At 58.7% G+C, this 115,343-nt stretch carries 83 protein-coding genes and 3 tRNA genes (2 of these 86 only partly in view); 45 read left to right on the forward strand and 41 right to left on the reverse strand.

What is annotated here, in order from left to right:
• The 14 genes from N3J91_04935 to N3J91_05000 form a co-directional block, all read left to right on the forward strand.
• A protein-coding gene (locus N3J91_04935; GenBank protein MCX8155785.1) for an aspartate-semialdehyde dehydrogenase crosses the window boundary here: on the forward strand, window positions 1-446 show its 3' portion. 562 nt of this gene lie to the left of the window's left edge; 446 of the gene's 1,008 nt are visible here — the last part of the coding sequence; the start codon falls outside the window, past its left edge; it ends in the stop codon at window positions 444-446.
• 279 nt (window positions 447-725) lie between these two features.
• Window positions 726-1,130 carry an NADH-quinone oxidoreductase subunit A gene (locus N3J91_04940; GenBank protein ID MCX8155786.1) on the forward strand — a complete coding sequence of 135 codons (405 nt, stop codon included), beginning with the start codon at window positions 726-728 and terminating at the stop codon, window positions 1,128-1,130.
• Window positions 1,097-1,615: an NADH-quinone oxidoreductase subunit NuoB gene (nuoB, locus tag N3J91_04945; protein ID MCX8155787.1), complete on the forward strand. Its 519-nt coding sequence runs from the start codon at window positions 1,097-1,099 to the stop codon at window positions 1,613-1,615. The genes N3J91_04940 and nuoB overlap by 34 nt, the downstream gene beginning before the upstream one ends.
• An 11-nt stretch (window positions 1,616-1,626) precedes the next feature.
• Window positions 1,627-2,106: an NADH-quinone oxidoreductase subunit C gene (locus N3J91_04950; protein MCX8155788.1), complete on the forward strand. Its 480-nt coding sequence runs from the start codon at window positions 1,627-1,629 to the stop codon at window positions 2,104-2,106.
• The gene (locus tag N3J91_04955) at window positions 2,103-3,236 is read left to right on the forward strand and encodes an NADH-quinone oxidoreductase subunit D (GenBank protein MCX8155789.1); all 1,134 of its coding nucleotides are present in this window, start codon (window positions 2,103-2,105) and stop codon (window positions 3,234-3,236) included. The genes N3J91_04950 and N3J91_04955 overlap by 4 nt, the downstream gene beginning before the upstream one ends.
• A 2-nt stretch (window positions 3,237-3,238) precedes the next feature.
• Complete coding sequence (nuoH, locus tag N3J91_04960) at window positions 3,239-4,228, forward strand: NADH-quinone oxidoreductase subunit NuoH (protein ID MCX8155790.1); 990 nt, start codon at window positions 3,239-3,241, stop codon at window positions 4,226-4,228.
• Window positions 4,229-4,235: 7 nt separating this feature from the next.
• Window positions 4,236-4,781 carry an NADH-quinone oxidoreductase subunit I gene (locus N3J91_04965; GenBank protein ID MCX8155791.1) on the forward strand — a complete coding sequence of 182 codons (546 nt, stop codon included), beginning with the start codon at window positions 4,236-4,238 and terminating at the stop codon, window positions 4,779-4,781.
• Between the two features lie 14 nt (window positions 4,782-4,795).
• Window positions 4,796-5,332 carry an NADH-quinone oxidoreductase subunit J gene (locus N3J91_04970; GenBank protein ID MCX8155792.1) on the forward strand — a complete coding sequence of 179 codons (537 nt, stop codon included), beginning with the start codon at window positions 4,796-4,798 and terminating at the stop codon, window positions 5,330-5,332.
• 1 nt (window position 5,333) lies between these two features.
• Window positions 5,334-5,651, forward strand: coding sequence for an NADH-quinone oxidoreductase subunit NuoK (gene nuoK, locus N3J91_04975; protein MCX8155793.1), 318 nt, complete (start codon window positions 5,334-5,336; stop codon window positions 5,649-5,651).
• Between the two features lie 6 nt (window positions 5,652-5,657).
• On the forward strand, window positions 5,658-7,133 hold the full coding sequence (locus N3J91_04980; protein MCX8155794.1) for a monovalent cation/H+ antiporter subunit D family protein: 1,476 nt from the start codon (window positions 5,658-5,660) through the stop codon (window positions 7,131-7,133).
• On the forward strand, window positions 7,130-7,390 hold the full coding sequence (locus N3J91_04985; protein ID MCX8155795.1) for a hypothetical protein: 261 nt from the start codon (window positions 7,130-7,132) through the stop codon (window positions 7,388-7,390). The genes N3J91_04980 and N3J91_04985 overlap by 4 nt, the downstream gene beginning before the upstream one ends.
• Complete coding sequence (locus N3J91_04990; GenBank protein ID MCX8155796.1) at window positions 7,383-9,170, forward strand: Na(+)/H(+) antiporter subunit D; 1,788 nt, start codon at window positions 7,383-7,385, stop codon at window positions 9,168-9,170. The genes N3J91_04985 and N3J91_04990 overlap by 8 nt, the downstream gene beginning before the upstream one ends.
• Window positions 9,171-10,670, forward strand: a complete 1,500-nt coding sequence (locus N3J91_04995) for an NADH-quinone oxidoreductase subunit M (GenBank protein ID MCX8155797.1) — start codon at window positions 9,171-9,173, stop codon at window positions 10,668-10,670. It abuts the gene before it with no gap.
• Between the two features lie 15 nt (window positions 10,671-10,685).
• Window positions 10,686-12,101, forward strand: a complete 1,416-nt coding sequence (locus N3J91_05000) for an NADH-quinone oxidoreductase subunit N (protein MCX8155798.1) — start codon at window positions 10,686-10,688, stop codon at window positions 12,099-12,101.
• A 12-nt stretch (window positions 12,102-12,113) separates the two neighbouring features.
• Here the strand turns inward: N3J91_05000 and N3J91_05005 are convergent, their stop codons facing one another.
• The gene (locus N3J91_05005; protein MCX8155799.1) at window positions 12,114-12,656 is read right to left on the reverse strand and encodes a ribonuclease H-like domain-containing protein; all 543 of its coding nucleotides are present in this window, start codon (window positions 12,654-12,656) and stop codon (window positions 12,114-12,116) included.
• 111 nt (window positions 12,657-12,767) lie between these two features.
• Here N3J91_05005 and N3J91_05010 point away from each other — a divergent pair, with 111 nt between their 5' ends.
• On the forward strand, window positions 12,768-15,422 hold the full coding sequence (locus N3J91_05010; GenBank protein ID MCX8155800.1) for a hypothetical protein: 2,655 nt from the start codon (window positions 12,768-12,770) through the stop codon (window positions 15,420-15,422).
• 6 nt (window positions 15,423-15,428) lie between these two features.
• Window positions 15,429-16,709: a valine--pyruvate transaminase gene (locus N3J91_05015; protein ID MCX8155801.1), complete on the forward strand. Its 1,281-nt coding sequence runs from the start codon at window positions 15,429-15,431 to the stop codon at window positions 16,707-16,709.
• A 3-nt stretch (window positions 16,710-16,712) separates the two neighbouring features.
• Here N3J91_05015 and N3J91_05020 read toward each other — a convergent pair whose 3' ends face one another.
• Entirely contained in the window at window positions 16,713-17,696 is a 984-nt protein-coding gene (locus N3J91_05020) for a hypothetical protein (GenBank protein ID MCX8155802.1), read from the reverse strand.
• A gap of 456 nt (window positions 17,697-18,152) precedes the next feature.
• Here N3J91_05020 and N3J91_05025 point away from each other — a divergent pair, with 456 nt between their 5' ends.
• Window positions 18,153-20,498: a hypothetical protein gene (locus tag N3J91_05025; GenBank protein ID MCX8155803.1), complete on the forward strand. Its 2,346-nt coding sequence runs from the start codon at window positions 18,153-18,155 to the stop codon at window positions 20,496-20,498.
• A 106-nt stretch (window positions 20,499-20,604) separates the two neighbouring features.
• Window positions 20,605-21,906, forward strand: a complete 1,302-nt coding sequence (locus tag N3J91_05030; protein MCX8155804.1) for a diphosphate--fructose-6-phosphate 1-phosphotransferase — start codon at window positions 20,605-20,607, stop codon at window positions 21,904-21,906.
• Window positions 21,907-21,936: 30 nt separating this feature from the next.
• On the opposite strand, the gene N3J91_05035 is transcribed toward N3J91_05030, so the two are convergent.
• Together N3J91_05035 and N3J91_05040 are read right to left on the reverse strand one after the other, a co-directional pair.
• Window positions 21,937-24,819 (reverse strand): ATP-binding protein, encoded by a 2,883-nt coding sequence (locus N3J91_05035; protein MCX8155805.1) that lies wholly within the window; start codon window positions 24,817-24,819, stop codon window positions 21,937-21,939.
• Window positions 24,820-25,028: 209 nt separating this feature from the next.
• The gene (locus tag N3J91_05040; protein MCX8155806.1) at window positions 25,029-27,602 is read right to left on the reverse strand and encodes a DEAD/DEAH box helicase; all 2,574 of its coding nucleotides are present in this window, start codon (window positions 27,600-27,602) and stop codon (window positions 25,029-25,031) included.
• Window positions 27,603-27,810: 208 nt separating this feature from the next.
• Here N3J91_05040 and rsgA point away from each other — a divergent pair, with 208 nt between their 5' ends.
• Together rsgA and N3J91_05050 are read left to right on the forward strand one after the other, a co-directional pair.
• Window positions 27,811-28,863 (forward strand): ribosome small subunit-dependent GTPase A, encoded by a 1,053-nt coding sequence (gene rsgA, locus N3J91_05045; protein ID MCX8155807.1) that lies wholly within the window; start codon window positions 27,811-27,813, stop codon window positions 28,861-28,863.
• 58 nt (window positions 28,864-28,921) lie between these two features.
• Window positions 28,922-29,440, forward strand: a complete 519-nt coding sequence (locus N3J91_05050) for a hypothetical protein (protein MCX8155808.1) — start codon at window positions 28,922-28,924, stop codon at window positions 29,438-29,440.
• Window positions 29,441-29,453: 13 nt separating this feature from the next.
• Here N3J91_05050 and N3J91_05055 read toward each other — a convergent pair whose 3' ends face one another.
• The 11 genes from N3J91_05055 to N3J91_05105 all read right to left on the reverse strand — a co-directional run bounded on the left by N3J91_05055 (window position 29,454) and on the right by N3J91_05105 (window position 39,107).
• Complete coding sequence (locus tag N3J91_05055; protein MCX8155809.1) at window positions 29,454-30,941, reverse strand: Gfo/Idh/MocA family oxidoreductase; 1,488 nt, start codon at window positions 30,939-30,941, stop codon at window positions 29,454-29,456.
• 158 nt (window positions 30,942-31,099) lie between these two features.
• Window positions 31,100-31,612 (reverse strand): DUF2249 domain-containing protein, encoded by a 513-nt coding sequence (locus tag N3J91_05060; protein ID MCX8155810.1) that lies wholly within the window; start codon window positions 31,610-31,612, stop codon window positions 31,100-31,102.
• Window positions 31,613-31,686: 74 nt separating this feature from the next.
• Complete coding sequence (locus tag N3J91_05065) at window positions 31,687-32,415, reverse strand: glycosyltransferase (protein ID MCX8155811.1); 729 nt, start codon at window positions 32,413-32,415, stop codon at window positions 31,687-31,689.
• 42 nt (window positions 32,416-32,457) lie between these two features.
• On the reverse strand, window positions 32,458-32,721 hold the full coding sequence (locus N3J91_05070; GenBank protein ID MCX8155812.1) for a hypothetical protein: 264 nt from the start codon (window positions 32,719-32,721) through the stop codon (window positions 32,458-32,460).
• Between the two features lie 51 nt (window positions 32,722-32,772).
• The gene (locus N3J91_05075) at window positions 32,773-33,645 is read right to left on the reverse strand and encodes an adenylate/guanylate cyclase domain-containing protein (GenBank protein MCX8155813.1); all 873 of its coding nucleotides are present in this window, start codon (window positions 33,643-33,645) and stop codon (window positions 32,773-32,775) included.
• Between the two features lie 171 nt (window positions 33,646-33,816).
• Window positions 33,817-35,196: an FAD-binding protein gene (locus N3J91_05080; protein MCX8155814.1), complete on the reverse strand. Its 1,380-nt coding sequence runs from the start codon at window positions 35,194-35,196 to the stop codon at window positions 33,817-33,819.
• Window positions 35,193-35,459: a DUF2007 domain-containing protein gene (locus N3J91_05085; protein ID MCX8155815.1), complete on the reverse strand. Its 267-nt coding sequence runs from the start codon at window positions 35,457-35,459 to the stop codon at window positions 35,193-35,195. The genes N3J91_05080 and N3J91_05085 overlap by 4 nt, the downstream gene beginning before the upstream one ends.
• Window positions 35,460-35,467: 8 nt before the next feature.
• A complete protein-coding gene (locus N3J91_05090) occupies window positions 35,468-36,472 on the reverse strand; it encodes a TRAM domain-containing protein (protein MCX8155816.1) in 1,005 nt (334 codons plus the stop codon).
• Between the two features lie 3 nt (window positions 36,473-36,475).
• Window positions 36,476-37,579, reverse strand: a complete 1,104-nt coding sequence (locus N3J91_05095) for an MlaD family protein (protein ID MCX8155817.1) — start codon at window positions 37,577-37,579, stop codon at window positions 36,476-36,478.
• A 1-nt stretch (window position 37,580) separates the two neighbouring features.
• Window positions 37,581-38,327 (reverse strand): ABC transporter ATP-binding protein, encoded by a 747-nt coding sequence (locus tag N3J91_05100; GenBank protein MCX8155818.1) that lies wholly within the window; start codon window positions 38,325-38,327, stop codon window positions 37,581-37,583.
• Between the two features lie 6 nt (window positions 38,328-38,333).
• Window positions 38,334-39,107: an ABC transporter permease gene (locus N3J91_05105; protein ID MCX8155819.1), complete on the reverse strand. Its 774-nt coding sequence runs from the start codon at window positions 39,105-39,107 to the stop codon at window positions 38,334-38,336.
• A 111-nt stretch (window positions 39,108-39,218) separates the two neighbouring features.
• Between N3J91_05105 and N3J91_05110 the strand changes: the two genes are divergently transcribed.
• The 4 genes from N3J91_05110 (at window position 39,219) to N3J91_05125 (ending at window position 53,326) form a co-directional block, all read left to right on the forward strand.
• Window positions 39,219-41,090 carry a 4Fe-4S ferredoxin gene (locus N3J91_05110; GenBank protein MCX8155820.1) on the forward strand — a complete coding sequence of 624 codons (1,872 nt, stop codon included), beginning with the start codon at window positions 39,219-39,221 and terminating at the stop codon, window positions 41,088-41,090.
• 63 nt (window positions 41,091-41,153) lie between these two features.
• Complete coding sequence (locus N3J91_05115; GenBank protein MCX8155821.1) at window positions 41,154-42,203, forward strand: AI-2E family transporter; 1,050 nt, start codon at window positions 41,154-41,156, stop codon at window positions 42,201-42,203.
• 64 nt (window positions 42,204-42,267) lie between these two features.
• Entirely contained in the window at window positions 42,268-42,813 is a 546-nt protein-coding gene (gene sufT / locus N3J91_05120) for a putative Fe-S cluster assembly protein SufT (protein MCX8155822.1), read from the forward strand.
• A gap of 127 nt (window positions 42,814-42,940) precedes the next feature.
• Window positions 42,941-53,326, forward strand: coding sequence for a lamin tail domain-containing protein (locus N3J91_05125; GenBank protein ID MCX8155823.1), 10,386 nt, complete (start codon window positions 42,941-42,943; stop codon window positions 53,324-53,326).
• 32 nt (window positions 53,327-53,358) lie between these two features.
• Here N3J91_05125 and smc read toward each other — a convergent pair whose 3' ends face one another.
• The 7 genes from smc to N3J91_05160 form a co-directional block, all read right to left on the reverse strand.
• Window positions 53,359-57,114 (reverse strand): chromosome segregation protein SMC, encoded by a 3,756-nt coding sequence (smc, locus tag N3J91_05130; GenBank protein ID MCX8155824.1) that lies wholly within the window; start codon window positions 57,112-57,114, stop codon window positions 53,359-53,361.
• Between the two features lie 210 nt (window positions 57,115-57,324).
• The gene (locus N3J91_05135) at window positions 57,325-58,416 is read right to left on the reverse strand and encodes an amidohydrolase family protein (protein MCX8155825.1); all 1,092 of its coding nucleotides are present in this window, start codon (window positions 58,414-58,416) and stop codon (window positions 57,325-57,327) included.
• Between the two features lie 193 nt (window positions 58,417-58,609).
• Entirely contained in the window at window positions 58,610-60,034 is a 1,425-nt protein-coding gene (locus N3J91_05140; GenBank protein MCX8155826.1) for an MFS transporter, read from the reverse strand.
• Window positions 60,035-60,322: 288 nt separating this feature from the next.
• Window positions 60,323-61,579: a signal peptidase I gene (lepB, locus tag N3J91_05145; GenBank protein MCX8155827.1), complete on the reverse strand. Its 1,257-nt coding sequence runs from the start codon at window positions 61,577-61,579 to the stop codon at window positions 60,323-60,325.
• A 13-nt stretch (window positions 61,580-61,592) separates the two neighbouring features.
• A complete protein-coding gene (lepA, locus tag N3J91_05150; GenBank protein MCX8155828.1) occupies window positions 61,593-63,383 on the reverse strand; it encodes a translation elongation factor 4 in 1,791 nt (596 codons plus the stop codon).
• A gap of 103 nt (window positions 63,384-63,486) precedes the next feature.
• On the reverse strand, window positions 63,487-65,124 hold the full coding sequence (locus N3J91_05155) for an ankyrin repeat domain-containing protein (protein ID MCX8155829.1): 1,638 nt from the start codon (window positions 65,122-65,124) through the stop codon (window positions 63,487-63,489).
• Window positions 65,125-65,134: 10 nt separating this feature from the next.
• A complete protein-coding gene (locus N3J91_05160; protein MCX8155830.1) occupies window positions 65,135-65,875 on the reverse strand; it encodes a polyprenol monophosphomannose synthase in 741 nt (246 codons plus the stop codon).
• 124 nt (window positions 65,876-65,999) lie between these two features.
• On the opposite strand from N3J91_05160, the gene N3J91_05165 reads away from it, so the two are divergent.
• Together N3J91_05165 and N3J91_05170 are read left to right on the forward strand one after the other, a co-directional pair.
• On the forward strand, window positions 66,000-66,374 hold the full coding sequence (locus tag N3J91_05165) for a hypothetical protein (protein ID MCX8155831.1): 375 nt from the start codon (window positions 66,000-66,002) through the stop codon (window positions 66,372-66,374).
• Between the two features lie 84 nt (window positions 66,375-66,458).
• Complete coding sequence (locus N3J91_05170; protein MCX8155832.1) at window positions 66,459-67,241, forward strand: chlorite dismutase family protein; 783 nt, start codon at window positions 66,459-66,461, stop codon at window positions 67,239-67,241.
• A 91-nt stretch (window positions 67,242-67,332) separates the two neighbouring features.
• On the opposite strand, the gene N3J91_05175 is transcribed toward N3J91_05170, so the two are convergent.
• Window positions 67,333-67,409, reverse strand: a tRNA-Pro gene (locus N3J91_05175).
• A gap of 135 nt (window positions 67,410-67,544) precedes the next feature.
• Here N3J91_05175 and N3J91_05180 point away from each other — a divergent pair.
• The 4 genes from N3J91_05180 (at window position 67,545) to N3J91_05195 (ending at window position 71,943) form a co-directional block, all read left to right on the forward strand.
• Window positions 67,545-68,795 (forward strand): 4-hydroxy-3-methylbut-2-enyl diphosphate reductase, encoded by a 1,251-nt coding sequence (locus N3J91_05180; protein MCX8155833.1) that lies wholly within the window; start codon window positions 67,545-67,547, stop codon window positions 68,793-68,795.
• Between the two features lie 16 nt (window positions 68,796-68,811).
• Entirely contained in the window at window positions 68,812-69,990 is a 1,179-nt protein-coding gene (locus tag N3J91_05185; GenBank protein MCX8155834.1) for a deoxyguanosinetriphosphate triphosphohydrolase, read from the forward strand.
• 36 nt (window positions 69,991-70,026) lie between these two features.
• Window positions 70,027-70,425 carry an NADH-quinone oxidoreductase subunit A gene (locus N3J91_05190; protein MCX8155835.1) on the forward strand — a complete coding sequence of 133 codons (399 nt, stop codon included), beginning with the start codon at window positions 70,027-70,029 and terminating at the stop codon, window positions 70,423-70,425.
• 81 nt (window positions 70,426-70,506) lie between these two features.
• Window positions 70,507-71,943, forward strand: coding sequence for a phosphoglucomutase/phosphomannomutase family protein (locus tag N3J91_05195; GenBank protein ID MCX8155836.1), 1,437 nt, complete (start codon window positions 70,507-70,509; stop codon window positions 71,941-71,943).
• Here N3J91_05195 and N3J91_05200 read toward each other — a convergent pair.
• On the reverse strand, window positions 71,933-74,212 hold the full coding sequence (locus N3J91_05200; protein MCX8155837.1) for an oligopeptide transporter, OPT family: 2,280 nt from the start codon (window positions 74,210-74,212) through the stop codon (window positions 71,933-71,935). The genes N3J91_05195 and N3J91_05200 overlap by 11 nt on opposite strands.
• A gap of 161 nt (window positions 74,213-74,373) precedes the next feature.
• Here N3J91_05200 and N3J91_05205 point away from each other — a divergent pair, with 161 nt between their 5' ends.
• Both N3J91_05205 and N3J91_05210 read left to right on the forward strand, forming a co-directional pair.
• Window positions 74,374-74,895 carry a hypothetical protein gene (locus N3J91_05205; protein ID MCX8155838.1) on the forward strand — a complete coding sequence of 174 codons (522 nt, stop codon included), beginning with the start codon at window positions 74,374-74,376 and terminating at the stop codon, window positions 74,893-74,895.
• Window positions 74,896-75,018: 123 nt separating this feature from the next.
• Window positions 75,019-75,840, forward strand: a complete 822-nt coding sequence (locus N3J91_05210) for a hypothetical protein (protein MCX8155839.1) — start codon at window positions 75,019-75,021, stop codon at window positions 75,838-75,840.
• 24 nt (window positions 75,841-75,864) lie between these two features.
• Here N3J91_05210 and N3J91_05215 read toward each other — a convergent pair whose 3' ends face one another.
• The 7 genes from N3J91_05215 to N3J91_05245 form a co-directional block, all read right to left on the reverse strand.
• A complete protein-coding gene (locus tag N3J91_05215; protein MCX8155840.1) occupies window positions 75,865-77,322 on the reverse strand; it encodes a PLP-dependent transferase in 1,458 nt (485 codons plus the stop codon).
• Window positions 77,319-78,479, reverse strand: coding sequence for a PLP-dependent aspartate aminotransferase family protein (locus tag N3J91_05220; GenBank protein MCX8155841.1), 1,161 nt, complete (start codon window positions 78,477-78,479; stop codon window positions 77,319-77,321). Before N3J91_05220 ends, N3J91_05215 begins: the two co-directional genes overlap by 4 nt.
• 158 nt (window positions 78,480-78,637) lie before the next feature.
• A tRNA-Glu gene (locus N3J91_05225) sits at window positions 78,638-78,712 on the reverse strand.
• A 59-nt stretch (window positions 78,713-78,771) separates the two neighbouring features.
• Window positions 78,772-78,847: transfer RNA gene (locus N3J91_05230), tRNA-Lys, on the reverse strand.
• A 287-nt stretch (window positions 78,848-79,134) separates the two neighbouring features.
• Complete coding sequence (locus N3J91_05235; GenBank protein ID MCX8155842.1) at window positions 79,135-80,994, reverse strand: CotH kinase family protein; 1,860 nt, start codon at window positions 80,992-80,994, stop codon at window positions 79,135-79,137.
• 40 nt (window positions 80,995-81,034) lie between these two features.
• Window positions 81,035-81,829, reverse strand: coding sequence for a formylglycine-generating enzyme family protein (locus N3J91_05240; protein ID MCX8155843.1), 795 nt, complete (start codon window positions 81,827-81,829; stop codon window positions 81,035-81,037).
• 74 nt (window positions 81,830-81,903) lie between these two features.
• The gene (locus N3J91_05245) at window positions 81,904-82,329 is read right to left on the reverse strand and encodes a hypothetical protein (GenBank protein ID MCX8155844.1); all 426 of its coding nucleotides are present in this window, start codon (window positions 82,327-82,329) and stop codon (window positions 81,904-81,906) included.
• 98 nt (window positions 82,330-82,427) lie between these two features.
• Here N3J91_05245 and N3J91_05250 point away from each other — a divergent pair, with 98 nt between their 5' ends.
• The 3 genes from N3J91_05250 (at window position 82,428) to N3J91_05260 (ending at window position 89,727) form a co-directional block, all read left to right on the forward strand.
• Entirely contained in the window at window positions 82,428-86,081 is a 3,654-nt protein-coding gene (locus N3J91_05250; GenBank protein ID MCX8155845.1) for a glycosyl hydrolase, read from the forward strand.
• A gap of 196 nt (window positions 86,082-86,277) precedes the next feature.
• Entirely contained in the window at window positions 86,278-88,356 is a 2,079-nt protein-coding gene (locus N3J91_05255; protein MCX8155846.1) for a prolyl oligopeptidase family serine peptidase, read from the forward strand.
• Between the two features lie 18 nt (window positions 88,357-88,374).
• A complete protein-coding gene (locus tag N3J91_05260) occupies window positions 88,375-89,727 on the forward strand; it encodes a POT family MFS transporter (protein ID MCX8155847.1) in 1,353 nt (450 codons plus the stop codon).
• A 51-nt stretch (window positions 89,728-89,778) separates the two neighbouring features.
• Here the strand turns inward: N3J91_05260 and ilvC are convergent, their stop codons facing one another.
• Together ilvC and N3J91_05270 are read right to left on the reverse strand one after the other, a co-directional pair.
• Window positions 89,779-90,879, reverse strand: a complete 1,101-nt coding sequence (gene ilvC / locus N3J91_05265) for a ketol-acid reductoisomerase (GenBank protein MCX8155848.1) — start codon at window positions 90,877-90,879, stop codon at window positions 89,779-89,781.
• Window positions 90,880-91,104: 225 nt separating this feature from the next.
• A complete protein-coding gene (locus tag N3J91_05270; protein MCX8155849.1) occupies window positions 91,105-91,464 on the reverse strand; it encodes a hypothetical protein in 360 nt (119 codons plus the stop codon).
• Window positions 91,465-91,576: 112 nt separating this feature from the next.
• Between N3J91_05270 and N3J91_05275 the strand changes: the two genes are divergently transcribed.
• From N3J91_05275 to N3J91_05295, 5 genes are all read left to right on the forward strand, one after another.
• Window positions 91,577-93,025 (forward strand): glycosyl hydrolase family 28 protein, encoded by a 1,449-nt coding sequence (locus tag N3J91_05275; protein ID MCX8155850.1) that lies wholly within the window; start codon window positions 91,577-91,579, stop codon window positions 93,023-93,025.
• Between the two features lie 101 nt (window positions 93,026-93,126).
• The gene (locus N3J91_05280) at window positions 93,127-94,236 is read left to right on the forward strand and encodes an aminopeptidase (protein MCX8155851.1); all 1,110 of its coding nucleotides are present in this window, start codon (window positions 93,127-93,129) and stop codon (window positions 94,234-94,236) included.
• A 230-nt stretch (window positions 94,237-94,466) separates the two neighbouring features.
• Window positions 94,467-95,252 (forward strand): polyphosphate polymerase domain-containing protein, encoded by a 786-nt coding sequence (locus N3J91_05285; protein ID MCX8155852.1) that lies wholly within the window; start codon window positions 94,467-94,469, stop codon window positions 95,250-95,252.
• A gap of 63 nt (window positions 95,253-95,315) precedes the next feature.
• Entirely contained in the window at window positions 95,316-97,583 is a 2,268-nt protein-coding gene (locus N3J91_05290) for an FAD-dependent oxidoreductase (GenBank protein MCX8155853.1), read from the forward strand.
• Window positions 97,584-97,616: 33 nt separating this feature from the next.
• Window positions 97,617-98,081, forward strand: a complete 465-nt coding sequence (locus N3J91_05295) for an Rrf2 family transcriptional regulator (GenBank protein ID MCX8155854.1) — start codon at window positions 97,617-97,619, stop codon at window positions 98,079-98,081.
• A 3-nt stretch (window positions 98,082-98,084) separates the two neighbouring features.
• Here N3J91_05295 and N3J91_05300 read toward each other — a convergent pair whose 3' ends face one another.
• From N3J91_05300 to N3J91_05315, 4 genes are all read right to left on the reverse strand, one after another.
• Window positions 98,085-99,674, reverse strand: a complete 1,590-nt coding sequence (locus tag N3J91_05300; protein MCX8155855.1) for a nickel-dependent lactate racemase — start codon at window positions 99,672-99,674, stop codon at window positions 98,085-98,087.
• Window positions 99,671-100,927 (reverse strand): zinc-binding dehydrogenase, encoded by a 1,257-nt coding sequence (locus tag N3J91_05305; GenBank protein ID MCX8155856.1) that lies wholly within the window; start codon window positions 100,925-100,927, stop codon window positions 99,671-99,673. The genes N3J91_05300 and N3J91_05305 overlap by 4 nt, the downstream gene beginning before the upstream one ends.
• A 12-nt stretch (window positions 100,928-100,939) precedes the next feature.
• Window positions 100,940-101,575, reverse strand: coding sequence for an HAD family phosphatase (locus tag N3J91_05310; GenBank protein MCX8155857.1), 636 nt, complete (start codon window positions 101,573-101,575; stop codon window positions 100,940-100,942).
• 246 nt (window positions 101,576-101,821) lie between these two features.
• Window positions 101,822-103,588, reverse strand: a complete 1,767-nt coding sequence (locus tag N3J91_05315; GenBank protein MCX8155858.1) for a tetratricopeptide repeat protein — start codon at window positions 103,586-103,588, stop codon at window positions 101,822-101,824.
• 200 nt (window positions 103,589-103,788) lie between these two features.
• Between N3J91_05315 and N3J91_05320 the strand changes: the two genes are divergently transcribed.
• The 4 genes from N3J91_05320 to N3J91_05335 are packed head-to-tail and all read left to right on the forward strand — an operon-like array spanning window position 103,789 to window position 107,210.
• The gene (locus N3J91_05320; GenBank protein MCX8155859.1) at window positions 103,789-104,901 is read left to right on the forward strand and encodes a hypothetical protein; all 1,113 of its coding nucleotides are present in this window, start codon (window positions 103,789-103,791) and stop codon (window positions 104,899-104,901) included.
• On the forward strand, window positions 104,898-106,259 hold the full coding sequence (locus tag N3J91_05325; protein MCX8155860.1) for a hypothetical protein: 1,362 nt from the start codon (window positions 104,898-104,900) through the stop codon (window positions 106,257-106,259). The genes N3J91_05320 and N3J91_05325 overlap by 4 nt, the downstream gene beginning before the upstream one ends.
• A 5-nt stretch (window positions 106,260-106,264) precedes the next feature.
• Complete coding sequence (gene queD / locus N3J91_05330) at window positions 106,265-106,627, forward strand: 6-carboxytetrahydropterin synthase QueD (GenBank protein ID MCX8155861.1); 363 nt, start codon at window positions 106,265-106,267, stop codon at window positions 106,625-106,627.
• Window positions 106,617-107,210, forward strand: coding sequence for a uracil-DNA glycosylase family protein (locus N3J91_05335; GenBank protein MCX8155862.1), 594 nt, complete (start codon window positions 106,617-106,619; stop codon window positions 107,208-107,210). The genes queD and N3J91_05335 overlap by 11 nt, the downstream gene beginning before the upstream one ends.
• Here the strand turns inward: N3J91_05335 and N3J91_05340 are convergent.
• From N3J91_05340 to N3J91_05350, 3 genes are all read right to left on the reverse strand, one after another.
• Complete coding sequence (locus N3J91_05340) at window positions 107,207-108,430, reverse strand: inorganic phosphate transporter (GenBank protein ID MCX8155863.1); 1,224 nt, start codon at window positions 108,428-108,430, stop codon at window positions 107,207-107,209. The genes N3J91_05335 and N3J91_05340 overlap by 4 nt on opposite strands.
• A gap of 22 nt (window positions 108,431-108,452) precedes the next feature.
• A complete protein-coding gene (locus N3J91_05345; GenBank protein ID MCX8155864.1) occupies window positions 108,453-109,076 on the reverse strand; it encodes a pit accessory protein in 624 nt (207 codons plus the stop codon).
• A 130-nt stretch (window positions 109,077-109,206) separates the two neighbouring features.
• On the reverse strand, window positions 109,207-110,298 hold the full coding sequence (locus N3J91_05350; protein MCX8155865.1) for an aldo/keto reductase: 1,092 nt from the start codon (window positions 110,296-110,298) through the stop codon (window positions 109,207-109,209).
• 208 nt (window positions 110,299-110,506) lie between these two features.
• Here N3J91_05350 and N3J91_05355 point away from each other — a divergent pair, with 208 nt between their 5' ends.
• The gene (locus N3J91_05355; protein MCX8155866.1) at window positions 110,507-111,937 is read left to right on the forward strand and encodes a hypothetical protein; all 1,431 of its coding nucleotides are present in this window, start codon (window positions 110,507-110,509) and stop codon (window positions 111,935-111,937) included.
• Between the two features lie 126 nt (window positions 111,938-112,063).
• Here the strand turns inward: N3J91_05355 and N3J91_05360 are convergent, their stop codons facing one another.
• A protein-coding gene (locus N3J91_05360) for an immunoglobulin domain-containing protein (GenBank protein MCX8155867.1) crosses the window boundary here: on the reverse strand, window positions 112,064-115,343 show its 3' end. Its footprint extends 8,504 nt past the window's final position; the window shows 3,280 of its 11,784 coding nt (coding positions 8,505-11,784); the start codon falls outside the window, past its right edge; its stop codon occupies window positions 112,064-112,066.

A 115,343-nucleotide genomic window follows, 5' to 3' on the forward strand; every position in this document is an offset into this window, starting at 1 on the left:
ACCCGCATCAAATTGCCTTCAATGTGCTGCCGCATGTGGATTCGTTTCTGCCCAACGGCTACACCAAGGAGGAGATGAAGATGCAGAACGAGGGCCGCAAAATCATGCATCATCCCACTTTCCGGGCCAGCGTCACCTGCGTGCGCGTGCCGGTTTACCGGGCGCATTCCGTGGCCGTTAGCGCGGAGTTTGAAAAGCCGGTCACTGTGGCGGCCGCGCGGGAGGTGCTGAGCCGGGCCCCCGGTCTGGACGTGGTGGATGACCCGGAAAACAAGAAATACCCCATGCCGTTGTTCACCGCCGAGAAGGACAACTGCGAGGTGGGCCGCCTGCGCCAGGATTGCGCTTTGGACAACGGCCTCTGTTTCTGGGTTTCGGGAGACCAGTTGTTGAAGGGGGCGGCACTCAACGCCGTGCAGATCGCGGAGGAACTGCTCAAGCTATAGACATAGCGGCTCGGGGTTGGTCGGAGCAACCGCCGGCTGAGGCATCCCTGCCTCAGCCTTTTTTATTTTTCCACCCCATCGGCTCATTTCATGACCTGGCTCAAGGCGTGGGCGGCGGCGGCAGCTTAAGTTTCTGTGGCAAGGCTCCTCGGCCTGGGGCCTTCCGGTGGGGGCGTTATAAGTATTTAGAAAGTATTAAAACAGATGAATAAGTGTTACTGTTATCAGAAATAAGTTGATTAAAATGTAAACTGATGGATATTTGCTCTGACGGGTTGTATGGGCAAAACTTATTATCTCGACCTGGTGTATCTGGCGGCTTTCGCCTTCGGGGGGTTGTTGTTCGCCCTGGCCCCGGTGGTGCTGGGGAAGCTGCTGTCGGCCCGGCACACGCGGCAATCGGCCAATAAAACCGGCCAGTTTGTGGAGTGTGGCATGGATCCCATTGGCGATGCCTGGATTCGCTACAGTGCGGTGTATTATTTGTATGCCTTGATTTTTGTGGCCTTCGCTGTGGATGTGCTCTTTTTGATTCCGGTCGCGCTGGTGTATGACCGCGAATTTGCCTGGCGCGATCTGGTGGAGGTGCTGCTTTTTGTGGGGATCCTGTCCCTGGTCATTGTGTACGCCTGGAAGAAAGGAATTTTTGAATGGACCCGGAAGTCCAGTGCTCCCAGATCGTGAAGTTTGCCCGGCTGGAGGACCTGCTGGCCCTTGGACGAGCCAACTCGTTGTGGCCATTGACTTTCGGACTGGCCTGCTGCGCCATCGAGATGATGGCCGCGGGGGCCTCGCGCTTTGATCTGGCGCGCTTTGGAGCCGAGGTGTTTCGCCCCTCCCCGCGGCAGGCCGATGTCATGATCGTGGCCGGGACCATTACCAAAAAAATGGCGCCGGCGGTAAAGACGTTGTACGACCAGATGCCAGAGCCGAAGTGGGTGATTGCCATGGGCAATTGTGCCATTTCCGGCGGGCCGTTCGTGTACCCCGGCCAATATTCCGTGGTGGAGGGGGTGGACAAACTGTTTCCTGTGGACGTGTACATTCCCGGCTGTCCGCCGCGACCGGAAGCGCTGATCGAGGGGATTTTAGCGTTGGAAAAGAAACTGACCGGCAAACGGCGATGGCCGGAGGTTAAGCCGCCGCCGGCCTCGGAGCCGGTGGCCTAAACAATTTAATTATGAGCATAAATAATACTAATACACCAAAGGAGGTGGCGTCCCCCCTGCGACCAGGGGTGCATCCTTTGGCCCATCTCGCCCTTCCTTTTGAGGCGGTGGATTATCATCGCCGCGGCGTTCATTTCGAGGCGCAAGTGGAGCCTGCGCAGGTGGTGCTGGCTGCGGTGCTCATGGATCAGGAGGGCTTTGCCCTGGATGCGGTAACCGGAGTGGACTGGCCGCAGGACAATCAGATGGAGGTGATTTATGATTACTTCCATCCGGCACTGGGCTGGCGGGCGGCGGTACGGACGCGAGTTTCCCGGGGTTTGCCGGAGGTGCCCTCCATTTCCGCAATCTTTCCCGGCGCGAACTGGCATGAGCGCGAAGCCTGGGAATTTTTTGGCATTCACTTTACCGGGCATCCCAACCTGACGCCCTTGTTGTTGCCCGATGACGCGGACTACCACCCCTTGCGGAAAGACTTTGCGGCTGCATGACGCCTGCTGAGGCCATTGAGGCCGCCCGCCGGGCGGGGAACGAAACCTTCATTCTCAACCTGGGGCCGCAGCATCCGGCCACCCACGGCGTGTTGCGCATCAAGTTGACGATGGATGGCGAGTACATTTTGCGGGCTGAACCTGTTGCCGGGTACATCCATCGGATGCACGAAAAGATGGGGGAAAATCGTACCTGGGCCCAATACCTCCCCAACACCAGCCGCATTGATTATCTCTCCGCCATGACCTACACCCATGCCTATGTAGCGGCGGTGGAGCGGGCGGCGGGCATTGAAGTGCCACGACGGGCAGAGTTTATTCGCGTCATCACTTCCGAATTGAACCGCATTTCCAGTCACCTGGTGTGGTTTGGCGCCTTTTTGCTGGACCTGGGCGGCTTTACGCCGCTGCTGTATGCTTTTGATGACCGGGAAAAAATTCTGGACATGCTGGAGGCCATCACCGGCTCGCGGTTGACCTACTGTTATTATCGTTTTGGCGGGGTGTACAATGATGTGGATGACGCCTTTTTAAGCGCGGCCCGGGATTTTGTGCCATACATGCGCGAGCGTCTGAAAATGTATGAAACCCTGGTGACCGAAAACCTCATCCTGCGCAAGCGCCTGGAGGGCATTGGCCCCATCAGCAAAAAGATGTGCCAAAAGTATGGTGCCACCGGGCCGGTCATGCGCGGCTCCGGCATAGCTTATGATGTGCGGCGCATGGAGCCTTACTCGGTGTACCCGGAATTGGAGTTTGATATTCCCAATTATCCAGAGGGGGACTGCATGGCCCGTTATCGGGTGCGGATGGAGGAAATGGCGCAAAGTCTGCGCATCATAGAACAGGCTGTAGCCATGATTCCTGCCGGGCCATTTCAAACGCCGGGAGTGCCCCGCGCACTCAAACCGCCGCCGGGCGACTATTGTTTTGCGGTCGAGGCGGCCCGCGGACGTCTGCTGGTGCGGATTGTCAGCGACGGCAAGGAAATGCCCTATCGGGTGCGCTGGCGCACCCCGTCCTTTTGCAACATCACGCTCTTTGAGGAAGCCAGCCGCGGCATGATGCTGGCGGATGCGCTGGCCTTATTGGGCAGCCTGGATCTGGTAATTCCGGATATTGATCGCTAAAAATGAGTCTCCCAGAACCCATACGCCTCATGGCTTACCTGTTCGGCCTTATGGCCTTTGTGGGGCTGAATGCTGCGTATCTGGTTTGGGCCGAGCGCAAAGGTTCCGGCCGCTTTCAACGCCGGCTGGGGCCAACGGAGGCGGGGTTTGCCGGCTTGTTGCAGCCCATAGCCGACAGTATCAAGCTGCTTACCAAACAACTCCTGGTACCGCCCACCGTGGATGGGGTGTTGTTCCGCACCGCCCCCCTGCTGGTCATTATTCCGGCCATGGTCAGCCTGGCGGTCATTCCCTTCAGCGACTCGCTGCTGGCGCGCAACATTCATTTGGGATTGCTGGTGGTCTTTTCCTTCGGCTCCATCCACGTGCTGGCAGTGATGTTGGCCGGGTGGGCATCACGCAACAAATACGCCATCATCTCCGCCGCGCGGGTGGTATCGCAAAATGTGGCCTACGAAATCCCCATGCTTTTGGTGGTCATTACCCTGCTCATGAGCACCGGCACCACGAACCTGGTGGAAATTGTGCAGCAACAGGCCGGTCCATTTTGGAAGTGGAACATTTTCCGCCTGGATCACAATCCTCTCGCCCCGGTGACGTTTCTGGTGTTCTACATTTGCATGCTGGCGGAAACCAACCGGGCCCCTTTTGACATGGCGGAGGCGGAAAGCGAGCTGGTGGCGGGCGCCATAACCGAATACTCCGGTATGGGCTTCGGGGTTTTCTTCATCGGAGAGTACGCCAACGTGCTGGTGGGTTGCGCCCTGGCCACCTTGCTCTTTCTGGGGGGCTGGCAAAGTCCCATCGGGATTTTGCCTGGAGCCTTTTGGTTTTTGCTCAAAATGTATGTGCTGATTTTTGCCGTCATGTGGGTGCGCTGGACGTTTCCCCGCACCCAATTCTACACGTTATTGAACCTGTCGTGGAAAGTGCTGATCCCCATTTCGCTGGGGACGCTGGTGCTGACCGCCATCACTTTGAAACTGTTTTAATGATGCCATGAAAAGCGCCCATGATTTCTGGAAGGGATGCCTAAGCCTCTGGGCGGGGCTGCGGGTGACCTTGCGCGAGTTCTTCAAGCCCCCGGTCACCGAGCAATACCCCTACGAGGCGCCCCAGATCCCTCCACGTTTTCGCGGGCACATCGAGCTGGTGCGCGATCCCAAAACAGGCGAACCGATTTGCTTTGCCTGCAAGGCCTGCGAGAAAGTCTGCCCCAGCGACTGCATCGTGGTGGAGGGGGAGAAAAAGCCGGGCGCCAAACGCAAATCGGTGACCGTGTTCAAACTGGATTTTACCAAGTGCAGTTTGTGTGGCTCCTGCATCGAGGCCTGCAAAAGCGGCGCCATTCGTTTTTCCAAAGATTACAACTTGGCCGGCTTCTCCCGGGAGGAGTTTATCATGGACCTTTTCAAGCGTCTGGAGGAAGAAGCCCAAAACCAGCCGCCCGCACCGCCGCCCCAGCATGAGCCTGGGGCGGAGGCGCGAGCGCCAGCGAAGACGCCGGATGTGGTCGTGGTCACAGTAGAAGGGCAGGGGAGGTAATGGCTGTGCTGGGCATGTTGGGTGAAGGTGCCGCCGAGCTGAGCATCGCGGCCCTGTTCTGGTTTTTCGTCGTGCTGGCTGCGGGAGGGGCGCTGATTGCAGTGCTGACCACCCGGGTGATTCGCAGTGTTTGTGGACTGGCCATTTGTTGTCTGGGACTGGCCGGTCTTTATTATTATCTGCACAGCCCGTTTCTGGCGCTGATGGAAGTGCTCATCTACATCGGCGCCGTCTGTGTCACCATTGTCTTTGCCATCATGCTGGCTGAGCCGGATGAGCCCCCGCCGGCGCCCCGCACGCGGGCCACCTGGGTATGGGCCATGCTGATGCTGGTGCCGGCGTTTGGGGTGTTTCTGCTGCTCAGTCACCTCAGTCTGGCCGGACCCTGGCCTGCCCTGGGCGAGACGCGGGCTGACGATTCCCTCAAAGCGGTGGGGCTGGCTCTTCTGACGAAATACTGTCTGGCGTTTGAGCTGATTTCGCTGGTGCTGCTGGCCGCCATTCTGGGGGCGCTGGTGGTGGCGCGCGAAGGGCGCACAAGAGAACACTGATATGCCCGCTTATCAAAAACCCGAAGTTTATCTGGTATTGGCGGCTTTTCTGCTGGCCGCCGGTATCTTTGGCCTGTTGCGCCGGCGTACGCTGGTGGGGATGCTCATCTCCGGAGAGCTGATCTTTTCCGCTGCGGCGCTCAATTTTGTGGCGCTCAATCACTTTCATGCGCCGGAACCGGCGCAAGGCCAGATTTTTGTGTTGTTCATCATGGGGTTGGCGGCTGCCGAGGTGTCCATTGCCCTGAGCATCATTATTGCGGTGTATCGCAATTACCGCTCCATTCAGACGCGCGACCTCACCGATTTGAAGGGATAACCGGTCATGGAAAGCGCCCACGATGTCCGGCTGTTATTAGCCCTGCTGGCCCCCCTGTTGGGAGCGGGGCTGGTGCTGTTGAACCGCCAGCATCCCAACCGGCGTGAAGCCGGCTCGCTGGTGGCGGCCGTGGCGTTGCTGGCCATCACTTTGTCGCTGCTGCCGGAAATCAAGGCGGACCGCAAACTGGTCTATACTCTTTTTTCCTTGCTGCCGGGGCTGAGCATCAGCCTGCGCGCGGATGCCTTGTCCATGCTTTTTGCCGTCACAGCCTCCGCCTTGTGGGTGGTCACCGTTTTTTATTCCGCGGGTTACATGCGGGGTCTGCGTGAGCATGCCCAGACACGCTTCAATGTGTGTTTTGCGCTGGCTTTGTTTGGGGCCATCGGCTGCGCCTTCGCGGATAATTTGCTCACCCTGTATCTCTTTTACGAAATCATCAGCATCACCACCTATCCCCTGGTGGCCCATCATCAGGATGAGGAAGGATATACAGGCGGTAAAAAGTATCTGACCTATCTGACTCTGACGGCCAAAGGTCTGGTGCTGCCCGCCATGGCTGCAATCTATGCACTAACCGGCACATTGGACTTTGCCGACAACATCCGGCCCGGTATCTTGCCAGCAGACACCTCGCGGCTGGTCTTTACATTCTTATATGTCGCCTGCCTGCTGGGATTCGCCAAAAACGGCATCATGCCTCTTCATCATTGGCTGCCCGGGGCCATGGTGGCTCCGACGCCGGTGAGCGCCTTGCTGCACGCTGTGGCGGTGGTCAAGGCAGGCGTGTTTGCCACGGTACGCGTCATGTTGCACGTATTTGGCACGGAGCGGATGGAGGCTTTTGGTCTGGGACTGCCCACGGCGTATTTTGTGGCCATTACGATTGTTGCGGCCTCAGTCATCGCCCTCAGTCAGGACAACTTGAAATTGCGGCTGGCCTACTCGACCGTGAGCCAGTTGTCGTATATTATTTTAGGGGTGGCCTTGTTGACCCCTGCCGCCATCGAAGGGGGGCTGGTCCATATTGCCAACCATGCGTTCTCCAAAATTACACTCTTCTTCTGCGCGGGCGCGATCTATGTCGCCACTCACAAAAAAAACATCTCTGAGATGGCCGGGCTGGGCCGTGCGATGCCTGTAACCTTTGGGGCATTTGCAATTGCTTCACTCAGCATGATCGGAGCGCCCCCCGTGGCGGGTTTTGTCACCAAGTGGAATCTGCTTCTGGGTGCATGGGATGCGAAGTCCGTCCTCATCATCGTCGTGTTATTGGCGAGCACACTTTTGAACGCAGCCTATTTCGTGCCGGTTGTCTATCAAGCCTTCTTTCGTGCCTTCCCGGAAGGCGAGACTCAACCCCATGTCCGCGAGGCCCACCCGGCGATGGTGGTGCCGTTGGCGATTACCGCCGGAGTGTCGGTGGTCCTTGGGTGTTACCCTGATTTCTTCATGCGCCTGACGCAGGCGGTGCTGCCATGAAACTGGTCCAACTCATTGAATGGTTAAGGGCGCGCTTGCGCCTGGTGATCAAGGTCTGTTTGGGCGTGCTGGCGACGTTGGTGGTTTTGGACGCCCTGCCGGCCATCGTGGACAAGAGCCACGCCCACACGGAGGTGGAAAAGTGGCCGGGGTTCTGGGCGGTTTTCGGGTTTGTTGGATGCGTCTTTCTAATCGTGGCATCCAAGGCCTTTGGCAAGCTGGGCATCATGCGGGAGGAGGATTACTACGATGAGTAATTTCTGGCTGCATCCCGCCCTCATTCTGGTTTTAGGCGCGCTGGCTCTGCCCTGGATTCCGGCGCGGGCACGCAAGCTCTGGCTGCTGGCGGTGCCGCTGCTGACGTTCTGGCGGGTGGCCCAACTTACACCGGGCGTGCAGGGGGAGCTGGGATTTTTGCAGTGGACACTGGTGTTTGGGCGTGTGGATGCGCTGAGTCAGATCTTCGGTTACATCATGGGGTTGGTGTGTGTCATAGCCACGCTCTATGGCCTGCACGTCCAGGAGGCTGGCCAGCACAGCGCAGCATGGTTTTATGCCGCCGGCTCCCTGGGGGTCATTTATGCGGGGGATTTTCTGACTTTGTTTGTGTTTTGGGAGCTGATGGCCTTTGCGTCGGTTTTTTTGATTTGGTACCGGCGTGAGCCTCGTGCCTTGGCGTCTGGTTTCCGATATCTATTGGTACACGTGGCCGGCGGTTTGTCCTTGCTGGCTGGCATTGTTTTGCATCATGGCGCCACAGGCAGCCTGGCATTTGAGTCGTTTCCTGCCAGTCAGGGGAATGCAGCGGGCTGGCTAATTTTGGCAGGATTTCTTTTGAATGCGGCCGTGCCGCCCTTGCATGCCTGGCTGCCGGATGCCTACGCTGAAGGCACATTCAATGGTTCGGTCTTTCTGTCCGCTTTGACCACCAAGACTGCGGTGTATGCCTTGTGCCGCGGGTTTGCGGGGTGGGAGATACTCGTGCCGTTGGGGGTCATCATGGCTTTGTACGGCGTGGTTTATGCAGTTTTGGAAAATGACTGCCGCCGCCTGCTGGCCTATCACATCATCAGTCAGGTGGGGTACATGGTGGCAGGGGTGGGCATGGGCACGGCCATGGCCATCAATGGCGCGTGCGCTCATGCCTTTGCCCACATTCTCTACAAGGGCTTGCTGTTTATGGGATGTGGCGCAGTCTTGCACATGACCGGGGAGAGCCGCTTTACGGGCCTTGGGGGATTGTACAAGAAGATGCCCTGGACTTTCTTGTTTACTTTAATAGGTGGCTTGTCCATTTCAGCGTTTCCCTTGTTTAGCGGCTTCGTGAGCAAATCCATGATTGTGGCCGCGGGATTTCAAGAGCACCGCCTCTGGGCGGCTTATTTGTTAATGCTGGCCTCGGTGGGTACGTTTCTGCATACCGGGCTGAAGGTGCCATACTTTATCTGGTTTGGACAAAACCGCTGCCGTGCGGAGACGTGGCAGCGCGCTACGGATCCGCCATGGAACATGAACGCAGCTATGGCCATTGCCGCATTCCTCTGCATTTTCATCGGTGTTTACACTCCCTATCTCTACAATATGCTGCCTCATCAAGCGGCGGTGGCCAGCTATCATCCTTACACGGCTTATCACGTTTCGGAGACGCTGCTGGTGCTCTTGTTCACAGCGGTGGGATTCTTTCTTTTGCTCAAGAAACTCGAACCCACCCCCACCGTCAGTTTGGACCTGGACTGGTTCTATCGCATGGCTGGGCGCGCCTTCTTACGGCTGGCCGAGGGGCCCGTGCAACGGGCCGACGCCTGGGTGGGGACACTTTATCAAAACCTCGGTCTGGCCGGTTTGATGCGCACGGCGCGGCTCACGGGGCAATTTGATCAGCGCGTCATTGATGGCGCCGTGGATGGCCTGGCGGCAGCCGTTGCGGCTGTAGGAGCGCGGATGCGAATGATTCAACGCGGGCACTTACAGGAAAGCCTCGCGCTGGCTTTCGCGGCTGCAGCGGTGCTGCTGCTTTTATTCCTCTGGTTCTGGTAAATGCCTGAATTGATTTACAACAATGGATTTCCCTGGTTGAGCGTGCTGATTTTCAGTCCGCTGGCAGCCTTGACGGTGTTGCTGCTCTTGCCGGGAGAACGGGCGCAACGCTGGTGGACGCTGCTGTTCACCAGCGCGGCGTGCGTGGTTTCGTGGGCTTTGTATTTCCAATTCAACACGCAAACCGCGGCATTTCAGTTGGTCGAGCGGCACCCCTGGATTTCACCCTGGCGCATTTACTACACCGTTGGCGTAGATGGCCTCAGTCTGTGGTTGGTTCTGTTAACCACCCTGGTTATGCCGCTGTGCGTGCTGGCCTCATGGGCCTACATTCAGACCCGCGTCAAAGAGTTCCTCGCCTCCCTTCTGCTGATGGAGACTGCGATGCTGGGGGTTTTTTGCGCGCTGGATTTTGTGCTCTTTTTTGTCTTTTGGGAGGCCATGTTGATCCCCATGGCCCTGATTGTCGGGGTATGGGGTGGCCCGCGTAAAATTTATGCTGCCTTGAAGTTTTTTGTTTATACGATGGCGGGGTCGGTATTCTTATTGGTGGCCATCATTGCGTTGTATCTCAAGACAGGATCATTTCACATCCCGGATCTCATGAATCGCGGCTTCGATGCCCCCTTTCAATTCTGGGTGTTTTTGGCGTTTTTCATATCTTTCGCCATCAAAGTGCCCATGTTTCCCTTCCACACGTGGTTGCCGGCTGCCCATGTCGAGGCCCCCACGGCCGGCAGTGTGCTGCTGGCCAGCATCCTGCTCAAGATGGGCACCTATGGTTTCGTTCGTTTCAGCCTGCCCATCACTCCGCACGCCGCCCAGGTTTTTGCCCCAGCCATTCAATGGCTCTCCGTGGTGGCGATCATCTATGGCGGCCTGACCGCTCTGGCGCAAACCGACATGAAGAAATTGGTGGCCTACTCCAGCGTGGGGCACATGGGTTTCGTCACGTTAGGAATTTTCACCTTTACCAGCGGGGGATTGGAAGGAGCAATGTTGCAAATGATCAATCACGGGATCACCACGGGGGCTTTGTTTATTGGGGTGGGATTGTTGTACGAGCGCCTGCATACCCGGGAAATGAACGCGGCGGCTGGATTGGGGAAATACATGCCCATTTTTATCACTGCCTTTGGCGTGTTTGCCCTGTCCAGCATGGCCTTTCCAGGGACCAATAGCTTTGTCGGCGAGTTTCTGGTTTTAAGCTCGGCTTTTGCGTCTGTGCCGGTGGTGGCGGTGGCGGCTGTGCCGGGAGTCGTCATTGCCGCGGCTTACCTTTTGCGGCTGCTGCAGCGCTTGGCGTGGGGGGGCACGCAAAACCCTGATCACACGGGCCTCAGGGATTTGGATTGGCGTGAAGTTCTGGCTTTATTGCCGCTGTTTATTTTAGTGTTTTGGCTGGGGTTAAAACCCGGGCCTTTTGTGGAAGCCATGCGGCCCAGCTTGGTGCTCCTGCTTCAGCAAGTTAAAGCCGGGATGCCTGTGCCCGGATTGTAGAGACAAACGGTTCTAATGCTGTCCTTCATCACATCTTACCTGCCTGAGCTGGTGCTGCTGGCCGGAGCGCTGGCCTTGTTTTTGGTGACCTTGGGTGAACGGCAGGGCAAGCTTGCCCGGCGTGTTGCACTAGGGGTGGCTCTGGCCACCATCCTGGGTTCCGTCGTGGCACTGCCGGCGGAAAACTTGCTTTTCGATGGCGCCTATCGGGTGGACGGTTTCTCGCAAATTCTCAAGCTGTTTCTGGCGTTGGGACTTTTTCTATCCCTATTGGCGGCAGGCGGTTTGCAGGACATTCCGGCTGACTTTCGCCCAGAATTTTATTTATTCACCGTCCTGAGCGGATTTGGCCTGGTCACACTGGTAAGCTGTGTGGATGTGCTTACACTGGTGGTGGCTTTGCAGATGGCGTCGTTTCCTCTGTATCTTCTGGTGCCGCTGCGACGCGAACGTGAGGGCCAGCGCGCCCAGATGGAGTCCGCCGCCAAATACATTATGTTTGGCATCGCCGCCAATGGCATCATGTTGTTTGGGCTGAGTTATCTTTATGGCATCACAGGGGCCACCGCCTTGCCGGCTTTAATGCAAAAGCTGCGTCCTTTTGCGGAATCCCCGCTGGCCCTGGCCGGTCTAACGCTGACCTGTTGCGGACTTTTTTACAAGCTGGCCGTGTTTCCTTTCCATTTCTGGACGCCGGACGTCTATCAGGGCTCCTCCAACGAATCCGCGGCCATCATCGCGTCATTGCCCAAACTCGGCGCGGTGGCCGTTTTAGCGCGTCTGACGGCCCTGGCCACCCCGGATAACCCCCGTTTTGCCCTGCTGCTGGCGGTGCTGGCCGCGGCCTCCATGTTTTATGGCAACCTGGCCGCTTTGGTGCAGACAGACCTCAAACGGTTGCTGGGCTTCAGCGGCATTGCTCACGCCGGCTACACGGTGGTGGGCTTGGTGGCATTGGATCGGGATGGCCGCGCCGCCGCCTTATACTATCTCTTTGCCTATCTCTTCATGATCCTGGCCTGCTTCGTGGTAATATGCGGCGTTTCCCGGGAAGGGCGCAACGTGGCCCTGGGAGAGTTGGCCGGACTGCATCGGCGCTCGCCCCTGTTGGCCTGGACCCTTTTAGTGGGCGTGTTCGGCCTGGCAGGAGTGCCGCCGCTGGCGGGGTTTATTGGGAAGCTGGCCCTTCTCAAGGCGGCACTGGCTCAAGGGTGGTTGTGGCTGGTGGTGCTCACGGTCATCAACAGCGCCATCGCCATCTACTACTACTTGCTGCTAATCCGCGAGGCGTTCTTCCGGGAGGCCGATAACTCCGCCCCGTTGGAATTAGATGCTTCGGCCACCTGGCTTTGTTGGTTGCTCACCCTGGGCATTCTCGCCCTTGGAGTGTTCCCCGGCCGAATTCTCGCGCTGTTGAGCATGGTGGTCTAGGCCACCGTTTTTTTATGCCAATCGCCACTTCACCGGCACTTTAACCTTTTTGCCGGTGTTGTCGAAATACCACACATGCTGATGGGCGCCACCGTATTCATGCAGGAGGCGGGTCAGTTTGACATCGTAGCAGCAATACTCCGCAATTTCCAAGAGCTTGCCCTGCTTGAACCATTCCAAGGCCTGCATGCCTTCGCTGGTTTTTTTCACGCCCAAGGTGGCCGCAGCGACATCGTCCAAGGGCAAACGGCGGTTGGTTACGGCCTGTAATTCCAAAAGCAAATCCAGGGAGGGCACCTGCCGCAAATCCATCGGGGTGTAGGCATGCAACACCTCGTAGTCAAACCGCTCATGGTTGTATCCCACCACCAAATCCGCGCGCAGCAGCTCCTTGATCAACTGATCCACCTGCGACTCGAGGAATATTTTGTACTCGCCGGCGGCGGTGCTGTAGATCACCCCCACACTCATGCGCATGTCCCCAATCTTGTGCCATCCGCCCACTTCCTCGGCGGATTTCTGCGTCTCCACATCCAGATAGACGATATTCTTCATCGCCCCGCTGTTGTACGCCAACCAGGCCGGCTGCCAATCCTATTTTGCCAGGAGTTCAGGCCGCTTTTATTTGCTCGCGCGCCCCCGGAAAAAACCATAAACCTGCAGATTATGAAACGTCACTGCATCTGCTGGTTGGTGGCTTTTCTGTTTCAGGCCGGCCTGGGGGGGCTTGCGGGCGCCCCGCTCCTGCCGGTCTATGATCTGACCCGGCCGGATGAAGCCCGGCAATGGCAGGGTCCCCACCATATTACTCAGCTTGAGCCAACGGCGGAAGGATTGCGCATGCACCTTGCGGGCAAAGATCCTTATATTCACAGCCCACCTCGTGATTTTCCTGCCGGCCAGATGCTATGGGCCATACTGCGCCTCAAATCTTCCTCCGGCGGTCTGGCGCAGTTGTTCTTTTTCGATCGCCACGCCACCGAGGAGCAGTCGCGCCGCTTTATGGTTCCCCAAGGCCAATGGACCGAGGTGCGTTTGCCCCTGCCGGCATTGGGGCCGCAATATCGTTTTCGTTTGGATCCACCCGGTGACTCCGGCGAGGCCATCCTCGCTTCGCTCCGCTTTGAACCACGGGCCGAGTTCACCCCCCCTCCACGCCAGTGGCAACCGCCGGCTGCCGGCCGCCGCATGGTGCTCAAATCCGGTCAGGTGGAATGGTGGGATGCCCCGGACTCACAATGGGGCGGCGAGATGCGTGTGAACGGGCAAGTCATGGCCTATGCGCATCCCCGCCTCCAGATTGCTTACGTGCATGAACTGAAACAGCATTGGCTCAACATCCCATCACCTCAGGTGGACCTATCCCGCGCCGGTTACCGGCTGGAGGCTACATGGAAAGACCCCCGCGGAGCGAACTGGCGCTATGTTCAGCACTTTCGCAGTGGTCTGACGGACGTGATCGAGGTACACACCATGTTGGAAACCTCGCAAGACACTGAGGTGCTGTATGCCCCAATGTTCCTGCTGTTCCCCGGCGAAGGGAGCTTTGGCACCAACAAAAGCCAGGCACTTTTCGCGGGATTGGAATATCTGGAAAATGAATCCAGCAGTTCCGAGGCGGACATCATCGGCCCGGAATCACGCCGCCAGGTGCCGGCCAATCACAAAATCACCTTCCCGCTCATGGCAATCCAGATGCACAGCCGTTATGTGGCTCTGGCTTACGACCGCCATCTTTCCTTCAGCGCCGTGTTTGACTCTCCTGACCGCCTCTATGGCAGCGGCGGCCACGTCATGGGCGTAATATGGCCGGAGTCGGATGGAGCCAACCGGCCGGAGGGGAGCCTGGTACCCCATTTTCCCCGATTGTTGCGGGCCGGCCAAAAAGTTGAATGCAGCCTGCGTTTGCTGGGAGGGCGCGGCGAGACGGTGATCCCGGCGGTGCAACAGTATGTGGCTCTTCATGGCCTTCCGGCCTATGCCAAGAATTACTTGGACTTGACCGCTTATGAGGAGCTGGCGTCCCTGGGATGGCTGCGCTCCAAAGCGCGGGAAGGCAACCGCTATCGTCATGCCGTCTGGCCGGGCTTTAATGCCCAACCCGCCGCCGACGCGGCCTTGTACATGACCTGGCTGGGTCGTCGGGCCTCACATTTCTCCACGGAACTTCACGCGGCCGCAAAGGAGGCGCTGGCTTTGGTGCCGCCGCAGAATTACTACCATTCCGCCGTCAGTCACGTGCGCAGCCCGGCCACGCCTCTGGTATTCGGCCATGTAGGGGAGAATGTGGCCACGGCACGCGCGTATGCCGCCGGCCTGCTCAAGCGCCTGGGAGATGATTATGTCATTCGTTACCGGCCACAATCGGGAGGCACCGATTATGCCCGGACATATTGGACAAATCATGCCAACGGCCTGACCTTTCAACCCCTGGCGGAAGCCCTCGAAGCTGCCGCCTTTTGCGGCGATCGCGAGCTGACGGCCCGCGCCCTAGCCGCGTTGCGCGCCCAACAACGCTACCAAAACGGTGTTCCCCGGGGAGCGCAAACCTGGGAGATCCCGTTGCACACCCCCGATATTCTGGCCTCAGCCCATCTGGTAAAAGCCTATGTCCTGGGCTACGAGCTGAGTGGAGATCCCGCCTTTTTGGAGCAGGCGCGCTATTGGGCGTGGACGGGTATTCCTTTTGTTTATTTGGTCCAACCCACTCTCGGAGAAGTGGGCATCTACAACACCATTGCGGTGCTGGGCGCAACGAGCTGGAAGGCACCCGTCTGGTTTGGCCAGCCGGTGCAATGGTGCGGGCTGGTCTATGCTGACGCGCTCTATCGGCTGGCCGAAGTGGACCCGCAGGGGCTTTGGCGCAAGGTCGCCGAGGGGATCACGGTGGCCGGTCTTCAACATACCTGGAAGGCGAATGACACCAATCGTGTGGGGTTGTTACCAGATTATTTCCTGCTGCGTGAACAGCGCGCCGATGGACCCGCCATCAACCCCGGCACAGTGGGAGCCAACGCGGTGAACTATTATACCCGGGCGCCCCTGTATGGCTTTCGGCGTCTTGTCCGGGCGGGTTTTAATGTGCACGCGCCGGGCCTGGTCCGGGTTCAGCAGGACACCCCCAGAACCGCCAGATTGAATGTGCAAGGCTGGCCGGCTCAAAATTATTATGTGCTTTTGTGTGGGTTGCCCGCCATGCCGAGGATTAAAGTGAATGGCCGCGAGCAGGCACTGCAGCCGCCCCACGAGGCGGATGCCGCCGCCGGTTGGATGGCCTTGCAGGTGCAGGGCGTGGCCACTGTCGAGGTGCAATTTCCGTAAGTTATAATGAATCCTGAGGTCATTTCGCGGGTGGGAGCCAAATGGTCGCAAGTGACGGGCATTGGCGAATTAATGGAGGATCTGGGGCATGCCCTGACAGTTGATCCCGAGATGCGCATGTTAGGCGGCGGTAATCCCGCCCTGGTCCCTGAATTTATGCAGGCCGCCCAGCAACGGATGGCGGCCATGTTGCGCGAGCCAGAGGCCATGGCGTCTTTGCTGGGCAATTACGATCCCCCACGGGGGCATCCCCGGTTTGTCAGCGCCTTCGCCGCGCTGTTACGGAGTATTTACCATGCCGACTTTGAGCCGGAAAACGTGGCGGTCACGGCCGGCAGCCAATGCGCTACTTTCTTTCTCATCAACCTGTTTGCTGGCAGAGGCAGGGGGAGAAAGCGCCACAAGATATTACTGCCATTGTGTCCGGAATACCTCGGTTATGCCGATCAGGGATTGGAGGAGGACATTTTCGTGGCCTGCCGCCCAAAAGTGGAGTGGCCGGCGGGAGCTGGGGGCCATGTTTTCAAATACCACGTAAATCTCGATGCGGTGCGGGAGCGCCTTGGACAGGGGGACATCGCCGCAATGCTGGTTTCACGGCCCACCAATCCCTCTGGTAATGTCATCTCAGAAGATGAGCTCTTAAGTTTATCAGACCTGGCCCTTCGGCACGACATCCCCTTAATCCTGGATCAGGCTTACGGCGTTCCCTTTCCCGCCATAGTCCACGTCCCCGTTAAACCCATCTACGCTCCGCATTTTATTCTGCTGTTCAGCCTCTCCAAGATTGGGCTGCCGGGTACCCGGACGGGCATCGTAGCCGGGCCAGCAAGTGTCACCTCGGCGGTAGCTTCCATGACGGCCGTTGCCGGTCTGGCCAATCCCTCCCTGGGACAGCACCTGGTGCTGCCCTGGTTGGAGGATGGCAGCATTTTGGAAATGGGACCACGCTGGCTGCAGCCGTTCTATAACGCGCGCCGTCTCAAGGCGCGCGAATGGTTGGAGGAAGCCTTCAAGCGGGCGCATGTCCCCTGGGCCATCCATGCAGATGAGGGCGCCTTTTTCCACTGGCTCTGGTTGCCTGAACTAAGCACGACGAGCCGCGAATTCTGCCGGCGTCTCAAGGCGCACAAAGTCCTGACCGTGCCAGGAGAATATTTCTTTTATGGCCTGGAGGAGGACTGGCCCCATCGTCATCAATGTCTGCGCATTAATTACTCCGGGCCGGAAAAGGTGGTACGCGAGGCTATTCATATCATTGCCCGGGAGGCAGCGCGCTGCCATTGAAGCTCAGGGGGTTCTGGCGGCAGGCGGAGAGGGCAGGGGAGCTGCCAGCGGCACCCGGGGCTGGCCGCCGCCCCCGATGCGGTCCGGGCCGTTGTTATCCACGACATGCAGGTTGGTGAACAGGCGATCCATGTCTCTTGACCAGGGATTATCGCGGCGGGCTGGGTTGATGTCGAATCCCCAGGCTTTTTTGAACTCATCTTTGACGCGGCCGTCCGGCCCCCATTCGGTGACGAGGGCATAAACGTCCCAAGCTGTATCATCCACGACATAGGCGCCGTAATCGCGCAGGGCCTGGGCCAGGCGGCGGGCTGGTTCTGTTTCCAAGCCCAATACCTGATCCGTTAAGTGAGGCGGCAACGCCAGCAACGCGCCCATGCGGCAGGCCTTGGGCGGCTTGCCCTTGGTGCCATAAACTTTCGCCGCATAACCATCCGCCCGCCGGGCGGGCCAACGGTAGCCGCGCGTCTCCTCGTCGTAATACAAATTGCGGGCGGCATAGAGATTGATTTTCAGAGCGTGCCGGATGGGGCCGGCGCCCGGCACCAGCTCACCGACACGCAATGTGCCGCCAATGCAGGACAAGCCGGAGCCGCCGTGAGCGCCATAATATCCCATGCCGTACAAGTCCTCATCGGCAAACACGTAGCGGCTGGTGCCAAAGCCAGGTTCACAACGGGCAAAAGGTTGCGTTTGCTTGATGGTGCGGCCGTCAGGCATCAGCACCGCCAGGCCCGAATTGGGGGTTGCTCCATCCCAAGTGTCGGGACTGACAATAAACTGCGGCGGTATGGGCGCTTTGAACAACAGCTCGCCGTCCTTGGTGCAGCGGCTTTTCTGGCGGTCCCAGCCGGCATTATTGCGGTAGATTTCCAGCAGGGGCGCCCTGGGGGTCAAAACAATTAAATCCTCATCAATGGTCATGCCCGCCCCGGTGGCTTTCTGAATGTTGGCAGGTACATAAACCGCCTCCCGGCCGATGGGCATATTCCAAATACTACGCTCATGGAAAGGATGTTTGAGCGGGTCTCGCCCGCCTGCTTTCGGCGACTCCCCCGCGGCCAGCGCTACGGCACCGGCAACCATTAACGCTGCGACGGCAAAAACCTCCGCGCGCTGGACAAAATCCCGACGGACGCGATATTCCTGCTGCATAGGTGGGAATCCTAATCTGATAGTCCGAAGCTGAAAATGGGATAAATCGAAATTGTGATCTTGCCACGCCCAGCACCTAACCGCTGCTGGCCGGTGGAAACAATCATGATTTGAAGACATCTCCTTGGCTGACCGTCCAATTTTCGGTAAATTGAATCCATGAATTCCCGGTGGATAGCCGTGCTAATGGCGGCGGTGCCATGGGGCTTTGTGGTGCTCGGGGCAGCCTCCACCCCTGGGTCTCCACAGCCTCCTGCTCCTTTGCTGGCCAGGGCTTTGGCTGGTCCCATGCGTGGGGTGGAGGAAATCGTTTACGTCACCCGCGCCCGTTACGATGATTCCCACTGGTACGCCAACATTGGCTATTATTGTGATGACGAAAACAAGAAGGCGTATGCCGGCAATGGCGCCCCGGACATCGGCAAGCTCTGCAAATGGAATCTGCGCACCGGTGAAGTGAAGGTGCTGCTCGATGCGCAAGGCGGCTCGGTGCGGGATCCCCAGGTGCACTACGACGGCGGGAAAATCCTGTTTTCCTATCGGCCCCAAGGCACGGATTATTATCATCTGTATGAGATCAACACCGATGGCACGGGGCTGCGCCAGATCACCCGCGGGCCGTATGATGATTACGAACCCACCTACCTGCCCGACGGGGACATTTTATTTGTATCCACCCGCGCCAAACGCTGGGTCAACTGCTGGATGACCCAGGTGGGCATCATGTTTCGCTGCGATACCAACGGCCAGCGAATCACCCAGGTCAGCGCCAATACGGAGCATGACAACACCCCCTGGGTTATGCCCGATGGCCGCATCCTCTACACCCGCTGGGAATACGTGGACCGCAGCCAGGTGGAATATCACCACCTCTGGGTCATGAACCCCGATGGCACCGGCGCCATGACCTTTTACGGCAACATGCATTCCTGGATCGTGATGATCGGGGCCAAGCCGGTGCCGGGTTCCGACAAGGTAGTAGCCTGTTTCTCGCCGGGGCACGGAGTAAATGAACATGCAGGCATCGCCACGCTGGTCTCACCGCAACTCGGCCCCGATAACAAAGGCGCAGCCGTGCCGCTGCATAAAGGCAGGCACATCCGCGATCCCTACCCTTTTGCCGAAAACTGTGTGATTGCCGCGCAGGACAACAAGATTGTGCTCATGGACGGCTCCGGGGCCGTGGAAACCATTTTCACCCATCCGGCCAATGAGCCGTTGCACGAACCCCGCCCGATTCAACCCCGCCCACGCGAGCCGGTCATCCCCCACCGCACACAACCCGCCGCCACCACCGGCCGGATGATCCTGGCGGACGTTTATCAGAGCCGCAACCTGCCAGGAATTCAACGAGGTGAAATCAAGAAATTGCTTCTACTCGAATCTCTGCCCAAACCGGTCAATTTTAACGGGGGGCCGGACCTGACCTCTTTCCTAGGCACCTTTACTTTGGAGCGCGTGCTGGGCACTGTGCCCGTGGAGCCGGACGGTTCGGCTTACTTCGAAATGCCGGCCAATCGTCAGATATTCTTCGTGGCCCTCGACGAAAACGACCTTTCCGTCAAGCGCATGCAAAGCTTCACCAGCGTCATGCCGGGGGAAACCCTGAGTTGCGCCGGCTGTCATGAGCCGCGCGCCCAAACCCCGCGTGAATCCCGGCCGGGGCCGGCGCTCCAGGCTTTGCGGCGTCCGCCCAGCAAAATTCAGCCCTTCGAAGGATTTCCCGATGTAGTGGATATGCACCGGGACGTGCAACCGGTGCTGGATCGCGCCTGCGTTCCGTGTCACAATCCGCAAAAACCTGAGGGGAAAATCATCCTGACGGGAGATTTGGGGCCACAATTCTCGCATAGTTACTTCACCCTGATCATGCACAAACTGGTGGCCGATGGGCGCAACGGCCTGGGCAATCAGCCGCCGCGTTCCCTGGGCAGCTCCGCCAGCCGCCTGCTTAAACTGGGTGATGGCTCGCATTATGGGGCGCGTTACACGGAGCGGGAATGGCGCATGCTGTGGCTGTGGATTGAAAGCGCCGCGCCTTATGCCGGTGCTTATGCGGCTTTGCGTAATGAAAAAAACCAACAACTGGCAGCACAAGCAGCAGGCATTGCCGCACAGGCCCTGGCGCCCATCCAGCACGCCCGCTGTGCTGGTTGTCACAATGGGCAGCCGAATGGACTGCCCATCAATCCCACCCATTACGACATGGATAAACGCCGTGCCCAGGCGGGACGGCCCACGGCACAATACGAACGCATCCTGACAGATCGGGATCCCTTCGCCCGTTATGGGCCGGATATTCTGTTCAATTTTAGCCGTCCCGAATTTTCCAAGGTGCTGCTGGCCCCCCTGGCCCGCTCGGCAGGAGGCTACGGTTGGTGTGGGGACATATTTAAGACCACAGAGGATCCAGACTATCGCCAACTGCTGGCCGCCCTTCGTCAGGCCAAAGCGTTGCTGGAAACGATGCCCCGATACGGCATGCCCAATTTTGTCCCCAATCGGCAGTACATTCGGGAGATGAAACGCTTCGGCATCCTTCCGCCCGAGCATGATCCCCGGCAGCCGGTGGATTTCTTCGCCCTGGAGCAACAATACTGGCGCTCCTTGTGGCATTATACCTCCGGCCCCTGACTTCAGCTCCCTCTTGGGCACGAAACCAGTCGCGGGTTGGGGCGGCATTGACAGCAGCATTAGCTTCTTTAAGCTGTCGCCCGCATCGGAATAACCAAACTGAATTATGAGCGCGAAACCGAATGTTTTTATCGCCCAATCCGGCGGCCCTTCGGCGGTCATCAACAACTCGCTGCGCGGTGTCATTGATTTTTGCCATGAACACCCCGAAACCTTCGGCCGGGTGTATGGCGGCTGGCACGGCATTGAGGGCGCCCTCAAAGAAGAACTTTTGGACCTAAGCGCACAAGATCCCAAAGAGATCGCCCTGCTGGAGACCACCCCTGCCGCCGGGGCCATTGGCACCTGCCGCTACAAACTCAAGGAAAAGCAGCGCGCGGATTTTGAGCGGGTGATTGAAGTCTTCAAGGCCCACCGGATTGGCTATTTCTTCTACATTGGCGGCAACGACTCGATGGATACCGCCAATAAAATCAGCAAACTGGCGGCGGAACGCGGCCTCGATTTGGTGGCCACGGGGGTGCCGAAAACCATAGATAACGACGTGGGCGACGCCGAGTTCAAGTTGGTGGATCACACTCCCGGTTACGGCTCCACGGCACGCTACTGGGCATGCAATATTTTGGCCGCCAATGAAGAAAATGCCGGGTCATGCCCGGCGGATCCGGTGCTGGTGCTACAGGCGATGGGGCGCAAAATTGGCTTCATTCCGGCGGCTGCCCGCCTGGCCGATCCCCACCGCGAGCTGCCCCTCCAAATTTACATGACGGAAGCCGGTCTCTCGCTGGAGCAGTTGGCCGATAACGTCAATGATGCTCTGAAAAAATGCGGACGCTGCATCGTCGTGGTGAGTGAAGGATTGGACGTCGGCGACATTGGCGCACAGAAAGACGCTTTTGGACATACCCACTTCGGCGCCAGCGATCAAACGGTGCAGCAGGTGGTGGTATCCTACTTGAACCGCAAGGGGCTGGCCGCCACCGGCAAGGCCCGTGGCCAGGTCCCGGGCACGGATCAACGACATTCAATTGTCCTGGCCTCGACGGTGGACCTCAAGGAAGCCTATGAATCCGGGCGAAAAGCCGCTGAAATTGCCATGCGCGAGGGCAACGGCTTCATGGCCACCATTCTCCGTGAGCCGGGACCGGCCTACAAGGTGCGCTACGACAAGGTGCCGTTGGAGCTTATGGCCAACAGCGAGCGCTTTTTCCCCAAGCACTGGATTGCGGCGAATAAAATTGATGTGACAGATGATTTCATTGCCTATGCCCGTCCGCTGATTGGCGAAGAATGGGTGCGCGTGCCGCTGGAGAACGGCCTCCCGCGCTTCGCCCGTTTGAAGCCACTGTTTGTGGAGAAAAAATGCCCGCCTTTTATTCCGGAGGCTTATCGGAAAAAAGGTGAGTAAAGACCCAATTGTTAGTTTTGGGAATGACGGTCACTTGGCCGGGGCGGGCCGCTCCAGGACTTCACGCAGGGTGGACGTTAATTGGGAGATGGTGTAAGGCTTGGGCAGGATGGCGAATATCCCGCCGAGGGAAAGCTCCCATTCGGCCAGTTCCACGCTGTAGCCCGTGGAAAAGATCACCCGCAGATCGGGTTGTTCGGCGCGCATGATTTGAATCAATTCCAGACCGCTCATGCCGCCAGGCAGGACCATATCCGTGAAAACGAGGGCGATTTCGTCCTTGCGGAGGCCCCAGATTTGCAGCGCCTCCGCTCCATGGCCGGCTTCGATCACCTGATAACCTGCCCGGCGCAGACAATTGGATATTCCGCGCCGCACTGATGGCTCATCCTCGACCAGCAGGATGGTCTCAGTCCCACCGACAATCCGAGGTGCAGGGCCTTGCGATGTGGCGGCTGCCTCAGCCGACTTGGCCAGGGGCAGGTAAATCGTAAACGTGCTGCCGATGCCCACCTCACTTTTAACCTCAATCCATCCCTCGTGCTGCTTGACGATGCCCTCCACAGTGGCCAGGCCCAAACCGGTGCCTTTGCCGGGCCCTTTGGTGGTAAAAAAGGGATCAAAGATGCGCGCCAGAACCTCCAAGGGCATGCCGCAACCCGTGTCACTGACCTCCAATACGGCATATTGGCCGGTTTTGCCTTGGGGATGCTCGCTCAACTCGGCCTCAAGGATCTCCCTGGTATGCACGGCAACGCGCAAATCGCCCCCCTTGGGCATCGCGTCTCGCGCATTCACGGCCAGGTTTAGCAACACCTGTCCCAACAGGCTGGCATCTGCATTCACCCATGCCGGCTCCGCCGCAGGGGAGAAAATTACCTGAATATGTTCTCCCACGGAGCGCCGCAACAGTTTTAGCATGTCCATGACGCAAGCATTTAAATCCAGGACTTTTTTCTCCATTGGTGCACGCCGGCTGTACAGCAGCAACTGACGTGTCAGATTCGCCGCCCGCTCGGCCAGCTTGTTCAATTCGTTAATGGACTCCCGCACAGGAGGCGACAACTGGGCATCCTCCAAAAGCTCCTGGTAGTGCATCATCATGGCCGCCAGGATGTTGTTGAAGTCATGCGCAATCCCGCCTGCCAGATGCCCGATGGCCTCCATTTTCTGCGCCTGGAAAAGCTGTTGTTGCAGCCGGTCACGTTCCGCCTCGGCGCGGTTGCGTGCCGTGACATCATTTAAGCAGAGCAAAAAGCGAGTTTGCCCATCAATGTTGAGACGGCAAACATTGCCCTGTAGTTCAACCTGTTGTTTTTGCTTCGAGCCAGCCAGTGTCAGTTGACATTCGACCTCCGAGCAGCAATGCGTGGTGTTTTGTAGCTCCTGCAAACTGTGCAGCAACAGGCATTGCAGGCAGGCAACGCTGCTGCCGCAACCCGAAGACGCAGTCAGCGCATTCACGCACCGCAACACATCGCCGGGGCCGCCCTTGAAACAGGCATTCCATTCATGCGCCGGCACATCGGCCAGCATGCGTGCGGCCCGGTTGGCCCGCACAATTTTAAAATGTTCATCCAACAACATCATCACCACGGGGGCCTGCTCATGCACCGCCTCCAATTCACGCTGGGAGGCCTGTAATTGACGCTCGGCCTGTCTTTGGGCCGTAATGTCAAAAACAATTCCCTCCAAAAATTGCGGCGTCCCTTTTTCATCGTAGCAGGCCCGCCCTTTTTCGAAGACATGGCGAATCTGCCCATCTGGGCGGACAATGCGGTAAGTGGCCTCATACGCTCTCCTGGCGACCACGGCTTCCTCAACAATCTTGTCCAGCTCAGACAAATCATCGGGGTGCACCATGTCCGCATAAGTAAGTTTGCCCTCCGTAAAATCCGAGGGCGGGCGCCCGGTGATTGCCTGTGAGCCTTCGCTAAAGAAAGCAACCCTCCAGGGAGCGTGCACTTCGCATTTATAAACCCCGCCCGGGATATTGGCCAGGAGCATTTGCAACTGGCGCTCACGCTCCACCAGAATTTGCTCCATTTGTTGTTGCCGGCGCTCCGCCTGCAGGCGCTTCAACGCGAAAGTGACATCCGCAGCCACTTCCGCCAAAAGAGCCAGCTCGCGCTCGGTAAAAGCGCTGGTGCTGGGGCTGCACACCGTCAGGCTGCCATAGACACCACCCTCATCAAACAGGGGAAAGGCCGCACATGACTTAATTTGATGCTCCTCGATGAGGTGACGCCAGGGAGCCAGCCTGGGATCATCTGATTCCATCTGTGACACCACAGGGCGTTGCCGGCGAATGGCCGTGCCGCTCGGCCCCAGTCCCTCCGGTCTTTCGTCGGCATAAACCACGATGGCCTCTTTTTTTATGGGCCGCAAACCAAAGGCCGCCAATGGAAGGACTTGAGAGGTAGGGGGATTCAACTTTCCCGCCCACGCCAAACAGAACCCGCCCAGTTCCACGATGGCCCGACAACTCGACTCCATCAAATCCTGTTCCGACTGAACCCGCACGACCGTTTGATTTACCGCGCTCAAGGTGGCATAAAGCCGACTGAGCCGGCGGGCTTCCTCTTCTTTTTCCTTGCGCAGGGTAATATCCGTGGCCACGGTGGCAAACCGTCCGGGAGCCGGACTGAAGACCGAGATCAGGAAATGCTTGCGCATCGGCTCGTAATACGTCTCAAACTGTTCAGCAATGCCCGATTGAGCCACACGCGCGTAAACCTCGAGGTAGGGGGGCGGTGATTGCTGATAGACTTCCGATGCCAGTTTGCCGTTGGCTTGCTCCCAGCGAATTCCGGTGACTTGGGTAAAGGCAGGATTGGTGTCAAGTATGCGGTAATCCAATGGTTTTCCCAATTCATCACACACCAGCTCATGCAGCACCACGATTTCCGTCATGTGCTCATGCAAGAGCTCGATTCCCTTGACCAGGGAATGTCTGTTGGGCTGACCGGAGTTCATACAAATAGCACTGACAACCACGCCCTTGCACCCCCACGCGAGCGCAGCCAGAGAGTGTGTCTAAATTGATATCGGCGATTTATGGAAAAAATCAATTTTATTCGACAAACTAAAAGCTGTTTCAGTTAAGAAAGCTAATAGAGTCTTCAATGCCGCCGCAGAGCCAGCCGGTGATCAATGCGGCGGGTTTGCTGATAATCCAGCGGGGGCAGGTCGGTCAGGGTAGGGGATTCTGTCTCCTGCAGAATGGCCCTGGCGCGTTGCTGCAGTTCCTGCCAGCGCGGCCAATCCAACGAAGGAGCATGGGCAATTTGGCGCAGGGTGCTGCGCCATTCGATGATGATGCGGTCGATATCGCCCACCCCCAGCCATTCCGTAACGAAACGATGTTTGCTTTCGGGCTGCCGATGCACGGCAGCCACGATTTGCTCGGCCCCGGCACCGTAATGCGGCGGCAAACCGTTTTCCAGATAGCCGGGGATGGTTTGCAGTCCGTAAAGTTTCTGACAGGCAATCGCCAACCGGCCGGCCCACCGGCTTTCCTCACCGGAAAAGCGAAAACCGGCATCCAGATTGGCCAGCTCATAAATCATCTCTTCAAGCGGACAAGACTCATCTTCAAGTCCGGCGGCGATGGCCAGTCCGTCACCTTGATGGAAGAAGCTGACGACGCGGCCGCGCAGCGTGGGCACCCCCCGTGCATCCACCAGCCCGAGGCGGCGCCACAACATGGCGGCCCCACTCCCCGTGGGGAGTTGCCGGCAGGTTTCAAGGTGCGGGCATTGCTGACAGTCGGCGGGCAAAACTTCGCGGGTCACGGGTTTCCAGATTGGCACGCCGTGGGCGTCCACTGCCACCTTCAATGGCATTTGAGCCAGGCTGACCATGGCCATCAATTTATGGCCGCGGTTTTCAAATCGCACCACGGGCAGACGTTGCGCCGCAAAACGTTGCCGCAATAATGGCTCCACCTTTTCAGCCCACAGCTCCGGCGTGGTAATTCGTCCCGGCCAGCGCAGCAACCGCCGCACCCATTTGACCATTTCCAACCGCCCATCATGTAATATGTCCGCCACCGTGACGGCCCGCCCGTGGACGGGTGATGCCCCCTCATGCTGTTCCAAGACTACCAGGGCCCCATGTCCCAGTTTCTCCAATGCCTGAGGCACCGCCAGCGCTGGCCGCCATTGGAGCAGTTCCTGGAGTGTCCCCCGCCGTTCTCCAATCTCTGGAGTGTCATCCTGGGGAGGCAGCAGTTTAAGGGCGTCCAAAAGAGGGCCCGGCGGCGCCAACAGCACTTGTACTTCACCGGCCGGCCGTTCACATAGGGATGGCAGCGGCTCCCATTCCGCCCGGCTATTAAGCATCTGGTGGACTTTGCGCCGCACATGACGGGCGCGCTCGGCATCGGTTTTCAGTCCGCATGGCGTGTGGGGGTATTTGAGACTCTCCTCCACCCCCAGCGTGACCGTACGAGTCGTGAAGAGCCTTTGTTGCACGCGCACCGCTTCGGCAAAAGGATCGCGGCCGGCCTCGGCCGCAGCCGCCATCAACCCCAGCAAGGTGTTCCAGTCCACCATGCCATTGCGTTGCAAATGCGCGGGGTAACCATCGCGCAGGCGTATTTCGTTGGCGCCGACCAGCACATAACCGGTTTCGTCTATGCCGCGGCGGCCAGCCCGGCCAAACATTTGGAGGATTTCATCGGGACGCAGGGCCTGCTCGAGTTGATCGCGCCGGTAGGAATCACCCGCCAGCGCCACGCTGCGCAGCGAGAAATTGATGCCGGCCGCCAGCCCCATCGTGGCCACCACCACCCGCAAGGCACCCCCTTTGGCCAATGGCTCAATCACGCCGGCGCGGGCCGCATAACTCAGCCCGCTGTGATGATAAGCCACGCGAGCCCGCAACATTCGGGCCAAATCCTCGCCAACCAACCGCTTTTGCTCCAGGGTGAGCGTCAACGGATGGGGGCAGGGAAGCTGACGGGCCAGTTCTCTGGCAATGGATTCCGCGTTGGCCCGGCGCGGAGCAAAAAGAAGAATGGGCCCAAGCCCCTCAGCCAGGGCACGGGCGCAAAAGCGCGCCCAATAACCGCGAATTTCGGCCGGCAGCCGGTAACTGAGCCTTTCCACATCCACCTCCTCCAGAGGCACGGGACGGATTTTATCTTCAATGAGCACCGCCTTGCGGCCCAGGCGGCGAAGCCAGCGCACGATGTCCTGGGGATTGGCCACACTGCCGCTCAAAAGCAGCAATTGGGTTTGCGGGGGGGCCAGAGCCAGAGCCAGTTCATAGTTCAAGCCCCGATCCGGATCCCCCAAAAGCTGGTATTCGTCCACCACCAGCAGGGTTGGCCCCACGCCGCGAACCAGCCGGTATTTTTGGGTTTCCAAGGTGGCCACCAGAATGGAGGCCTCCAGGTTTTCGGCCAAATCGCCGGTGGCAATGCCCACATCCCACCCGCGAGCCCGCCATTCCGCCAGCTTGTCATTGGCCAGCGCGCGGGTGGGCACTGTGTAAATCGCCTGACCACGGTTTTTGCCCTGTTTGCTCCAAAGTTCAAAAATCAGCGTTTTGCCGGCACCGGTGGGGGCCTGCACCACCACGTCTTTGCCCTCGCGCAAGGCATTGACGGCCTGCTGTTGCCAAAGGTCCGGCACCACCACCGATTGACTCAAGGTGGCTGTGCCGTTGAGGGCATCCTTCAGCGTGTCCACAACCTCAAGGTAGCGCAGCTTGGGCAGGGGGTGAAGCCCGCAGAAGAAATCTTTGCTGCATCCTCCCGCAACTCTGCACCATCTGTGCCTTGGAAACGGGGCATCCGGCTGCGCCACGAAGCAGGAAGAAATGAAGGTTGTCAGGCCGGGGCGCGTCTGATAGCAACGGAGGGACATGACCGGTGGTAATACAGACAAGCGCGCACCTTTGACCCTGGCAACGCTAGGGTGGTCCGCCGAATGGGAGGCACGTTTTAAGGAACTGCAACAGCCCACCTGGGAACCGGGGAGGGTGGTGGTGGAGGACAAACACCATTATGTGGTCTTTACCCGCCACGGGGCTTTGCGCGCCCGGGCCGCCGGACGCTTGTTGCATCGCGCCGCCCAGCCGTCGGAGCTGCCCAAAGTGGGAGACTGGGTGGCGCTCGTGGCCTATCCCGCCGAAGAAAAAGCCGTCATCCAACATGTTCTGCCCAGAAAGACCCGTCTGGCGCGGAAAGTGCCCGGCAAGGAAGTCACCGAACAGGTGCTTGTCACCAATGTGGATACCGCCTTTGTTGTGCAGGCCTTGGACAATACTTTCAATCCGCGTCTGCTGGAACGGTTCTTGGTGATGGTGGTGGAAGGGGGCATTCAACCTGTGGTTCTGCTGAACAAATGTGATTTAAGCAAGGATGTGCCAGGGCAACAGGCCGAGGCACAGGCCTGCGCGGGTAGCGCGCCGGTGCTGGCAGTCAGCGCCAAAACAGGCAAAGGCATCAAAGCGTTGTGGGAATATATTGCCCCCCAGCAGACCGTGGTTTTTCTGGGCATCTCCGGGGTGGGCAAATCGAGTTTGATTAACCGCTTGTACGGCGAGGAAGTTGCCGCCACGGCCGAGGTACGCGAATCGGACCATAAAGGCCGCCATACCACCACCTGGCGCGAGCTGATCGTGCTGCCCAATGGCGGCTTGGTCATTGACACACCCGGCATGCGCGAATTCCATCTCTGGATGGCCGGCGAGAGTTTGCCCGAGGCGTTTCCAGATATTTACGCGCTGGCTGCAGGATGCAAATTCAACGATTGCACGCACACCGTGGAAAAGGGCTGTGCGGTGCAGGCAGCGGTGGCGGCCGGTCAGCTTGCGCCCGAACGCCTGGCGAGCTTTCACAAGCTGCGCCAGGAGCTGGAGTATCTGGAGAAGGCGGGCAGATTGCGCCACCGGCGGGGCGGGGGACGGCCCAAGGACTTTCTGGCGGCCCACGAGGAGGAGGCTTGACCCTGTATTTTTTCTCACGCTCTTGACCCACGGCCTGCCAGGGGGCATGATTATGCCCATGAAGCGAGCCGCCAGATTACCCTCCCCGGATGAGGTACAACAAAAGGCTGTTAAAAAAATTGATGAAGAACGGGAATTATTGCGCCGCCGCATGATGATGTGGGACGGAGGCAAACGCAGCCGCATCACGCTTTTTGATTTAAGCAACAAGCAGGAGCTTTTTCTGGAGCTTGAAGGACTGGGGTGGAAACGCTTTCAGGACGTGGCAGTCGAACCCCACGATTGGAATGTCCATCATGGAGCCGCCCTGCCCACGCCCGCCGAACTCTATGAAGCGCTTGAGAATGAGCACGGCGCCGTCATCCAGCAGGAATTAGTCCGGCTGCGTGACGAGGTTCTGCCTCGCATTCAACGGTCCCCCAATCAGCGCGGAATTTACACCTGTGCCGGCTTGCACCCTTTTGTGGTCCAGTACCTTATGGACACACTGCGTGAAAGTGGATGGTGGGTGGAATTTGCCCCCACCACCATGGGCGTGGAAAAACAACTTTTGATCAGTCCCAAGACCGGGGGTTGAAGCGGTTAAATCCCTAAATCGCCTGCGGTTCCCAGCCTTTGCGGTATTCCCGGGTCAAATAACGATTGGCCTCAGGGCGATTGGTGATGGTGCCACGAGCAGCGTCCCACAGCAGCCGCCGGCCTCCCATCCGCAGCGAGACGGCTGCCAGGTTGAAGGCCTCCGTTATCGGGCCAGCCAGCAGGAAGTCACCATCCGTCTTTTGCCCCACCCGCAGGGCATGCGTCCAATTGGGAATCTCACGTGGCGGAGGCTTGAGGGAGTCAATCTCCTGTTTGGGCAGGGGCAAGACTCGGGGATTCTGCCCCAGGAAACCGGCCAGAATGATGCGCTCCTCCCCGACCCACATCATCCCTTCGGCGGGCAGCTCGCCGCCTTCTTTTTCCAGCTCGGGCGGGGTGGGTGGCCGCATTCCGCCATCGTACCAGTACAGGTTGATTTCCGGACGGTCTCCTTTTGCCGCAAACTTAAAACGCACGGTGCTGGCCACCGGAAAGGAATAATCATTTTGAATGATGACACTGACCTGATCGCGCACCTCGCAGACGTGGCTGGGAGTGGACTCCACCCACACCGGAGCATCCAAGGCCAGCTCTTGAAACACCCGCCACAGGCTGTAATGTCCCATGTCGGCAATCGGTCCGCCGCCAAACTCATACCAGCCCCGGAAGACCGCATGAGTATAGTGCGGATGATACGGACGGGGCAGGGAGGGGCCGAGCCATAAATCCCAGTCAAAGCCCTTCGGCACAGGGGGGCGTTCTGTTGGCAGCGTGGCATACTGCGGCCAGAACGGACGGTTGGACCAATTGTGGATTTCTTTGAGCCGGCCAATGACGCCCTGCCGCGTCCAGTGCACCAGACGGCGCACGGCGTCGCCCGCGTTGGCCGGCAGAAAGTGCGTGGCAGCCCCGGTTTGGCGGGCAGTTTCGATGACCCATCGCCCTTCGGTGACACGGTTGGCCAGTGGCTTGTGGGTGACCACCTTTTTGCCTTTTTTCATCGCTTTGATGGCGATTACCGCATGCAGATGATCCGGGGTCATGATTTTGACACAATCCACATCCTTGGCAGTTTCCAACAGTTCACGGAAATCGGCGTAAGCCTGCACCCCGCGGAATTGGGCCTGCTGCCGTACTCTGGCGTAAGCGCCCTCAATCATGACTTTGGCCACCTCCCGCCCGCCCGGGATGCCCGGCCGCTCCTTGCGCCATTGCGGCTGGCCAATAGCCTCAGCCACGGCGCTGCGAATGCCGTCCTTGGACCAATCCACATAATCCTGCGAATCCTCATTGGGATCGCAGGCGGCCACATATTGCAGCTCCGGCTGCTTCAATTCATGCGCCATTTCACGCAAACCCTGCGTGCCACAGCCAATGAGGGCCACCGTCATTTTCTCATTGGGCGAAATCTGTCCCGCGCCTCCCAACACATGACGGGGCACCACGGTGAAGATGGCGGCGGCTACGGCGCTGTTTTTGAGGAATTGACGGCGTTTCATAGAATCGGCTTTGCGCTGATGTTGGCTTTCGCCGTCAGACTAATGCCAGGCGGCACCGCTGGCAAGCGGCAGATATTGCCTGCACAGCGGGCTGGCCGAGATCCCCAAGGCAGCCCACCTGTTAGCCACAAGCCATGGTGAGCTTTGCGGCGATTGTGCTATTTTTCCTTGAAGAACTCCACCCGCCAGGAGCCATCGGTCTGTAGTTCAGCTTTATGCGTGAAGCCCTCGCGTGCGAGTTTGGCGTAGAGCGGCAATGGCTCGAAGGGTACAAGCAGCACAAAACTGCCGCCGACCGGCGTTTGCGCGGCGGCCTCGTCAATCAGGGCGCAGGGGGGCTCGCCACGCTGAAAGAGCGGGCGGGTATCCACAGTTAGGGGACAATCCGCCAAGCCTTTGGCGGCGGGCTTTTTCCGCGGCGGTTTGAAACCCGGGTCAGGATAGTCCCCCTTGGTGATGCGTACCCGCCAAACCTCCGGCCCTTTTTCCAAATAGTCCCAATGAAAAGTGCCTGTATGCTCACAGGCCAGTTGATAATACAAGGGCAGGGGATCGTGGTCATTTACCAGCTCGAGCGCCGCGCCTTGACCCAGCTTGCCCCACACCGCGAAAACCTGAGCGTGCCGTTGTTTGGGTGCCAGTGTCCGGACATCCACTAAAACATTTTGCATGGGGTAAAACTAGCATGCTTCCAGGAATCGTCATTGACGCATATCAAAGGACATAAGGATGCCATACGATGTCCTTACCGGCGGCCGTCGTACCATATCCCGCAATGCTGGCGGGTGCGACACAAGCGGGCTCCCAGGTAAAAAGAGCGCCCGATGAACTTCAAGTGATCGCCCAGGGTGTATAAATGGGTCTTACGTCCTGAGGTGATGAGGGGGTGCTCCGTCAAAATGACCACACGCAGACGATGCTTCCGCGCCCAACGCTTCAGCCGCCGGCTGAAATCTATCTCCTCTGAAACAAACAGCGTTTCATCAAATCCACCAAGTTCTTTGAACGCTTGCGCACGACAAAAGATAAATGAGCCGGCGGCCCATTTCAGCGTGCGGCTGCACAGGTTCCAAAACCGCACCGCCCAGTATCCCCAGGGTGCGGAAGCGTCAAATCGCAGCAAGGCCCCGCCGGCCGCAACGTCCTCCAATTCAGCCGCTCTGGCCACCGCTGCCAGGAGTCCCGGGCAAGGCTGCGAATCCGCGTCCATGAAAACCAGCCATTGACCGCGAGCGGCGCGGGCGCCGGTGTTGCGGGCACGGGCGATCTGATTCACCGGCTCGAATACCACCCTGGCACCCGCTGCCGCGGCCACGCGGGCGGTCTCGTCAGAAGAGTTATTGTCGCAAACAATGACCTCCCATGCAAAGCCCTGCGATTCCCATGCTGCCGCCGCAGCCTGCCGCAACACCAACAAAGAGGCCGGCAATAACTTTTCCTCGTTAAAAGCAGGGACAATGACGGAAAACTTCACGTGGGTGACATTCCGGGCGCAACGGCAAGCCCGCCGTCTGGATCACTTCAACTCCTTGCGCAACATCTTCAAGGTGGGATAGTTGTCCAACCGGATGGAAAAAGGCAGGTAAATCAGGATGCCCACCAGCGGCAAACCGGTGATAATTAAGATCCAAAAGAGCCGTTGGCGGCGGGTGAAACCCTGGGAATTCAGACTGGACAGGGCGCAAATCACCAGGGCCAGCCAGATAATCATCATGCAGGCGGCAATCTGCAAATTCCACTTGGGATCGCTGAAACTAAAACGATTCAAGAGTTCACCCATAGGCCATCAAGATAATCACCCGGCTGCTGCCGCGCAATAGCGTTTATGCCTCTAGAATGCGTAGAAAGTCTCGGCCTGGCGGAAACCCAGGAGGGTGAAGGTACCGATTTCGAAGGTCTCAATAAAAGGCTGCAGGCGCTCGCGCGCTGCGGCGCTGAGCAGGGTGGTCTGGCCTTGGGCGCCCGCCAGTTTTTCCATGCGAAAAAGGCGGTTAACCTCCTGACCCATGAGGGTTTCATCCCCCGTCACGGCAGAAATTCCAAACGCGACCTGCCCATAATGGACCACAAAGCGGAAGGGCGGCTCCGCCTTGGCCTGCAGTTCAAGCAAGTCTTTGATACATTGAGCCACGGAGGCGGTGGCCTGTTCATCCTCCTTCCAGAAAGCCAGAAATCCGTCGCCGAGGTACTGATTGAGCACACCATGATGGCGGCGGACAATTTTGCGGCCATCTTCCATCCAGCGCTCCATCACCTGCGCCTGCTGGGATGGGAGCAAATTTTGCATGATCATGGTGGCGTCCAGCACCTCGGCCAGCAGCAACCAGCCCTCATCCAGTCGCACTGCGTGGAAGGGAGCGTTGGCCGGAGGCGGAGAAGCCTCCGTCGTGCTGCCCGGCTGATGAAAAACCAACTCATATTCCCCAATGCCAAGGCGGTCCCCATCGCGCAGCAGCATGGGCTGGGTAATGCGCCGGCCATTGAGAAAAGTGCCGTTGCTGCTGGCCAAATCCACCAGCCAATGCTCATTTTTGCTCTGCACATGCACCAGCGCGTGGCGGCGGGAAACCTTGGCGCCTTCAAGCACGACCTGATTGGTCAGAGACCGGCCAATGCCACAAGATCCCAGCACAGACCACCGGCGTCCATCTTGCGCCTCAAGCCACACCGATTCCTTGCCAGCCGTGGGAGGAGTTTCACTCATATCTTTTTCCGACGACAAATGCGCGCAGACCGGGATTGTGATGATTGCCGAACGGACTTACTACCATGCCCCCGGAGAAACCACAAGCCCCAAGTCCGATGGGCGGATTGGTTCAGGGTCATTGGGGTTGCGGAAAGCGCCAGCGTTGAACCCGAGTCCTTCAGTAATTGCTCACAGGAACTTGCCGGGATTAAGGATGCCCCGGGGGTCCAGGGCCGCCTTGATGTCTTTATGGAGACGCCGCACCTCGCGACTGACAGCCTGCGGAAACCACGGCTTTTTAGCCAGCCCCACCCCGTGTTCGCCGGTAATGACGCCGCCCCAAGCCAGAATCTGCGTGAAAAGTTTGTCCAACACCTTTCGGCTGCGGGCCTCTGCGCCCGGTTGATTGAAGTCCACCATGATGTTGACGTGGATGTTGCCGTCGCCGGCATGGCCAAAGCAGGCCACAGGGAAGCCGGATTCCTTTTGCAAACGCGCCGTGAAGCGAAACAAATCCTCCAGCCGCCCGCGCGGCACCACAATATCCTCATTGAGCTTGGTCAGGCCGGTGTCCCGCAACGCATAACTGAACTCGCGTCGCAACTGCCAGAGCTGTTCGCAGGCCTCGGCGCCAAGGGCATGTTGAATGAACAAATGGGGCAGGGAGCGAATCAGGCGGCGCAAATCCCCCAAATCCGCCTTCACGGCCGCCAGTCGCCCGTCCAATTCCACGAAAATCAGGGCCCCACAACCGCGCAGACGGCGGCTGCCGGTTCGGCGGCGGGCGGCCTCCAAGGTAAATTGATCTGCCACCTCCAGGGCACAGGGCAAAAAGCCTGCGGCAAAAATGCGTCGGATGGCCTGAGCGGCATGCCCCATGTGATTAAAGCCCACCACCAGCAAGGCGCGGTAAGGGGGCAGGGGGAGTAGTTTCAATGTGGCCTCGGTGATGACGCCCAGCATTCCTTCGCTGCCCACGAACAGGCGGGCAAGGTCAAAGCCTGTCTTGTTCTTGTGGGTACGGCTGCCCAGGCGCAAGACCTCGCCATTGGCCCGCACGACCTCCAAGCCCAGGACATAATCGCGCGTGACCCCATATTTGAGACAGCGCGGCCCGCCCGCGTTGGAAGCGATGTTACCGCCGATGGAACAATCTTTCCGGCTGGCCGGATCCGGCGGATAGTAAAGGCCCTTTTTTTCCACGGCCTCCTGGAGCGTCTGAGTGTGCACCCCTGGCTCCACCACGGCCACGAAGTCGCCGGGATGGATTTCTTTGATGCGATTCATGCCCTCCAAGGAAAGCACGATGCCGCCCTGTTGGGGCACGCAACCGCCAACATAGCCATGACCCGCGCCACGAGCGGTCACTGGCAGACCGTGGCGATGCGCAAAGGACAACAGTCGCGCCACGCTTTCAGTCGAACGGGGCAGAGCGACTGCCTCGGGCACTCGCGCGGCGAACCATTTGTCGCCCGCGTAAGCCTGACAAGTCACCGGGTCTATTGCTAATTCGCCCTCGGGCAGCAGTTGCCGCAACCGGCGCAGGAGGGAAGGGGACAAGGCACTCATGCAGGAGAAGCCCCATCTGGCGCAGAATCATCCGCCGGGGGCACTGGAGCACTGGATGCAAGAAAGGCCTTGGCCTCGTCAGCTTGATCGGCCGGCACCTCGACGCGGACACCGCCGGCGGCCAAGCTGTAACCCTCAAGGCTTAGCGCTGCCAGTTCATGGCTGACCGAGGCAAAGAAACCGGCCGCCTGCAAGCGACTGCAAACCAGTTGCGCCTCGGCCAGGTTCAGCGTTTTGAAAATGACGACCGGATTGGACTCCATAAAGAAAGTTACGAGTGATTCTTAATTTCGGCAAATATGATCACGCCGGCGCCGGTCTGCAGCAAACTTTGCACCTGCACATTGGCCTGCTGCCCTATGTAGGGCTGGCCCTGGTTGACCACCACCATCGTGCCGTCGGGCAAATAACCCACTCCCTGTCCCTTGTCCTTGCCTTCCCGCACGATTTTCAAGTTCAACGTGTCCCCGGGAAGCACCACGGGTTTGAGGACTGATGCCATTTCGGCGATGTTCAGGCAACGCACGGACTGCAAGTCCGCGATTTTGGCAAGGTTGTAGTCTGTGGTAATCAGCCGGGCTTGAAGGGATTTGGCCAGCCGCACCAGCTTGGCGTCCACGCCGTTTTCGTCAGGGTATTCGGCATCGTGGATTTTCAAGTCCACTCCGTGCAGACGGCGGATGCGGTTCAAAATATCCAGCCCCCGGCGCCCCCGGGCGCGTTTGACAGGATCGGAAGAATCTGCGATCTGCTGCACCTCGTGCAGGACAAAGCGGGGCACAACGACGGTGCCCTCCAAAAAACGGCGCTCGATTAGTTCCACCACCCGTCCATCCACGATGGCGCTGGTATCCAGCAAAAGCAATGAAGTGGGTTGGGACTGCGATTGAAAACGGACAAACGGGATGATCAGCGAGAAGTCCTCCTTATTGCTGCGCATGGCCAGTACCATCCCCAGATAGCCAAAAAACAAGAAGGTAACCAGCCGGATCAACCAGCGCACGGGCATCTCATCGGCATATTGAAAAAGACCGGAGCGGTCCACCATCCAGGCAATAAAACTGCCCAGCGCCAGGCCGAAGGTGGCCGCCGAAAACGCCCGGAGGGAGAACCCTTTAAGCATTTCCTCAATGGCGATGAGCAATCCCCCAAAGCCAAAGCCCGCCAGTGCCCCCCAATACCACTGACTGATCAGCTCTTCACGCACCTGGCTGATCGCCACGCCGCCCAGTATGCACAAGAGCAGAAAAAATATCCGAATGACCCAAAAAGACATGTCTTAATTCGCGCGCCCAGCAGAAGATTTGACGCTGGCGGCGGTATTGGTCTTCGGATATTTCGGTTTCCACAACATCCACCAAAGGCCAAATCGGTTGAGATTGCCGGCGGCCACATTCAAGTTGGAGCTGAGCAAACTGGCGTGCTCCAACGTGGCTGCGGCGTTGCTTTTCATCGTATCATCCCGCAGCAATCCGCCCAGCAATCCCCGCCCCGCGTCCAGGTCCGCCTGCACGCTGGAGACAATATTGGTCACAGATTGCGAGGCGTTTTCAATGTTTTTTACGACATTGTCCAACCTTGGTTTGCTGGTGTTCACCCAATCCTCGAGCGAATCACCGGTGCGGCGCAGGCTGGCGGTGGTGAGATGGACGTTGCTGGAAGCCTGACGCAAATCGAAAATCGCCTCCGAAACCACCGAGGTGTGACCTTGGATAAGCGCTTCAAGCTGCTCGGAGGCACGCCGCGCCCGCTCGGAAAGTACCGCCGCATTGGTCAATATCTCAGGCACTTTTTCCTGCACACTCTCCGAGGCGCGCCGTACATTCTCGAGCATCTGCACGATATTGGTTGTGTAATTGGTGAGGCTTTGCTGGCTAAGCAGCGTGCCATTGACGTTGCTAAAGGCGCTGCGCACGTCCGTCAAGGTCGCTCCCACGCTGTCCAGCAGATCGCTGGCGCGGCGGGCGGTATCTTGCAAATCAAAGGGCGGCAGGCATTTGACGACATCGCCATTTTGCAAATACCCCCCCGTGGTGCTGCGCGGGGCGATGGCCACGTATTGATCGCCCAAGAAACCGGATTGCTCGATGGCAAACACCGCATCCCGCCGGATCAGGTATTTGGAATAAATACGAGCAGTCAGAATGACCGAGCGGCCATCAGGGGTTAATTCAATCTTGTGCACATACCCCACCGGAACGCCGGCCATCAGTACCGCAGCCCGGGGTTTGATGCCGCTGACATTCGGGGTGCGCAGGTAAAGGTCGTAGGTGTCCTCAAACCAATCGCCCGTCTTGCTGAAATTGAGCAATAACACGGCCAAAGCCACCAGGCCAATCAGTACAAACACGCCCACGCGCGTGGTCAGGCTTTTTTCGCTCATATCAAAAATCAATTTCTTTGGGGTCGCTGATACCGTTCACGAACCGGTGAATGATGGGGTCGTTGGATTGAAAAAAATGCGCCGGCGGCCCGTCCGCATAAATCCGGCCCTGGTGCAGCATCATCACCCGGCGAGCGATGGTACGCACGCTGCGCATGTCATGGGTCACCACAACCGTGGTCACCTTTAATCGCTCACAAACGCGAACAATCAAATGGTCAATGCTGTCCGAAACAATGGGATCCAGGCCGGTGGTGGGCTCATCGTACAAGACGATTTCCGGCCGATAGACGATGGCCCGCGCCAGCCCCACCCGCTTGCGCATGCCCCCCGATAACTGAGCCGGCTTTTTGACCCCGGCTCCGGGCAAATCCACCATCTCCAGGGCCTCTTCCACTCGTTCTTTGATCTCCGCCTCGCTCAGGTTTCCATGACGCCGCAAGGGAAAAGCAATATTTTCGAACACCGTCAGGGAATCGAACAAAGCCGCGCTCTGAAACAACATGCCAAACCGGCGGCGCACTGTAAGTAGCTGGCGTTCATTTAATTTGGCCAGATTTTCTCCGGCCACCCAGACCTCACCGCGGTCAGGTTGCAGCAAACCGATCAGATGCTTGAGCAGGATGCTCTTGCCACAACCGCTGCGCCCAATAATGGCCACCGCCTCCCCGGCTTCAATGGTCAAGCTCACGCCATCCAAAACCCGCTGGCGGCCGAAGCTTTTTTCCACTGCGCGAACCTGGATCATGGCCAATCAGTTGAGCACTTTCACCAACAACAGGGTCAGGAAAAAGTTGCTGATCAGGATGGTAATGGAAGCAAAGACGACCGCCTCCGTCGTGGCGCGGCCCACGCCCTCCGCTCCCTCCTTGCAGGTCAGTCCCTTGTAACAGCCGATCATGGCCAGGGTATGGCCAAAAACCACCGATTTGATGATTCCCTGCCAGAGGTCCGAAGGATCCGTGAACTGCACCATGTTGTTATAGGCATACACGGGATCAATCCCCAGCAAGAAGGTTCCCACGATGAAAGCCGCCATAATGCCCACCGTGATCGAGCCGATGGTAAGCAGCGGCAGGGCGATGGTGGCAGCCAAAACGCGGGGCACCACCAGGTAATCCACCGGATGCGTGGCCAGCGTGCGCAGCGCATCAATCTGCTCGGTGACCCGCATGGTGCCCAGCTCTGCCGCCATGGCCGCCCCCACCCGGCCCGCCACCATTAACGCGCTCAGCACCGGGCCAAGCTCGGCGCACATGGACACGCTCACCACCGCCAGGGTGGCAGTGTCCATCTTGACCTTGTGGAATTGGAAGTAGGTCTGGGCACAAAGCACCATGCCCGTAAACGCCCCGGTAATCAGCACCACCGACAGGCTCTTCACCCCGATGTGATAAATCTGGTAAATAACGTCCCGTGGCGGTGGCCGGTGCAACAGCAACGAACGGAAAAACTCCAATGCCAGCAAGGCAATGCTGCCCAGGCCTTGCAGAGGCTCCAACACCCATTTTTCCAGTTGCGGCCTCATGAACGGCACGCAATCTAGCAGAGTCATCCGCTTCCAAGCAAGTCGGGCGTTGTCACAGTACGTTAACGCCACGCTTGTCAGCCTGTCGGGCTTGTCCTAGTGTTGCCCGTGATGACAGTGACCGATGATGGCACCACCCCGGTCGAACGACAACGACTCGAAGTGGACATTGTTTGCGTGGGATTTGGACCGGCGACAGCGGGATTCTTAACCACGCTCAGCCGCTACCTAGTCAATCCGGACGGCACGCCAGCCCTGCCCAGTCGCGTTTGTCCCGGGATGCCCCTGCAAGTGGTCTGTTACGAGCGGGCGGATGATGTAGGCTTTGCTGTTTCCGGCGTCGTCACCCGCGCCCGGGCGATTCGCCAAAGTTTCCCTGATCTGGACCCCGCCCAGATACCCATGGCGGCCCCCGTGGCCGAGGAAAAAGTGCTTTACCTGTTGGACCCCGTCGGTGCCAGCCGGCGTTCGGCGGGTTTGCGGGTGGCCGATAAGGTGATCCAAGGCCTGCGCTGGGCCCTGCCTTGCGAGCATCAGGCCATGGAGCTGCCATGGACACCTGAATTTCTGCACAAATCGCCGGGTTTGGTGATGTCTCTTGGGCAGTTCAACCAGTGGGTTGCTTCGCAGCTCTTGAGCTCGGGGCTGGTGCAAATCTGGCCGGGCACGCCCGTAGCTCAACCGTTGATAGAGGGGGACAGGGTCAAGGGAGTTCGTTTGGTGGATCAAGGGACGGACAAGTTGGGACGCCCCGAGGCCGGCTACCTGCCCGGCATGGAGGTGCTCGCCGATCTCACCGTGGTTGGCGACGGGCCGGTAGGGCCGATTGGCCAGCTCTTGGACCAGCACTTTGGCCTGCCTGCAGGCCATCATCAGCACGATTGGGCGGTGGGGATGAAAGTCGTGGTGGACCTGCCGGAAGGAGTGGACTTGAAACCCGGCACCGTCCTGCACACCTTTGGTTATCCAGAGCCGGAAATTTTTGGTTTTCTTTACGTACATCCTCAGCGCGTGGCCTCCCTGGGCATTTTTGTGCCCTCCTGGTTTGACAGTCCGGTGCGAAATGCCTACCGCTACCTGCAACATTGGATGCAGCATCCGTATCTATGGCGATACCTCAAAGGCGGCACCTTGCGCTCTTGGGGAGCCAAATCCTTGCAAGAATCCGGGCGCCGCGGTGAGCCCTATCTTGCGGGTAACGGTTATGCCCGCATCGGCGAAGGCTCCGGCGCCACCAACGTTCTCACCGGCTCCGGGGTGGACGAAGCCTGGCACACCGGAGTCCTGTTGGCCGAAAGCGTGGTGGAATTGGCCAAGGCCGGCCAGCCCTACACCCGCGAAAACCTGGAACGCACCTATGTCAAACGCCGCCGCGAGAGCTGGCTGGATAAGGAATCCCAAATCGCGGAGCGCAGTCGCGACGGTTTCCAGCGCGGCGTTCTGACCGGCATGATGGGCATGGCGCTGGCCGGTTTAACTCAGGGCAAACTGGCCGTGAAAGGCCGTCCTCTGCCTCCCCATGGCCGGGTGCCAACCCTGGAAGAATATTACGCCGGTAAAATTGCACCGGAGGAAATCGCGCGGATTCGCCAAGAATGCCACAGCCGCGGGACTTCAGTTCACGGTGCCCTGATGGAACGGGCAGGTTGGCCGCCCATTGAGTACGATGGCCGGTTGCTCGTGTCGCATCAGGATGCCCTGCTGATGGGCGGCAAGGTACAGGCGCCGCCCGGTTATGCCGATCATGTGTTGTTTCTGTACCCTCGCCTGTGCGAAAGCTGCGGGACGCAAGTTTGTGTCGAACTGTGCTCCGGCCAGGCCATTGCCCCTGGTCCGCATGGGGTTCCCCTATTTGACCGCGAAAAGTGTGTGCATTGTGGCGCCTGTCTTTGGAATTGTGCACAGGCCAATCCGGAGCGTCCCGAGCAGGGCAACATTGCCTTTCGGGCAGGTGCCGGCGGCTTGCACTCGGCAGAAAATTAGCCATCGGTTAAAAGGAATTGATGACAGTCTTGCCCTAGGGTGGCCAGAAATGGGACTTGCTTCATGCTAACGAAACAAGCGCGAATATCCTATGTGCTGATGGCGGTGTTGCTGCTGCTCATTGGAGTATTACACCTCGCCACGCTCGTGCTGACGGCCCTCTTTGGTTATTTTGCCCTGCGGGTTTTCAGTTTTGGCCGCAGCAAGGCGGTAGCCTTGGTTTTGTATGTCTTGGTCGTGATGGCTATAGGGTATGGTCTGTTTTATTTCACTCGCCAGGCCGTGGTGGCGTTCCCGGCCATCGCCGAAAAAACCATCCCCGCCATCGTGGACTATGCCCAGAAACAGGAGATTGATTTGCCTTTTACAGATTATGAGAGCTTGAAGTCACTGGCGGTGGAAGAAATCAAGGATCGTTTCGCTAATCTGGGAACCTACGTGCGCCGGGTATTGTTTGAAATTGCCTCCCTCATCATCGGTCTGGTCGTGGCGGCCAGCCTGTTCATTAATGCCCGCTGGCAGGTGGAAGGTGATCCACATGCCGTTTCCGACAGTTTATATGCCCTCGTCAGTCGCGAGCTGGGTTTGCGATTCAAAACGTTTTACCGCAGTTTTGCCACGGTCATTGGGGCCCAGTTGGTCATCTCGGCCATCAATACCACCCTCACGGCCATATTTCTGGCGTACAATCATTTTCCGCATCTGCCGGTGCTGGTTATTTTTACCTTTCTCTGTGGCCTCCTGCCCATCATTGGCAACCTCATGAGCAACACCTTGATCATTGGGGTGGGTTTTACCATTTCGCCGCAAATGGCCTTGTTTGCGCTCGTTTTTCTGGTGGTGATTCACAAACTGGAATACTTCCTGAACAGTAAAATCATTGGGGAGCGCATCAAAAACCCCATGTGGTTGACTCTGTTGGGTTTGGTGCTGGGGGAGCAACTGATGGGAATTCCGGGCATGATCCTGGCGCCCGTGGTTCTGCATTACATCAAGGTTGAGGCCAGCCGTAATAAAATCTCCGATCTGGACGGCTCTGCATCGGGCCAGCCGGGAGTTGGTCCCGCTCCCGGAGAGGATGTTTCCATACCCGCCCCCGGCGCAACTCCGTGACCTGCACAATTTTAATAGCAGCCCGACTGCGTGCGCGCTAACTTCAAATCACTGAAACAGACTTATGGAATACGGAACTACGATAGAACTTAAGCGCGATTGTGAGGCGGTGCAGATTCCCTCCGGCGAGCGGGCCGTCCTGGCGAAAGGCACGCAAGTGCAAATTACGCAAACCTTGGGCGGAACCTACACCGTCTATACCCCCCATGGGTTGTTTCGTATCGCCGCCAAGGACGCCGATGCACTCGGCGCCGAGGTGGGCCAGTCCGCCCCGGCGGCTGCCGAAGCCTCCGGCCCCCTCACCGAAGAGGCCGTTTGGGCGGTGCTCAAGACTTGTTATGACCCGGAAATCCCGGTGAACATTGTGGATTTGGGCCTGGTGTATGATCTGCACATTGAACCCACCCCCTCCGGCCGGAGCAAAGTCGCCGTCAAAATGACCCTGACCGCTCCAGGGTGCGGCATGGGGCCGGTCATTGCCCGCGATGCCCAGGAAAAAATCTTGAGCCTGCCGGGCGTGGAAGAGGCTGATGTGGAAGTGGTGTGGGACCCGCCCTGGCATCAGTCCATGATCAGCGTGGAAGGGCGCCGCATTCTGGGCTTGGAGTAAATCCGCCGCGGATCTGACCGACGTTGTCATAATTTATCTGACAGGCAATTAAGTTGCCTGAAAGTGCCTATTTCATGTTAATTTCCTGTCCCCGAAAACGCATTTGTGCTACATTTGGGTGACAACCATGAAGTTTTTTCGTGCTCCCGCGACCGCGGCGGTGGTGGTCGGTATGGTTTTAGGGTATGCAGTCACCGCTCACGGCCAAACCACCAATGGGGTGTTGCGGGAGGTTTTTAGGGGAATCAGCACAGGCACAATATCCGCCCTTACCAGCGCTCCCAATTACCCCAACAACCCCGACCTCGAGGAAGTTTTAACTCAATTTTTTGAGTGTCCCCGGGAATTTTCTGATTATTACGGCACCCGGCTTCGGGCCCTACTCATCCCTCCGGTCACCGGCACCTATTATTTTTATATCGCCAGCGATGATCAGGGGCAGTTGTTCCTTAGTTCCGATGAAAACCCGGCCAATAAACAATTAATAGCCAGCGTCAATTCCTGGACCGCCGCCCGCGAATACAATAAAGAACCCAATCAACGCTCGGCCGGCATTGTTTTGACCAATGGCCGCCGGTATTACATCGAGGCCTTGCAGGCGGAAGGGGCAGGGGGGGACAATCTGGCCGTGGCCTGGCAAATGCCCGGGCAGCAGCCCCTGCAGAATAACGCTGATCCTATTCCGGCCATTTACGCGGTTCCCTATGGCCTGGGACCGCCCACAATCACCACGCAACCGCAAAATATCAGCGTCGTGGAGGGCGGCTCCGGCAGCTTCTCCGTGGCCTTGGCCCGCTATATCGGCGCTACTTTCCAGTGGTATAAAAACGGCCTGCCGGTGGCGGGGGGTACCAATGCCATGCTTACGGTGGGGCCGGTGGCCTTGAGCGACAATGGCGCAACCTTCCGATGTGCCATTACCAATGCCTACGGCGGCACCAATTCCCTCGTCGCCACACTCACCGTGACCGCCGACATCACCCCGCCGGTTTTCCAATCCGGTGCCTGGCTGGGACATCCACAGGTGTTGTCGCTCCTCTTTTCGGAACCGCTCGAGGCGGCTTCCGCCACCAACCCCGCCAACTATTCCATTGCTAGTGGGTTTCAAGTCTTGGGTGCCGGTTTTGGGCCGGACACGCGAACGGTGGTTCTATACACCACCCCGCTGACCAATGTGACTTCCGTGACCGTCACGGTTAACAACGTGCGTGATCGCGCCACCACCCCCAACACCATCCCGGCCAACAGCACCCGCACCATCAGTTTGAGCGTGACCCCGCTGGATTCAGCTTTACGCTGGCCCGCCCGCGAACCGGCCGGCCCGGCCACCCGCAACGGCCCGCTGGTGATCAGCGAAATCATGTATAACCCCACCAACCGCAGCGACGGCCGGGATTTGGAATTTCTGGAAATTTACAATGCCCAGTTGTGGCCGGAAGAAATCGGTGGTTTTCGCATTACGGGCGCAGTCGAATACACATTCCCCACAGGTACTGTCATACAAGCCAACAGTCGTTTGGTGGTGGCCGCGGTGCCGGCGGATGTACAAGCGGTTTATGGAATCAGCGGGGTCCTGGGACCGTTCAGCGGCCGATTGCAAAACGAAGGAGGCACCTTGCGCCTGCGCAATCATCTGGGGGCTGTGCTCTTTGAGGTGGAATATTCCGACGACTGGCCCTGGCCGGCCGCTGCCGACGGCGGGGGACATTCGCTGGTGCTCGCCCGGCCCTCTTATGGGGCCAACGATCCGCGGGCCTGGGCCGCCAGTGAACGCCTCGGTGGCTCACCGGGCACTGACGAACCCGTGATGGTTAATCTCTACCGCGCCATCATGTTCAACGAGGTGATGCCCTATCCCGGACAGGGAGAGCAGCCCTTCCTCGAGTTGTTCAACTACGCTGCAGGCGGATTAAATCTCTCCGGTTGTATTCTCACGGATGAAACAGGCACCAACCGCTATGTATTTCCAGCCAATACCGTCATACCCGGCATGGGCTTTTTGGCCATTTCCCAAAGTCAACTGGGTTGGTCGCTCAATCCAGAGGGGGGCAAGCTATTCTTGCGAGATCCTTCGCAGATCAGGGTGATTGATGCGGTAAAGTATCCGGGGGTGGAGGCTGGACGCTCTTGGGGCCGCAGCCCGGATGGCGGCATCGAATTCTCCCACCTGACCACCCCTACCGCAGGACGGGCCAATGCCGCCCCGCTGACGCCGGAAGTGGTAATCCATGAAATCATGTTCGATCCCATCACTGAAAATGCCGATGATGAATTTATTGAATTGCACAATCCGGGCTCGCAGCCGGTCAACCTCAGCAAATGGAGAATTCGCGGAGATGTCAGTTATACCTTCCCCAACCCTACCGTCATCCAACCGGGCGGCTTTCTCGTCATTGGCGCGAACACCAGTTACCTGCGGACGCGCTACCCCAATCTGAATGCCCAGAACTCCGTGGGAGATTACCAGGGGCGCCTTGCCAATCGCGGCGGCTGGCTGCGTCTGGAAAAGCCGGTCCAACTGTTCTACACCAATCAAAATGCCCAGGTGGCGGAAGCCAAATACGAGGTGGTGGTCCATCAAGCGCGCTTTCAGGCTGGCGGCCGCTGGCCGGCATGGACGGGTGGCGGCGGCAGCAGTCAGGAGCTGGTGGACCCCCGGGTTAACGGCCTCTGGGCCATGGCCTGGCGGGGTTCCGACGAATCTGGCCAGTCGGATTGGGTGGTGATTCAGCACACGGGTGTGTTGGATAACGGCATGGATACCGCTGACTCTTTGCAGGTACTCCTGCTGGGGCCGGGGGAGTGTCTGGTGGACGATGTCGAGGTCATCCCTGCCGGTGGCACCAATCTGGTGTTGAACGGCTCGTTTAACCAGGACGCCAGCGGATGGTTCTTTCAAGGCACCCATTGCCGCTCCAGTTGGGAGCCGCTGCAAGGTTACGGCGGCCCGGGCTGCCTCTATGTGCGCGCCAGCTCCCGCGGTGACACGGGGGCCAACCGCATTCGCACCCGCCTGGCTCGCACATTGAATGCCGGCGAAACGGCCACGATTCGTGCCCGGGTCAAGTGGCTCAAGGGACATCCAGAAATTCTGCTGCGTTTGCGAGGTAATTACCTCGAAGCTACCGGCAACATGTTGTCCAAGAGCAATTTCGGCACCCCAGGCCGTGCCAGCCGGCCGCTGGGAAATGGAGCCCCGGTGATCATGGACGTCACCCATAGTCCGGTATTACCCACCGCCGGCCAGACGGTGCGGGTCATTGCGCGGGTTTTTGATCCGGACGGTCTGTCCGCTTTGTTTGTGCGTTACCGGGTGGACCCCGCCACCAATTGGAATAGTGTGGCCATGTCCTACCACGGCGCTGGCTATTACTCAGCTTCCATTCCCGCCCAATCATCAGGAGCAGTAGCAGCCTTTTACATTCTGGCGGCCGATCTGTACGGCTTGACCCGGCAGTTTCCTGAGGACGCCCCCGAGCGCGAATGTTTGATCCGTTGGGGTGAATCCACTCCTTCCGGGCAACTGGGCGTGTATCGCATGTGGCTGACCCAGAAGACCATTAATCAATGGACCACCCGTGAGAAACTCAGCAATGATCCGCTGGACGGTACTTTTGTCTATGGCAATTCGCGGGTGATTTATAATGCTGGCAACCAGTACAGTGGCAGTCCCTGGCATTCACCGGGCTTCAACTCGCCCCTGTCGGGGTTCTGCGACTTCGCCTTGAGTTTTCCTCCCGATGAGCCCTTGCTGGGCAGTGAGGAACTGACTCTCCAATGGCCGGGCAATGGGGGAGGGGACGGCACCGCCCAGGGCGAGCAACATGCCTACTGGCTGGCTTATCAACTGGGCCTGCCGTATTGCTATCGTCGTCCGGTGCATTTCTACGTCAACGGTAATCGGCGTGGCGATCCCACCATTGAGGATGTGCAACAGCCCAACCGGGAATTTGTCCAAACGTGGTATCCGGATCAACCACGCGGCGATTTGCATAAAATCCAGATTTGGTTTGAATTTGACGACCAGGCCAGCACTTTCGCAGCCGCAGGGGCCAACCTTGGCAATTACACCACCACCGGCGGACAGAAAAAACTGGCGGTGTATCGGTGGACGTGGAGCAAGCGTGCCTATGGCAACCAGGGCAACAACTACACCAACCTCTTCCGCCTGGTGGACGCCGCCAACACCTCCGCGAGTGGAGAAAATTACACGCGGGCCATTGAGGCCGTCATAGATGTCAACCAATGGGCCCGCCATTTCCTGGTGGAAAAACTGGTGGGCAACTGGGACAGTTATGGCAATGGTGGCGGCCAAAATATGTACACCTACATGCCCCAGGGCGGCACCTGGAAGATGTTAATCTGGGATATTGATTTCGCCTTTTATTCCGGCAGTCCCACCGACGGTTTGTTCGGTTTTACTGATGGGCCTCTTTCGCGGCTCTTCAGCCATCCCCCCTTCGCCCGGGCCTACTGGCGAGCCATTAAGGACGCGGCGGAAGGGCCACTGCAGCCCTCGCGCTCCAATACCATTTTAGACTATCGCTACAATGCCTTGCGCGCCAACGGCATCAGCCTTTCGGCGCCGGACAACATTAAGAATTACATCAGCGGGCGGTTGCAATACCTGCAAAACACCGTGCTGCCGCAAATCGCCAGCCCTTTTCAGGTCACCTCATTGCCCGGCGGGAACTGGACCACCAACCGCAACTTGTTGACGCTCTCCGGCACCGCCCCCATCGAGGTTGAATCCATTACCATCAACGGCATACCCGTGCCGGTGGTATGGACAACGGTTACTAATTGGACAGCCTCCTGGGCTTTGCAGCCCGGCACGCAAACGCTCACCGTGGCCGCGCTGAATGGACGGGGACAAACCCTGTCCACCACCACCCGCACGGTGACCTATACTGGCACGCCGGAATCCCCTTCAGACGTTTTGGTTATTAATGAGATCATGTACCAACCCCCCTGGCCGGGGGCGGAATATGTGGAAATCTATAATCGTTCGCAAAACAATGCGTTCGATCTGTCCAACTGGCGGTTGCATGGCGTGGATTATCAATTCCCTCTCGGCACCATCATTCAACCCAATGGTTACCTGGTGGTGGCCAAAAGCATTGCCGCCTTCAACACTGCTTATGGCGCTTCGCCAGCCGTCATCGGGGAGTTTGGCGGCAATTTGGACAAGGACGGGGAAGTCATTCGTTTGGAGAAACCGGCCTCAGATACCAACCTGCTGGAGGTCGTGGACGAGGTTTATTATGAGACCATGCCACCCTGGCCGGTCGTAGGCGCCCAAGAGGGGGCATCCCTGCAACTGCGCGATGCGGCCCAGGACAACAGCCGGGCTGCCAATTGGACCGCTCTGACCACCAACCTGGCTGCGCCGCCAGCATGGCGGTTCATTTCCGCCAGCGGGGTTGCCGGCAGCGGGGTCATTTATGTGTATCTCCAAACCGCCGGCGATTGTTACATTGACGATTTGAAATTGGTGGCTGGAAGCAATCCGGACTCCGGCGCCAACCTGCTGGTCAACGGCGATTTTGAAAGTCCTTTGGCCGGCACGTGGAATGTATCCGCCAACCATGCGGGCTCCTATATTGATACCGCAGTCAAGCGCAGCGGCAATTCCAGTTTACATCTCATGGCCTCCAGCGGCGGCACCACTCGTGATTCTTCCATCTGGCAGGATGCCTCCAGCCGCCTGACCCAGGGACAAACTTATACCTTGAGTTTCTGGTATTTGCCGGGAGCCAGCGGCGGGCCATTAACGATCCGGTTCTCCGGCAGTTGGATTCGCATTGATGCCAATTTGGGCGCCGCCCAGGTCCAACGGGCCACTCCGGGCGCACCCAATTCGGTCGCCACCTCCCTGCCTGCCTTCCCGTCATTATGGCTCAACGAAGTTCAACCGTTGAACGTTTCTGGCCTGCGGGATCGTTTTAACGAAGCCGAGCCATGGGTGGAGCTTTTCAACAGCGGCACCAATACCGTCAGCCTTTCGGGGTTTTACCTGGCCAGCCAGTTCACCAACCTTGCCCAGTGGGCTTTTCCTACCAACGCCTCCATCGGGCCGAGGCAATTTTTGACCGTATGGCTTGACGGTGAACCCGGCGAAACCAGCTCCAACGAGTTGCATGCCTCCTTCCGGTTGACCTCGCCCACCGGCAGTGTAGCTCTGGCCCGGCTAGTGGGTGGGCAAACCAGCCTGGTGCACCACTTAAACTTCCGCGTGCCGGGACCGGACCGCAGTTACGGTTTGTATCCCGATGGCCGGGCAGCCAGACGACAAATCTTCGCCCTGCCCACACCAGGCGCAACCAACAACCCGGCTTACCCGCCTGTTTCGGTGTTCATCAATGAGTGGATGGCGGATAATGTCAGCGCCCTGGCCGATCCTGCGGATGGCAACTTCGAAGACTGGTTTGAATTATTCAATGCCGGCAACACTACCGCAGACCTTTCAGGTTACTACCTCTCCGATGATTTGGCCAACGCCTTCAAGTGGCGCATCCCGCAGGGCACCCTCATGCCCCCGCGCAGTTATTTATTGGTTTGGGCCGATGGCGAGCCTGAGCAAAACAGCGGCGGAGACTTGCATGCGAATTTCCGTTTGAGCGCCAGCGGAGAAAGCATCGGCTTGTATGGCCCGGACGGCACGCTGGTGGATTTGGTGGTATTTGGGCCGCAGGCCCCAGATCGCAGCGAGGGCCGATTTCCCGATGGCGCTGAATACATTGGGCCGATGAATATTGCCACCCCGCGCACTCCCAACCGGCTCAACTTTACCAACTCCCCGCCCGCGCTGGCGCCCTTGCCCAACCAGGTGGTGGCTGAGGGCACCCTCTTGACTTTTTCCTTCCAAGCCTCGGATCCGGATGCGGGACAAAATCTTGTATTCACGCTGGAACCCGGCGCCCCGCCGGGCGCCAGCGTGACGCCGGAAGGCACGTTTTCCTGGCTGCCCACTGAGGAGCAGGGTGGCCAGACCTACACCTTCACCGTCCGGGTGCGCGACAACGGCACCCCGCCGTTATCGGTTACCCAGTCATTTTCCGTTACCGTGGAAAAGGTGAATAGTGCCCCGCAGCTCCTTATCAGTGGTGATTTTGTCATCTATGAAGGCGAGCATTTTGCCCTTCTGGCTCGTGCCACTGACGGAGATCTGCCCCGGCAGAGCTTACGTTTTTCGTTGGGAGGCGAGCCTCCCTTGGGAGCGCAGATCAACCCCACCAACGGCCTGTTGACCTGGACGCCCTCGGAAATCCAGGGCCCAGGATTATATGCCCTGACCGTGCGGGTAATTGACGATGGCCAGCCGCCCCTGATGGATTCTCAAATCATTCGCATCACGGTTCTGGAGTCCAATACTCCGCCGCGGTTTCCTCAACTCGGCCCCTTCGCCGTAGCCGCCCAGCAAAACCTGAACCTTGCTTTGAACGCGAGCGATGACGACTGGCCGGCACAGTACTTGACATACGCCTTTGCCCAAACGCCTCCCTCCGGCGCCACCCTCACGCCAGACGGGCGCTTTAACTGGACGCCCACTTTGTCGCATACCGGCCAGACTTTCACCATCCATGTACAGGTTACAGATGATGGCATCCCACCGGCCAGTGCGACCACGGCCTTTACCGTTGTTGTTCATGGACAAAACACCGCCCCCGTGCTGGCGGCTGCAGCTTCCAACTTGGTGGCCATTACCGGCGAGGAGTTGAGGGTCACCAATGTGGCTTGGGACGCTGAAGCCCCGCCGCAAATCTTGCGATGGCAGATGCTTGCCGGGCCAACCAATGCGTCTCTGGAGGAACTTACCGGCACGTGGCGCTGGCGTCCGCAAAATTTGGACGCCGGAACGACGCAGTCGGTGCAACTGGTGGTCACGGATAATGGCCTGCCCCCGCTGAGCGCCACTCAATCCTTCGCCGTGATTGTTTTGCCTGCCGCCGCCGCTCCGCCGCTGACGGCGGTGACGCGAAGTGTGCTGGAAAGAGAACCCCTGGAATTTTTGGCCGGGCCGCTGACGAATACCTTGGGCCAGGCATTAAATTACGTCATCGTGCGGGCACCACGTTTTGGAACAGCCACCATACTGCCTGACCAGCGTGTGCGCTACTTGTCAGGCGGCTTTTTCAACGGTATGGACACTTTCGAGATTGGCTATCTCGTCAACGGAATCCTGGTTCGCACCGCGCCAGTGACCGTAACCGTCGGAATTGTCAATGACGTGGCTCCTTACCTGTTCGAGTTTCCGCTCAATTATCGGGCCGGGGCGCAACCGGTGGCGGTGGTCACAGGGGATTTCAATCGGGACAGCAAACTGGATGCGGCTTGTGCCAATGCGGCCGGCAATTCAATTTCACTGCTTTTTGGCAATGGGCAGGGGGGATTGGCGGCCCCTGTGGAATTGCCGATTGGGGGTGTGGTAACCCATCTGGCTACCGGCGATTTTAATCGGGACAGTCGCTTGGATCTGGTGGTGGCAGGGGGGCGCGACAACCGCATCAGCCTCTTAATCGGGGGCGGCGATGGCACCTTTGCCTCGCCCTTCCACGTGCCCTCAGGCAGCAACGTTACTGCCGTCGCCGTGACCGATCTCGATAAGGACGGCAAACCGGACGTCCTCTGCACGCACTTTGACGATAACACTTTGGGTATTCATTTTGGCAACGGGGTGGGGTGGATTCGTAATTCCACGTCCATCCCAGTGGGCACTCAACCCCTGGCGTTGCTGGCTGATGACTTCAACGCCGATACCCGGCCGGATATCGCGGTGGCCGAATACGGCCAGGGGACGATCAGAATCTTGTTGGGAGCGGGAAACGGCGGCTTTTTATCACAACATACCTACATCACCGGTACCGGCCCGCGGGCCATGGCCGCCGGCGACTTCAACGGGGACGGACGCCGGGATCTGGCTGTGGCGCACAGTGACGGTCTGCTGGTCGTTCTGCGCAACGTGGGCCTGGGACTGTTTGCGGCCACCAACCAGGTGTGGCTGGGGGGCAGCCCTGCCGGCCTCCTGGCGGCGGACATCAATCGGGACGGCCTGCTTGATTTGGTGGTCAGTGACGAGGCCGACAGCAGCCTGAAGGTGCTGCTGGGACTGGGCGATGGCACATTCCAGAATTATTATCAGGATCAGGGCGCTTTTTACTGGTTGCAAGGTCTGCCTGGCGGACTGGCCTTGGGCGACTTTAACAAAGACACCTTCGCCGATGTGGTGGTGGCCCAGTGGGGTTCGGACGAAGTGGCCGTGCTGCTCAATAACTATCAACCCCGCGTCCTGCCCATGAAACTGACGACGTTGGAGGACTGGCCCCTGGAAATCCGCCTGCGCGGCAGCACCGGACCTCTCCAGTTTCAATTTGGCTCCGGCCCCACCAACGGCACCCTGACGCTTAAACGTGCGCCTGACGTTTATTGGTATCGGCCGCACACCAATGCCAACGGGCGTGATGTCATTGAGTATTTCGCCTTTGATGGCCAGCGCTACTCGGCCCCGGCCAAAATTGCCGTCACCATCCTGCCCGTCAATGATCCCCCGGAAATCAGCCTGGCCACCAACGTGGTGGTGGCCCCCGAGGACTCAGGCTATTTCACCGTGCCGGGATTCATCACCCGCGCCGTTGGCGGTCCGGCCTCCGCGTTGGATGAGCAACGGCAGGCTGTGCGCTTTCAACTGACTGCCGCGCAACCGACCTTGTTTGCCGCGCAGCCCGCCATCATCAGCGGCGGCGCCCTGCGTTTTATGCCGGCGAAAAATCAATTTGGTGAGACCTTGGTAACGCTGGTGGGGCGGGATAATGGCCCGGTGGCCAATGGCGGCCAGAATCTCTCTGCCCCCGTACAATTCCTGATCCGTGTGGAAAATGTAAATGATCCGCCCGTGCTGGGTTACCTTCCCGGCAAAACCGGCTACGAAGATCAGGAAATTCGCTGGGACTTCACAGTTAGCGATTTGGAGTCTCCGCCTGACAGCCTGACATTTAGTTTTGCCTCCACCAACGAGGTGCTGCTGCCGCCCACCGCCCTGCGGGTGGAAGGGGCCGGCACCAACCGTGTGCTCGTGGCCCGGCCCGCCACTAATGAATTTGGCCGCACCCTAATAACGCTCACCGTCAGTGACGGCACCAACAGCGCCAGCCGCAGTTTTTCCCTGTTGGTGTACGGGGTAAACGATCCCCCCGTCATCGCCCTTCTCACCAACCGGGTGGTCTTGAACGCCGAGCCAACCACCCAATCTATACCCGTAATCAACTGGGCTGGCTGCTTCAACGGCCCGGAGAATGAAAGTGCACAGACCTTACGTTTTGTAGTGGTCAGCCCCCGCAAGGATTTGTTCCGATTGCAACCCGCCATCAGCCCACAGGGCGTTTTAAGCTGCCAGCCGGCCGCCACGGTGGGCACGGTGGAAGTCCTGGTGTACGGCGTGGATTCCGGCGGCGTCTCCTATGGCGGCCAGAACACCAGTGAACCGGTGGCTTTGACGATTGAAGTGCGCCCTTAAAGGCCGCGCTCAATCCCGCCAGCCCGGCCCGCTCACTTCACCAATACCACGTCCCCAACAGATCCTGCCGGTGTGCCGACTGAGGCGGCTGTCGAGGCGTTCTCGGCTGGCGGAGCGGCGGCCTGGTTTTCCCCCTCCGGGGCAGGGGAGGTTGAAGCATCCGCCTTGTGGAACTTGACACTCACGACCTTGCTCACGCCGTTTTCCTGCATGGTGATGCCGTAGAGCACATCGGCCATGCCAATCGTGCGTTTGTTGTGGGTGATGATGATGAACTGCGAGTGCAATAAAAACCGTTGCAGCACCTTGATGAAGCGGTTGATGTTGGACTCGTCCAGGGGCGCATCCAGCTCGTCCAGCACACAGAAGGGGCTGGGCTTGACTTGATAAATGGAGAACAACAGCGCCACCGCCGTCATGGTCTGCTCCCCGCCGGAAAGCAGGGAAATGCTTTGCAATTGCTTGCCCGGCGGCCGCGCCACGATCTCGATGCCGCTTTCCAGCACGTCCCCTTCATCCACCAGCCGCAAATCCGCCTTGCCGCCGCCGAAGATCTCAGTGAACATGGCTTGGAAGTTTTCCCGGATTTTGTTGAACGTCTCGGTGAACATTTCGCGCGTCTGGCTGTTGATGCGCTGGATGACCTCCAGTAATTGGGCCTTGGCGGCCACCAGGTCTTCGTGCTGGGTGCTGAGGAATTTGTAACGCTGCTCGGTTTCCTCATACTCCTCGATGGCCACCAGGTTGACCGGCCCCATCTCTTCGATGCGCTTTTGCAGAGCCGCCACCTGCTCGGCCACCGCGTTCCAATCCGTGGCCACACCGGCCGCGGCCATTTGCTCCGGGGTCAGCGTTTCCACCCGCGCCGGCCCTTCATCGGCATAGGTGATGGTGATGCACTCGCTGCGCACTTCGTCCAGATTGATTTGGTATTTCTGCTGGATGCGCTCGCGCAGGTTTTGCACCGCCATGTTTCGTTGGGCCAGTTCAACTTCCACCGCCGCCTTGTGCTGCTGTAAATCATTATGGCGCTTGCGCTCGGACCGCAATTGCTCTTCCCGCTGGTTGAGCGAAGTCATCAGGAGACTCTTTTGCTGCTGCAGCATGGCCGTGCGTTCGCTGATCTGTTCCCGCTCGTGGGCCAGGCGCTCCATCTGACGGCGGCTGTCTTCAATTTCCGCTTGCGCCTGCGCGTGACGCTGGGCGCCGGAACCAATTTCCGCCTCACGCTGACCGACCAACTGGCCCAATTCCCTGATGCGCTGTTCCAGCGGCCCGCGCTGCTGCCAGCAGGCGGCGCGCAGTTGTTCCTGGGTGGCCACGGCCACCCGAGCCTCGGTCAGCGCGGCATGGGCGCTTTCACGTTGCTGGCGCAGAGCCTCCAAACCCGCGCTTTCCTCCGCCAGTCTGGCCTGCAGTTGCTGCTCCTGCCGCTCGCACTCCGCCGCCTGGGCGGCCAGCGCCGCATGTTGTTGCTGGCCCTCTTGGGCCTGGCTGGCCAGGCTCTGGATTTCATAGACCACGGTGTCAATTTTCTGATGGAGCACCCGGAGCGAATTCTGCAATGCGTTGAATTCACCCTGATGCGTGGCCACGGACACCTCCTGCGCCCTCAGCTCGGTCTGCGCCTGTTGCAGGCTTGCCTGCAGGGCGGTCTGTTCCGCCTGCAACACCCCCTTGCGGCGGTTGCAATCGTTAAGTTTTTCCTGCAAGCCGGCCAGGGCCGCCCGCAAACTCTGCATCTGATTCTTGCGGCTTAGAATCGAGGAGGCTTGATGCCCATTGGCGGCGGCCCCGCCGGTAAAGATGCCGTGACGGCTGAGCAGATCGCCCTGGGGCGTGACAAAATCCCACTGGCCGGGGTGTTCCTGCCAGGCCGAGGTGGCCACGCTCAAATCAGCGACCAGACGCGTGCGCCCCAACAACGCGTTCACCCACGGCTGCGCCACCTCATCCGCTTGAATCAGGCGCGTGATGGCCTCGCCGGGGGCCGCGCTGCCATCCTCCACCGGCGGCGCGTGGTGGCCGTTGGTCAAAGCAAGGGCGGCCACACTGGCCTTGCCCTTCTTCTCCTGGCGCAATTCCTCCAAAATCTGCCGCGCAGTCTCCGGACGCTCGGTCAACACCAACTGCAAGTGATGGCCCAGGGCAGATTCCACTGCCGTGATGTGTTCATCGGCGGTCTGGATGCGATCGGCCAGCGAGCCCAAAACGGCTTCTGTTTTTTTCAACGCCGCCTGCGCGCCGGCGCTGAAACCTTCATGGGATTCCGCCAGTTGTTCCAGGGTATTCAACCGCGCGCGCAAACCTGCCTGTTCCCGCAGCCAGTTCTCCACCTCGTTCACCACCAGCGCCAATTCTTGTTGTGTCTCGCGCAGGCGGCGCTGGCGTTCCTCCACGGTGCTGCGCTGGAGCAAGACGTTTTGCTTCTCCTCTTCCACACTGGCCGCAAAGTGGCGCAAACGCTCTTCCAGCCGTCCCCGTTCCTCCTCCAACTGGATTTTTTCCGCTGACAGTTTCTCCAAGCGGGCAAGGTTGCCCTGTTTTTGCAGCTCCAGCACGGTGATGGCATTGCGCGTTTGCGCCAGCTTCTGCGCCGCCGCAAAAGCTTCGCTTTGGGTCTGACGCAAAACCTCCTGCCGCTGGCGCAGGGAATCTTCCACCGCCTGCACGGCCCGCTGCCGCTCGGCCAGATTCTCCCGCTGGCGGGCCAGGTTTTCTTCGGCTTCGCGTAACCGGGCATTCACCTGCTCCAGCTCAGTTTCAGAGGCCAGACGGCGCTCCCGGGCTTCGGCAATGTCGCGCAAGGCCCGCGCATTTTGCTCCTCCAATTCCCGGATGCGCTCCTCGTTGAACTGAATCCGGCTCTCATGACGCTCAATTTGCGCCTTGATCTGCAGGCCCTCCTGCTGGGCCAGATTGATCTGCTGTTCCAGTTCGGCCGCCTGCTGGCGCAGTTGGGTCAGCTCATCTTCCTGCCGCAGCAACGCCTCGGCGCCCAGCTCCAAATCGCGCTGGATTTCAACCAGCCGGGCATGGCGTTCCCGAATTTCTCCCTGCAGCACGTCATACTGGTGGCGGGCCAGTTGCGTATCCAGATGTTGCAGCTCCTGCATGAGCTGCCGGTAGCGGCGGGCCTTGCCCGCCTGGCGTTGCAGTGAGCCGATCTGGCGTTTAACCTCTTTAATTAAATCGGCCACCCGCAAAAGGTTCTGTTCCGTGTATTCCAGCTTGCGCAACGCTTCTTTTTTCTGGGCCTTGAATTTGGTGATCCCCGCTGCCTCCTCAAACACCAGGCGGCGCTCTTCCGGCCGGCTGGAAAGGATTTGCGTGATGTTGCCCTGGGCCATGATGCTGTAACTTGTCCGGCCCACCCCCGTGCCCATGAACAATTGTTGTATGTCCTTCAACCGGCAGGGGGTACGGTTAATGAAATACTCGCTGCCGCCATCCCGGAATACGCGGCGGGTAATCGTGACCTCGTTGTAACTCATCTCCACCCCCGCCGCCCGCAAATGCTCCTCGTCCACGTCTCCGATGGTGAGAGACACTTCGGCCATGCCCAGCGGTTTCCGGGAGTCGGTTCCGTTGAAAATTACATCCGCCATCTCGCCCCCGCGCAAGGCTTTGGCAGATTGCTCACCCAAGACCCAACGGATTGCGTCCGAGACATTCGACTTACCACACCCATTGGGGCCAACGATGCAGGTGACTCCCGGCAGGAAGTTTAGCGTAGTCTTGTCCGCAAAGGACTTGAACCCTAAAACCGTAAGATTCTTAAGATACATGCCAGTATGGATCTCAGGTTACCAGAGGTTGTGGATGATGCAAGCACAAACCACAACTAATTGTGGTCGCTCGCCTCTGTCGCACAACCAAGGTGAGGGTTCGGTAGGTACGACAACATCCCTAGTGGAGCATAAATCAAGGATGGGTGCAACAAAAAAAATACAGAAAAACAGCCTTAAGGCTGATTCTATAACGATAAAGCCGGTAAGTTAATGGTACCCATGGGGTTCCATTAGCCACTTACCATCTATCATGACGCCCAGGGGCTTGGGGGCTGCCTGCACAACATATTCAAAGGGGCAGGGGAGTCTGGCGGGTGCAGGAAGCGCAACCAAATCCGCATAGGCCCCCGGCTTAAGCTCCCCAAGGCGATTTTGTAATCCGATGGCTCGCGCTCCATGCAGGGTTGCCATCTTAAGGATGGCTTCCGGGGGCAACTCTGGATTTTTAGCAGCCAACTGCCGCATTTCAGAGAACAGGTTAAGTTCCAGCGGCTGGCCAGACTGCTTCAAAGTAGAAGCCAGGCTGTCCGTGCCCAGGCATACGTTGACCCCAGCCTTAAGCAAGAGAGCAAGTGGAAACGGCCGGTGTTTAAAGTACCGATGGCTGGAGGGGCAATGCACCACACCGACCTTGTGGCGTGCCAACACTTCAGCGTCATGGGGAGTGGCGTAATTCACATGGACGGCCAAAAAGTTGGGGGCTAGAACGCCCAACTCCGCCAATCTCTCAACCGGTGTATGCCCGCCGCAATCGGTCATGTCGCGCTGTGGCGCGAGCCAGTCGTACATGCGCCCGGCGCGGCGCGTGAACATCTCAAACTCGTCCACTGATTCCGCCACGTGCATCGCCATCAGCCAGCGCCGTCTGCGGCAGAGAGCCGCAGCAGCCTGAACCAGCGCAGGCGTGGTGGAATAAAGGGCATGCGGAGACAACCCCGGGCGGCACCGGCGGCGGGGCAGGGGAGCGATCCACTTTAGCGCCTCTTGTAATAACACCGCAGGCTCCCGGCGGTGGCGGACGTTGGTCAGCTCCAAGAGACTGAAAACCCGCAGGGGCGTAACCTGCCAAACGTCGGCCAGCAGTTCGGGCACCGCTTCAATATCCACCACCGTGGTGGTCCCGTTTTCCAACAACATCCGCGCGCCGGCCAGCCAGGATTGGGCATACTCACTGAATCCCCAATGGGCTTTATAGGCCAACATCCCTTTGAGCCAGTCCGGGAAATAACGCGGGGCAGGCAGCCTGCCGGCCATGGCCGTGTAATCCAAATGGCAATGCGCATTGATCAGACCGGGCATGAGCAGGACCTCTCCCAAGTCCTGGACGCTGCCAGTCACGTGCGAACGCACCTCCCTCCATTGGCCCACGCTGGCGATGCGATTGCGGTAAATCTGCACCGCCGCGTCCCGCAGGGGAGGCGAGGTTATGGGCAAAAGCCATTTGGCGCGCAACCACATGCAGCCCCACACTAACGCGGTGCAGGCCCGGGCATCAATGTTTGGTTTGCAGGCCGGCAGCCACCCATTTGCGCGCCAGCCACAGGCCCACGGGCGTGCTCATGGCAAAGCAGCCGTAAATCAACCAGATCCATTCCGTGTGCAGTTGCTCGGGTGGCAAACCCTTGGTACAAAACGTTTCCAACATATAACCGGAATACAAACCGGTGGTGCCTTTGGCCAGCAGCCAAGGGATGTTGGCCAGGCCCATGAATTGTGCCACCCGTCCTGGGGGCGCCAGCTCGGCGGCGTACTCCAGAAACCGGGCCGACCACAGCGCCTCGCCGATGGAGAAAATGACAAAATAGATGATGAGGAGTCCCAAATGCGGGCCAGCGCACAACAGAAAGGTCGGGGCGGCGGAAACCAAAGTTCCAATCACCATCATGGTATAGACGGGCACCCGCCGGGTTAAGGCGGTCAAAATCGGCACGCCGAAAAAGATGATGAGCGGGTTGATCCAATTGACCAGCCACTCCATGCGATCGGCCACGTTTTGCGGATAGGCCCGCAAGATGTATTCCGGCATGGTCAGCCATTGGTGGGCAAACAAGGTCCGCACCGGTAGCAGCATGAAAATGAAAAACAGGAAACGCGGATTGGCAAAGGGGCCTTCGGTAAAATAATGTCGCAAAAATTCCCGAAATGTACGGCGAACCTTGGGCGTGATGTCTGTTTCCGGGCGCAACCGTGCGGCTTCCTGGCGTCTTGTCATAAACAACCAAAACCCCACGCCGGCCAGCAGTGTGATCCCCAAACAAACCCAATTTACGGCATGAGCGCCGCTTACCGAAATGTCGCGCAGAAATCCCAAAAAGGGCAGGGGAGTGCCCTGCCCCTTCCCGTCCATCATCTCCTGCACCGCCGGACGAATCCAAGCCGACAATGCGCCGATGCCCACAATGCCCAGGTTCATCCAGGCGTAGATCATGGCATATCCCATGGAGTGGGTTTTTTCGTTGGTAAACTGTTTGACGCCGGAGTAACAAGACGGCGTCAATATGCCGGATCCCATGGCCACCAGGAGGATGCTGGTGAAAACCAGGACGGTTGACCAAGAGGTCCAAGGTGCCAGACAATAAGCCAGCCGCCCCACGGCGCTAAACCCCAGAGCCAGCAAAATGGCCCGCCGAAGCCCCTGCTTTTCCGCCCAACTTCCCACGCCCAACATGAATAAAGTCACCAGCATGGTAAAAGCTGAGACGGCGACGCCCGCGGCCTTGTCCCCCCAATGCAAGTCATTGGACAAGTAATGCGTCATGAGTGTTAGCACGCCAAAGTAAGCCATGCTCTCCACGACATAGACGCCAATGACAATCCACAGCGCCCCGGGTAAGACACCGAGGTCGGTGAACGAACGCCAGAAATCACGCAACGCATCTCTGACCGTGAGAGGTTTGGGATGATTTGAGTTTTGCATCGGCAGCTAAGGGTGTAAAGGAAGGCGCCAAGCAAGACAATCAAAACGTCCTTGGCGGAGGAATCTTTCGGCTGGAGCTCAGGCCTATGGTCCTTGACGATGAGAAATGCCAGAAAAGGAAACACGCAATGGACAGCTCAGCAAACGCAAGCATCTATATTAAATATAACATAAATTGTGCGAATATAATTAAAACACAATGTGTTGCGCCAGAATGGCTTTAACATCGCGCCATCCCCAAAACCGCTGCTCCGGGAGCCAGCTCTTAACCTCCTTGGAAACCGGTGTTTATTTCCGTTCGCTATTGGCCAGGTGTTCCCAACCAAACCGCTCGCCGAAGGGCCAATACACAAAAAAGGATTTCCCAATGACATTTTCCTGTGGCAGATCACCCCAGTTACGCGAGTCGGAGCTGTTCAAGGTGTTGTCGCCCATCGCCAGGTAATGCTTGGGCCGCACAACGAACTCGGCCTTGGCATCCGGGAAGTGATAAGCCAGGGCGGTCAGGCTCGGGTCGCGCAGGATTTGGGCCACCTTTAAGCCCACCGTCCGATTCATGTGGCCAAAGTACTGACCTTTTTGGGGATGATTGAGGTCGAAGGTATAAACGCGTTCAAAATTAGGGGTGCTGGCATCCAAGCGGGTGCCATTGATGATCAAATGATTGTCATCGCCAATACGCACTTTCTCGCCCCCCATGGCCACCATGCGTTTAATGTAATATTGGTTCTGGGGTAAATCCCGGATGCCTTTGGTGGCGAAGACAATGATTTCTCCGCGCCGGGGCCGCCGGAAATTATAAGTCATCCGATCCACAAACAAATGATCTCCGCTGATGACCTTCAAACGCATCACCGTTTCGCCGGGCTGGAATTCGCGGCTGGTGGGCGTGAAATAAAAGGCCCCGTCGGGAAGCCGGTGCAAATCCACCAGCCCGGCCCGCTGCAGAATGTCATCCGGCGGAAAAAACAGGGTCACCTCCTGCGCGCCAATTTTGAACTTCTGCCAGAGATTGAAAAAGATGAACCGTTTGGGCGGGCGCACGTCTTGAATTTGACCGCCCGATTCCGCCACCACCTGGAAATAACTGACGCCTTTGAACCACGAATCCACAAATGCCTGCCAGCCTGTGGGAATGGCCACATCTTCCCGCCCCATCAAATTTTCGTGGGTGATGCCATACAGAGTCGGCTGCATGGAGCCCGTGGGAATTTTGAAGGGCTGGAGGAAAAAGGTGCGGATGGCCATGGCAACGGCGATCGCCACCAGAAACACCTCGATATTGTCGCGCAGGCTGGCGTGCGGGTAGGGCTTGAGCCATTTGCCGGCGGCCTTTTCCAGCTCTTCCACTGCTGCCGCCAACTTTTGCTTGTGGGTGGTTTCGCGGGCGGTCTGGCGGAGCGCCGCACACGCCGCCAGGATGGCCTCATGGCCGGCCGGGGCGACCAGATCAGCCTGCGCCCGCAAGGTGCGGCGCACGTGTCGCTCAGCCGCGATGGCGTTGCGGACGTTGTGACTTAGAAACCAATGCAACAACAATGCCATAGGCAGGAAGGCCTCAAGCCTTGAGCACGGCAATGAACGCCTCCTGCGGAATGTCCACCGAACCGATGGATTTCATGCGTTTCTTGCCTTCTTTTTGTTTTTCAAGCAGTTTGCGCTTGCGCGTGATGTCGCCCCCGTAACACTTGGCGGTGACATCCTTGCGAAAGGCCTTTACCGTCTCCCGCGCAATTATTTTTCCGCCGATGGCCGCCTGGATGGCCACCTGGAATTGCTGGCGAGGAATGACCTCCTTCAATTTGGCCGCCAGCGCGCGCCCGCGGCTTTCGGCCTTGGAACGATGCACAATGCAGGAAAAGGCATCCACCGGCTCGCCATTCACCAGGATGTCCAGCTTGATCATATCCGCCGCGCGCGGTTCGATGAATTCGTAATCCATTGAACCGTAGCCGCGGGTGATGCTTTTAATGCGGTCATGGAAATCGATCAGGATTTCATTGAGCGGCAGCTCGGCCGTCAACATCACGCGGCGTGGATCAATGGTTTCCGTATGTTTAACCTCCCCGCGGCGGTCGGCAATGAGCAGCATCAAATCGCCGATATACTCATTGGGACAAATTAAAAACGCCCGCACCATGGGCTCCTCGATGGTCTGGATATGATTAGGCTCGGGCAGAAAAACAGGGTTGTCAATTTCCTTCACTGTTCCATCGGTCAGGGTGACGCGGTACACCACCGAAGGGTACGTGGCGATGATGTCCATGTCGTATTCACGGCGCAGCCGCTCCTGCACAATCTCCATGTGGAGCAAGCCCAGGAAGCCACATCGGAAGCCAAAGCCCAGCGCCACCGAACTTTCCGGCTGATAAACAAAGGCCGGGTCATTTAATTGCAGCTTGCCCAGATTTGCCTTCAAGTGTTCGTAATCGGCGGTGTTGATTGGATAAATGCCGCTGAACACCATCGGATGCACCTCCTTGAAACCGGGCAGGGCCGGCGAGGGGTGCCGGGCATCGGTGAGGGTGTCGCCCATTTTCACCTCGGACGGGCTTTTAATGTTGGCCGTGATGTACCCTACCTCGCCCATGGTCAAGGCCTCGCGGATGTAGGGTTTGGGATTGAAGCTCCCCACTTCCTTCACCTCGACGGTCTTTCCCGAGTGCAGGAGCTTGACCAGCATGCCGGGACGCAGTTCGCCATTGAAAACGCGGACATACGTGATGACGCCCTTGTAGGTGTCAAACTTGGAATCAAACATGAGCGCCTGCAAGGACGGCGCAGGTGTGGGCTGGGGCGGCGGAATGCGGGCCACCACGGCCTCCAGGATGTCATCAATGCCGATGCCGGCCTTGGCGCTGGCCAGGATGGCCTGATCCGCCGGGATGGCCAGAATGTCTTCCAGTTGTTTTTTTACTTCCTCGATGTTGGCATGAGGCAAATCAATTTTGTTGATGACCGGGATGATGGTGAGGTTTTGTTTCATGGCCATGTGGACGTTCGCCACGGTCTGCGCCTCCACCCCCTGGGCGGCGTCCACGATCAACAAGGCCCCCTCACAAGCGCTCAAGCTGCGCGATACCTCGTATGAAAAGTCCACGTGTCCCGGCGTGTCGATAAGATTCAGCTCGTAGGTCTCCCCATTGTGCGCCTGGTAGTACATGGTCACTGGATGCGCCTTGATGGTGATGCCGCGCTCCTGTTCCAGATCCATGGCATCCAGCAGTTGATCACGCATTTCCCGCTCGGAAACCGTGCCGGTGCGCGCCAGCAAACGATCGGAAAGCGTGGTTTTCCCATGATCAATATGGGCAATAATGCAAAAATTTCTGATATGTGCTGCGTCCATCGCCTGTCAAACGTCCCAAAACGGCCCAAAGGTTAAACGCTGAATCTCCATCCGGCAACGGCAATCTGGTCTGGATTTGTCGGGGTTACGGCAGCGGCCCGTGTCACTGGCCGCCCAACTCTGGGAAAATCTGGCTCAGCGAAGGGATCAACACCCATCGCCCTCCCACATGATAAAAATCGCCCTCCAAAAAGCGATCCCCGCCCCGCCGGCGCACCTCGAGCTGGTACACGGGTATATCTGGCGCGATTATGCGCCGGGCCTTGGCCGCCGCCGCGGCCGCCGAGGGCGGGCGCGGTTCCAATCTCAGGTATTCCCCTGCCCGGCTCCCGCCCCGCATGAGGTTCAAAAAGTTTTGGCGGTCTTCATCATTGCGATTGGCGGCGCCCCAGGCCATCACTTCATCCCGGTGGATCCGATCCACCTTTTCCCAAACTTGCGAGGCCCCCCGCACGAAAATGCGGTTGATTTCCTGTTGCGTGGGCAGCCGTTCCAACATCACCTTTTTCAAGTCGGCAAAAGAGGTGGTGGCCAGTTTTTCCTGGTATTTCCGGTAGTGTTCCATCAGCGACCGCTCAAGTGGCGTTACCGTGGGTTCCGGGGGTAGTGCCCCCCCTGCCCCGCGCAACAACGAAGCAATTTCCTGATGCCCCTCAAACATCGCCAAGGCCAGCGGCGTGTCCCCTTCGCGGGTGACCAGATTAGGATTCGCCCTGGCGGCCAATAAAGCCTGCACCAGCGGACGGTTGCCGCGCAGCACGGCATGGTGCAGGGCGCTGAAGCCGCCGCCGGTCTCCTGGGCATTGATGTCCAACCCCGTGGAAATCAAGAGCTCGGCCACGCCGTCCGGTTCAGGCACTGCTGCTGCCAGAATCAAGGCTGTATTGCCAAAGCGATCGCGGGCGCGGGGATCCGCGCCAGCGGCCAGCAGCAGCTTGACCATGTCCCCCATCTTTCCCGCCGCGGCGGCAAGCAACAAGGGCGTGGCGCCAATGGACGTCCGCAGATTCACATCCGCCTTATTGGAGATTAAGAGACTGGCCATGGCCAGATCGTTGCGCTGCACTGCAATGTGCAATGGGGCCACTCCCCCATGGCCCTGGGCGTTGATTCTGGCGCCAGCATTTAACAAAACTTGTGCGGCCTGCACCGTGCCCACTTCAGCAGCGTGATGCAGGGCAGTCCATTGGTTGGTGTCCGTGGCCTCCACCGCCGCCGTATTGGTGGTTAATATGGCTCCCAGAGCCGCCAAGTCGTTGCTACGGACCGCCATGATGATGGCAGGATAACGAGGCGGCGGCGGCACAACGGTATCGCGCGGCATCAGGTTGGTGGCTGCAAGCGACGGACGACGGACTGGCGTAGTGGCGGCAGGCTTTTGCACATCCATGATGCCCCCATGTTTGCGCAACAATTCAGCGACGGCCTTCCGGCCAAAGCCCTGAGCCAGGTAAAGAGGGGTTATGCCGCTGTTGGAGCGGGCGTTTACCTCGGCCCCGGCTTCGAGCAGGAAGGCAGCTACCTCCAATTGACCAGCCGCCGCGGCGTAGTGCAGCGGGGTTTTTTGCTCGCGATCCCGGTCATGCACCAGGGCCGGGTTGGCGGCCACCAACGCCCGAACTCGTGCCAGATCGCCTTTTTCGGCGGCGGTATGGATTTCTCCTGCCGATAAATACGCCGCGCCGATTAGAAGCCAGAAAAAGCAATACAGGCGCCCAAGACTTGGTAGGAACAGAGCCATGACAGAATAATCAAGAGACAGGCCGGGGCCGCGGGGAGCGACGCAAACCGTTTTGGAACCATAGGCGCCAGACCATCCAGACGGCCTCCCATACAATTTTTCCAGACATCTTGGAGGTTCCCTGAAAGCGATCCGTGAAGATGATGGGGATTTCCGCCACTTTCAGCCCCTGACGCCAGATTTTATGGGTTACCTCGACCTGAAAACTGTAGCCATTGGAATGGATGTTTTTCCAATCCACCGACGCCAGAGCGGAGCGCCGGAAGCATTTGTACCCGCCGGTGGGATCCGTTACCGGCAAACCCGTTATCCAACGCACGTATTGCGCCGCACCCAGGCTTAGAATAAGCCGTTTCAGCGGCCAATTAATCACTCGTATGCCGTTGCTGTAACGGGAGCCAATCACCAGATCGGCCTCCTGAGCAGCCCGAACAAACTCAGGAATGGCCGCTGGATCGTGCGAAAAGTCGCCGTCCATTTGAATAACATACGCGTAGCCCCGGGCCAGAGCCCACTCAAAGCCGGCACAATAAGCCCGGCCCAGGCCGTTCTTTTCGCGCCGGTGCAGGACGTGCACCTGTGGGTGCTTGCGGGCCAGTTCATCAGCAAGCTCGCCCGTGCCATCAGGAGAATTGTCGTCCACCACCAGCACATCCACCGGGATGGGGAGTCCCAAAAGCCGGGCAATAAGCGGGGGTAAATTGTCCCGCTCATTGTACGTTGGCACCACCACCAGCACCTCGGCAGCCATAAAAGCGTTCGTTGGCCAGATGAATTACCATGCATGCCGCAGAACTCAAGCCGGGAATGAGGGGATGGCCTTGGGGACATCAAATCATTTGATTTTTGCCCCTTCCTGACCCACTCTTGTGCGCGTGACGCGACCGTTGGTCATTCTGGTTTATGAGCGCATCCTGCCCGGCAGCCAGCTTTTGAACCGGTTCCAGGACATGGGATATCGCGTCCTCGCTTTGAACGACCCCGCTGGTTTGGTGGAAACGGCGCGCCGGGAAGGCCCCCTGCTGGCGGTGGTGGACATGCCGTTTTCCCAGGCTGACGCCGCCCGGGCCATTGCCGAGCTGCGTTCCTCCCCGGATACCCAACATGTGCCGGTCATTGCCATCGTGCCCGCCCTCGACAAGGAAATGGAGCAAAAAGCGGTAGCCAGCCAGGCCACTTTGGTGGCCCATGACAATGCCATCTTGAATCATCTGGATCGCTTTTTACAACAAGCCCTGCAACTGGATTGAAACAGAGTTGATCTTCACCCTAGCGCCCATGGCTTCTTTCGCATGAATCTGCCCAGTGTTGCCTTAAAACAAGGAATCCACGTCATGCATCTTTTCTACCGGGTGGACCGCTGGAAGTGGCTGCAACTGCCCGCTGGCGAATCCACCGGCCGCCGCGAGCGTTTGGCCACCCTATGCCAGGCCAATAGCGCCGCCTGTCAGCCACGGCTCACCTGTTACGCCAACGTGGGCGGCAAAGCGGACCTAGCCTTTTTGCTGCAACACGCCACACTTGACGGCATTGCCCGCCTCCACCGGGATCTCGAGGCTTGTTTCCCTCCCGGGGTGTTGCAGCCGGTGTTCAGCTACCTGAGCGTCACTGAATTGACTGAATACATGCCGACCCTTGAGGAGGCCAAACAGCGCTTGCAACGCCAGGAAAACCTGACGCCCGGCACGCCGGAGTATGAAACGCGACTGGCCGAGGAAACCAAGCGGGTGGAGGAATACATGCACTACCGCCTTTACCCGGAACTGCCCAATTGGGAGGTCATGGGGTTTTACCCCATGAATAAGCGCCGGATGTCCGGCGATAATTGGTATCTCCTGAATTTTGAGCAGCGCAAACTGCTCATGGGCGGTCACGCGCGCACCGGCCGCAAATACGCGGGGCGCGTCGTGCAAATGATCACCGGCTCCACCGGCCTGGATGACTGGGAATGGGGGGTGACGCTCGTGGCCCGGCAGGCGGATACCATCAAAGAAATCGTGTACGAGATGCGGTTCGACGAGGTGAGCGCCCGCTATGCGGATTTTGGACCTTTTTACATCAATTTGCGCCTTGCTCCCGAGGCCCTCTGGGAACATCTGCGCCTGCCCCAGGCCTAGAAGTGACCAATCAGCCCCTCTGCCGCTTTGAAAACCGGCTGGTTTTCACCTCAATCCAACACGGGCAGGCAGGGCGAAGAAGCAGGCCAAATGGTCGGAGCGGCCGGATTTGAACCGGCGACCTCTTGGTCCCAAACCAAGCGCTCTACCAAGCTAAGCTACGCTCCGACACGCGGCGGAATACTTGCGCGAGCAGGCCGTCAATGCAATCACGAAGTGCAGCCCATGGCGCCATGGCCCCCTGCCCTGCCCCCTTGGGAATGCGGCTTTACGGAGGGGCATTTCATGCTACACTAGCTTCGTATGGCGGCGGAACCCACAGTCACGACCCCCAAAATCAACCTGCGCCGTCCGGACATCATGGCCGAGGTGCAGGCGCAAGTGGTCTCGCATTATCGCAGCGAGCTGGTGGAATATTTGCGGGCGCACGGCCACGAGTTGCGCGCCGGCAATTTGTGCATCAAACTGGCCAAGGAATTCGGTTTCTGCTACGGCGTGGAACGGGCGATTGATTTGGCCTACGCGGCCCGGAAAAGTTTTCCGCCCGAAACCCCCATCTACCTCCTGGGCGAAATCATTCATAACCCGGAGGTCAACGACCAGATTCGCCACATGGGTATTCGCACCATTTCGAGCCGGCCAACCCCCGAGGAACTGGCTCTGTTAAAAGCCGGTGATGTGGTGATCATTCCCGCTTTTGGCACCGAAGTGCGGACCCGCCAGATTTTGCAGGAAAAAGGATGTGTGTTTGTGGACACCACCTGCGGCGACGTGATGAGCGTTTGGAAACGGGTGCGCCAATACGCCCGGGATCAGGTTACCAGCATCATTCACGGCAAAGCCCGCCACGAGGAAACCAAGGCCACCACCTCCCAGGCCACCGCCAGCGGCCAGGGCCATTATCTGGTGGTGTACAACCTGGAGGAAACCGATTACGTCTGCCGTTACATCCTGCAGGGCGGCAACAAGCAGGAGTTCCTGGAAAAGTTCAAAGGAGCCTACTCGCCTGGCTTTGACCCCGATGTGCATCTTCAGGCCGTCGGCGTGGCCAACCAGACCACCATGCTGCGCAACGAGACCGAAGAAGTGCAACGCCGCTTCAAAGCGGCCATGGAACAAAAATACGGCCCGGAAAACCTGGCGGCTCATTTCCGTTATTTTGACACGATATGCGGCGCCACCCAGGACCGCCAGGATGCCCTGCAAAAATTGCTGAAAGAGCCGCTGGATTTGTTGATTGTCATTGGTGGCTATAATTCCTCCAACACCTCCCACCTGGCGGAAATGGGCGAGGCGGTCCTGCCGACCTATTTCATCAAAAACGCCGCCAAAATGGTTTCGCCCCGCCTCATTACCCACTGGAATCAACACCTGCATCGGGAAGTGGAAACCCGGGACTGGCTTCCCGATGGCCCCGCCACCATTGGAATCACAGCAGGAGCCTCCTGCCCCAATAATTTGATCGAGGATGTCATTTCCCGCTTGTTGGAATTTCGCGGCCTAAGTGCCAAAGACGTGGTCGGCGCCCCCTTGAAAACCGGGACGCCAGGCTGACCCCTGGAAGCGTCCCATGAATGCGCTGCGCACGCGTGAGCAATTGGAGGCGCTGGAACGGCTGACACTCGCCCCCTACGCCCAGCTTAGCGCCCAAACCCGTGGCCGCCGCCACGCGGAGCCGCCGCCGGAGTGGCGCACCCATTTTCAGCGTGATCGGGACAGGGTCATTCACAGCCGCGCCTTTCGCCGCCTGGAGGGCAAGACCCAGGTTTTCCTGAATGGTACAGGGGATCATTTGCGCACCCGCCTCACCCATACCATGGAAGTGGCCGCCATTGCCCGGAACATTGCCCGCGCCCTGCGACTCAATGAAGACCTGGCGGAAACCATTGCGCTGGCCCATGACCTTGGACATCCCCCTTTTGGTCACAAGGGGGAAACGGTGCTCAACCGCCTGATGCGCGAGCACGGAGGTTTCGAGCACAACCGCCAAAGCCTGCGCATTGTGGAGGAATTGGAGCAGAAATACCCGCAGTTTCCCGGCCTGAATTTGACTTGGGAAGTGCGGGAGGGTCTGGTCTGCCATTCCCCCGAAAAGGCCGATGCCCGGGACGCCGCTGAATTCTCCTCCGGTTGGGGCAGCCTGGAAGCGCAGGCGGCCAATCTCGCGGACGAAATCGCCTATTACAGCCACGACCTGGACGACGGCCTGGAGAGCGGCTTGTTGGAGGAGCGCACCTTGTTGCGCGAGGTGGAGTTATTTGCCCTGGCCACCCGCCAGGTGGAACGCGCCCACGGGCATCTGGCCGATGAGTGCCGCCGCTTTTTCATCATCCGATGTGTGATTGACCTGCAGGTGCGGGATGTCGTCACCACCTCCGCCCGGCGCATTGCCGAGGCGCGGCTGCAATCCGCCGATGACGCCCGCGCCAGCCGGCATCCCTTGATTTGTTACAGCAAGGAGAGGCACCGCCAGAATCGTGAGCTGCGGCGTTATTTGTATCGCAATCTTTATTACAATCCAGTGGTGCACCAGCCGAATCGGCGGGCCGTCAAAATGCTGGCCGAGTTGTTCCGCTATTATCTGGCGCATCCGCAGGAAATCGGCGAGCAAAGCCGCAAACGTGCCGGGGTGGATGGCTGGCCGAGAGCCATCTGCGACTACCTGAGCGGCATGACGGATCGCTATGCCTTGCTGGATTACGAGCATCGTTTGCGCGGAGGCCCGGCGCCGCCGGGGGAGCGGGTTTGAGCTTGCACCCGCGGCAGACACTTTTACATTGGCTGTATGCAACTGGAACAATATCTGCCGGTGCTGATGCTCCTGCTGCTGGCGGTGGCCTTCACCGCATTCATGCTGATTGGCTCGGTGGTGGTGGGCCGTCTGGCCAACCGCTACCGTCTGCATCGTGCCCGCAGCAAAGACCTGCCGTATGAATGCGGCATGATCCCGGTCAGCGGACAGAGCACCCGCCTGACGATCAAGTTCTATCTCGTGGCGCTGCTGTTCATCCTTTTTGATATTGAGGTGGTATTTCTTTATCCCTGGGCGGTGGTGTACCGGGACATGTTACAGGATGCCGCCACCCGCAATCTAATTCTGGCCGCCATGCTGCCTTTCCTCGGGCTTCTGTTTTTCGGATTCCTGTACGAGGTGAAAAAAGGCGGTTTCAACTGGCGGGAATAGGCCGTGAGGCGGGTTTCCAACACCGCAGATTATTGCAAATCATCCATACCGCACCAAGGTTTTTCCAACCCGGCAACAACCATGAGCACCTCCATCAAGTTTGGCACATCCGGCTGGCGCGGTTTGATTGCCCGCGATTTTACCTTTGACAACGTTTATCTGGCCTCCCAGGGCATTGCGGATTATCTGTCCGCCGAGCGGGAGAACACCAATTCTATTCTGGCGGGCCGCAAACCTCAGTTGGTCATCGGCTATGATACCCGCTTTTTGGGGCGTGATTTTGCGCTCGCTGTGGCTGAGGTGCTGGCGGCCAACGGCCTGACTCCCTTGCTTTGCGATCGTGATACCCCTACCCCGGTCATCGCCCATACCATCCGTCGTCGCAAACTCTTGGGCGGCATCAACCTGACGGCCAGTCACAATCCCGCGGAGTATCAGGGGCTCAAATTCTCCAACTTCAAGGGTGCGCCTGCCCCACCAGAAACCACCCGCCAAATCGAGGACGCCATTGTGCGCCGGCAGAAGGAGGGCTGGTCGTTCAAACCGGCCCCCCTTGGCAGCTTTCAATGCAAGTCCATCAATCCGCAGCCCGATTATTTCGAGCAGATTCGCCGCCTGATTGATTTTCAGGCCTTGCGCAAGGCCAGGCTCAAGGTGGCCGTCGAGTTGCGGTATGGCACGGGCCACGGTTATCTGGACACGCTGTTAAAGGAGGCAGGCGCCGAAGTCACTGTTTTCCATGATGAACAGAATCCTCTTTTTGGCGGGCATCATCCGGAAGCCGATGCCGCCGGCATGGCCGAGGTCAGCGCCTTTGTGCGCCGCGGGAGGGCGCAACTGGGTCTGGGATTGGATGGGGACGCTGATCGGTTTGGTATCGTGGACAAAACCGGCCAATGGCTGACCCCCAACCAGGTTCTGGCCCTGGCGCTTTACCATTTGAAGAAAAACCGCGGATGGGAAGGCGCGGTGGTGCGCACAGTGCCCACCAGCCACCAGGTGGATGCCGTGGCGCAATGGCTGGAAGTCAAATTGCATGAAACGCCTGTCGGCTTTAAATACATCGGCGCCCTTATGGAGAGCGAGCCGATCATCGTCGGTGGCGAAGAATCTGGCGGCCTGAGCGTCAAGGGGCATGTGCCGGAAAAGGATGGCATTCTGGCCTGTCTGCTGATGGCCGAGCTGGTGGCGGTGGAGGGGCGGAGTCTTGGCCAGATATTGAAAATGTTTGACCGCCAGTTTGGTGAATTTCACACCACCCGTATCAACATCCGCATCCAACCCGAAGCCCGGGAGGCCCTGCTGAAAAAATTGGGGTCAGGCTTGGAGAAAATCGGCACCAGCCGCGTGGAAAAAGTCATCACCCTGGACGGTTACAAGTTCCTTCTGCCCGAGGGTGAATGGGTGGCGTTTCGTCCCAGCGGCACGGAGCCGCTTTTCCGTTGTTACATCGAGGCTCGCAGTGCGGCACGCCAGAAGCGGCTCGAATCCGCCTGCCGGGCCTTGCTCAAGCTTTAGCGGACGCCGGCTGCGGCCGGCCCGATTTCCAAAGCCCCACCGCCAGCAATACGAAGGGAATCAGCGAGAGCAAGTCAGATAGTGGCCCGGCAAAGAACGGGTTATGAGCCTCCGCCCATTGCGTAATGGCCTGCTCTACGCGGTCGAAAAAGCCGGCATAAAAGGCAATTAAAGTGCCGGCGATGGCCCCGCCGGCAATATAACCTGAAGCCATCAGAACACCCGGACTTTTATCGCTCTCAGCCGCCAGTTCCGCCTCAGAAAGGTTGGCTTCGCGTAAGCGCGCCCGCATCCGCCGGTCCACCAGCCAGCGCACCACCCCCCCCGCCAGAATGGGAGCAGAGGACGAAATGGGCAAATACACCCCCACCGCAAAGGCCAGCGATGGCACGCCGGCCATTTCCAAGATTAAAGCGATCATCACCCCAAATAGAACCAAGGCCCATGGCAGTTGGCGATCCAAAATGCCCTTGATGATGTAGGACATAAGCACCGCCTTGGGCGCGTCAAATTTCCGTACTTCCGTACCGTCGGGCCGCTTGGTGTAATGGCCGTTGACCCCGGGATCCACAAGATACACCACCTCGCCTTGCTCATTGACCAAGTACTTACCCGGCGGGCCGTTGGTGGCGTCGGTCTTGTGCCAAACATAGTAAGTCCGCGAATCCTCGCGAGCCTGGGGCCCACGCAAGGCCTCCCGGTCTTGCAAACGGCTGATTTCCGTGCGCAGACCGGGCACCACTTCCGCCGCTGGCACATATACTGTAGCCGCCTCGTTGAGTTTGAGCAGGATGGGCCCCAAGGCGAGCGCAGACACCAGGGCCCCCACTAAAATGGCAATCTGTTGATATTTGGGCGTGGCCCCCACCAAAAAGCCGGTTTTCAAGTCCTGCGAGGTGGTGCCACCGTTGGAGGCAGCGATGCAGACAATGGCGCCCACGGACAGGGCGGTGACGAAATAGGTGCCGCCGGTCCACCCCATCAACAAAAAGATCAAGCACGTCAGCAACAGCGTGGCCACGGTCATCCCCGAAATGGGATTGGAGGAAGAACCAATCTCGCCGGTCAGCCGTGAAGAAACCGTAACGAAGAGAAAACCAAACACCACGATGAGCAGCGCGCCCAACAGATTCATGTGCAGGGAGGGCGAAAAGAGAATGGCCAGAATCAAAACCACGATGCCGCCCAGCACAAAGTGCATGGACAAATCTTGCTCGGTCCGGGGCAAGGCGCCCGAGGCCCCCCCAGCGGCTTGCAAATCGGCCAGACCACTTTTCAAACCATGCCACAACATGGGCAGAGAACGGATCAAACTGATGATCCCACCTGCCGCCACCGCCCCGGCCCCGATATAGAGAATGTAGTCCTGCCGCACCTGGGTTGGGGTCATCTGGCTGATTGGAATTTTACCGGGCGCCAGCGGTCCGGCCAGTCCATCGCCAAAGAACTTGATCAGGGGAATGAGCAGCAAATACGACAACATTCCGCCAGCGCACAGCACCGCGGCAATGCGCGGGCCAATGACGTAGCCCACTCCCAGTAATTCCGGCGAAACCTCCACCCCCAAAGAGCCCCCCTTGAAGGCTCCGCCAAATACCACGCCAGGAATGTCTTTCCATCCTTTTAACGCCAACATCACCGTCTTGTACACCAGCCCGATGCCAAAGCCGGTGAAGATGGTATGCGCGCTGAGTGTGGCTTGGGCGTTGGTCTCCTGCCCGGCCGCGGATGCGGCCTGCCGGGATTCCTCGGAGGCACCGGCTTTGAGTACTTCTGCGCACGCCGTGCCTTCAGGATATTTCAGCCGCCCATGCTGTTGCACAATGAGCGCCCGGCGTAGAGGAATCATCATCAGGATGCCCAACAGGCCGCCCAGAACGGCCACCAGCATCACCCGGCCGATCTCCAGATCGAAACCTAATATCATAATGGCCGGCATCGTCACCCCCAGACCAAACGCGATGGACTCACCCGCCGAGCCGCCCGTCTGGATGATGTTGTGCTCCAGTATCGTGGCGTCGCGTCCTCCGGCCCTGGCATACAGGCGGTATAGGGCGATGGAAACCACGGCCACAGGAATGGATGCGCTCACCGTCAACCCCACCTTCAGCACCAAGTAAAGCGAAGAGGCTCCAAACAACAATCCCAACACGGCTCCGGTAATGACCGCGCGCAGCGTCAGTTCTGGCAGGCGGGCTTCGGGCGGAAGATAAGGGGAAAAGGAGGGGGAGACGCCAGTTGAGCCGTTGGAAGTGCCGGTGTTACTCATAGCGCACGGGCGCAAGCTAACGAAAACTACTGCGGCCTGCAAATGTTTCCGGCGCCCTGCCCTGCCACCGAAGGGGGCCGTCATGAACTGGATATCTTGGGGGCAAAGCAGAGGGGAAACTCCCCATTGCCACCCGCCTGCCGTCGTGTCATGCTTGGCGTGTGAAACGAAAAATGTTGCTTTGTCTGCTCATGGTCTGCGCGGGGGGAGGGTATGTGACGTCCCAGGAAAACCAGGGGGGTGATTCCTACGATGAGGTGGGACTGGAGCAAAGGATATCTCCGGCCATGATGCGCTGGTTCCGCGCAGGCGTGCCTGCCGATGCAGCGGGTCTGGGCATCGCCCTGGGCAAGGTGCTTTCCGTTAAAGTGGCGCGCTTCTGCCCTCAAGGCGGTCCCCATTGTGGACTGGCACCGGCCTGCGGCCACGGAAACCTGACGTGGGGCACGTCCAGTTCCTATCAAATCAACGGCATGATCATCCGCCGCCAGGGGGTCAAAATGCCCGAGAAAATTGAAAATTACCTTAATGCCCCGGGGGCCAACACCTTGCGCGCGGGAGAAGACGTATGGATTGCCTTTCATACCCTTAAAACCAATCAGGCCGTGCGCATTGCCCTGGTTGAACGGGTTCCCAAAACCAATTCCCCTCCCGCCACCAACGGCCCAGTGGCAAGACCCTAGGGCAAGACCGGCGCCGCCCATTATGGGTATAAAAAAACTTGGTCAGCAGGATTTTTCTTTGATAGAAAAGCCGCTGGGCAGGCGTCTAAACCATGAAGCTGTCACAGAAATGGGAGACAATTTATGCGAGCCAAAGTAGCCATCATCATCCTGGTTGCGGTGTGCGTTCTTCTGGGTGTTGCTCTGATTAGCGTCAGCCAGAAAACCAAGGCCCGGGAAAAGGAGTCGGTGACCATTCAGAAAACCAACTGGGTGGAAATCTCCAACACCCTGGCCAGCACGTCGTCCAAAGTGGAAGAGTTGCAGCAAGTCAATACACACTTGACCAACCAACTGGCCAGTGAACGCCGCAAAGTCGAAACACTGACCGGCGAAACCAAGCGTCTGGAGGGCACCTTGCAACGTGTCACGGCGGAACGTGACGACCTCAAACAGGAAATCGAACAGGTCAAGAAAGCGGCCGCCGAGGCCGCCGCTGTGGCGGAAAAGGAGATTGCCCGGCACACCGCCAAGATTGCCGAGCTGGAAAAGGAGCGCGAGGTGCTCACCCGCACCATGGAGCAGCTCACCAACCAAATCGCCCAGCTTGAAGTGAAAATCGCCGAGACCGAAAAACAACTGGCCGCCGCCACGGGTCAAAACGACTTCCTCCTCAAGGAGCTGCAACGCCTCCGCGCCGAGAAGGCCGAGCTGGAACGCCAGTTCAATGATCTGAAGATCGTCAGCGAGCAAAAGAAAAAGCTCACTGAGGAACATCACATCGCCCTGCGTCTGGAATGGATGCGCCGCGGGCTGTATCAGGACATGCGTGGCGGCGAACGCCTGGTGCGTGGTCTGCCCAAGCCTGCCTCAGCCACCACCAACGCCAGTTTGGAGGCGGAAATCCGCCGCAGCGGCAGCAGCACGATCAAGAGCGCAACCAATGCGCCGGCCGCGCCCAAATAAGGGCGGCCACCACGAGCAGGATATTTAACGCGGCAGGGCAGCCTCAATGCGCCGCCAGAGTGCCTCCGGTTCTTCGAGGCCAACGGAAAGCCGGATTAAATGCCGGGACACGCCGCAGGCTTCCGCCCAATCCAATTCAGTGTAATGGGCCAGCAACGTGAACGGACAGGCCAGTGTAAACACCGTCCCCAGGCTGGGCCCCTTGTTTACCGCCAGGCGGTCATAGATGGCCGGAGCGGTTTGCGCAGCATGGCGCGGCAAGAAGGTGACCAAACTGCCCCACCCCCCCCGCGGGCGGCGCACTGACTCGTACACTTCGGCAAATTCCCATTTGGGATACCAAACCCGCTCAACGGCGGGATGAGCCCGCAGTTTTTCGGCAATCCAGAGGCCATTGGCATTGTGCCGCTCCATTCGCGCCGGAAAATCCCGCGCCTGGCGCTCAATCACCAAGGCATCCTCGCCCCACAAAAGCTCCTCGTGCTGTGCCCGTAAAACCTCCTTCAGATGGGAATAAAAGGGGGAGCGTGGATTGCAAATCACCGCCCCCCCCATGGCGTCGGCCGTGCCGACAATGTATTTGGTCAAGCTGGTTGCCACCAGATCGGCATGCGCGCTCAAGTCCACATTGTAGGGTGTCGCCACCACATCATCCGCCACCAAAGGCACCCCGCGCTCCCGCAGCAAGGGCGATACCCTTCGCAGATCCGCCGAGCCAAGCAGGGGGTTGCCCGGGATTTCGCAGAAGCATCCCGCCAGAGTCTGGCGGGACAACAGGGACTTCAGCTCATGTTCCACGCGATCCAATTGATGGATGAGCGTCGCCCCGTGGCCCAACTTCTGCTGCAATTTCAGCGTATCCACATACGGAAAACCTAACTGCACAGTGGGCAGGCCGGGACGCAAACAGCGCGCCGCTGCCAGGGCGGCATATTGAGCCGCCATGCCGGTGGGCTGTAAAAACACGTCATCCGCCTCCACTTCGTAAAACGCCGCCAAATGCCGCCTGAGGGCGGCGCGTACCTCATCGGATTCTTTCGGCTCGCCGCGTCTCTCCAGAAACGCCCTGGCCTGCCGGCTCGATACAATCAAACCCGTGTGCTGCCAAAAAGCTTTCAGGATCAAACCGCCATCCAACGAAGTGACCACCCCCCAGAGTCTGTCGCGTTGCACGACCATGCCATCCTGGCCGTTGGCGCGCAAAAATTGTTGCGCCAGCTCCGCCACCCGGGCGGAGGGAAATGGCAGGCAGGCATTCCAGTTGCCCATCTGCATGGCCACCTGCTGGACCAGGGGATGAATGACAAACCGTGGATAGCCATTCCGCAGTTGCTGCATGGTGGCAGGATTTTTCTCCTCGTAACCCACCACATCCTGCCACCGTGGAAGAGCCATGGAAACGGCGTGCTCATCCTCCGGCAACGGTTTGCCCAAGTCTGCCGCCTGCCAGCGGGGATGCTCCAGTAATTCCCAGGCATTCATGCCGCCAGTCCTCCCAAGGCGTTTCTCAGATCAGCTCGCAGATCAGCCTCATCCTCCAAACCCACGCTTAAACGCAGCAGGCCGTCGCCAATGCCCACCTGCCGCCGCACCTCGGCCGGCACGGAGGCATGGGTCATTGTGGCCGGATGACATATCAAACTCTCCACCCCCCCGAGGCTTTCCGCCAGCGTGATATACTTCAAGCGCCGGCAAAATTCCACAGCCGCCGTAGTCGAACAATCCAGTTCAAAGGAGATCATGCCGGAGCCACCCCGCATTTGCCGTCGCGCCAGCTCGTACTGGGGATGGCTGGGCAAAAACGGATAGCGCACCCATTTGACTTTGGGGTGTTGCTCCAGCCACGACGCCAGCGCCAGCGCCGTGGCGCAATGCCGTTCCATGCGCAAAGCGAGCGTTCGTTGCCCTCGTGCCGTCAGCCACGCATCAAAGGGACTGGGTTGCAAGCCCAGCGCCTTTTGGGCAAACAACATTTTTTCCTGCCAGGCAGCCTCATTGGTAACCACCACCCCCCCCAAACAATCACTATGGCCGTTAATGTATTTGGTGGTGGAGGAGAGGGACAAGGTGGCCCCCAGTTCAAGCGGGCGCTGCAAATAAGGCGAGGCAAAGGTATTGTCCACCACCACCGGCACCCCTTCCCGGCGCGCCACCGCGCTGACCCCGGCAATGTCCACGATCTTCAACAGCGGGTTGGTCGGACTTTCCAGCCAGATCATGGCTGGCCGCAGTCGCTCAATGGTTTCCCATTGCTCCGGCCGTGACAAATCCACATAGCGGGTTCGCACCCCAAACCGGCTCATCACCCGCTCCAGCAGCCGGTAGGTGCAGCCGTACAGGTTTTCCTCGGCCAATACCCAGTCCCCCTGTTTTAACGTGCTGAGCACCGCCGTGATGGCCGATACCCCGCTCGCAAAACACGTTGCATATTTCCCGCCCTCCAACGAGGCGGCGGCGCGCTCCAACAGCCGGAAATTAGGATTGCCGGAGCGGGTGTAATCGAAGCCGTCGGGATTGCCGCTGGCAAAGGTGCTGGTCAGAAAGACCGGCGGCATCACCGCCCCTGTGCTGCCGCTATAACCGCAACTTTCATGCACCGCCCGCGTTGTGAAACCGCTTTGCTGATCGCTGCCTTCCATGGTAACCACCTTTCCCACACTCGAACTTTACGCGATAAAAATAACTTCTATTCGAAAAAAGTCCTCCTTTTATTGCACATACTCCCGCGCCGACAAGCCCAAACACCAAAGCCGATGCTTGCGCAGCGTGGAAATTAAGCAGGGATTGACCGAGGTTTTGGCGACCCCACCGGGACTCGAACCCGGGCTACCACCGTGAAAGGGTGGTGTCCTAACCGCTAGACCATGGGGTCTTGCGCCGGAGGTGATTAACATTCACCGGCGGCTTTGTCACGACACTTCTGCAAAAATCTGGTGGGTTGGCTGGGACTCGAACCCAGGACCAATAGCTTAAAAGGCTACTGCTCTACCGACTGAGCTACCAACCCCCGCCGACAAAGCGGGCGCAAAATCTAAACGACCCTCCACCGCCACGCAAGCCCTTTGTCACAAAAAATCGGCATGCCATTCTTGCGCCTGGCGCCCTGCCGAAAATGTCGTCCACCCTCCCCGCTCCCGCAAGCAGAAAAAACCCGGCGTTTATAACGGCCTCCGTCCTGGTCTTGGGGAGGGAAAATCCCAAGCTATTATGAATCCCTGAAAGTAAGGGCATTGGTCAGGGCTAAATCCGGCGTTTTCAGTGACCCCTTACGGAGCGGGTTAGCCCTTGCTGCCCTCAACGCTGCGGAGGGGATGATTCAACCACATAGATCGCGACAGCCGGCGGACCCCACGCCCCTTTGGATTGCCGAATTCGCGCGGTTACGCGCACCTTGCCGCTCTCCAGGTTGATGGGGCTTTCATAGATGCGTGCGGAGGAGGAGGGTTGGCCGCCAGATTGCCTTGGGTCTGATCCATCGAGCGTATAGTAAATGACTTGTTGCGGCCTGTTGGTGCCCTCGATGGTCAACGGCGTGCCAGCAGCAACCACCACCGGCCGAGGATTAAAGCGCGGTGCCGGCAGGAATTGCTGGTCCAGCCAGGCCATGCGTCGGGCTATCCAATTGGTCATATAACCCACGGTTTCTTTGTACGTTCGATTGCGCGCATCGGCTTCCGCATTGGGCCAGACATACTCGCCGAGTCTCGGCCAGCGTTTGAATTCGCGCTGTTGAGCTTCCTCCAAGAGCCGGGCATAGCCCTCCACGCGGGCGAGAAGATTGCTGGTGGCAAACAGATGACGCCGCAACTCCGCGTAACGATCGGTGCTCTCCTGGTCAAAATCCGGATCCCGAAACAACCGCCCATACCACAAGTCGCGGCCCCCTACCGCCGCCCAGTACCAGCCATGCGGATTGTCGCCGTCCTGATAATTCACGTTGCCGAAGCTCAAATTGCGGTCCCAAATTGGTGAAAGCACCAGTTTGCCATTGCGGTCCTTGTGCATAAACACGCTGAGGGTGTAGCCATCAATGGTTTTGGACATTTCCACAATCCAGAAATAATCAATGGCGGTGGGCACATCCAGGTATTGGCGATAACCGTTCTCAGGGTGCAGCCAGTCCCGGCTGGCCAAGGCGGCTTCAAATTGATTCATCCATTGCCGTATATAATGTTTTTGCGCCGGCGCCAGTTTGTCTCCCTTGGGGTATTCAATGCCCAACGTCATGCCCCACGAGGTGTTAAAGCCATTGTCATTGGCGTCCAGGCGGTCGCGTTTCAAAATGTAACCCCCGGTGATCGCCGGCGGATTGGTATCGGCGGGGGTCAATTTGGCGATGTTCACGCGCTGCTTGCCTTGCTTGATTTTTTCCAGCAGCACATAGACCCCCTGATAATCACGCAGCGAAACCGGTTGCGCATGCTGGGCCAGAAATAGTTCCACAAACCGCCGCCGCACCGAGTAATGCCCCATATCTTCCCATAAATCGTAGGCCACCACATCCCGCATTAAAGTTTTATCGCTGTAAGGCCCGTACAGCACCCAATCAGACTCCGCCGGCAATCCCAACAATGGCGCCTTGGCATCGTCGCCGTTGGTTTCATTCACGCATTCCACTCCGTAGGAACTCTTGGGAGCGCGGCGTGAACTGGAGCCGCGGTACTCCACCCCAATGCGGCCCTGCCATTCAGGTTTGCCCAACAGGCTGGCCCGGCCTTCATTGGTGTGCCAGGTCATCATCCAAGCGGGATGTTTGATGTCGTCCACAATGGGGCCGCCAAAGGTATTTATGAACACCAACGGCAAATTAGAATTGAAGGCCGCCAGCTCTCCGCCGGCCAGGGTGTATGCCGCACCGCAAATCGGCCCTGCCGGCTGGCCGTCCACAAACACCCGTGCGCGCACATAAACGCTGCGCTTGATCTCCAAGGCCTCTTTATAAATCGCCGCATTGGTGGTAGGCGCACTGCCATCCAGGGTAAAATGCACCACCCCCGGCCCGTGGTACCGCAACTCCAGCACCGCCTGATTAGTCAACAATCCCCCGGGGGGGCTGAACAAAATCACAGCGTCGTTGCCAGTTTTTGCGGCGGCCGCCTGCACGGTCTGCCCCAAGGCCGCGACCAGAAGGAAAAGCACGAATCGCTGGAACATCCGGCCAGGTGAAAGCGCGCAGAGAAGTCCTCCGCCTTTATCACAAATCTTTGACACAGCGAAACCCCAGACCGTCATACACACCGTATGGCACACTGCGCACGCGGTCACTGGTCCGCCGCGTGGACTCGGCTTGATAGTACGCAATGGCTCCGCCTCCGCGAATCACCTTGAACTTTGTGCCGTATTCCAGTTCCCGCTGCGGGTTTCCCGGGTATGCGTCGTACCAACTTGACGTCCATTCCCAGACGTTACCGGCCATATCGTAGCAACCATAAGGTGAAACATCGTCAGGGAAGCTGCCCACCGGCCACGTTCGCTCCTTACCCTCCGCACCGCTGGCGGTTTTTTTGCCCTGCGGTTCATTGCCCCAGGGATATACCCATCCATTGGTGCCACGGGCGGCTTTTTCCCATTCCGCCTCGGTAGGCAGGCGTTTTCCTGCCCAGCGCGCATAAGCCTCGGCATCTTCAAAACTGACATTCACCACCGGATGCCGCGCCAATTGGGCTGGCATCTGGCCGCCCGGCCAATCCACGGGCGCGCGGCGGCCTGTGGCCTGCAGAAAGCGGGCGTATTGCTCATGTGTCACCTCATACTTATCAATGTAATAGGCCTTGAGATGAACGCGGTGGGGTGGCCGTTCATCCGGCTCGCCTTTAAGGCTCCCCATGAGAAATGGCCCGGCGGGCACCAGGACCATCTCGGCTCCATCTTTGGCCATGATGGTTTTGGGAGGCTCAGCAGCAAAAAGCGCCCACGCTCCCAGCCAGAGGGAAATACTCAGCAATACCAGACTGAATAGCTGGCGCTGTTTTGCGGGAGCATGTGCCATGCCCCAAGTTTGAGGAAACTCTCTCGTCCCGGCAAGTGTAATGCTGCGGCGAAGCTGCGCGTAAAAACCAGCCTTTAGCGCTCCACGTAGCTGATTTTAACCCCACAACATTCGTTTTTACGGCTGCCATTTTGCTGCCGCCATTTGGGACTTTTCGGCCCCTGGTAGGTCACTTGCAGGTGGTTGCTTCCAAGCCATTGCAAATCAAAATTACCAAACCCGCTCCACATTTTGTCGCCCAAGATGAAATGCCGCTGATTGAATGCCTCCCCCTGGCGCCGGACATTAACATTCGCATAACAATACCCGGCAGCGCCCCCTCCTTCGCACTCAAACGCTGTGGCGACAAATCTCCCCCCGGGACTGGTTTTTTCCTGCAAAATCGTTACGCGATCGGTTTTCCGCCACTGCTCCCCACAGGCCAGGGCAGTGATGATGATCCCCAAACACACAAGACCCCACCAAAAAGCCGGGTTCTTAAGCAGGATGCAGGGTTTCATTTTGGGTCAGTTTGAAGATAGTCTTACGCGAAATTTTCGCAACCCTGAAGTTGACATTTTTATCGGCAACTGCCCCGGGATTCAGTAATCTTGAGGCCATGCGAAACATACTCCCCGCAAGCCTGGTTTTGGCAGCCGCGTGTCTGACCTGCCCGGTGCCTGCGGCAGCGCCCGCCCCTGCCCTGCCCTCTTCGGTCTCAATTAAAAAGCTTTTTGCCCAGCCTCCGCGGGAGTACGCCAGTGCTCCCCTATGGGTCTGGAATGACCGGTTGACCGATGCCCAGATTCGGGAAACTCTGCGGGACCTGGCCGAACAAAACGTCAAGCAGGTTTTTGTTCACCCGCGCCCGGGCTTGATGACGCCCTACCTCTCGTCAGAGTGGTTTCGCCTGTGGAAGGTGGCCTTGCAGGAGGCCAAGCGTCTGGACATGAACGTCTGGATTTATGACGAAAATTCATACCCCAGCGGCTTTGCCGGGGGATGGGTTCCGGAATTGATGCCCGAGTCACGCGGCCGCGGCTTGGCGTTCAAGGAAGAAAATGCCCCGCCCCGGTGGAGCGACAACACCCTGGCGGTTTTTCTCATGGAGGGTAACACGGCCTCTGATGTCAGTTCCCGTGCTCTGCGTGGCGAGAATCTGCCCCCGGGCCAATACCTTGTGGCCACCATGCAACGCGCCAAGAATTCGCCCTGGCATGGTGACCGTTGCTATGTGGATTTGTTGTATCCGGGCGTGACCGAAAAATTTCTGGAAGTGACCCTGGAGGCTTACCGTCGCGAGCTGGGCCAAGAGTTTGGCAAGCGCATTCCTGGCAGCTTCACCGACGAGCCCGAATTGACGCCGGCCGGCGGACTGCCCTGGACGGAGGACTTGCCCAAACAATTTCAGCAACGGTGGGGGTATAGTCTGCTGACGCAACTGGCTTCCCTTCATCGGCCGGTGGGAGATTGGCAGCGGGTGCGGCATAATTACTACCAGACTTTGCTCGATTTGTTCATCGAACGCTGGGCCAAACCTTACTACGAGTATTGCGAAAAACACGGCCTCGAGTTCACCGGTCATTACTGGGAGCACGAATGGCCCAATGCGCGTATGGTGCCCGATAACATGGCCATGGCCGCCTGGCAGCAACGCCCCGGCATCGACATTCTGATGAATCAATATGCCGAACACACCCACGCCCAATTCGGCAATGTCCGCTCCTGCCGCGAGACTGCCAGTCTTGCCAACCAGTTGGGACGCGCGCGCACCTTGGTGGAACTATACGGGGCCGGTGGGTGGGACTTGCGCTTTGAAGACATGAAACGGATTGCCGATTGGCTGCAAGTGCTGGGCGTCAACACCATGGATGAACACCTCTCCTACATCACCATTCGCGGCGCCCGCAAACGCGATCATCCCCAGTCCTTCAGCTACCATGAACCATGGTGGCAGGACTATCACGTTCATGCCACCTACATGGCCCGCCTGTCCTGCGCCATGTCCCAAGGCCGTCAAATTAATCGCATTCTCGTCCTGGAACCCACGACCACGGCCTGGATGTGGCAGGGCGCCCCGCAACTCGGCGAGCTGGGCGGCAGCTTTTTCAACCTGTTAATGGCCCTCGAGCGTGCACAAATCGAATACGACCTTGGCTGCGAAGATGTGTTGCGCAATCACGGCAAGGTGGAAAAAGCCCAGCTTATCGTGGGCCAGGCCCGGTACGACCGCGTGGTGCTGCCACGCCTTACCGCAAATCTCAACCGGGCCACCCTGCAATTATTGGGACAATACGCCGCCCAGGGCGGTGTTCTTCTGCATCTGGATGACCTCCCCACGCGGGTGGACGGACAGACCTCCGAGGCTGCCAAACAGGCCCTCCGCGGCGCTCAGGTGACGAAGATCTCCCAAGATGAACTGATCAGCTCGCTGCGCGATTTCATGGGCCAGCAGGGCTTTTCCATCAACCGTGCCCCCAACGATGCCGGCATTCTTTTCCATCACCGCCGGCAGCTTGCCGACGGCGAGTTGCTGCTGCTGGTCAATACCAGCGCCGAGGCTCCCAGCAGTGGCCTCATCCAGTGCGATACCGCCCAGGGTGTGGAGGCCTGGAATCTATATACCGGCGCCGTGGAGCCTTACGCCTGCGAGCGGGAGGGCCAGGGCATCCGCATCCGCTACTCGCTGCCGCCGGTGGGCAGCTTGCTGCTTTACCTAAGCCCGCAACCGCTGCCCTCCCCTGCCCCGCCGCCTGCCACCCGCCAGCGCCTGGCTGCGGCAGGCCCCATGGACATTCAGCGGTTGGAGGCCAACGTTCTGACCCTGGATTTTGTGGATGTTGCCGCCGGCGGGGAGACGCGCACGAATGTTTATTTCTACGCTGCCAACCAGTTCGCCTTCCAAAAAAACGGTATGCCACGCAATCCCTGGGACAGCGCCGTGCAGTTTAAGGACGAACTCATCCGGAAAACCTTCCCTGCCGAGAGTGGCTTCACGGTGACTTACCGGTTCTTTATCACCGGCGCCGTGCCTTCCGACTTGCGTTTTGTGGTGGAGCGTCCCGATCTCTATACCATGACCTGCAACGGCCATCCCATCACCCCCATGAAAGGCAAATGGTGGCTGGACAAATCGTTTGGTGTACTGGATTTGCGACGCGTGGCGCAGGTGGGAGAAAATGTGGTCTCCTGCACCGCCCGCCCCTTCCGCATCGAGCACGAAATTGAGGCCGCCTATGTTTTGGGAAGCTTCACCTTGCAGCCCACTGACAAGGGCTTTGTGATTGCCCCTGATGCACCGTTGGCCATCCGACCCGCCCTTGCCGAGCCGGTCCACAATATCAATCCTGATAATACGATGTGGTTGAGCGGCGGTGTCAGGTTTTCGCCCAACGTCCAAGACCGGCAGCCTTGGGTGGTTCTCGACCTCGGCGCAGCAAAAACGCTGGGGGAAATATGGATTTGGAATTACTGCGAAGGCCATGTACGGGACCTCACCGGACGCGGCGCGCGTGAAATTCGTCTGCAGGGCGGATTGAACTCACCCACGGAAACCCCTCTGGAATTGGGACGGCACACCCTGCCCAAAGCGCAAGGGCCTGCGCGCGCACACAAAATCCGCCTCAGCTCACCATCTTTGCGCTATCTCAAGATTGAAATCCTGTCCAATTACCAAGGCGTAACCTACCCCTGCGGCGATGACTCTCCCGATCATGGCTTTGTGGGGCTGGCCGAAATCCAGTGCATGGATACCTCCGGCCAGAAAGTTTCCGGGGTGCGCGTCGTTGCTTGTTCCAGTGAATTGCCCCAGCATCAACGCCTGGCCCGCTACCTGGTGGATGGCTCGGGTCTGCAGGGCGCCAAGCCGGGTTGGAATGAACAAGGGCATCCCTTTTACGCCCAAGGGGTGGCTTACCGCCAGACCTACGAGCTTGCCCAACCCGCCGGCCGCTATTTCGTCCGTCTGCCCGACTGGCTCGGCAGTGTGGCGCGGGTGAAAGTGAACGGCAAACCTGCCGGCCATATTTTCACCCCACCCTACGAATGTGACGTAAGCCGGCATCTAAAAAGCGGCCGCAATACCCTTGAAGTAACCGTGGTGGGCACGCTAAAGAACACGTTGGGACCCCATCATAATGGCCCCACCTTGGGTAGTGCCTGGCCCGGCATGTTTCAACGCGGCCCCACGCAAGGACCGCCACCGGGCAATCAATACTTTACGGTGGGGTATGGGCTTTTTGCGCCTTTCGAGCTGGAGCAAATAAGGCCATAAAGCTGTCCACGAAGGCTTAAATCCGCTCGCTTTTGCCTCCGACGGTCAAGACCATCGGGCGCAGCAGCCCGTGTTTTTATCTGGCTTGAAACCGCCAAACTTTGGATAACACGGCAAGCTTATGATGAATCTTGCTTTGCGATGGGGATCGGTAGTGGCACTGCTCAGCCTCGCCGGTTCTGCGCCTTTCTCTCTCATGGCTGTTTCCCCTTCAACTTTCACTTACCCGCCCACGCGTAAAATTGACCACTGGGATGAATACCACGGGCAGCGTATTGCCGACCCCTACCGCTGGCTCGAAGACCCCGACGCCCCGGAGACCCGCGCCTGGGTGGAAGCACAAAACCGGGTCACATTTGCGCATTTGGAATCCATTCCTGAGCGCGAAGCCATCCGAAGACGGCTGACCGAGCTTTGGAATTATGAGCGATATGGCATTCCCGGCAAACAAGGGGACCTCTACTTTTTCAGCAAGAATGACGGACTGCAAAACCAGTCCGTGCTGTACGTGACGACATCGCTGGAGGCCCCACCGCGCGTGTTGTTGGATCCGAATCGTCTATCCGCCGACGGTACCACGGCCCTCGCAGGTTCGGCCGTAAGCGAGGATGGTCGGTGGCTCGCTTATGGTTTATCGGGCGCCGGTTCAGACTGGCAGACGTGGAAAGTCCGGGATGTGCACACCGGCGAAGACCTGCCGGATGAATTACAATGGATCAAGTTTTCCGGCGCAGCCTGGACGCATGATCATCAGGGCTTTTTCTACAGCCGATATGACGCCCCTCAGCCCGGGGCGCAATTCCAGGCCGTCAACCGGTTTCCCAAGGTGTTTTACCATCGTTTGCGCACCCCGCAGAGTGAAGATCGGCTCATCTACCATCGTCCGGACCAGCCCAACTGGGGTTTTTACAGCACCGTAACCGAAGACGGCCGCTATCTCATTCTCACCGTGACGCGCGGAACAGACACCAAAAATGGGGTTTTCTACCTCGATTTACAGGATCCAGCAGGAAAGGTGGTGGAACTGCTCAACGAGTTTGACGCCGATTATTCCTTCGTCGGCAATGACGGCCCCCTCTTTTGGTTTCGCACCGACTGGCAGGCCCCCCGGGGACGCGTGATCGCCATAGACATCCATCAGCCCGCCCGCTCCCAGTGGCGGGAGCTTATTCCGCAAACCAAAGACACCCTGCGCGGTGTTTCTGTGGTGGGCGAGCGCTTTATCGCCCACTACTTGCGCGATGCTCACTCCGCCGTTCGGATTCACCATTTGAACGGCCGATTGGACCGCGAATTGAAACTGCCCGGTCTGGGCAGTGTCTCCGGCTTTGGCGGCAAACGCAGTGACCACGAAACCTTCTTTGCGTTCACCAGTTACACCACCCCCGGCACCATTTACCGGTTGGATTTAACGACGATGAAAACCACCGTTTGGCGGTCACCCCAGGTCAAGTTCAATCCCGCTGACTACGTTACCCGTCAAATCTTCTATCGCAGCAAGGACGGCACGCGGATTCCCATGTTCATTACTCACCGCAAAGGCCTTAGGCGCGACGGTCAGCGCCCTGTTTATCTCTACGGTTACGGCGGTTTCAACATCAGCCTCACCCCCTCCTTCTCCGTCGCCAGTCTGGTATGGATGGAAATGGGCGGTGTCCTGGCCATTCCCAATTTGCGCGGCGGGGGTGAGTATGGGGAAGAATGGCATCAGGCGGGCATGAAAAACCGGAAACAAAACGTCTTTGACGATTTCATTGCTGCCGCGGAATGGCTGATAAAGAACCGCTACACGCGGCCGGAGAAGCTCGCCATTGGGGGAGGCAGCAATGGCGGTTTGTTGGTGGGCGCGTGCATAACCCAACGCCCCGAGCTTTTTGGAGCGGCTCTGCCGGCTGTGGGGGTCATGGACATGCTTCGTTTCCACAAGTTCACCATCGGCTGGGCATGGACGGCGGAGTATGGCAACCCTGACCAGCCGGAAGATTTTCCCTACCTGCTGGCCTATTCGCCCCTCCATCAACTCAAGCCCGGCACCTGTTATCCGGCCACTCTGATTACTACGGCAGACCATGATGACCGGGTCGTGCCGGCGCACAGCTTCAAGTTTGCGGCCCGATTGCAGGAATGCCAGGCCGGGCCGGCCCCCGTGTTGATTCGCATTGAAACCCGGGCGGGGCACGGCGCCGGCAAGCCCACCACCAAGATGATTGAAGAGGCCGCCGATCGCTGGGCCTTCCTGGTGCGCCATCTCAACTTTCGTCCGCGACTTCCTTAATCCGCGCCCAGTCTCGCCATGTCAGCCTCATCTTATCCCACCAAACCCGTGGAAACCTCGGGGATGCCACCGGGCATCCCTTACATCATCGGGAATGAAGCGGCCGAGCGTTTCAGCTTTTATGGCATGCGCACCATTTTGGTGGTGTTCATGACCCAGTACCTGATGAATGCTCAAGGCCAACTGGCCCCCATGCCCGAGGCTGAAGCGCGCGCCTGGTTTCACACGTTTGTCTCCGCGGTTTATTTCCTGCCACTGCTGGGAGCCATCATCTCCGACGCGCTTCTGGGCAAGTATCGCACCATCTTTTATCTCTCCATTGTGTACTGCTTCGGGCATCTGGCGCTGGCCATTGATGATACCCGGCTGGGCCTTGCCATCGGGTTGACTTTGATCGCCGTGGGTTCAGGCGGCATCAAGCCCTGCGTCTCGGCCAACGTCGGAGATCAATTTGGCCGGGCCAATCAACACCTGCTGCCGCGCGTCTTCGGGTGGTTTTATTTCTCCATCAATTTTGGCTCGTTCTTTTCCACGCTGCTCACTCCCTGGTTGCTGAAGCATCATGGTCCGGCGTGGGCCTTTGGTGTGCCGGGCATTTTCATGTTCCTGGCCACGCTCATTTTCTGGATGGGCCGTAACAAATTTGTACGTGTCCCGCCGGCAGGCATGCAGTTTGTCAAAGACCTCTTCAGCTTGAACAACCTGAAAATCATTGGCCGGCTGGTGCCCATTTACCTATGTGTGGCCATGTTTTGGGCCTTGTGGGACCAGACCAGCTCGGCGTGGGTGTTACAGGCCGAGAAAATGAATCGCCAGATGTTCGGGTATGAAATCCTCTCGTCGCAAGTCCAGGCCATCAATCCCCTGCTGATTCTGGTTTTGATCCCCTTCTGTTCCTACGTTTTGTACCCGTTCATTGACCGGTTTTGGAAGCTTACCCCGCTGCGCAAAATTGGTCTGGGCTTTTTCCTCACCATTCCGTCGTTTTTATTGACGGCGTGGGTGGAATCACAGATCCAGGCCGGGCATCAACCCCACATTTCGTGGCAATTCCTTGCTTTCGTCATCATCAGTCTGGCGGAGGTCATGGTTTCCATCACCTGTTTGGAGTTTTCCTACACCCAAGCGCCCGTCACCTTGAAATCCCTCGTCATGTCGGTGTATCTGCTCTCCATCTCATTGGGCAACGCTTTCACTGCCGGCATCAACCACTTCATTCAAAATCCTGACGGCTCCAGCAAACTGGCGGGCACTGACTATTACCTGTTTTTTACTGTCCTCATGGCCGTGACAGCGGTGGTTTATGTCTTTATTGCCCGGTGGTACAAGGAACAACCGGTGCATCTGGCCACCGAGGCCGCGGCAAAATAAAAACCGGGAAGAGTTTCCCCTTCCCGGCTGGCAAAACCTTGCCTTGGATGGTTAGTTGGAGGCGCGGCCCGCCACCCCTTTGGTGCCCTTGGTGATGGCTTTGGCCGGCTCCTTGGGCCGCAGGGCGCGCACCGCCGCGCCTGCCCGCCACATCTCGGAATCGCGAATCTCGTTCAACTCCTTCTGGAGCTGCTCCTGGTAATTCGGCGCGCCGCAGGCCTTGAGCACCCGCTTGCATTCCTCACCGCTCTTGACCCGCTTGTACAGCTCCTTGAACACCGGCATGACAGCCTTCTTGAACTTGGGCTTCCAGTCCAGGGCCCCCCGCTGAGCCGTGGCCGAGCAGTTGGCGTACATCCAGTCCATGCCATTTTCGTCCACCAGGCGAATGAGGCTTTGGGTTAATTCCTCCACCGTCTCATTAAAGGCCTCGCTCGGCGTGTGGCCGTTGGCGCGCAACACATCGTATTGGGCCTCCATGATGCCGGCCAGCGCCCCCATCAGAACCCCGCGCTCGCCGGTAAGATCGCTGAACACTTCATGCTCAAACGTGGTGGGGAAAAGGTATCCTGAACCGATGCCAATGCCCACGGCCAGGCAGCGCTCTTCGGCGCGGCCGGTGTAATCCTGCTCAACGGCGTAGCTAGAATTGATGCCGGCGCCGGAGAGGAAGTTGCGGCGCACCGAGGTGCCCGAGCCTTTGGGCGCCACCATGATGACGTCCACGTTGGGCGGCGGAATCACGCCCGTCAGCTTTTTGTAGGCGATGCTGAACCCGTGGCTGAAATACAAGGCATCACCGTCCTTCAAATGCTTTTTCACCGTCGGCCAGATGGCCCGCTGCGCCGCATCGGAAACAAGCATCTGAATGATGGTCCCACGCTGCACGGCCTCCTCGATGTCGAACAAGGTTTTGCCCGGCACCCAGCCATCCTTCACGGCGCGGTCCCAATCCTTTTTGAATTGCCGGGCCTGGCCCACAATGACGTTGAAGCCATTGTCCCGGAGATTCAACCCCTGCGCGGGCCCTTGCACGCCGTAACCAATAATGGCAATGGTTTCGTTCTTCAGAACTTTACGCGCCTTGGCGATCGGAAATTCCTTCCGCGTCACCACTTTTTCTTTTGTGCCGCCAAAATCAATAATGGCCATGTTTGTTACTCGTTTGAGCGGGCCGTCAAACGCCCGCCAGATTAATTGTTGTGTTTTACAAGTTGACTCTCCAGCACTGTGCCAGGATCGCCATCCCTTCAGCCACAGGACTGTACCAGCCAACGTGCGGGTAATCCTACCCGCTGGCGTCCTTTCGTCAAATGTAATTCCTCCGCCTCCGGGGCTCCCGGGGTAATCTAGTGGCGCACACCCGGCAACGGCTCCTTATTTCTTAGGCAAATCTTGAAGTGTTTTAGTGGCTTCGCCCGCCGCCTTTTCCACCGATTTGGTCGCCCCCTCCGCAATGAGCTTTTGCAAGGCCTCGATGGTATCCTTGATGGCCTGTTTTTGCGCCTCGGTCAGCTTGGCTTTGGCATGAGTCTTCTGCAACTGAGTCAAGGCACCCGCCAGATCCTCCGCCTTGATGGCCTGGATGGCTTTCTCAATTTCTGACTTCACCGACGCCTCGGCTGAACTGAAGGCCGATTCCAGCTTGGACGTATCCACCTTCGACTTGCTGCCACAGCCCACCATGCCGCAGAGAGCCGCCACCAAGATTGCAATAGCTATGATTGTTGGTTTCATAATATGTACCGGCCACTTTACGCCGAACCTGTCAGATGTCAACCGACAGCAGTGTTCTCCGTCGTCTGGCCGGGCGGAGGTGTTTCTCTCCCAACAATTGCCATTGCATTATTTGTCCGCCTTTGTCAGCTTCACGGCGATGACCACGCGGATGTTTTGGCTGGCGCTGGTGTGCGTCTTGCTGGATGGCTCAGCGGCCATGGCGGCCACGCTCAACGTCAAAGATTTTGGCGCGCAGGGGGACGGTCGCACCGTAGATACACCCGCCCTGCAAAAGGCCATGGATACTGCCGCCAGCCAGGGGGGCGGCACCGTAATCTTCCCTGCCGGTCGTTATCTTTCCGGCACGCTGCACCTCCGTGACAACCTCACCATGGTCTGGGAGGCAGGCGCCTGTCTCGTGGGCACAACCAACCTGGACCTCTACTCCGCCCCGAATCCCCCCGCCTACCTGCCGGAGGCCAGGTGGGGCAAGTGGCACCGTGGACTTATCATTGGCCAAAGCGTCACCAATGTTACGCTGTGCGGTCCGGGCAAAATTGACGGCAACCGCGTGTTTGATCCCACTGGCGAGGAGCGTATGCGGGGGCCGCATACCATAGTGTTTGTGGATTGCCGGAATTTTACCATTCGGGACCTGGAAATTGTGGATTCGGCCAATTACGCCATCTTTTTCCAGGTCAGCGACGAGGTGGAGATTCGCCGCGTGAAAATTCGTGGTGGCTGGGACGGAGTACATTGGCGGGGCGCGCCCGAGCGCTGGTGCAGGGATGTGCGAATCCTCGACTGCCAGATGTACACTGGCGACGATTGCATTGCCGGCCGATATTGGGAGCGCACCCTGATTCAGAATTGCGTGCTGAACAGCTCCTGTAACCCTGTGCGCATTATTGGGCCGGTGCGGCAGCTCATTCTCCAGCAATGTCTCCTCTATGGCCCCGGTTTGGAGCCGCACCGCACGTCCAATCGCTACAATGCCCTGGCGGGCGTCAATCTGCAGCCCGGGGCATGGGACGCCACCCGCGGTTTGACCGATGATGTGCTCATTTCGGATGTCACCATGCATCATGTCGCCGCGCCCGTGCATATCTCTCTCAAACCCGGCAACACCGCCGGCACCATCCGTGTGCAACGGGTGAACGCCAGCGGCGTGTACCGGGCCGCCATGTCCGCAGAAAGTTGGGCAGATGCCCCCATCACCAACATCATTTTCCGGGACATCACCGTGGAGTACACTGGTGGTGGCCGCGCCGTCTCACCCCTGGCCGCCGTAAAGTCCCCGGGGGTGGATGTGCGTCCGTTGCCAGCTTGGGGATTATACGTCCGCGATGTGCAAAATCTTGAGCTGGACCAAGTGCGGCTACGATTTGAAAAGCCAGATACCCGTCCGGCTCTGCTATTGGAAAAAGTCGGGGAAGCTTGGCTTGAACAGGTCTCAGTACGCCAAGCGGCGGACGCTTCTGCGCCCCTCCTTACCACGAACGTGGGTAAAGTCCATCTCCGGCAAACTAATTTCACCGAACCTTTCCGAGAATTGACGCCTTCGTCTCCTGTTCCCTAGCGCCCTCCCTTGAAATGTGTCTATTTGAGACAACTCCGGCTTGGATAAAGTCCGTATTTGTCTCGACATCAAGGTTTTACGCAGTAAACTAGCCGCCATTTATGAATGACCCACGTTTTGCCAAACTGGCCAAAGTTTTGGTGGAATATTCCACGCGCTTGAAACGGGGCGAAAAGGTGCTCGTGGAATTGTTTGATGTGCCGGATGAGTTTGCCGTTGAATTGATTCGGGCCATTCGCTCTGTGCAAGCGATCCCGGTGGTGGAGGTGCGCCATAGCCGACTGGTGCGCGAACTGATTCGGGATAGCAATCCTTCGCATGCCTCGCTGGTCCGGGATTTGGAGCTGTTCCGCATCAGGAAAATGGACGCCTACATCGCCGTGCGCGGAGCCTACAATGCGAATGAAAACGCTGATGTGCCCTCCGAACGCATGGCCATGTACACCCGCACCTTGCGGCCGGTGCTCAACCATCGCATCAACCATACCCGCTGGGTGGTCCTGCGCTGGCCCACCCCCTCCATGGCGCAGGCGGCCAACATGAGCACCGAAGCCTTTGAGGACTTTTACTTTGAGGTGTGCACCATGGACTACGAGCGCATGGCCAAGGCCATGCAGCCGCTGGTGCGGCGCATGAAAACCGCTGACCGTGTGCACATCAAATCGCCCGGCACCGATTTAACTTTCAGCATCAAGGGCATTGGCGCCAAAGGCTGCGAGGGGCGGCTCAATATCCCCGATGGCGAGGTTTTTTCCTGCCCCGTTAAAAACAGCGTGAATGGGGTCATCCAGTTTAATACCCCCACCATTTACTCCGGCAAACGTTTTGAAAACGTGCGGCTGGAATTCAAAAACGGAAAAATCATCAACGCCACCGGCAGCGACACCCAGCGGCTCAATGAAATCTTGGATACGGATGCCGGGGCGCGATACATCGGGGAATTCGCCCTCGGATTCAACCCCTATATTTTGAACCCCATGTGCGACATTCTTTTTGACGAGAAGATTGCCGGTTCACTTCACTTCACCCCCGGCCAGGCCTATGAAATCGCCGATAATGGGAATCGCTCGGCCGTCCACTGGGACATGGTTCTCATCCAGCGTCCCGAATGGGGCGGAGGGGAAATATGGTTTGACGGCGAGCTGATCCGCAAAGACGGACTGTTCGTCCCCAAAGACTTGCAGGGTCTGAACCCGGACAACCTCAAATAATCTTGTGGGCCGGCCGCCCCCGTTTGGCCCTTAAATGGGGTCTGCGCCCGCAGACAGAGGAGAGGCTTGGCGTGGATTATTCGTATCTCCACGTTCAAAAAGACTAGGCACCGGCGACGGCTTGGCTTATAAAAACATCGCCGATCCTTGCACCAGGGGCATCTTTAAGCGTGCCTGTGAGGTTTCGGTGAGCAATTATCAACCTTGGATGGCGCCCGGTGGTCTGACTTATGGCGGTTGATCGAATGCAGGCACAGCGGTTTGAGCTGAAGTACCTCATCAGCGAAGAAACCGCTTTGCAAGTGCGCGACTTTGTCTCCTGTCACCTGGACCTGGACGAGTACGGGGTGGCCAAGCCCCACCTGTCCTACGATGTCCACAGCCTCTACCTCGACTCGGACTCGCTGCGGACATACTGGGATACCATCAACGGGAATCGCAACCGCTTCAAACTGCGCATCCGCTTTTACAGCACCGATCCCAGCGTGCCGGTATATTTTGAGATCAAGCGGCGGGTCAACAACTGCATCATGAAACAGCGCGGCGGCGTCAAGGGCAGCGCCATGCCCCTGCTGTTGCAAGGGTACCTGCCCGAGCCGGATCATCTCGTCTCTTACACGCCCAAAGCCCTGGTTGCCTTGCAGAATTTCTCCCGCCTCATGCACATGATCCAGGCCAAGCCCAAAGTGCACATTGCCTACCTGCGCGAGGCGTACGCCAACGAGCCCGGTACCGTGCGCGTCACCATGGATCGGGAGGTGCGCGCCCAACCCAATCTTACGGGCGTCATCAGCACGGAAATGACCAACCCTCACTACAGCTTCAAACCTTGGGTCATTCTGGAGCTGAAATTCACGGATCGCTTCCCCAACTGGTTCGGTGACCTGGTGCGCCACTTTAACATTATGCAGCGCGGCGCAGCAAAGTATTGTGCCTCCATTCAGGCCATTGGCGCGGGCCCGCTCAAAAGCATCTTCCCGGTTGTTCCGGAAGAGGAGGTTCAATATACGGAATAAGGCCAGGTACCGCCACGTGGCAATGGCCTTGGCCAATCAACACCTCTGGGCTAAGCTGGTTCTATGCGCTGCATTGTCTGTTCCATCCTGGCCATTTTGGCCGTGGGCATGGTGCCCCCTCGAGCGGCCACAGTTCTAGTAGAAGCCGAAAGTTTCCAGTCCCTTGGAGGCTGGGTGGTGGATACCCAGTTTATTGAGATTATGGGATCGCCCTACCTCATGGCTCACGGCCTGGGAAAACCCGTCCGGGACGCGGAAACTACCGTGACCCTGCTGCAACCCGGTAACTATCGGGTGTGGGTGCGTACCAAGGATTGGGTGGCGCGCTGGCAGGCGCCGGGTACACCCGGAAAATTCCAATTGCTTATCAACGGCCGACCCTTGCCGGTGACCTTTGGCACGGAGGGCAACGACTGGCACTGGCAGGCTGGCGGCACTTTTACAGCAAACCAACGCGAGATCAAACTGGCCCTTCACGATTTAACCGGTTTCAACGGCCGCTGTGACGCGATTTTGTTCTCGGACGATCCACAGTTTACCCCTCCCAATGACTCCACCCCGGCGGCAAAATGGCGGCTGCGGTATGCCGGCCTACCCGAGAAGCCACGCGACGCTGGCGAATTTGATCTCGTGGTGGTGGGCGGAGGCTACGCCGGCACAGCGGCGGCCGTATCCGCCGCACGCATGGGTTGCAGGGTGGCGCTCATCCAAAACCGCCCGGTTCTGGGGGGTAATGGCAGCAGTGAAATTCGCGTGTGGGCGCAAGGCCGAACCCGTCGCGGCCTGTTTCCGCGCCTGGGGGAAATTGTCGAGGAGTTCATGGACCAGGCGAAAGCCTCGCCCGGCACGGCCGAGGAATTTGCCGATGACCGCAAGGAGGCCATCGTGCGGGCGGAAAAGAATATTCAGCTTTTCCTCAACACCCACGCCCTGGCCGTGGAAAAAGACGGCAACCGCATTCAGGCAGTCATTGCTCTGGACGTGCGCAGCGGCGAGCTGCGCCGCTTTGCCGGGCGATTATTTGCTGATTGCTCCGGCCACGCCACGCTGGGCCGAGTGGCGGGCGCCGAACATACCGTGCGCGAAACAGATCATCTGGGCATGAGCAACATGTGGCGCTGGCGCACCAACGAGACCGCCACGACTTTTCCATTCACGCCTTGGGCTTTGGATTTGAGCATGAGCGATTTCCCCTATCCCCGGAATGGCCGGGGCGAGTGGTTTTGGGAAACCGGTTTCAACCGGCATCCGTTGCAGGATCTGGAATACATGCGCGACTGGAATCTGCGCGCCGTGTTTGGAGCCTTTAACGCGATGAAAAACAAAGAGGGCCGGGAGGCGCACACCCGCGCCGAGCTGGAATGGGTGGCGTACATCGGCGGCACGCGCGAATCGGTCCAGCTTCTTGGGGATGTCATTCTCAGCCGCGATGACATTGTGGAGAAACGCCCCTTCCCGGATGGCTGTGTACCCACCACGTGGGACATTGATTTACATTATCCCCGCGAGGAATTCACCCGGAAATACCCGCAGGATCCCTTCATCTCCCGGGCTGTGTTTGATCAGTCCGTGGACCGTGAACATGGTTATCCCGTCCCCTATCGCTGTTTTTATTCGCGCAACCTTGCCAATTTATTCATGGCCGGACGCAACGTGAGCGTCACCCACGAAGCTTTGGGTACGGTGCGCGTAATGAAAACGGGCGGAATGATGGGCGAAGTCGTGGGCAAAGCGGCGTCCATTTGTTTGAAACACGACTGCACTCCGCGGGATGTTTATGAACGCTACTTGACCGAGCTTAAGACCTTGTGTCACCTGCCCGGCGCCACACGGCGGGAGAATGTGCATGCGCCCCTGCAAATTCCCCCCAACCCGCCGCCCCTCCCTGACCCGCCCGCCCTGGAAGGGGTGGACCCCACATCGCTGCCGGGCATCGTCATTGATGATACACAGGCCAAATTCACGGGAGCATGGGGCGACAAAGGCAGCCTAAAAGGGTATATCGGGCGGGGCTATCGCTACGCCACGCCCGCCGCTAAAGCCACGGCGCGTTTCGAGTTTCAGGTGCCCCGGGATGGCCGCTATGAGGTTCGGCTGGCCCAACAACCCCACGAAAATCGGGCGCGCAACACGCCTGTGATTGTTTTTTGTGCCGAGGGGGAGAAAGAATTGGAGGTTAATCAGCAGGCGAAACCGGACCTCCCTCCGACTTTTATCAGTCTTGGTATATTCGCTTTCACCGCCGGCAAGGTTTGGGCGGTGGAAATTCGCAGCGCCGGTGCTAATGGTTATGTGCATGCAGACGCCGTGCAGGTGCTTCCCGCGCCCTGAAGCAGCCAAGCTCGCGCCGGTATTGAATGCGCTATGAAAATTTCCAAGAAGACTGATTACGCCCTGCGGGCGTTGTTCACGCTGGTGGACGCCTATGGCCGGGGGCCGGTCTCCATCCGTGAACTTGCCGAGCGCAACGCTGTACCCAAACGCTTTCTGGAGCATATCATGCTGGACTTGAAGGCCAAGGGATGGGTCACCAGCATCCCTGGCGCCCGCGGCGGTTATCAGCTCGCCAAGCCGCCCGAAAAAATAACCATGGGCGAAATCGTCCGCTACTTTGACGGCATCATTGCCCCCATCGAATGTGTCTCGGTCTCCGGCTACAAGGCCTGCTCGCAGGAGCCGGTTTGCCGGTTCCGCCGCGTTTTTCTGGATGCCCGCAATTACGTCACCCTGCTGATGGACCGCTCCACCCTCGCCGATGTGGCCCGCGGCGCTCCCGTTACGGGGCGCGAAGTCTTCTCGCAAGGTTTTATTGGTGGCGAGGGGATCTAGGCCTTACTCCACCTCCCACATTGCGATCGGTGGGGAATGAATAACCGAGATGGCGGCCGAAGCGCCCTGTTTGGCGCGGGCCTGCGCAATTGCGTCATCCAAGGTGGGAGCCGTCTCCCACCCAAGTCGTTGGGCGGCCTCCGGGCTGCGCGGATTGACAATGATGACCTGGCCGCAATGCTTCATGCCATGAGCGCCCCAGTTCCACATCGAGACCGGATGAAAACCGTGGTAGGCGTTGTGAAAGCGATATAGACGAATGTAGCGTTCATCGTGCGCCAACGCATCCGCCCACCGCCGGTCCACCTCATGAGGATCCCGGGTAATTTGCAGCTTTTCAAACAGATCGCTGTAACTGGGATGATGCACCGGATCAAATTTGTTCTCCAAAGGATGCAAAAATATGATGCTGCCCCCTTCCTTGAGCAGCGGCTTGCCTTTGTAGAAATTGAACATGTACCCCAGCCCCATGGCGTACACGAGGATGGGGTTCATCACTGAATGCACGCTGTAGGGCATGACGTAGGGAATCGGCACGATCAAAATGTCGCACTGCCCCTGCAACTTGATGAGCTGCTGTTGATAAAGGTGCTTAAGGGTGAGTTGATGCACCGCCTCCGCCTCGCCCGCCTGGATGCTGGTGACGCCGTAAGGGGCTTTATTGGCAAAAAAGATCTGCCGGTTGAGGGCCAGTGGGGTGCATTGCAGGAAACTTTGTGTCACCCGGGCAGAGATTTTATTAAACCACGACCACGTCGTTTCCTGCGTCTGCATGTAGCCCAGATAACCCGGGAAGGTGTCGGTATTTACCGTCATCTCAATATGAAACACCTTGACGTGCTTTTCGACGTACCGGCCTATGCGCTCAATCACCTGATGCATCCGGCTGCGTGGCGGATCATTGAAACTGCGGGAATGCATTTGCGCCTCGCAGTTGTGATTGGGCCGGATGCAACGGTAAGTGGCCAGCCCCACGCCAACCGACTTGTGTCCGCCGTTGAGGGCAACCAGGTTCAGGTTTACATAGATGAGCAAGTCCGAAGTAGCCGCGCGTTTTTGAATCTCAACAATTTCCCCGTGATCGGTATGCCCCAGCACCACGTTGCCGTCGGGATCTTCAGCGTCATAGTTGTACAACGTGCCCTTGGGCCAATGGGCATTAAAAATCCGCCGCCCCAGCATTTCCTTCAGCTCCCAATCATGCATGTGGCGGTGCAGACACACGGCCACCACCAGATGCACATCATCCACCCCCGCCGCCGCGAGCCGTTCCAGCAGCAGTTCAATCACCACCTGCCGGCAGTCTGGCGCCCGCATCTTGGGCAGGGAAAGCGAAATATCATCAAAGGCGATGGTCACTTTCATGCCTGGCTTCAGATAGGCCCGCAAAGGATCCATGCCCAACGGATGATCAATTGCCCGCTCTGCCTCGGCTCGCAGACTGGCGAAGCCCGGCAGAGGGGGCCGCGGATACAGCACTCGCGTGCCAGGCGGGACCTTGGCATAGACAAAACTCTCGCCCCGCATCAAAAAGAGAGGCGGATCCCCCGCCTCATACAATCGCACCAGGCCTTCGGCATCAAGTGACATCATAACTGTAAATCGAAAACCGTCTTGAAATTGCCCGGCTGCTCCGTATGAAACGCGTGGGCAATGGCTTCGCGGTAGTCGGTGAGGGGGTATTTTTTGCTTACCAAGGGCTTTAATCGCCCGGCAGATTGAGAGAGCAGCTCCAAGGCCAGTTGAATCGTCTTGACGCGCCGCCCCTCCGGCAGGTGCTCCCAGCCGTAGGCATAAGAACCTTGAACGCGCAATTCCTTGTACCAGGCACTCGTCCAATCAATACCCTTGGGGATGCCGGGCATACCCACCAACAGAACCAGCCCTCCCGGCTTGGTCAGGCGCAGGGCATCGTCCATGGTCGAGCCGGTACCGACACAGTCCAATACGGCGTCCGCCCCTCCTAAAACAACCGGTTTGCCAAGCTCCGGTTGGTAAATGCCGCCGCCGGCAGCCAGGCTGCCCGTTCGTTCCAGGACCCATTGATAAAGTGCCGCCGGTGGTAGCAGGCCGGTACACTCATCCGCTCCCCATTGGCGGGCCATTTCGGCCTGATGCGGAAACCGGGCGACAGCCAGCACGCGTCCCAAACCGCCCATCATGCGATAAGCGGCAATAAGCAACAATCCTATGGTGCCGCAACCAATTACCAACAGCGTCTTGTCTTTTTCCCTGGGTACCTTGAGAGCGGCATGAAGAGAGCAGGCCAAAGGCTCCGCCAGCACGGCTTCTTCATCTGCAAGGTCCTCCGGCACAGCATGCACCTGCGAAGGGTGCGCCACCAGCGTGGCATGACTCCAACCGCCGCCGGTACTGGCGCAATAACCGGTCTGAAAACCGCCTTGCAAACAGCCCTTGAGGATGTTTTCGCAGTTGGCATACTGGCCTGCAGCACAAGGCCGGCAGGGCGGCACAATGCCCCGCACTTCGCAACCCAGGGCCGGCTCCAACACTACCCGCATCCCTGGACGCAGTGACGATGGGGTGGCCGGGCCGGTCTCCACAATTTCCCCCACCACTTCGTGTCCCAGAACAAAAGGGGTTGAGACAAAGGGGGAAAAATAGGGACTGCCTTTGCAGGCAATGGTAGATAAATCCGATCCGCAAATCCCGCTCAACCGGCTGCGAATTCGCACCCATTCAGGACGTGGCAGGGGCGGCGGGGCCACCTCGGTGAGCTGCAGGCACGATAGTGCGCCCGTGGCCACCCCGGGCCAGCGACCGGCCAGGTTGCGGACCAGCAACCAGCGCGGGACAGACCGTATAAATTGAACTGCACGCGGCATGTCGGGAGCATTCTAGCGCCAGTTTTCCACCTGCCAACCCCGTTCCGCCGCCACCCGGCACAGGCGCCGGTCGGGATTGACTGCGATGGGGTATCCCACACACTCCATCATGGGCAGGTCACCAAAGGCGTCGCCAAGAGCATAACAATGGGACAAATCAAATTTGTTTTGGTCCGCATGCGCGCGTAACAGCCTGGCTTTAACCTGCCCGGTAAAGGGTTCAGGCAATACCCGCCCGGTGCAAACTCCGTTGACCACTTCCAGGTGGGGTGCCAGAACATCGGCCTGCCATTCCGCTGCCAACGGCCCGAGGAAAACATCCAACCCACCGGTGACCAGAACAATTTTCACCCCCGCCTGTTGAAACGCCTGCAGGCACTTTCGGGCTGGCGCAAATATTTTTGCCTGCAAGTAATGCCGTCCAAATTCCAATGCCTCCGTCCGTAACAAATCCCACGGCACTCCTCGATAATGCCTGTAAATGGCCCGATTCGACGCTGCACGATCAGCGGCGTCCAACAAAAACCACCACGGGCCATGAACCACCAGTGAGGCAAGCCACAGCCAGCGCCAGGGAGGCCGCAAGGCCCGCCGCTTGATGTGGACCAGTGGCGCTACAATGGTGGTATCCGATAAGGTACCATCCACGTCGCAATAGGCCGCCCGCTGGGAACCCGATGAATGTTTTGGCTCTGCCATGAGGCAAATCGCTGCAAGTTTCAAGGCCAAGAGACGGGGGCGCAAGCGAAAAGTCCCTCTCAAGCCTTGAATTGTCGGCCCATGGCCGGGCGACGCCCTGGTGGGATACAACAAATGATCCTGCCCGCCCGCCGCTTGGTTGGGCGTTTTTTCCCGCCGTTGGCCAACGTGGGAACGGGTATTTACCCTCCCCGTCTAAAACCTCATTTTGCGAAGCTCTTCGTCGTGCGGGGCAAGTTTACGCGCAAAAGCCAGGTGGTTTTGCGCCTCGTCCGCGCGGCCCATGGCCATCAAGGTTTTGCCATAGACTAATTGGAAGGCATACTGGGTCGGATAGGTTTTTATCAACCAGGCAAAAGTGCTGGCGGCTTCGGTGGGTTTGCCTAGTTGCAAATAAGCGTTGCCCAGGTTGAAGCGCAGGGCCCAGTCGTCCGGCCGGCGGCGGATGGCCTCATAATAAGTTGCCAGGACCCGCTCCACTTCTTCCTGCGTCAGGGCTTGCCGCAAACGGGAGACCTCGCGTTCCATTTCGGCCAGCCGCCAGTGGTGATCTGCCTGATCCAGGAAAGGGGGCTGACTATAGAGCCGGGTCATGGCCTGCGCCACATTGTATTCGTCCAGGGCGGTAAAGGCGAGTCGCCGCGCACACTCATCCTGGGACAGGAAACCGTCGCCAGCGGGGGCTCCCATGGTATTGCGCAACACCTTTTCGGTGGACTCCACCAAATGGCGGGCCAGCCAGTAGGTTCCGGTAAAGGTGGTATGCACATGCTCGTAAAAAAGCTCCCGTCCCGGAAGCTGCATCCGAGCTGTGGGATGCCGGGAAAAGGCCGCCTCAAGGTCGCACAACTCGACTCCTCGGGCCGCATGGGCGGTCGCCAGTTCGCGCACGATGCGATTGATGCGCGGATCGGCGCGAAAACGCAAAGTGTCCAGTTCCCAGGCTCGCGTCAGGTGCTCCCGCGCTTTTTCCTCATTATTCAGAGCCTTGAAACACAGGCCAAGGCGGTAGTGCAATTCGGCATAGTGTTGATCAAGAGCCGCTGCGGTTTGATATTGTACCACGGCGCTTGCATAGCGCCGCCCTTGCTCCTCCGCCATACCCTGCGCATAAGCTTCATTCCACAGCTTGAGTTGGTCTTCCGACAAACCCGGCCGGTGCAAAGAGCCCAAGGGCGGGAAATCCCGCACGTTGACAGCCACCGTGGCCAGGATTTTGGGAAAATCTCCCAACTGGATGACTTCCGCGAGGTTTTGCCGGAAATTGTGCAGAACTTTCAGTGTGCGTGGATCATCTGCCGCACGCCGCTGCCGCCGTAGAAAGCTCATGTCCTGCACCGGCGGCGGATTCCAGGCATTCACCATGCGACAGGCTAACTGCCCAACGCGGGTCGCCCTGCACCAGTCCATGAAAAGGGCCAGCGGGCGCGTGGCCCACAAGGCAGACTCATTTTCCAACGGCACGTGCAACCCAATCAACTCATTGTTGCCGGTGTAAATAATAAACAAATCCGGCTCATATTGAGCACATTCCCGGGCAATGCGCCGCAGCACAAAGGAATCAATCCCCATCATTGCGGCGTTGATGACCTCGATTCGTTTACCAGGATACCGCTCCTCGAGCATGACCTGCATCAGCCGCGAAGGCCCAAATGCGGGGTCGGGCGTGCCGAAAGCTGCGGATTCTCCCAGCAAAAAGACCCGCACCGTATCCGCGGGTTTTGTCACCGTCATCTGGGTGAAAAAGGGGCGGGGGGGATTTTTTCTGGAGCTGTAATGCCGGGCAAACTCGTAGTTGGTTTTAACGGTGCCCGGTTCATTTCCCTCCACCCAAAAACGTTCGGAAAATCCCACGCCGAATAGACGCAAGGTTAACTCCAGCGCCACCAACAACAGCACGGGCAGGCCGAGGGCAAAAAAGGCCCTCCACACCCATAACCGCTTGGGGGAAATGGACTTCAAAGAATGGGCCTTTTTCGGCTTGGCCACATTCCCGTCATGAGCGCGCGAAGGTCCGGACATACCTTTGCGTTCTTTGGGCACAAACAAACGATAATTCACCCTACTTCAAGAAGGCAAGATATTTTAACAAGAAATTAACTTTGTTCCCCCTCCCCCCTTTCCCCTTGCCGGGAATCCCCGGATTCCGTCATGGTAGGCCTGTGCATTGGGCGCAATTAAGCCAGGTAGCGGGCGACGTCCTGGAGGCCATTCATAGCACGGCCTCCGGGGAGGATCTTCCCGCCACTGCGTTCAACACCCTGGCCCTGCGCTTGGCCAACGCACAAAAAGAAGTTAATCCCGTGTTGGCCGCCTTCTACGAGAGGTTGCCCGCGAGGGCTTGGAATTCATGGAGGGAGATCCCTCCCATCTCTGTCGCGGCCTTCAAGGAAACCGAAATGACCTGTATCCCCCCGGCGGAGCGAACACACGTCTTTTATTCCAGCGGCACCACAAGCCAAAGCCGCAGCCGCCATTGGCATCATCAAGCCTCCCTACAGCTCTACGTCGAGGCCCTGAAACTCTGGTTTGCCCGGCATGTACTGGCAGGGAGTGGGGCCAATCCTCCTTCCCAATGGCTGCTGGTGAGCCTCACTCCTCCGCCTGCCCAAGCCCCTCATTCCTCCCTGGTTTACATGTTGGCCACGGCGATGGGTGCCTTCGGACTGCCAGAGTCCTGCTTTCTAGGCCATTCCAACGCCGACGGAAACTGGGTCTTGGACCTGCCCAAAACCACCTCGGCCTTGGAGTCTCTTTCCCGGCTCGGTCCTCCTCTGGTGCTGCTGGGTACGGCTTTTAATTTCGTTCATCTACTGGATTACCTCGCCGGCGAGAGCAGGCAGTTGCCCTTGCCGCCAGGCTCGCGATTGATGGAAACCGGTGGCTATAAAGGACGTTCACGTGACGTCCCCCCCGATGAATTACACGCCGCTCTACAATACCTATTTGCCGTTCCTCCCACGGCCATCGTTCGAGAGTATGGCATGTGTGAGCTTTCCTCACAGGCTTACGACCGAATTGCCCTGCAGCCGGCCGCCCCAGCCCGTTTTCGGTTTCCCCCGTGGGTGCGGTTTCGCATCGTTTCGCCGGAAACTGGCATTGATTGCCCGCCTGGCGTGCCTGGGTTATTGTGCATTTATGATCTGGCCAATGTGTGGTCAGTCATGGCCATCCAGACGGCGGACCTGGCCGTGGGCCATGAAGATGGTTTTGAACTCCTTGGCCGCGCGCCTTTAGCTGAGCCGCGCGGGTGTTCGTTGATGGTAAACGAATGAATTTGCCGGATTATTTTCTAGCGGACATGCCGCCCGAGGCCGTCCTCTCGCCGGATTTGGTGCGGGAGGCCTGCCAAACCCTTCGTAAAAACCGCCAGACCTACCTTGTCCATCGGGATACGGCCGGGATCATCCGCACCCTGGCGGATTTGGGGGCTGCGTGGCTCGATGAAAGCTATCCCTTTCGCCAGACAGCGCTGCAAGAGGGCCCGGCGGCCACCGGATTCTCTGCGCCGGTATTGCAGCGGGGGCTTGACGATTATTTCCGGCAACTGACCGAGGCGAATCTGCGAGCCCTGGTGGAGCAGGACCTGGGTCATTTCGAGCGTCTCGATCGCCTCGTGGCCTCTGACGCCGAGCGCCTCACGGGCATCCAGTCCGTTGCCACCGGCCCGGAATTGATGTTTCACATCACCGCGGGCAATCTTCCCATCCCCGCACTCATGAGCATGGTGTTGGGGTTGCTTGCCCGCTCCAGTCAGTTTGTCAAATGCGCCACCGGCGCTGCATTCATCCCCCGCCTTTTCGCGCATTCCCTTTATGAGCTGGACTCCAAGTTGGGCGCCTGCCTGGAAATCGCCCAATGGCGGGGAGGGAGTGCGGATTTTGAAAAGATTCTGCTTGCCGAGGCTGACTGCATCACGGCCACGGGCTCGGATGAAACCCTGCAAACCCTGCGTCGCGTGGTACCCGGCCACGTTCGGTTTCTCACTTACGGCCACCGGGTAAGCTTTGGTTTCCTATGCCGTGAAGAGCTGTCCGCGCACGCGGCGAAATCCTGGGCGGCCAAAGCGGCACAGGATGTGGCGGCATGGGACCAGTTGGGCTGCCTGTCGCCGCACGTTTTTTATGTGGAACGGGAGGGGCGCATCTCGCCGGAGCAATGGGCAGAGATGCTGGCAGCCGAAATGGCACGCATGGAACAAATCATGCCTCGAGGCCCTGCACCGTTGGAAGTGACAGCCGCCATTGCGAGCCGCCGGGCGTTTTATGCCGTGCGCGCGGCAGCTTCGCCGGACACGCGCTTCTGGCAAAGCGAAGGTAATACAGCCTGGACGGTGGTCTATGAAGCCGATCCACGGTTTCAAGTGTCCTGTCTCCACCGTTTTATTTACGTCAAAGCCGTGGAAAACCTGGAGGAGGCCCTTCAGGGTGCAGATGACCTGCGCGGCAAAGTGTCCACCGTGGGACTGGCCGCCAGCTCCCAACGCCTGCCGGAGCTGGCCCGGCGCCTGGCCAGTTGGGGCGCCAACCGCGTGTGCCCATTGGGGCAAATGCAAAAGCCCCCCTTGACCTGGCGCCACGATGGGCGCCCGGCCCTCGGTGACCTCGTGGGCTGGACGCAGCTTGAAATGTAACTTTTATGCAGATGGAACTTCGCAAAACTTTTCAATTCGAGGCTGCCCACCGCCTCCCTTTATTGCCGAAAAAACATAAGTGTTACCGCCTGCACGGCCACAGCTTCCAAGTGGAAGTGGCGGTCAGCGGGGAGTGCGACCCCAAACTGGGCTGGCTGATTGATTACGCCGACATCACCGCGGCCTTCAAACCGCTGTGGGAAAAGCTGGATCATCGTTACCTCAATGAAATTCCGGGACTCGAAAATCCCACCAGCGAAAACATTGCGGTCTGGATTTGGAGGCGGCTTAAACCGCGGCTTCCCCAACTCACCGAAGTGGTCGTCGCGGAAACCTGCACGGCGCGCTGCGTGTACCGTGGCCAGTAACTCCCTGGAAGATCTGCTTGCGGAGGTCCGCGCCTGCCGCTGGTGCGCAGCGCACCTCCCCCTGCCGCCGCGGCCGATCCTGCGTGTTGCCGCGTCCGCCAGAGTGTTGATTGTGGGTCAGGCGCCCGGCCTGCGCGTACACGAGACGGGCATTCCCTGGAATGATCCGTCCGGCGATCGTTTGCGCGCATGGCTGCAAATGAGCCGGGACGAGTTTTACGACATCCGCCGCATTGCCATCATCCCCACCGGCCTATGCTACCCCGGCAAAGGACGCTCCGGCGATTTGCCGCCTCGTCCTGAGTGCGCGCCCAAGTGGCATCCGCTCCTGCGCGCCGCCCTGCCCCACATCCGATTGACGTTGCTGGTTGGGGCGTACGCCCAGGCTTATTATCTTGGCGCAAGCCGCCGCGCCACACTAGCCGAGACCGTCCGCCATTGGGCAGCCTATTTGCCGGAGTTTTTCCCCCTGCCTCATCCCAGTCCGCGAAATCGCCGCTGGCTGGCCCAAAGGCCCTGGTTTGAAAAAGAGGTATTGCCCGCTTTGCGGCAGCAGGTGCGGCGCGCCCTGATGGAAACCTAGCTCCACTGCGAAATGCGCATCAGGGCATAAGCCAGCGCCGCGGTGATAGGTATGGTCATCACCCAAGCCCACAGCATACGCTCGGCCACGCTCCACTTGACGGCATTGAGCCGCTTGGTGGCGCCCACGCCCATGATGGAGCCGGAAATTACATGGGTGGTGGACAAGGGAATGCCATAGTGAGTCGCCACGCCGATGACCGCCGCCGCCGTGGTTTGTGCGGCAAACCCGTGAATGGGCTGCATCTTCACGACGTTCTTACCCATGGTTTTGATGATCTTCCATCCCCCCGCCGCGGTACCGGCGGCGATGGTAATGGCGCAGATCACCTTGACCCAAGTGGCGACCTCAAATTTCTCCGTGCGCAGAAAACTCAACCAATCCGGCAAGTCGGCGAAGACCCTGGACTGGGTTGCCGTGTAAAGGGTTAGCGCGATAATGCCCATGGTTTTTTGGGCGTCATTGCGGCCGTGCTCAAAACTCATCCACGCAGCGCTGAACAGTTGCGACTTGCCAAAAACCTGATTGACGATGCGCGGGTGTACTTTCCGCAGGAGCAGTAACAGCAGGCCCATCAGCAGGAAGCCGCACACGATGCCCATGGTCGGGGCGACGAACATCGGTTTCACCACCTTGGGCCATAAGCCGCTGGTGGACAGCACGGTATGCGTGGTCTCCATCATGACTGGTGCGCCAGCCACCGGCGGGATGACAAGGTTGACGATATTAGTGCCCAACGGAACGGCATTGGTGCCCACCGGCAGATTCATGGTGGCAATCGAGTCCAGCACATTTTGTGGCGCTGTCACCCATTTGGTCACCACGCTGGTTTTCACCTCAATCCACTTGATGGCCTGCCAATTATTGTGGGAGGCCGCCAGTGCAGCACCGCACAACCCGCCAATCAGTGCATGGCTGCTGCTGGAAGGCAGCCCAATCCACCAGGTGAATAGATTCCACGCAATCGCCCCGCCCAGGGCGCAGAGAATCGCCCCCGAATTGATGAAGGTCGTATCCACCAAGCCCTGCCCGATGGTTTTAGCCACGGCGGTTCCCATCAAGGCTCCCACCAGATTCATGGAGGCCGACAGCAGGATGGCCTGGGCGGGGGTCATGACCTTGGTGGCCACCGAGGTGGCAATGGCATTGGCGGTGTCGTGGAAGCCATTGATGTATTCGAAGATCAACGCCACCAACAACACGGAAAGCACCAGCAGCATCAGCAACCTCCTGTCCTCCGGCTTAAGAATGTTTCAACGCAATGCGCGCCATCACGTTCCCGGCCGAGCGGCTGCGATCCAAGGCTTTCTCCAGCAACTCGTAAAGGTCCTTGAGGATGATGGCATTGAGCGGGTCCACGCGGCCGGAAAAAAGCTCGGCATTCAATTCATTGAGAAAACGGTCACCTTCCGCCTCAATCTCCCGCAGCCGCGTGCTCAGGCGCACCAGTTCCTGCAAACGCATGGCCCGCAGCTCTTTGAGCATCTGAATCAAGGTGGAAGTGGCTTCCTCCAGCAAGGCCGTGTGACGTGAGAAATCTACGCCCTTCAACCGCTCTTGCGCGCACATCAAACGCTCGGCAAATTTTTCGATGATTTTGGGGATTTTATACAGGGCCACCGCCAAATCCTGAATGTCCTCACGCTCGAGGGCCGTTACAAATGTCCGGCATAATAACTCATGGATTTCGTTGGTAATCCGCTTGTCTTTGCGCCGCAGGGTGGCAAAGGACTCCAAACTGGCCTTCTCCGGGTGCTGCAACAACTGTTTCAAGGCCAGGACGCTGGCATGAGATTCTTGCGCACTGGCGTCCAGCAAATCAAAAAATTGTTTGTCGTGTCCTAAAAGGCGCTGCAGCGATAACATGATTGTCATCTTATTGTTACATATCCGTAACAATCAATGGAAAAAGCGGGTTTTGTACGGGCTCGCTTCCGGGCTTATTGCCGACAGGCCGGCCTTCTTGTGCAGGGGCTTCTGATGGAGTGGGGTACGATCAGACCTGAGCGGTGGTGCACACCAGATCTTCCTCTGGTCGGATGCCCCACTTTTGCGCCATCAATTCCAGGTCGGGAGTAAGCCGCCACCGATCAGGCAATGGCTCGCCCTTGTGTTCGGGATTGCCCCCCTTGAGATGCATACAGCCCCGGTTTTGGCCAATGGCCTCCATTACCTCAATTTCCTCTGGGGCCAAGGTTACCTCCGGCGTGGCAGCCAGTTCAGCGGCTTTCCGTTCGATGGGTTTGCGTCCGTCCAACTCCTCAATCAGAGTTGGCACCACACAGGTCACGGGTGGATGGCTCAGATTCCATACACTGGCCAGTTGCAGGAGGGTTAGGCCGTGTCTTTCGGCAATTGGCCGCATTTGCTCCAGCTTACGGTTGCCCTCCTCCACCCAACCGGCTGGTCTGAAAACGCGATGATCCTGGGGCGGGAAAACATGGCCCGGTTTGACATCATCATGGAACAAACCACCGCAATCCACCACCCGCGTGATGATTTTAACGTTGTGGGCCTGTGCGGCTCGCAGGCACAGCTTGCCCGGCCAGGGCTCCAGAGGATTGAGAATGATCATGGCCCATTGGACCAGGCCATCAAACCGGTGAAAGTTGAGCAGCAAATCCAGGGTGAATCCATTGGCCGGCCCGGGCGCCACGCCCACACACCGGGTCAGGCCGGCATCCACGAGACGCTCCATGCCCTTCCACACTTTTTCCGAGCTATAACCAACATAATCAGGATTGTGCAGCAGGACGCAATCAAACGCATCCACCCCCACTCGCTCCAAGGATTTCTCGGTAGCCATGCGCAGGTAATCCGCGTACTCGCCGGGCGACCGCAGGCGTTCATCGGTGAAACGGGGATACCCCTTGGCGCCTTCGCGCCGGCCGGTGTAGAAATCATGGCCGATCGCCGCCACCACCGCGTATTCTTCCCTGGGCAGCCCGATTAAGGAGCGCCCTAACAAAGCATCGGCAGCCCCTGTGCCGTAAACGTCCGCCGTGATAAAGGTGCGAATGCCCTGGTCAAAGGCCTGGCGAACCAGTTTTTGATAGCGCTCTTCCTCGATGGCAACGCCAAAGTTCATAAAGCATCCGCCATTCCACGTGCCAAAAGCCGTCCGGGTAATGTCCATATCGTGATATTTTTCGTAACAAGTGCACGCACATTATGGCACAGTTTGTGCCACTGCACAAACGGCGGGCTGGGGAAGGGCGGGCAACTGAATTTGGCTCACCTTTTTACTGGTTTTTCCCTGGCGGTTGGCATAAGCATGTCTCAATAGCATCCCCACTATGGATACGGAAAAACTCTATCAGGAGCGCCTGCGCCGTTACGTGGCGGCCATGCGCCACGAACAGCCCGACATGATCCCCATCCGCCCCTTCGTAGCGGAGTTCACCGCCAAGTACACGGGCTATACCTGCCAGGAGGTCACCCACGATTTTGAGAAGGCTTTTGAGGCGGCCCGTCAATGTGCCCGGGATTTTGATTGGGACGCCATTGTCCCAAACATGGTTTATGTCTGGACAGGATTAACGCAGGCCATGGGATTGCGCTATTATGGGGTGCCGGGCATCGGCATGCCCGCCGATACCGGTTTCAACTACATCGAACCTCCGGAAGAAGAGGCGTTCATGCGCGCCGATGAGTATGACGCCTTGATTGAGGATCCCACTGGATTTTTATACAATGTCTGGTTCCCACGGGTATGCGCAGAAGCCAGCCGGATTGGCGAACCCTGCACCTATCGCAACAACCTGGCTTACGTGAAAGGGGGCATGGCCATGCTGCATTACTTCCACAGCTTTGGCCGCCAAATTGCCCTGATGCGCTCCGAATGCGGTACCCCCTCCGCCATTGCCGGCATTTTCAAAGCACCGTTTGACATCATTGCCGACAAGTTGCGGGGCTATGTGGGGTTGACCATGGACATGCACGAACAGCCGGATAAGGTTTTAAGGGCATGTGAAGCCCTTGCCCCGCATCTGTGTCATGTCGGGCTGACCACCGCCGATCCCGAGAAAAAGCTGCCCATCGGTTTCTGGATGCATCGGGGATGTGTCCCGTTCATCACCCCGGCGCAATTCAAGTCTCATTACTGGCCGACGCTGAAGCCCATTATTGAGGAGTTTTGGAAAAATGGCTACCAGACGCTGTTTTACGCCGAGGGCAACTGGAATGCCCACCTGGATGATTTCCTGACCCTGCCGGACCGCAGCATTGTCTATCATGTGGATCGGGCGGACATTTTCGAAGTGCACCGCAAATTGGGGCACAAGTTCTGCCTCAGCGGCGGGATTCCGAATGTGCTGCTCAGTTACGGCAAACCGGAGGAAGTGCGGCAGTTCTGCCGCAGGGTGGCCCAAGAAGTGGCCCGGGAGGGCGGTTACATTGCCGATGCCAGCGCCATCATGCAGAATGATACCAGCATCGAAAACATGCGGGCGTTCACTGAAGCCTTTCGTACCTACGGCCAATACTCCGGTCCCTCCTACACGCCTTCTCTGCCCGAACCGCATCGCGATGACCCCTCCCGCCAGGGGCTACGCGGTTTGGAAGGCTGGCCCGTAACCCGCCGCCGGCCCGGTGTATGTTTCCCCTGGGAAGACAAAGTCAAAGAGCTGCCGGAAATCACCGGAGACCCAGAGCTTGTCAAGCGAATCTGGGAAATGACAGACAGCTTCGGCAACTTGTTTATCTGGCAGGTGCTTCTGAGTTTCTAACCAAAAGGCCGGCAAGGGAGCACGGGAGAAGCTTTTCCAAATAAAATGCCCTGAAAAAAAAGGCCGGGGATTGCTCCCCGGCCTTTGAATTTTCCGGCTCGTGCGCGTTACGCACGAGTGTTGGCTTTAGGGCTGAGTGGTGCTCGCCGCCACGCGGTAGAACCGCTTGGAGCCGGCCGGAGCAGGATCAGCCAAGGTCAGCACGCCGCCCGTGCCTTGCACTGCCGGCAGGCGCTGCCACTGGGCATCGTTCAGGTCGTTCTTGTACTCAATCCAGTACCAGGCACCTGCCACCGTCTCGACCGTGAAGGAGAATCCCGCCGGCCCATACACCGGTGCGGTTATATTGGGCGCTGTCGGAGGCAGAACGACGGTCACCACCAAGGTCGCATCCTGGCTCATGGTCGAACCCACACTGTTGCGAACCTCGACGCTGTAAACGCCAGCCGAGGCAGGCATGACATTGGTAAGCGTCAATGTCGCACTGGTGGCTCCGTCTATATTCACGCCATCCTTCTTCCACTGGTAGAGCGCCGGATCACCACCAATCGCCGCCACGGTGAACACGACCGTACTTCCCGCAGTCGCGGTGACATTGGTCGGCTGCACCGTGATCAGTGGCGGCACCGTCGGATACACGCTGAGGTTGGCCCGGTTGGTCGCCGTCAACCCGATGCCGTCCGTAGCAATCATGGTGATGGTGTGAGTGCCCAGCGGCAGTTCACTGCCCGGAGCCGGGATTTGCTCAATGACCACATAGCACCCGTTGTCCGTCGCCACCACTTGCGAGCGCAGATCGGGCACCACCAGGAGGTGATTCGTACCCGCGCCCATCGTTTGATCCTGCAATCCGGTCACAAACACCGGCGGCACAGGCGTGGTTTCGGCGATAATCACCGTCACCGCCTGATAGACCGTGCTGCCCGTCTGCCCGTCATTGACGGCGTAATAGAAGGTATCCGCACCGCACGCAGACGGTGGCGGCGTGTAGGTGACCTGACCGCCAGCCACCGAGACTGTGCCGCCCTGGGCCGTATTGCGCGGCACGGCGAGGATGTACAGGTCATCCATGTAGTGCGCCTCGTATTCACCACCCGTGCGGGCGTAGATGCCGAAGCGGCCACCGGTGATGGGCTGGTAGGGAGTCTGCACGTTATTGAAGTACATGACCCCGCCCAGGGCCACATCCACCGTGCCGTCAGCGTCCATGCGGATGTAGAGGTCCTGGTAATCGCTCATGTTAATCTTGGCGATCGGATAGCGCAGCAGCCACGAGCCAACCCGCACCTCGATGGCCGGGGCTTCGTTGCCGCCGCTATTGTAGTTGTCAATGTTGACGCCAAAGCCACTGCCGACACCGTCCTCGGCCGGTCCGGGCGACGGGCCATCGGGCAGATCGGTGGCGAAGTTGATGCTCATGCCATCGGCGGCATTCGCCGACCCACGTCCGATGAACAGCTTGGCACGGATCGTGAATTCGGAGACCGCCATGGCGCTGATGGCGGAGTCATTCACCACGAAGCTGCCATTCAGGCTGCCCACAGGGTCGGTCAACTTCAGGACGCCGCTATTACCCACCCCACCCGCGGCATCAATGTAGGCGTTACCGTAGGTCATGGTGTTGACCGGCAACAAGCCGTCGTTGAAGTTGTAGGACAGCTCCCGCGGCAGACCGGCGTACACCCGCTCAAAGTTGAGCGTGGCCCCTTCCGGATCACTGTCATTGGCCAGCAACTGCGCAACGGGCACCGTCACCGGCGTATTGGCCTGGGTGGTCAGGGTATCCGCCCCTGTCACTGGACGTTGATTGACCACATTGACCACCAGCGGCTGGCTGGAGGTCTCGCCGCCATGGTTACCCGCCACCACCACATACACGCCCCCATCCGCCACCTGGATGTTAGGCAGTTGCAGGGTGGCGCTGTTGGCTCCCGGAACGAGCACACCATTCTTGAACCATTTGATGGTCAGCGGGCCGCTGTTGGGCGGATTCACAATTGTGGCGGTGAGGGTGACCGACCCGCCCAGGTTGACCTGGATGTTCTCCAGGGACGAATCCACCGTCAACGACGGCGGCGGCGGGAAGTACAGGTTATCATACACCGCTGTGGCCCGGATGTTCATGTCATGCGAGGTCGTCGCCAAGCCCACGAGCAGCGTCCGGGCCAGCGAGGACACCCGCGTGTAATGCCAGATCCAGTTCACGCCATCATAGCTGTAGTAGGCCGAGAAGGCGTTGCCCTGGCGCACCAGCCGCACCCAGTTGTTCGGATAATCGGCCAACGGCGGCCGCACCAGACCAATGGCAGCATCACCGGTGCTTTGGGAGTTGGGCGCCACCGCCGAATCACGCCACTGGAACGAGAAGGTGTTCTGGCCGCCACGCGGCGTCGAGCACATATACACGTTGAAACTGGCGTTATTAGTGGTTTCACGGGCCATGATACCCGCCTTGGTCCAGGCGTTGGCCTGCGTCAGGCTTTGCACGCGGACGCGGATATCGAAGTCACCCGTCACCGGGCGATACATCAGTTGACCGCCGTCAGTGGTTCCCCAGATGTCCACACCGTCGCAGTTCACACTAAAGACTCCCAGATCCAGCATGGAAACCACGCTCGGTCCGGTGAGCTGGCCCAGCCCCAACCCGATATCTGCCAACCTGAATCCATAATTTTGGATCGTGGCCGACAGATTAAAGGCCAGGTTTTGGCTCCGGTCATAAGCCATCTGGCAGGCAAGCTCAGTGCCCGTGGCCAGGTAAGAGTCAGACGTCAGCTTGACGGTCCGGCCGTCCGGCAACAACTCACCGCTCAAGAAGTTGATGGTACCGTTGTTGGCCGAATACAAGGTGGCATCGGCCGGGTTGTAGAGCACGGTCTCCAACAACTCATTGAATCGCACATACAACTGATAACCGTCCAAGGCAACCGCCCATTGTATGGTAGGTGGCTCGACATCAGCCACAACGGTGACCGTCGCCACGGCGCTCTCGACGGGAGCGGCGCCAGGAGCCATGACCACCACCGAGTAATTCACCGCCACCAAGTCAGGCGTCAAGATCGGGGTAGTGTACACCGGCCCGTTGGCGCCGACAATGTTCACGCCGTTGCTGCGCCACTGGTAGGCCAGGAATTCAGTCAGTGGCGCCGGATTCACGGCAGCCTGCACTGACAGCGTCGCAGAACGATAGGCCACCACGTTGGCACTTTGCGGCGGCTGCGTGATGGTAATCGCCGAGGGCGGAGCATAGACCCCAATCCCCGAGCCGCCCAGCGGTGGTAACGTGGACGGATCGGTGTAGCTGGGATCGCTCACGTCAATCCACGGACGGATGGCCAAGCGGAAGTAGTCACCGCCGCCGCCCTCCTTGCCCAACACCTCAAAGAAGTACCGCTGTCCGGCCACC

The sequence above is a fragment of the Verrucomicrobiia bacterium genome (genome assembly GCA_026414565.1).
In the GTDB taxonomy this organism is placed as follows: Bacteria; Verrucomicrobiota; Verrucomicrobiia; order Limisphaerales; family Fontisphaeraceae; genus Fontisphaera.

Coding starts and splice junctions, on each gene's coding strand:
- N3J91_04940 (MCX8155786.1), top strand. CDS start 726: ATGGGCAAAACTTATTATCTCGACCTGGTGTATCTGGCGGCTTTCGCC.
- nuoB (MCX8155787.1), top strand. CDS start 1,097: ATGGACCCGGAAGTCCAGTGCTCCCAGATCGTGAAGTTTGCCCGGCTG.
- N3J91_04950 (MCX8155788.1), top strand. CDS start 1,627: ATGAGCATAAATAATACTAATACACCAAAGGAGGTGGCGTCCCCCCTG.
- N3J91_04955 (MCX8155789.1), top strand. CDS start 2,103: ATGACGCCTGCTGAGGCCATTGAGGCCGCCCGCCGGGCGGGGAACGAA.
- nuoH (MCX8155790.1), top strand. CDS start 3,239: ATGAGTCTCCCAGAACCCATACGCCTCATGGCTTACCTGTTCGGCCTT.
- N3J91_04965 (MCX8155791.1), top strand. CDS start 4,236: ATGAAAAGCGCCCATGATTTCTGGAAGGGATGCCTAAGCCTCTGGGCG.
- N3J91_04970 (MCX8155792.1), top strand. CDS start 4,796: ATGTTGGGTGAAGGTGCCGCCGAGCTGAGCATCGCGGCCCTGTTCTGG.
- nuoK (MCX8155793.1), top strand. CDS start 5,334: ATGCCCGCTTATCAAAAACCCGAAGTTTATCTGGTATTGGCGGCTTTT.
- N3J91_04980 (MCX8155794.1), top strand. CDS start 5,658: ATGGAAAGCGCCCACGATGTCCGGCTGTTATTAGCCCTGCTGGCCCCC.
- N3J91_04985 (MCX8155795.1), top strand. CDS start 7,130: ATGAAACTGGTCCAACTCATTGAATGGTTAAGGGCGCGCTTGCGCCTG.
- N3J91_04990 (MCX8155796.1), top strand. CDS start 7,383: ATGAGTAATTTCTGGCTGCATCCCGCCCTCATTCTGGTTTTAGGCGCG.
- N3J91_04995 (MCX8155797.1), top strand. CDS start 9,171: ATGCCTGAATTGATTTACAACAATGGATTTCCCTGGTTGAGCGTGCTG.
- N3J91_05000 (MCX8155798.1), top strand. CDS start 10,686: ATGCTGTCCTTCATCACATCTTACCTGCCTGAGCTGGTGCTGCTGGCC.
- N3J91_05005 (MCX8155799.1), bottom strand. CDS start 12,656: ATGAAGAATATCGTCTATCTGGATGTGGAGACGCAGAAATCCGCCGAG.
- N3J91_05010 (MCX8155800.1), top strand. CDS start 12,768: ATGAAACGTCACTGCATCTGCTGGTTGGTGGCTTTTCTGTTTCAGGCC.
- N3J91_05015 (MCX8155801.1), top strand. CDS start 15,429: ATGAATCCTGAGGTCATTTCGCGGGTGGGAGCCAAATGGTCGCAAGTG.
- N3J91_05020 (MCX8155802.1), bottom strand. CDS start 17,696: ATGCCCATCGGCCGGGAGGCGGTTTATGTACCTGCCAACATTCAGAAA.
- N3J91_05025 (MCX8155803.1), top strand. CDS start 18,153: ATGCGTGGGGTGGAGGAAATCGTTTACGTCACCCGCGCCCGTTACGAT.
- N3J91_05030 (MCX8155804.1), top strand. CDS start 20,605: ATGAGCGCGAAACCGAATGTTTTTATCGCCCAATCCGGCGGCCCTTCG.
- N3J91_05035 (MCX8155805.1), bottom strand. CDS start 24,819: ATGACGGAAATCGTGGTGCTGCATGAGCTGGTGTGTGATGAATTGGGA.
- N3J91_05050 (MCX8155808.1), top strand. CDS start 28,922: ATGAAGCGAGCCGCCAGATTACCCTCCCCGGATGAGGTACAACAAAAG.
- N3J91_05055 (MCX8155809.1), bottom strand. CDS start 30,941: ATGAAACGCCGTCAATTCCTCAAAAACAGCGCCGTAGCCGCCGCCATC.
- N3J91_05060 (MCX8155810.1), bottom strand. CDS start 31,612: ATGCAAAATGTTTTAGTGGATGTCCGGACACTGGCACCCAAACAACGG.
- N3J91_05070 (MCX8155812.1), bottom strand. CDS start 32,721: ATGGGTGAACTCTTGAATCGTTTTAGTTTCAGCGATCCCAAGTGGAAT.
- N3J91_05075 (MCX8155813.1), bottom strand. CDS start 33,645: ATGAGTGAAACTCCTCCCACGGCTGGCAAGGAATCGGTGTGGCTTGAG.
- N3J91_05080 (MCX8155814.1), bottom strand. CDS start 35,196: ATGAGTGCCTTGTCCCCTTCCCTCCTGCGCCGGTTGCGGCAACTGCTG.
- N3J91_05085 (MCX8155815.1), bottom strand. CDS start 35,459: ATGGAGTCCAATCCGGTCGTCATTTTCAAAACGCTGAACCTGGCCGAG.
- N3J91_05090 (MCX8155816.1), bottom strand. CDS start 36,472: ATGTCTTTTTGGGTCATTCGGATATTTTTTCTGCTCTTGTGCATACTG.
- N3J91_05095 (MCX8155817.1), bottom strand. CDS start 37,579: ATGAGCGAAAAAAGCCTGACCACGCGCGTGGGCGTGTTTGTACTGATT.
- N3J91_05100 (MCX8155818.1), bottom strand. CDS start 38,327: ATGATCCAGGTTCGCGCAGTGGAAAAAAGCTTCGGCCGCCAGCGGGTT.
- N3J91_05105 (MCX8155819.1), bottom strand. CDS start 39,107: ATGAGGCCGCAACTGGAAAAATGGGTGTTGGAGCCTCTGCAAGGCCTG.
- N3J91_05110 (MCX8155820.1), top strand. CDS start 39,219: ATGACAGTGACCGATGATGGCACCACCCCGGTCGAACGACAACGACTC.
- N3J91_05115 (MCX8155821.1), top strand. CDS start 41,154: ATGCTAACGAAACAAGCGCGAATATCCTATGTGCTGATGGCGGTGTTG.
- sufT (MCX8155822.1), top strand. CDS start 42,268: ATGGAATACGGAACTACGATAGAACTTAAGCGCGATTGTGAGGCGGTG.
- N3J91_05125 (MCX8155823.1), top strand. CDS start 42,941: ATGAAGTTTTTTCGTGCTCCCGCGACCGCGGCGGTGGTGGTCGGTATG.
- smc (MCX8155824.1), bottom strand. CDS start 57,114: ATGTATCTTAAGAATCTTACGGTTTTAGGGTTCAAGTCCTTTGCGGAC.
- N3J91_05135 (MCX8155825.1), bottom strand. CDS start 58,416: ATGCCCGGTCTGATCAATGCGCATTGCCATTTGGATTACACGGCCATG.
- N3J91_05140 (MCX8155826.1), bottom strand. CDS start 60,034: ATGCAAAACTCAAATCATCCCAAACCTCTCACGGTCAGAGATGCGTTG.
- lepB (MCX8155827.1), bottom strand. CDS start 61,579: ATGGCATTGTTGTTGCATTGGTTTCTAAGTCACAACGTCCGCAACGCC.
- lepA (MCX8155828.1), bottom strand. CDS start 63,383: ATGGACGCAGCACATATCAGAAATTTTTGCATTATTGCCCATATTGAT.
- N3J91_05155 (MCX8155829.1), bottom strand. CDS start 65,124: ATGGCTCTGTTCCTACCAAGTCTTGGGCGCCTGTATTGCTTTTTCTGG.
- N3J91_05160 (MCX8155830.1), bottom strand. CDS start 65,875: ATGGCTGCCGAGGTGCTGGTGGTGGTGCCAACGTACAATGAGCGGGAC.
- N3J91_05170 (MCX8155832.1), top strand. CDS start 66,459: ATGCATCTTTTCTACCGGGTGGACCGCTGGAAGTGGCTGCAACTGCCC.
- N3J91_05180 (MCX8155833.1), top strand. CDS start 67,545: ATGGCGGCGGAACCCACAGTCACGACCCCCAAAATCAACCTGCGCCGT.
- N3J91_05185 (MCX8155834.1), top strand. CDS start 68,812: ATGAATGCGCTGCGCACGCGTGAGCAATTGGAGGCGCTGGAACGGCTG.
- N3J91_05190 (MCX8155835.1), top strand. CDS start 70,027: ATGCAACTGGAACAATATCTGCCGGTGCTGATGCTCCTGCTGCTGGCG.
- N3J91_05195 (MCX8155836.1), top strand. CDS start 70,507: ATGAGCACCTCCATCAAGTTTGGCACATCCGGCTGGCGCGGTTTGATT.
- N3J91_05200 (MCX8155837.1), bottom strand. CDS start 74,212: ATGAGTAACACCGGCACTTCCAACGGCTCAACTGGCGTCTCCCCCTCC.
- N3J91_05210 (MCX8155839.1), top strand. CDS start 75,019: ATGCGAGCCAAAGTAGCCATCATCATCCTGGTTGCGGTGTGCGTTCTT.
- N3J91_05215 (MCX8155840.1), bottom strand. CDS start 77,322: ATGAATGCCTGGGAATTACTGGAGCATCCCCGCTGGCAGGCGGCAGAC.
- N3J91_05220 (MCX8155841.1), bottom strand. CDS start 78,479: ATGGAAGGCAGCGATCAGCAAAGCGGTTTCACAACGCGGGCGGTGCAT.
- N3J91_05235 (MCX8155842.1), bottom strand. CDS start 80,994: ATGTTCCAGCGATTCGTGCTTTTCCTTCTGGTCGCGGCCTTGGGGCAG.
- N3J91_05240 (MCX8155843.1), bottom strand. CDS start 81,829: ATGGCACATGCTCCCGCAAAACAGCGCCAGCTATTCAGTCTGGTATTG.
- N3J91_05245 (MCX8155844.1), bottom strand. CDS start 82,329: ATGAAACCCTGCATCCTGCTTAAGAACCCGGCTTTTTGGTGGGGTCTT.
- N3J91_05250 (MCX8155845.1), top strand. CDS start 82,428: ATGCGAAACATACTCCCCGCAAGCCTGGTTTTGGCAGCCGCGTGTCTG.
- N3J91_05255 (MCX8155846.1), top strand. CDS start 86,278: ATGGCTGTTTCCCCTTCAACTTTCACTTACCCGCCCACGCGTAAAATT.
- N3J91_05260 (MCX8155847.1), top strand. CDS start 88,375: ATGTCAGCCTCATCTTATCCCACCAAACCCGTGGAAACCTCGGGGATG.
- ilvC (MCX8155848.1), bottom strand. CDS start 90,879: ATGGCCATTATTGATTTTGGCGGCACAAAAGAAAAAGTGGTGACGCGG.
- N3J91_05270 (MCX8155849.1), bottom strand. CDS start 91,464: ATGAAACCAACAATCATAGCTATTGCAATCTTGGTGGCGGCTCTCTGC.
- N3J91_05280 (MCX8155851.1), top strand. CDS start 93,127: ATGAATGACCCACGTTTTGCCAAACTGGCCAAAGTTTTGGTGGAATAT.
- N3J91_05285 (MCX8155852.1), top strand. CDS start 94,467: ATGGCGGTTGATCGAATGCAGGCACAGCGGTTTGAGCTGAAGTACCTC.
- N3J91_05290 (MCX8155853.1), top strand. CDS start 95,316: ATGCGCTGCATTGTCTGTTCCATCCTGGCCATTTTGGCCGTGGGCATG.
- N3J91_05295 (MCX8155854.1), top strand. CDS start 97,617: ATGAAAATTTCCAAGAAGACTGATTACGCCCTGCGGGCGTTGTTCACG.
- N3J91_05300 (MCX8155855.1), bottom strand. CDS start 99,674: ATGATGTCACTTGATGCCGAAGGCCTGGTGCGATTGTATGAGGCGGGG.
- N3J91_05305 (MCX8155856.1), bottom strand. CDS start 100,927: ATGCCGCGTGCAGTTCAATTTATACGGTCTGTCCCGCGCTGGTTGCTG.
- N3J91_05325 (MCX8155860.1), top strand. CDS start 104,898: ATGAATTTGCCGGATTATTTTCTAGCGGACATGCCGCCCGAGGCCGTC.
- queD (MCX8155861.1), top strand. CDS start 106,265: ATGCAGATGGAACTTCGCAAAACTTTTCAATTCGAGGCTGCCCACCGC.
- N3J91_05340 (MCX8155863.1), bottom strand. CDS start 108,430: ATGCTGCTGGTGCTTTCCGTGTTGTTGGTGGCGTTGATCTTCGAATAC.
- N3J91_05345 (MCX8155864.1), bottom strand. CDS start 109,076: ATGTTATCGCTGCAGCGCCTTTTAGGACACGACAAACAATTTTTTGAT.
- N3J91_05350 (MCX8155865.1), bottom strand. CDS start 110,298: ATGAACTTTGGCGTTGCCATCGAGGAAGAGCGCTATCAAAAACTGGTT.
- N3J91_05355 (MCX8155866.1), top strand. CDS start 110,507: ATGGATACGGAAAAACTCTATCAGGAGCGCCTGCGCCGTTACGTGGCG.